This is a genomic window from Aurantiacibacter sp. MUD11 (genome assembly GCF_026967575.1).
Classification (GTDB): Bacteria; Pseudomonadota; Alphaproteobacteria; order Sphingomonadales; family Sphingomonadaceae; genus Alteraurantiacibacter.
This window is the reverse complement of sequence record NZ_CP114054.1, coordinates 2241291-2355864: the sequence shown is the minus strand read 5'-3', so window position 1 is coordinate 2355864 and position 114574 is coordinate 2241291. Positions and strand designations below refer to the sequence as shown.

Genomic DNA, 114574 nt, shown 5'->3' with positions numbered 1-114574 from the left:
ATTATCGCGACAACGTGACGCGGTATTACGCGCAGACCGCGTTCCAGCGCGGCGTGCTGGTGCGTGAGGGCTATCCGGCGAACCGCATCGACGTGATCCCGAACATGATCGACATCGCCGAAGACGCCCCCGCCTGGACGCCGGGCAGCTTCGTCGGTTTCGTCGGTCGACTGAGCCCGGAAAAAGGCATCGAGACCCTGTTCGCAGCCGCAGCGCGCACGCCGCAGATACCCTTCCGGCTGGCGGGCAATCCGGGCAACTATGCCGGGCGCAAGGACATCCCCGCCAATGTCGAACTGCTCGGCAATCTCGGCCCGGACGAGCTGGCGCAGTTCTATCGTGACGCGGCGATGCTCCTGACACCGAGCATCTGGTACGAGGGTTTTCCCGGCGTGGTGATCGAGGCCATGCGCCACTCCCGCCCGGTCATCCTTTCCGATATCGGCGGCCTGCCCGAATTGGTTGGCGGCGGCGAGACCGGCGTGCTGGTGCCCCCGCATGACGAGGTTGCGCTGGCCGATGCCGTCACCGCGCTGTGGCAGGACGAGGACCGGCGCCGGGCGATGGGCGAAGCCGGCTTCCACCGGGTGAAGCGCGAATATACCAGCGACCTCTATTACGAGCGGCTGATGGCCACCTATGACCGGGCGATGGCCGGGAAGGTGCCCGCCTGATGCTGTTCAACTCGTGGGAATATATCGCCTTCCTCGTGGTCGTGGTGGCGGTGTTCTTTGCCCTGCCGATGCGCTGGCGCGTGCCCTTCCTGCTGGGGGCGAGCTACTATTTCTACATGCAGTGGGACTGGAAGTTCGCCTTCCTGATCGGCGGCGTCACACTGGTGAACTGGGAAGCGGGACGGCGCATCGCCGATGCTTCGGACGAGAGCAAGCGCAAGGCCTGGCTCTGGATCGCCATTGTCGCCTCGCTGGGCGTGCTGTTCTTCTTCAAGTACTTCAACTTCTTCAACGACAGCTTCCGCGCGGCGTTCGAGGCGGGCGGGATGACCTACATGGTGCCTTACCTGCCGATCATCCTGCCGGTCGGCATCAGCTTCTTCACCTTTCAGGCGCTGTCCTACCCGATCGACGTCTATCGCGGCGACCACGGGCCGGAACGCAGCCTGACCCGCTTCGCCACCTACGTGGTGTTCTTCCCGCAGCTGATCGCCGGTCCGATCGAGCGCGCCAGCACCCTGCTCGACCAGTTCAAGGAAAAGCACCGCTTCGATCTTGAGCGGCTCGGCAGCGGGGTTCAACTGATCATCTGGGGCCTGTTCAAGAAGATCGTCATCGCGGACCGGCTGGGCGTCTATGTCGACGAGGTCTATGCCGCGCCGGAGCTGTACGATGGCTCCACCCTGCTGCTGGCCACCTATTTCTTCGCCATCCAGATCTACTGCGACTTCAGCGCCTATTCGGACATCGCCATCGGCTCTGCACGGATCCTCGGCTTCAACCTGTCAAAGAACTTCGCCCTGCCCTATCTGGCGACTTCCATCGCCGATTTCTGGCGCCGCTGGCACATCTCGCTGACCAGCTGGTTCCGCAGCTATCTCTACTACCCGCTGGGCGGCAACCGCGTCTCCACGCTGATGTGGATGCGCAATATCTGGATCGTCTTCGTGGTCAGCGGCGTCTGGCACGGTGCGGCCTGGACCTTCGTCGTCTGGGGCGCCCTGCACGCGGCCTATTACGTGGTGCAATGGCTGTGGAACAAGCTGGTGCCGACGCCGGAGAAGCCGAACTGGTGGGGCGTGCTGCTGGGCATCCTCGTCACCTTCCACGCGGTGGTGCTGGCCTGGGTATTCTTCCGCGCGGAAAGCATTGGCGATGCCTGGCTGATCGTCACCACCATCCTGACCGACACCGGCGCCATGCCGGACCTTGGCGCATCGCGCTTCACCGCCGCCATCAACATGGCGCTGATCGTGTTCCTGATGGCGGTGCAGGTCTTGCAGGCGCGTGGTTGGTTCTCGCTCTACTTCTCACCCAGCCGTTTCCCGCCCGTCGCCCGTGCGGTCGGATCGGCGCTGCTCGTCTGCGGCATCGCGCTGCTGGGCGTCAGCTCCTCCGCTTTCATCTATTTCCAGTTCTAGGAGGCGCGCGATGACCGACACTTCTTTCGCCTCCCGCCTCAAGCGCCCCGCCCTGCTAGTGCTGGTGGCGCTGGCGGTGTTCTTCGTGGTGGACCGTGCCGCCGATGGCGTCTTGCGCCACGGGCTGGACCGCTATTTCGGCCTCGACCAGCCGGAAGCGGTGGTGATGGTCGGGCACAGCCATGTCGTGCTCGGCCTCGACAAGAGCCAGCTGGAGCGGGACCTCGGCGTGCCGGTCGCCAACTACGCCCGTGCGGGGGCGCAACTGGAAGACCGCATCCTGATGGCCAGGCATTATGCCGAGCTGCATCCCGACGGCGTACGCGGCATCATCTTCGGGGTGGACCACCACCTGTTCACCGCGCGCGGGCTCAGTTCGAATTCGCACCTGCTGTTCTATCCGCACATGGACGATCCCCTGGTCGGCAACCTGCTGCACCAGCGCGCGTCGGACGATTGGGAGATCGCCGTGCGCCGGATCAGCCACCTGGCGCGCTACAACGACGTGCTGCTCAACGCCTCGATCCGGGGCTGGCTGGGCAACTGGGACAATGCCGTGGTCGGCAGGTTCAATCCCGAGACGCTGGCGGCACGGGTAGCGGCGGGCAACTATCGCCGCATTGTCATCAATCCGGACCAGGTCGCCGCGCTCGAGGCTTTCCTGGCCGAGAGCGAGGAACAGGGCTGGCCGGTCTTCCTCACCTTCGTGCCCACTACCGCCCAGTGGCAGGCGATCGAGCCGGACAAGGCGGCAGAGGTCGACGCGCTGCTGCAAGGCCTCGCCGACCGACATGACAACGTCACCTTCATCGACCTGCGCGACCCGTGGAGCGAGCGCACCGAGTTCTTTATCGACCCGATCCACCTCAATGCCGCCGGCAGCCGCGAGGTGACGGCCGACCTCTACGCCAAGATTGCCCCGCTGCTGGATGCGGGACCGCAGGAACAGCCCGAGTGACCACCACCTTCCCCACCGAACGTATCCTCGACTACCAGGTCTGTACGCTGGCCAGCGCCGCTCTTTCGCCGCATGTCGCGCGCTGGCTCGACGCCGAAGACGGCAAGGCGCGGCACATCGCCTGCGCCAATCCGCATTCGATCGAGGTCGCGCGGGGCGACGCCGCCTTCAAGTACGCCCTGCGGCAGGCGGACCTGCTGGTGCCCGACGGCGTAGGCATCGTCTTCGCCTCGAAATTCCTCGGCGGCGACATCACCGACCGCGTGACCGGCTTCGACATCTTCCAGCTGGCCAGCGAGCTGCTGCAGGCGCGCAAGGGGCGGATGATGTTCCTCGGCTCCTCGGAAGAGGTACTGGCCATCATCCGCGAGAAGATGGCGCAGGACTATCCCGGCATTACCGTCGAGACCTATTCCCCGCCCTACAAGCCGGCCTTCTCCGACGAGGACAATGCGGCGATGCATGCTGCCGTGAACGCCTTCAAACCCGACGTGCTGTGGGTCGGCATGACCGCCCCGAAGCAGGAAAAATGGGTGGAGGCGAACCGCGGCAAGCTGGATACCAAGGTGATTGGGTCCATCGGGGCGGTGTTCGACTTCTACGCCGGACGGATCAAGCGCCCTGCCAAGGTCTGGCGCGACCTCGGCCTGGAATGGCTGCCGCGCCTCGTGGGCGAACCCAGGCGGCTGTGGCGGCGCATGTTCGTCTCCGCCCCCGCCTTCGTCGCTGCCGTGGTGGCTGACCGCGTCCGGCGCAAATAATCGCATTTCCACCGCTTGGTGGCGCTTTGGCGATTGACCGGGGGCCCGCTTTGCAGCAGAGGCAAATGGCCTGTCGATTCGCATATGTGAACGAATAAGCGGATAGGCTGGGCGCGCGGGAGAGCGTTTCGGCACCTCCTGTCGAAGCCGCCGAAGGAGCAACCGCCCCGGAAACTCTCAGGCGACAAGGACCGCGCGTTTAGGTCAGGCACTCTGGAAAGCGTGTTCGCGCTTGCGGGCACCACCGAAGGGGTAAGCGCGGCGCAAGCCGCGTGTGTCTCTCAGGTCTGACGACAGAGGGGGCATGGCGAAAGTGCTCGATTGCCGGGTGCTGCCGAGCTGTGCCGGGACCTGTCGATGAGCGATACCGAAGAATTGGAAGACCTGCCGCTGGAGAAGCTGCCGCTGGATGCCTGGCACCGTGAGCGCGGCGCGCGCATGGTGCCCTTCGCGGGCTACGAGATGCCGATCCAGTATGAAGGTATCGTCGCCGAACACGAGTGGACCCGCAGCCACGCCAGTCTGTTCGATGTCAGCCACATGGGCCAGCTTACCGTTTCCGGCGACAAGGCCGCCAGCGAGCTGGAGAAGCTGCTTCCCACCGCCGTCGCCAGTCTGCCCAAGGGCCAGATGCGCTATTCGCTGCTGCTGGACGAGAGCGGCGGCATCATCGACGACCTGATCGTCACCAACACCGGTCCGCACTATGCGCTGGTGGTCAACGGTGCCTGCAAGTGGGACGACATCGCCCACCTGCGCGAACACCTGGACGACGAAGTTACCCTCAACCACCACGCCGATTTCGCCCTGCTGGCCTTGCAGGGGCCGGAAGCCGCCGCCGTGCTGGAAGCCATCGTTCCCGGCGTTGCCGAGCTCTCCTTCATGCGCGCGGGCCTGTTCGAGTGGGACGGCGCCCACCTGTGGGTCAGCCGCGCGGGCTATACCGGCGAGGACGGATTCGAAATCGCCGTGCACGAGGATAGCGTGGTCGACCTCGCCAATGCGCTGGTGGCCGACGAGCGGGTGAAGCCCGCCGGTCTTGGCGCGCGCGACAGCCTGCGGCTGGAGGCGGGGCTGCCGCTCTACGGTCATGACCTGACGCTGGACACCGATCCGGTCAGCGCCGGCCTGGCCTTCGCGCTCGGCAAGTCGCGGCGCGAAGGCGGCGGCTGGTTCGGCCATGCCGCCTGCATGGTGCGACTGGAGGACGGCTGCTGCGCGCAGCAGCGGGTCGGCCTCTCGCTGGAAGGCCGCCTCCCGGCCCGCGAGGGGGCCAAGGTCTACTCCGGCGATGCGCTGGTCGGCACGGTCACCAGCGGCGGATTCTCGCCCACGCTCGGCCACCCGATCGCCATGGCCTACGTCGAGACTGAACAGGCACAGAACGGCACCGAGCTTGAGATAGAGGTCCGTGGCCGCCGCCTGCCGGCACGCGTCGTGCCCATGCCCTTCGTCCCTCACAAATATCACCGCAAAGGAAGCTGACATGCCCCGCTATTTCACCGAAGAACACGAATGGATCGACGTCGACGGCGACACCGCCACCATCGGCATTACCGACTATGCGCAGGAACAGCTGGGCGACGTCGTCTTCGTCGAAGTCCCGCAGGCCGGCACCGAACTGGCCAAGGGCAAGGAAGCTGCCGTGGTCGAAAGCGTAAAGGCGGCGAGCGACGTCTACGCCCCGATCGGCGGCACGGTGACCGAAGGCAATTCGGCGCTGGAAGACGATCCCGCGCTGGTCAATTCCTCGCCCGAGGAAGAGGGCTGGTTCTTCCGCCTGACCGTAGCCGATGCCGGGGAACTGGAAGGGCTGATGGACGAAGCCGCCTACAAGGCGTTCGTGGAAGGGCTCGACTGATCGCCATGCGCTATCTCCCCCTCACCGACCCTGATCGGCAGGCCATGCTCGACACAATCGGCGCGCCCAGCGTCGATGCCTTGTTCGCCGACGTGCCGTCCGACCTCTACCTCGATGGCCCCATCGAGGGCCTGCCGCTGCACGCCAACGAAATGGCGGTCGAAAAGCACATGCGGGCGCTGTCGAAGCAGAACCTTGCGGCTGCCGACGCGGCCTTCTTCTGCGGTGCGGGGGCCTATCGCCACCACGTGCCCGCCACGGTCGACCACATCATCCAGCGGGGCGAGTTCCTGACAGCCTATACGCCTTACCAGCCGGAAATCGCGCAGGGCACGCTGCAGATGCTGTTCGAGTTCCAGACGCAGGTGGCGCGCCTCTACGGCTGCGAGATCGCCAATGCCTCGATGTACGACGGCTCGACCGCCTGCTGGGAAGCAATCGTGATGGCCGCGCGGCTGACCAAGCGGCACCGTATCGTGATCACCGATGGCGTGCACCCGCACTACGTCTCCGTCGCGCAGACCATGGCCCACTTCACCCCCGGCCACATCGACTACGATTACCCGGTGGCCAGGGCCGAGGTTGGCGAGGACGACATCGTCGCCCGCATCGACGAGGAAACCTCCTGCGTCGTCGTGCAGTACCCGGACATCATGGGCCGCATCCCCGACCTGCAGACAATCGCCGATGCCGCACACGCCAAGGGGGCGCTGCTGATCGTCGTGAATACCGAGCCGGTGGCGCTGGGTGCGCTGGAGGCTCCGGGCAACCTGGGCGCCGACATCGTGGTGGGCGAAGGCCAGTCGCTGGGCGTCGGCCTGCAGTTCGGCGGGCCGTACCTTGGCCTGTTCGCCATCACCAACCCCAAGCACGTACGGCAGATGCCGGGTCGTCTTTGCGGCGAGACCGTGGATGCTAACGGCAAGCGCGGCTTCGTGCTGACGCTCTCCACGCGCGAGCAGCATATCCGCCGCGAGAAGGCGACCAGCAACATCTGCACCAACAGCGGGCTGTGCGCCTTGGCGTTTTCGGTGCACATGACGTTGCTGGGCGAAAAGGGCCTGACCGCGCTCGCTGCCGAAAACCATCGCCTCGCCTGCCTCGCCGCAGACCGGCTGGACAAGGTGCCCGGCGCGCGCGTGCTCAACGACAGCTTCTTCAACGAGTTCACGCTGATGGTGGATGCCGATGCCCGCCAGCTGGTGCGCGATCTCGCCAGGCATGACATCCTGGCCGGCGTCTCGCTGGGGCGGTTGTTCCCCGATGGCGACGGGCGCGAGAACGGCCTCGTTATCGCGGTCACCGAGACCAATACGGAGGAGGACTTCGAGAAGCTTGCCGCCGCGCTTGAGGAGGCGCTGTCCAAGGAGATTCGGGCATGAACCAGATCAACCAGAGCGGCTGGAAGCCCGGCACCCCCGTCCCTGCCGATCATGACGCGGAATATCCCACCGTCACCGGCAACAAGGCACTAATGCTGGAAGAGCGACTGATCTTCGAGCTCGGCAACCGCGACACCTGCGGCGTCGACCTGCCCGAGCCGGATGCCGAGGCGCCCAACCGCCTCGGCAAGTTCGCGCGCCAGCAGCCGATCGACCTGCCGGGCCTCTCCGAACCCGAAACGGTGCGTCACTACACGCGCCTTTCCCGGCAGAACTATGCCATCGACCTGGGCCTGTTCCCGCTGGGCAGCTGCACCATGAAGCACAATCCGCGCCTGAACGAGAAGGTCGCGCGGATGCCCGGCTTCGCCGACGTGCACCCGCTGCAGCCGGTCGATACCGTGCGCGGTGCGCTGGGTGTCATCAACGAACTGGCACACTGGCTGATTACGCTCACCGGCATGCACGGCGTGGCGATGAGCCCCAAGGCCGGCGCCCATGGCGAGTTGTGCGGCATGCTGTGCATCCGTGCAGCGCTGGAAGCGCGCGGCGATGCGCGGCAGGTGGTGCTGGTGCCCGAAAGCGCCCATGGCACCAACCCGGCCACCGCTGCCTTCGCCGGTTACGAGGTGGAGGACATTCCCGCGACCGAGGATGGCCGGGTTGACCTGGCAGCGCTGAAGGCGCGTCTTGGCCCGGACGTGGCGGCGGTGATGATCACCAACCCCAACACCTGCGGCCTGTTCGAACGCGAGATGAAGGCGATTTCCGACGCGGTCCACGCGGCGGGCGGCTTCGTCTACTGCGACGGCGCCAACTTCAACGCCATCATGGGCCGCGTGCGTCCGGGTGACCTTGGCATCGATGCCATGCACATCAACCTGCACAAGACCTTCTCCACTCCGCACGGCGGCGGTGGCCCCGGCTCCGGCCCGGTGGTCCTGTCCGAAGCCCTGTGTCCCTATGGTCCGCTGCCCTTCACTGCCCGCATGGAGGACGGCACCGTCCACCTTGTGGAAGAGGAGAACGCGGAAGAGTTCGGCCACACCGACAGCTTCGGCCGCATGGCTGCCTTCCACGGGCAGATGGGCATGTTCACCCGCGCGCTGACCTATATCCTCAGCCACGGGGCGGATGGGCTGCGGCAGGCATCCGGCGATGCCGTGCTCAATGCCAATTACCTGCTGCGCAGCCTGGACGACGTGTTCGACGCGCCGTTTGGCGACAGCGGCCCCTGCATGCACGAGGCCCTGTTCAGCGACCACGGCTTTGCCGAAGGCATGTCCACGCTGGATGTCGCCAAGGGCCTGATCGACGAAGGCTTCCACCCGATGACCATGTACTTCCCGCTGGTGGTGCACGGCGCAATGCTGGTGGAACCGACCGAGACCGAGAGCAAGGCGGTGCTCGACCAGTTCATCGTCGCCATGCGCTCGCTGGGCGAACGCGCCAAGGCCGGGGACGAGGCGCTCAAGACCGCCCCGCACCACGCGCCGCGCGCGCGGCTGGACGAGGCGCAGGCCGCCCGCAAGCCGGTGCTGGCCTACCCGCGCGAAGGTTGAGAGGCGGCGGCAGGCGGCATGGTGTCCCGTGTCGCCCGCCGTTGACCTTGCCTTACCGGGCAATTCCGGCTCCATTAATCCTTTAAGGGGCAAGGTGCCTGAAGGCATGAACAATTGCAGGGGGCTGTCATGATGAAGCGGATCTTGCTTGGGGGCGTGGGCGGCATTGCCCTTGCCGCGGCGGCGACAGGCTTCGCCTTTCCCACAGAAGCGCCGGTCGACACGGCGAGCGAAGCCGCTGCCAAGCCCGTCGACAAGCAGTATCGCAAGCCCGCCCGTGTCAGCGGCGGGCGCATCACGCTGGGCGAGACCGCCACCAGCACGCTGCAGGGCGGCACCCATACCTACACGCTGGAAGCCGAGGCCGGACAGCGCCTGCGCATGGTGCTCAGTTCCGACGATTTCGATACCGTCCTGCGCATCGACGGCCCCGGCGGCTTCAGTGTCGAGAACGACGACGAACCGAGCGGCCTGACGCTCAACAGCCTGATCGATACGCGGCTGCCCGCCAGCGGCACCTACCGCATCACCGTCGACAGCTACCAGGGTTCCGGCAGCGGCGCCTATCGCCTTGCCACACTCGATCCGGCCAATCCCGTCCCTGCCGGCGTCGAGGCCGGCACGATCGCTCTGGGACAGGCTACGCGCGGCAGGCTGGTGCAGAGCGATGCCACCACGCTGACCGGCGAGAATGTCGACTACTATCGCTTCGCCGGGCGGCAGGGGCAGCGCCTCACCATCGATATCGAGTCCGAGCAGATCGACCCCTACCTGACACTCTACCTGCCCGACGGGCGGATGGAGGAGAACGACGATCGCGGCGGGATCGAGGATACCAACAGCCGCCTGTCGATCACCTTGCCGCTCAACGGCACCTATACGCTGGCGGCCAGCAGCTTCTCGCCGGGCGAAAGCGGCGACTACACGGTGCGGATGGCAGAGGCCGACCCGGCCACTCGCACGGTACGCCCCGCCAGCGGCAGCGCCCAGGTCTATGCGCTGAGCGTGGGCGTCGCCAACTACGAGCGGATCAACCCGCTCAACCGTACCGACGAGGATGCCGAGCGTGTCACCCATGCCTTGCGGCAGGCAGGCGTGCTGGCGCCTGAAAGCGTGACGCTGACCGATGCCCAGGCCACCCGCGCCAACTTCCGCCGCGCCTTGCGCGAGCTGACGCAGGCGATGGGACCGGACGATACCCTGCTGATCTTCTTCTCCGGCCACGGCGAGAAGGTGGAGAACATGACCACCGAGCGCGACGGCAGTGCCGAGACGATCGAGCTGTTCGACGCCGCGCTCTACGATTACGAACTGGCCGAGATGATGCAGGGCGTCGATGCCCGCACCTTGCTGGTGATCGACGCCTGCTTTGCCGGCGGGTTCGACCAGGTCATCGACCAGCGCGACGAGCGCATGGGCATTTTCAGTTCCGATGCCGACACGCTGAGCCTCGTCGCCTCGGGCGAGAAGTCGGGCGGTTATATCAGCCACATCTTCCGCCAGGCGCTGGAAGGCGCGGCGGACATGAACGGCGACGGCGCGATGGAAGCGGGCGAACTGTCCGAGTACATGCGCCGCGAGTTCTACACCATGGTGCTGGCCGAACCCTTGGGCACCGATGCCGAGGATTTCCGCGACCATCAGGTGCCGGGCTTCCAGCATATCATCGTCGATCGCGGCGGGGACGGGATGCCGTTCCAGCAGGTGCTGTGGAACGCCGGCAGTGCCAGCCAGCCGCGCATGGCGCGGGCCGACTAGACGCCTGGCAGCGCTAACCTGGAACACATGGAACACTGTCCCGGGGGCAAAATCCCGGGCCGCAATCCCGCTTGTCGATAACGGTCCGCAAGGCAGGAAAGGCAACGGCGCCATGCCCTTGGTCGGAGCATGGCGCCGCGCTTGTAGGACAGCGGCGGCAGGCTGAGGACCTGCCGCGCGCGATTACCCTCAGGCGTGGGTCTCAGCCGGCTTGCGGGCGAAAATGCCGAAGCCTGCGATGATGGCATAGCACACGATCGGGATGACCATGGCGAGCGCCAGGTTGCCGCCCGTGGCATCGGCCACCACGCCGTACAGCAGCGGCACGACCGCGCCCCCAAAGATGGCCACGTTGATGATACCCGAACCGTCAGCCGCGCGCGGCCCCAGCTTTTCGCAAGCCAGCGAGAAGATGGTCGGGAACATGATCGAGTTCATCAGGCCCACGGCCAGCAGCGTGTAGGCCGAAATCTCGCCGCTCGTCAGGGTCGAGACGATAATCAGCGTGATCGCACCAGTCGCATTGAAGGCCAGGATCTTGCCCGGGCTGAACATGCGCAGCGCAGCCGAACCGATGAACCGGCCAACCATCGCGCCGCCCCAGTACAGGCCGATCATCCAGCCGATCACGCTTTCGGGTTCCCCCAGCACGCGTTCGGTGGACAGGTAGTTGATGATGATCGAGCCGATCGAGACTTCCGCACCGACGTACAGGAAGATGCACAGGGCGCCATAGCTGAACCGGCTGCGGCGCAGCAGGTCGTTGTCATACAGCCAGAGCACGGGTGCCGCGAGGATCAGCAGGACGCCGAGAACGCCGTTGACCTGCAGCGCGACGAAGGCGCCGCTGGCAGCCAGGGCCAGGCCGATGAGGTAGCGGCGGTTGGAGACGAATTCGCCGTCGCCCATGATCTTGGGATCGTGCGGCAGGCGGTTGCGGAACAACCAGACGGCGCCCGCGACGAGCGCAATCAGCGCGGCAACGCCAAGGTAGCCCTGCCAGATAGCCTCGCTCTCCGCAGCGCGATAGGCCTGCAGGGCAGCGCCCTCCAGCTGGTCTGCCGAAACGTCGGCAAGGCTGCCGAGGATGACCGCCGCACCCACAATCGGAAAGACCGTGGTGCCCAGCGAATTGAAGGCCTGCGCGAAGGTCAGGCGGCTGTGCGTCGTCGATGGCGGGCCAAGCAGGCTGATCAGCGGATTGGCCACGACCTGCACGATCACCACGCCGCTCGCCAGGATGAACAGGGCACCGAGGAAGATCGCGTAAGTCGCCGTCTGGCTGGCCGGAATGAACAGCAGACAGCCGGCAATCATCGTGCAAAGGCCCGCGACCGCGCCGCGCATGTAGCCGATCTTCTTCACCAGCTTCGCGCCGGGAATGCCGATCAGCAGGTAAGCCGCGAAGAAGCAGAACTGGATGAGCATCGCTTCGGTATAGGAAAGCGTGAACAGCTCGCGCAGCTTGGGGATGAGCACATCGTTCAGCGAGGTGATCCCGCCGAAGATGAAGAACAGCCCCATCACGAAGTATTGCAGGCCAGGCGCATCGACCGGCGGATCGTCATCATCGGTCAGCGGAACCGGATCGGTACTGCTGGAAACGTCGGGCGCTAGCGCCATTTGCATTCTCCCCTAAAACCGGTCCCGCTTGTGGTGCGGGTGCCGGAGACTAGTCAATTCAGAACGTGCATTCCGTGCCTTCCGGCACCTCTTCACGCGTGACGCTGGCAATGCCCCACAGCAGGTTGCCCTGGGTGGCGAATTCGATCCTGTCGCCGAGACCCGGCGCGCATTCCTCGGTGATGACCATTTCGCGCCAGCCCTTGCCGGCAGCATGTTCGAAGCGGCGCGTGACATCCAGCGTGGTCGCATCTCCACCCGTGCCGACCGTCAGGCGCACCGGCGCAGTCGGGCGGCTATCCACCTGGTAGGTGATGCGGAAGGCGCCCTCGCCGCCCTCGGACTGTTCGATGCCGAAGCGCGAACCGGCCTGCATGGTGATCTCGCGGGCGTCTTCCTGCGCATTGCGGTCGATGCCGCGGACCGAGACACCGGCCGCCGTGGAGCTGCCGCGCATCTGCGCCAGCATGTCCATCGCGGTCGTCAGGTTACCCCCGGCGGCATAGGCGACCACGCCGCTGGCGAGCCGGCCCGAGCTGAACAGGTCGGAACCGTCGACGCGATCGAGCGCGGCGCAGGTCTCCGACAGCTGTCGCAGGGCCGAGGTGTCTTCGAGCGTGCGCCCGAAGCCGAAGGGGAACAGCGCGCCTTGCGGACCATTCACCGGCGTGCCGCCACAGGCAGCAGGCCAGGAGAACGACAGGCGTCCAATGGCCGGCCGCGCGCCGGTCAGCACGTCGGCAACGCCCGCGCCCTCGCTGCCGGGCAGCCAGGCTGCGACGAACGCGTTGGAGGCGTTGAGTTCGCGGTTCATCCACATCGGACGACCCGAAAGGAACACGGCGACCGTCGGGATGCCCTGCTCGCGGAAGCCGCGCAGCAGTTCGAGGCCTTCCTCGTCGCGGAACACCAGATCGCCCTGGTCCCCGGCGAATTCGGCATAGGGCTTCTCGCCGAACACCACGACGGCAACATCGGGGCGCTCGTCGAAGCTGCCGTCGGGAGACAGCGTGGCGGTGCCACCGTTCGCGGCAATGTTTTCGCGCAAGCCATCCCAGATCGAAGAGGCATTGGGGAACAGCTCGCCGACCATTCCCGCGCTCTCGCCCATCTGGCTTTCCAGCCCGCCCTGCCATTCGAGCGTCCAGCCGCCCGAAGCGCGGCCGATATCGTCGGCGGCGCTACCTGCGACCAACACATTGGCACCGCTGCGCAGCGGCAACACGCCGTCATTCTTCAGCACGACCTGCGAACGCGCCACGGCTTCGCGAGCCAGTGCGCGGTGCTCGGGCGAGGCCAGCAGCTCGTACTGTCCGGCGACCCCGCGCTCGGACGGCAGCACGGGTTCGGGGGCCAGCAGGCCGGCGCGATACTTCACGCGCAGCACGCGGGTAACCGCTTCGTCGACGCGCGCCATCGGGATGGTGCCATCCTCGACCTGCGCGATCAGGGTCTCCATCAGCTCCTTCCAGTCGTCGGGCACCATGTAGATGTCGAGACCGGCAAGCAGCGACTGCGGGCAGTCGGTGACGGTGCATCCGGCCACCTGGCTGTGACCATTCCAGTCACCCACCACCAGGCCGTCGAAGCCCATTTCGCCGCGCAGCACGTCGGTCAGCAGGTCGCCGTTGCCGTGCATCTTGCGACCGTTGATCGAGTTGAAGCTGGCCATGATCGCCTCGACCCCGGCGTCGATGGCAGCGGGATAGGGACGGCCGTGCAGCGCCAGCAGGTCTTCGATCTCGCCATTCACTTCGCCCTGGTCGACGCCGTTCTCGGTACCGCCATCGCCGAAGAAGTGCTTGGCGGTCGCGATCACCCGGCCATCGCCGAGGTAGCCGTCGCTGTCGGGGTCGCCCTGCAGGCCCTCCACCAGCGCGGCACCCAGTTCGGCCACTAGGTCGGGGTTCTCGGAATAGCTTTCGTAGGTACGGCCCCAGCGGTCGTCCTGCGCCACGGCGACCGTGGGCGAGAAGTTCCAGTCGATGCCGGTCACCTCGATCTCGATCGCGGTGGCATGCCCGATGCGGCGCACCAGGTCGGCGTCGCCCGCCGCACCCAGCGCGATATTGTGCGGGAAAATGGTGGCGCCGACCACATTGGTATGGCCGTGCACGGCATCGGTGCCCCACATGGTCGGGATCACCGGCTCGCCATCGGGCAGCGGCTCGATCGAAGCCTCGTACATCTCGTCGGCATAACGCAGCCATTCGGAAGCCGGGGCGAATTCGTCGCCATAGGGCCCGCCATTGCCGCCATTGAGATAGCTGCCGAAGCGGTAACGCTCCATGTCCTCTGGCGTGAAGGAATTGATCTGCGGCTGGATCAGCTGGCCGATCTTGCGTTCCAGCGACATGCGCGAAACGAGGTCGGCGATAAAGGCATCCTCATCGGTGTATGGGACCGTGGACTCGGCGATCGTCACATCGGCTCCGAATGGCCACGTATCGCATGCCGATACGCTCAGCCCCAGGACTGTCGCAGCCAAAGTCGCACGTACAAATTTCCCCACCCGCATCCGCTTCCTCGTCAAATTGGGAACGTTCTCAATTTCCCAGCAATCGCAGAGAGCGGCGTGGAAATCAAGCGCCTAGTTTGCTCGCTGAACGCTGGCCAGAAGTAGCGCCGCGAGCGTCACTAGGACCGCCAAAAGTATGAAAAGTCCGGAAAATCCGAAGACGGGCACCATGGCCAGCGTCAGTCCCGGCATGACCAGCGACGGAAGCGTATTCGTGAGATTGAACAATCCCAGGTCCCGCCCGCGGTGCTGGGGGCGCGGAAGGACTCGCAGGGTCTGCGCCGAATGCAGGGCCAGGAATATCGCCGAGACGAGCCCGAACAAGGCATATCCGACCAGCGCCATCGGCAGGCTGCCGGCCCCGGCCATCACCAGCAGGGCCATGGCGGTCAGCGCCGCGCAGGCTGTCAGCGGCAGGATCGGGCGGTCGTTGCGGTCCGCCCAGCGCCCCACCAGCAAGGTCGCCGGAACCGACACCAGCAGCACCACGCCGAACACCTGGGCGGTATCGTTGTCGCTGAAATCCTCGGCAATGGTGCGGAACCAGAGGTAGAGATAGGCAAACAGCGCGGCCTCGGCGATCTGCACCAGCAGGCGGGCCAGCCACATCCGCGTCACCAGCTTGCGCGGGCGCGGGTCCACTGCGGCATCAATGGCCTCGCGCGGCTCCATCAGTTCGGGAAACGGGCGCGCCCTGCCGAACAACAGCACCGGCAGGACGCAGAGCGCCACCAGTCCCGCCACCATCACCAGCCGCTCGTCGGGCTCCGCCAGGCCGGGGATGGTGACCAGCGTGCCGGACAGCGCGCCCAGCGCCGGAGCGAAGGCCAGCAGGCCGCCGAGCAGGCCCTTCTGGTGATCCGGCACGTGGTCGCCCGCCATCGCGGCAAGCGGCGCCAGCATCATGTTGAGCGAGATCTGCCACAGCACCAGCAGTCCGATTAGCGGCACCAGTTCGGAAACTTGCCACATCGCCACGAGCAAGGCCGAGCTCAGCACCAGTCCGACCGCGATCCACGGGCGGCGCGTACCCGTGCGGTCGGACAGCCAGCCGAACAGGATGTTGGAAAGGCTTGCCGCAACCGCGCCGGAGAACGCCGTCGCCGCCAGCCAGCGCACCGCCTCGCCATCGGCAAGACCTTCCACGCGCACCGGCAGCAGGATGGTGAGGAACGGCACATAGGCCATCGCCCCGCCGGCCACCGCCAGCGCATAGAGCAGCATGAACCGGAGCGACTGATCGCTTGCCGCGGCACCCGTGGTCACGGGTTGTTCGCTCATGAAGCGTCGCGGGGTGGCGCGACCGAGTCCCGTTCGACAAGGCTGCCTTCCACCACCACCGGCATCGGCGGCATTGCCTCGCCGCGCTGCTTCTTGATCAGCAGTTCGACCGCGGTGGAGACCGTCTCCGCCACCGGCTGGTCGATTGCCGTCAGCGGCGGCTGGATGAAGCGCACCACCGGCGTGTTGTCGAAGCTGATCAGCGACAGGTCGCCGGGCACGTCCAGCCCCAGTTCCTGGGCCACCGCATTGGTCGCCATCGCCATCTGGTCGTTGGCGGCGATGATCGCGGTCGGACGTCCCTCGCGCGCCAGCAGCGTCCTGGCCGCCGCCTCGCCCGAGGCGTAGGAGAAGTCGCCACGTTCGCACAGGCCCTCGGTCGGCAGCCCGGCTTCCTGCATGGCCTCCAGCCAGCCGTCCTTGCGCCACTGGCTCAGCGCATATTCCTTGTCGCCGGCGATGAAGGCGATGCGCTTGTGCCCGTTGTCGATCAGGTGCCGGGTGGCCATGGCGGCCAGCTGGTCGTCCCCCATGGTGATCGAGATGTTCGTGCCGTTGGCACGCGACCCGATGCGGGCGAAGGGAATCTTCTGCGCCGTCAGCAGGTCGGTGATCAGCGGGTTGTCGGAGTGCGGCGGCGTCAGGATCACGCCATCCGGCTGCAAGGCCGCAATCGTGCCCTTCAGCTCGCGCTGGATATTGTCGTCGTGCGTGTCGACCAGTTCGAAGATCAGGCGATAGCCGTATTCGGCGCATTTCAGCATGCCGCCCAGCAGCATCTGGTCGACCCAGTCGCGACCCTCGCGAGCGCGCCAGTCCTCGATCGTGCGTTCGCGGTCGTTGATGGCAAGGATCAGGTAGCTGCGCGAGCCGCTCATCCGCTGCGCGGCGATCGAGGGCACGTAGCCGAGCTTGTCGATCGAAGCCTGCACCCGCTCCTTCATTTCCGGGCGGACGTTGGCTTCATTGTTGATGACACGACTAACGGTCTGCAGCGACACGCCGGCGTCGGCGGCTACATGTTTGATCGTTACGGATTGGCGCCTGCGTGCCATTACCCAAATCCCCTAAGCGGCAGACCGGTAGCGGCGTCTGCGCAATATTGCCAGATGCCTTTGTTTTTCGTCGCGGAACGGCGCAAGCCGAGGCGACGCGAAGTTCTCGCGCAGTCGGTCATTTCGGGCCCTTCCCACTCTCGGCGGGCGGATGCTTACCCCATCCGCCGCGCCGGAAAAAATGGGCCCCTGCGCGAGAGGAGCGCAGGAGCCCATGTGGTCCTTCGTCCGGAGGAGCTCCGACCTTAGAAGTCGAAACGGACGAGGAAAGTAAATCGACGGTCGTTGCGGAACGAAGATCGCGTTACGCGGGTGCCGTCGAAATCGATCACCTGACTGGTCTCGGTGACTTCGTCGAGCAGGTTCACCGCCTGCACGCCGACCTTGATGTCGTCGGTGACCGAATAGAAAATCGACGCGTCGAGCTGCCCGGTGTCTTCCTGCCAGATCGGCGAGAACGGGAAGATGTCGTCGCGTGGCGTGATCAGGAATGCCGAACGCCAGTTGTAGGCTGCACGCAGTGCCAGCGGCCCACGCTCGTAGAACATGGTTGCGTTGACAGTGTGCTCGGAAATCCCGGCCAGCGGCTGCAGGAAGGAGTACGGACCTGCCAGCAGCTCCGATCCGCCCGTGGCCACCGAAGGTTCACCCGGGTTTGCCAGGTTCGGGTTCGAGAAGTCCCCGCCGTCGATGTAGGTATAGGTGATCTGCGAGCCGAGACCGTCGAGGAAGCCCGGCAGGAAGTCGTAGACCTGCTGGTAGGCAATCTCGAAGCCCTTCAGGTTACCGCTCTGATCGTTGAACGGGCCCTGGAAGGTCGCATCCACGGTGACGCCGCTGGGCGCAGTGTAGGTGCGGGTCTCGAGACCGGTGTTCACGATGCCCTCGATGTCCTTGAGGAACACCGACGCGGTGAGTGAGCCGACCGTGTCGAAGTACCACTCGAACGAGAGGTCGTAGTTCCAGGATTCCACCGGACGCAGGTTACGGTTGCCGCCACGCAGCGTGAACAGCGGACCGGTAAGCAGGTTACCCGCCTGCAGCAGGTTGCCGGTGTTGTCGCCCAAGCCGCCGCCCGAACGGAACAGGATCAGGTCGGGGCGCGAGATACCCTTCGATACTGCGGCACGAACCAGCATGCCGTTACCGAAGTCCAGCCTTGCGTTGAAGCTGGGCAGCCAATTGTCGAAGGTGATGTCGCGGCTGTCGTCGATGATCTCGCCGGTATAGGCGGCTGCGAACTCTGCCAGTCGCGGAGCGAAGGAGGGATCACAGAAGCCGCGCTGCACGCCCGGCGCAGCCGGAGCCTGGCACGAGTCCTGGATTTCCTGGACCGTCACGACGCCGTCGCCATTGCCGCTACCAGCCGGATCATCGAAACGGATCGGGTTGGGGAAGCCGATCAGGCCGCCCGTTTCCACCGTGGTTTCGACATAGCGGAGCCCGATGTTGCCTTCGAGCGCCCAGCCGTTGGCGAAATCGTGGCCATAGTCGAGGCGAGCATAGGCTGCCTTGGTGACTTCGATCACGTCCGTCGTTTCGAACGGGCAGAAGGGATCACACTGCGTGGTCACGCCGGTGATCGGATCGGTGTAGGAACGACCGTTGACGCCGAGGTTGAAGCGCTCGGGGCTCTGGCCGAAGGTGGTGATTTCGTCCCACTGCTGGTCGGTCACACCGTCCAGATATTCCGCGAGGAAATCGTCGCCGCCGTAGAAGAATGCGCCGCCACCGGGAATCGGAGTCGTCGAATTGCCCCGCTGGAAGCCGGCAGCGAACGGATCGCGATAATTGGCATAGGCCGGGAATTCATCGATGTAGGCACCGCCACCGATGCCATCGATGTTGCCCGGAACCAGGAAGTTGTCGTTACCGGGGAACGGGCCGCCGATGTAGAATCGGCCCGGCGTGTAACCGGGGCACTCACCCCATTCGCACTGCACGACGCCATCGCCGCTCCAGTCCTGGGCAACAGTACCCTGCGCGCCCGGCTGACAGCCAGGGCCTTCGCCCCAAGGCGTACAACCGCCGCGACCTGCCCACGGAGCAGACAGGTTGCCCCAGGTGCTGAAGTCGGTGTTGCGCGTCGCACGATCACGTTCGGACCAGCGACCACCGAAACGCACGGCGCGGAAGAAGCCATCGCTGATGTCGTATTCGAAGTCTGCACGCAGGCTGTAGAGTTCGCCGTCGTTGGCTTCGCGGCTGTCGAGGCCGAACCAGTAGTAGGTGTAGAAGCCGCTGGTGAAGTAATCGTCCGGGCTGCCCGGAGGCGCGATGAACTGGATGTCCGGCACGCTGCCACGCAGGTCGAGCGCGATGTCGGCCCAGGTGCTGGTGGCACCGAAGACGGAATCACGCGTCAGGTTGGAAGTAATGTACTGGCCTTCGAAGGTCGCGCGGAACCGGTCGCTGAACTCCATGTCGATATCGATCGAGAAGTCCTCGGTCACCGACTGAGCTTCACGCACGAAGCGCAGGGCGTCGAGCGGAATGCCACCGCGACCGAACGGGTTGGCGAAGATGTCGCCGACGTTCTGGGTCAGGACGCCGGTTTCGAGCAGGCCGTTCTCGTCGAAGGTCCAGGTGCTGCCGGCAGCCGGGTTCGGCGAGGAGACACCGTCGTCGATACGGCCCAGCAGCGCGAATTCCTCGGTGCCAAAGGTCGTGTCGGAACGCAGATACTCGGCGGTAAGCAGGAAACGACCATCGGTGCTTTCGAACTGACCGATCAGCGAGATGGCTTCGCGCTCGCGGTTCAGGTCGGTCGTACGCACGTTCGCATACTGCGGAACGATGACCGAGCCAGACGGCGGGAAGTTGGTCGCGTCGAACAGCTGGTCACCGAAGCCGCCCGAGCTCACGAAGGTCGAGCGGATACAACCCTGCGAGAAATCGCTGGGATCGCGGTAGCAGGGATCGGAGATCTGCGAGGCGTCGGTGCGGCTGCGCAATTCGCTGTTCGAATAGGCAGCCTGCAGGCCGAAAGTACCGATGCCGGTATCGAAGGTATTCGAAATCAGCGCGTTGTAGGTGGGCGACCAGTCTTCGCGCAGGTCGCCGTAGTTCATCTCGAACGAACCGGCGATGTTCAGGCCGGGGCGGTCGAGCGGCTTGCGGGTGACGAGGTTCACCGTACCAGCAATCGCGCCTTCGATCATGTCGGCGGTGACGTTCTTGAAGACCTCGACGCGGCCGAGCAGCTCGGGCGACACGTCTTCGAAGCTGAGCACGCGGCCACCGGTGGCGGAGAAGATCTCGCGGCCGTTCAGTTCCGAACGGACATAGGGAAGGCCGCGAATGATGACGCCGGTGCCTTCCACCGAGAAGCGGTCGGGGTCGGTCGGCTTTTCGAAGCGACCGATGTTGACGCCCGGGACACGCTGCAGCGCTTCGGTTACCGAGCGGTCAGGCAGCGCGCCGATGTCTTCGGCGGTAATCACGTCGACGAACGTGTCGGCATTTTCCTTGATGCCCTGCGCGCTCTGCAGCGAGGCCCGGAAGCCCGACACCACGATGGTGTTGGTTTCGGTTTCGTCAGCTTCCTCTTCCGGCGCTTCCTGCGCGAAAGCGACGTTGCTGACGGCCATGCACAGGGCAAGGCTGGAAACACCGGCGAGCGCGCGGAAGCGGCCACCTGTCACGGTATTACGGTTGACGATTCGAGCTGACACTTAAGGCCTCCCCTTTGATCCGCCTGGATTTTTCAGACTAGATCGCTTCCAAAACACACATATCCCACCCGGGACATCACGCCTTGCATACCACTAATGTTAGCGTTCACAACCCCAAAAATGAACGTTCACAATTAGCCGTGAGATGTGTATCATTTTTGCAGTAGCAGGTCCGGCAGGGTGCGCGCATCCTAGACTTTCGGGCGATTTTGCGATGGTCCGGGAAGCGCGCTAGACTTGCCGGGTACGAGAGGATTGCGACAAGAAATGGCTTTAAAGAACATTGTGGTTGTCGGCGGTGGTACGGCCGGATGGATGACTGCGGCGGCGCTGTCCCGCCTGCGCGAGGGGCATGATCTCAACGTCACGCTGATCGAGTCGGAAATGATCGGCACCGTAGGCGTCGGTGAAGCCACGATCCCGCCATTTGTCGAATTCCAGCGGCTCCTCGGCGTGGAAGAGGCGGAGATGATGGCGGCCGTCCAGGGCACCTTCAAGCTCGGCATCCAGTTCGAGAACTGGGGCAAGCTGGGCGACAGCTACATCCACCCGTTCGGCAACTACGGCTATCCCATCGGCGGGATCACCTTCCTGCATATCTGGCATCACTTCCGCCAGCAGGGGGACAACCGTCCCATCCAGGCCTTCAATATCGAGACCATGGCTGCCTATTTCGGCAAGTTCGCCAAGACGCAGGACATGCGCCGCGACGATCTGCCGCCGGTCAACTATGCCTATCACATCAATGCCACCGCCTACGCCGGCTTCCTGCGCAAATTCGCCGAGAAGCGGGGCGTGGTGCGGCAGGAAGGCAAGGTCGTCGACGTGCAGCAGGATCCGGAATCCGGCTTCGTCACGTCGGTCAAGCTCGAGAGCGGACAGACCATTGCCGGCGATCTGTTCGTGGATTGCTCGGGCTTTCGCGGACTGCTGATCGAACAGACGCTGGAAACCGGCTATGAGGACTGGACCCACTGGCTGCCCTGCAACCGCGCCGTGGCCCTGCCCTGCAACCGCGACGACGGCAGCCCGCCCCCGCCCTTCACCCGCGCCACCGCCCATTCGGCAGGCTGGCAGTGGCAGGTGCCGCTGCAGCATCGCAACGGCAACGGCCATGTCTATTGCGACGCCTTCATGGATGCCGACGAGGCGACCGACATCCTGGTGAAGAACATGGCCGGCAAGCCGACGGCCGAGCCCAACCACCTTCGCTTCGTGACCGGGCGGCGCAAGAAATTCTGGAACAAGAACGTGATCGCCATCGGCCTTGCCGCAGGCTTCATGGAGCCGCTGGAATCGACCTCGATCCACCTCATCAACACCGGCATCAACAAGCTGATGGCGCTGCTTTCGATGGACGGCGTGACCGAGGCCCAGGCCAACACCTTCAACCGGCTGACGGTGAAGGAATACGAGAAGATCCGCGACTTCCTGATCCTGCACTACAACGCCACGACGCGCGACGATTCCGAGTTCTGGAATTACTGCCGCACGATGAGCGTGCCCGACAGCCTCACCGAGAAGGTCGAGCTGTTCAAGATGAATGGCCAGGTCTTCCGCGAGGAGGACGAGCTGTTCACCGAGACCAGCTGGGCCGCGGTGATGATGGGCCAGGGCATCCATATGCGGGGCCATAACGCGATGGCAGAGGCCCTGGACCAGGAGAAGGCGCGCCATGAGCTCGACGAGATCGAGAAATCCGTGCGCTTCTTCGTCCAGCACATGCCCGGCCACGGCCAGTACCTGGCCCGCTACTGCCCGGCGCCGGCGATGTAGCCAGTCCGAAATTCCCGCCCTGCGGTGTCATAGGATGGTCATGCTGGCGAGGCAGACAATCCGGACGACACCAGCAGGTTCGGGACATGCTTCGCACTTTCATTTTCACGACAGACGCGGCCGCCGCGCGGTTCGAGGACTTTCAGCAGGGCGAGACCCTGTTCACCTTCGCGCACCTGCAGCCTGAGGGGCCGAATCGGCTGGTCGACGGCCGGGCCTGGGTATTCGTCGACTGGGTGATGGAGGAACTGTCGGGCCTGGAAATGGTCCGCCGGCTGCGGTCCGACGCGCGCATGCGCGATGCGCATGTCACCATGGTGCTGGACGAGGATGACCCGGAAGACCGGCGCCGTGCGCTGAAGGCGGGTGCCGATGACTATGCCGTCGGGCCGCTGGACCGGCAGGCCATGCTCGACCGGGTCCTGGCCCTGTTTGCGCTGGGTCCGGCGACACCGGCGAGGCGCATGCTCGACCTGGGCGACCTGCAGATCAACATCGCTGGCGAACAGGCCTGCTGGCGGGGGCAACTCGTCACGCTGCGACCCAACGAATTCCGCGTGCTGCGCTTCATGGCGGAGAACCCCAACCGCGTGCTGACGCGGCAGGAACTCGTCGACGCGCTCGGCAAGGATGGCGATCCCGAGTACCTGCGTACCGTCGATGTGTGGATCAAGCGACTGCGGCAGGGCCTGCGCCACGTCGGTGCGGGCGAGCTGCTGCGCACCGTCCACGGCCGCGGCTACGTACTCGACCTGATCTAGGCTCGATACCGACCAGCAAAGAAGAACGGCTCCCGTCTCGCGACGGAAGCCGTTCGTTATCGCCCCCTGTAGGCGACTGTCAGAAAGTGATCGACAGCGAGGCCGCCAGTTCGGTGCCGCGATCGTAGGAGTTGATGTCCGCACGGTTGGTGCCGTCGGTCTGGAACTCCTCGTAGCGGCGACCCAGGATATTGCGGGCCTCCAGCTTCAGCTCCACCTCGTTGCCCCACAGGTCGAAGCCCTGGCGCGCGACCAGATCGATCTGCAGGCCCGGATCCTCGATCACGTCCGGCAGCCCGGAAGTACCGCGGCTGGTCACGCGTTCGCTGGCGTAGGATACCAGCACCGTGAACTGCTGCAGCTGGTCGATGTCCTCCAGCGTCAGCTGGGCATTGACCAGGTGGTCGGACTGGCCGGTCAGCGGGACACCGTCGGTGAACAGGTTGCTGGCAGGCGTATCGCCGCCCGGGAACAGGCGGGTGATGTCGCCCGTCGCCACCGAGATTTCGGAATTGGTGTAGGTGTAGTTCGTCACCAGCACCAGTTCCTTGGTCTCGAAGAAGCCGCCCCAGTTGTAGAGGTCGAAGGTGTACTGCAGGTCCGCCTCGACACCCCATAGCGTAGCGCTGGGCGCATTGGCGAAGCTGGTCAGCTGGTTGTTGTCGGAGAAGCTGGAGAAGGCTTCGATCGGATTGTCGATATCCTTGTAGAAGCCGGCCAGCGAAATCCGGTCGCTGCCGCCGAAGTAATATTCGCCGCGCAGTTCGAAGTTGAGCAGCTCGCTATCCACCAGGAACGGGTTGCCGTTGAACTGGCGATTGGTTTCCGGGTCGTAGTAGGTCTGGAAGATCAGCTCGCGGAACTGCGGACGGGCTAGCGTGCGGCTGGCATTGGCGCGCAGTTGCAGGTTATCCATCGGCTCGACGGTGATCGTGGCCGCGGGCAGCCAGTAATCGTTGTTGAGCGCGGTCGAGCTGGCGGAATTGAGCGGCGTGTTGAACACCTCGACCGGATCGACGGTCTGTTCGGCATCCTCGTAGCGCACACCGACATCCAGCTGGACGCCCAGCACCGGCTCCCAGTTGATCTTGCCGTAACCGGCGTGGATCGTCAGTCCGGCCTCGAAGGCCGGGTCGGTCTGGGTGGATTCGATCAGGCCGATATCGAAGTAGTCGATGATCGCGTCGCCCAGCAGCAGGTCCGGCCGCAGCAGGCCCACCGCATCGGGGAAGCTGGTCGGCGCGTTGAACAGGAACTCGCGGCGTGCCGAAAAACGTTCGGTATCGCTGTAGGCATAGCCGACCGTCAGTGCGAAGCTGTCGAAGATCGGATAGCTGAGGTCGATACCGCCGGCGTAGAGCTCTTCCTGCAGGTCGGAGAACACCACCGAGGCGTCACCCGTCTGACGGTCGAGCACGTTGATGAACTGGTCGCTGAGCGGACCCTGGGCGCTATCGCGCACATAGGTAAAGGTGTACTCATACGGCGCCTCGCGATCGGTGCGGGCATAGCCGCCACGCAGCTCCACGCCGAGGTCGCCGAACTCCAGTTCCGCCACCAGCTGCGTGTCGATTAGCTGGCGTTCGTACCAGGCGGTCTGCTGCTGCTGGATGGAGTCGTCGTCCTGGAAGTCCTCGCCTTCGGACAGGCGCGCGAGCTTGGAATTGTCGCGGATGAACAGGTTGGTCCAGCGGATGCGATGGTCGCCGAATTCCAGCCCGAAGCCGAGGAGGGCATTCACCAGTACCGAGTTGTCGGTGACGAGATCGCGGAAGTCGCTGTCGAGCGTGAAGCCCGCCAGGATCGATTGCGAGGCGATGTCGCGGGTGCGCCAGCTGTTGCTGATCGAGCCGGTCAGCACCATGCCCAGCACGCCGTCCGAACCGACATCGACCGAGGTGCCGGCCGTCAGGCCAGCCGACCAGTTGGCCGGGATGTCGCCAATCTTCTGCAGCAGGATCAGGTTGGGGTTGCCCAGTTGCTTGGCGATATCGAGCTGCGTGAACGGTGCTCCGCCGATGTTCTGTTCGGGGTCGAGCGGCACGTCGCTCATGCGCAGGCCGCTGTCGAAATAGGTCTGCAGCGCGGGCGGGACGTCGCGCGTGCCATCATCGAAGCCGAACCAGTCGAAGTCCGACCCGTAATAGCTCAGGCCATTATGGAAGGTGGTTTCGGTGTTGCCGCTGAGGCCGCCGCTGATCTCGAGGAAGCTCTCGTCGGGAATGGCGCGGGTGGTGAGGTTGATCACGCCGCCGCCGAATTCACCCGGGAAGTTGGCGGAATAGGTCTTCTGCACCAGGCTGGAAGCGACTACGTTGGTGGGGAAGATGTCGAGCGGGACCACGCGGCTGAGCGGCTGCGGCGAGGGCAGCGGCAGGCCGTTGAGCAGCGCCAGCGAATAGCGATCGCCGAGGCCGCGCACGAAGACGAAGCCGTCGCCCTGCACCGACAGGCCGGTGACGCGGGCCAGCGCGCCGGCGATGTCGCCTTCACCCGTCCGCGCGATCTGCTCGGTAGAGAGCACGTTCACGACCTGCGAGGAGTTGCGCTCCGGATTGCGATTGATGCGGCCGGTAACGATGATGGAACCGCCGGGGATCGAAACATCGGGTTCTTCGACCTGCTCGTCGTCCTGCGGCAGTTCCTCGTCGGTTTCAGCGCCGACATCTTGTGCAAAAGCCGCGCTGGGCATGGTGAGCGCGGTGGTGAGCAACAGCAGCCCCGCCAGCCGCTTGCCAGTGGTCATGTTCATGAATCCCTCATGGGTCGATCCGAAAAGTCAGGGCGAGCCATGCGGCCCGCCGGCAAAAAAAGCGGGAGGGGAAGCGGCGCGTGGCCCAAGGCCGCGCGAACGCTCCCCCTCCTGCGCATCATCAGAAGACCGGGATGCCGAGGCAGCTGCCGGTGTTGTTGCCGAAGGTCAGCGCGGCGGAATCGCAGGTCCAGCCCTGGGTCCAGTCATCGGCCGCCGAGACCGCCCCGATGAAGGTGACGGTGTCGAAGAAGCTCGACAGTGCGGTGGCGTCGAAGATCGGCGCGTAACCGTCCTCGTTGGCACCGTTCAGGTAACCGTTCACGATCGAGTGGGTGTAGGCCTTGTCGTTGCCGGTACCGGCATCGAAGATCGCCTCGGCCTGCGCGGCGGTCACGCCACCGCTGCCGTCGCGGAAGTTGGTGGTGCAATCCAGCGCCACCGAGTTGAAGGTCGGCGGGCCGACATCGTCGAGGCCGGCGTTTGCGGCGCGGATGGTCTCGTCGAGGTCGATGCGGATGCAAGGCGTGGCGCCGGTCGCATCGAAGATGACACCGTTCGACAAGCCATAGTCGGCACCACCGCGGATGCGGACCACCTGGTCGTCGGTCTTGCGCTGGATGAAGGTGAAGTTGCTCACCTGCGTGTTCTGGCGCGGGGTCTGGTCTTCCAGGCCGTTGTTCGAGTCAGCCTCGATGATCGCGTCACCGATGCCGTCGCGCTGGGCGACCAGCACGTACTGCAGGTTGGCCTTCACGCCGGTGTCGGTGTCGAGCGAGTCGTCCTCCGCGCCGGCCACGATCAGGTGATCGAGATTGACGAAGCCGCCGAAGAATTCGACGCCGTCATCCGACGAGTTGACCGACTGGATGTAGCTCATCGAGGTGCCGGTACCGGTGCCGCCCGTGGTCAGCGACTGCAGCTCGTTGTCGCCCGACAGGACGAAGCCCGAATAGCGGATCTGCACATAGCTGAGCGAACCCGACGAGTCGTCGTTGGTCGCGCCGCCGAAGAAGGTCGGTGCAGCCGCACCTTCCACCTGGCGTTCGCAATCGACGGTGCCCGGGACGGCGGCCGGCTGGAAGCAGTCGGTCACCGGGGCGCGGCCGGAGAGGACGACGCCGCCCCACTGGCCCGAGGAGTTCTCGTTGTTGAGGCCCAGGATATTGTCGCGGCTGGTGAAGATGATCGGCATGCTGGCGGTGCCGTTGGCGTCGATCGAGTTGCCACGGTTGACGTTCAGGAACGACGAACCGCTGGCGTAGATAATCACGCCGGGCTCGATGGTCAGCTCGACATCGGTATCGGCGCCGACATCAGCCGGGCCACCGTCGGTGCCGACATTGACCTGGCCGGGCAGGCGATAGAGCAGGCCATCGACGCGCGGCAGGGTGGAGGAGACGTTGAAGCGATCCGGCGTCGCGCAGACGCGCCATTCGCCTTCGGGGCCAGTGATGGTGCCTTCATCGGTCAGGCCCTGCGGGTCGGCGATGGTGGGGCAGCCGTTGGCCGGGGTTACCAGCGTGGCGGTCGGCGTCGGCGACGGCGTGGGCGTCGGGGCCGGGTTGTTGGTGACGTTGTTGATCGTCACATTGCCACCGGTGCCGGGCGAAACGATTTCATCAGCGCCACAGGCAGCCAGCGTCATTACGGAAACGCCGAGAATCAGCGAACGGGAAAGAGTAGTCACAGCGAACGGTCCCCTCAAAAAACCGAAAATCAGGAATGCGAAATGCGATGTCGCGAGGAGTCCGCTAGGGATGGCGCGTGACAGTTTGTTGGCTGTGTTACAGTTTGCTGAAACCTGGCCGCGGATACGGATGGCGCGCCGTCATGTTTCACTTTTATGACAAAATGACAGTTTTGTTGCGGAACCGTCATGATCGGCGCATTCTTCGGGCAACTGATTTGGGAGAATGCCGATGTTTGCCACTGCTCTTGCCGTGCTGATGGCTGCACAGATGGGTCCGACTGCGACCATGGTCGAGCAGGAAAGCGAGACCCGCGACGTGGCCTATGAATCCGTTGCCGCCGGCGACATGCAGACAGCGATTGCCAATCTTGAGGCTGCCCGTGCCGAGAATCCGGGTGACCCCGCGCTGCTGATCAACCTGGGCGCGGCCTATGCCGCCACGGGCGACTTCGCCCGGGCCGAGGAAGCCTATCGCGCCGCTATCGCCAGCAACGATCGCTACGAACTGGAACTGGCTGACGGCCAGTGGATCGATTCGCGCCGCGCCGCACGCCTGGCCCTTCTGTCGCTTGAAAACCGGCTCGATTGATCGCGCCAACAGAACAATAAAAGCCATATATGGTGCATCGGGCAGCCGACTGCACCGCCCTCGAGGTCCGGAAAGCCTAGGTTTTCCGGGCCTTGTCGTGTCTGGAATTGGGCCGGACTCGGTTTGTCATAGCGCTGTCACTTGATGTAAGCATTGGGGGCGGCACTGGAGGGTTCGCGATGATTCTGCGTTCGGTCACATCTACGGTTGCGCTTGCGCTGGCCGGATTCTGCGCGTCCGCCGCGCAGGCAGATGTGCTGGAGATTTCCGCAGAAGGCGAAGCCCAGTGGATTTCGGGACCGGGAACACAGGAAATGTCCGCCAGCTATGCTGCCCCTGTCCCGCTTGCCGAAGTGCCCGTCGAATCCACCGCCCTCGTGCCCGAAACGGCCGTAGCCGACACCGGCGAACATGCCTCCGCCATCCCGGCTGCCTACGTTGCCTATGTGCACGAACTGGCCGCCCGTTACGACCTCTCGCCTGCCCTGCTGGAAGCGGTTGTGTGGCAGGAGAGCCGCTGGCGCGAAGGCGCCGTCTCGCCCGCCGGTGCGCGCGGCCTTGCCCAGCTCATGCCCGGCACGGCGCGCGACCTTGGCGTCGACCCTGACAATCCGCTCGCCAACCTCGAAGGTGGCGCGCGTTACCTGCGCGAGCAGCTCGACCGTTTCGACGGCGACCTGGAACTGGCGCTGGCCGCGTACAATGCCGGGCCGGGACGGGTGATCCGTGCCGGCGGCATCCCGCGCATTCGTGAAACACAGGTCTATGTCGCTTCGATCATGGGCCGCCTCTCCAATTATTCTAGGCCCGATTATTCCCGGAGTTCCGACTGACTATGAAAGTGATTTTTCGCCTCGCCGCCGTGCTGGCGCTGGCCCTGCCTTCCGCTGCCCAGGCGCAGGACCCCGCCGGGTCCGGCCCGATCAACAATGCGCTGGCATGGATGCAGAACACGCTGCTGGGCAGCGTCGCCACCGCCGTCGCGGTGATGGCCGTGGCCGCAGTCGGCTTCATGATGCTGACCGGCCGCATGAACTGGCGCTTCGGTGCGACCGTGATCCTGGGCTGCTTCATCATCTTCGGGGCCGCCTCGATCGTGGCCGGCATCCAGGGCGCGGCGGGTTAAGGCCGGTCCGATGCAGCTGGTCCGCCATCCCGTCCATCGCGCGCTGACGCGCCCGCAGATGTTCGCGGGGGTGACGTTCAACTATTTCATCATCAACGCGCTGGTGACGACCGAGGCCTTCCTTATCCTGAAGAGCCTGTGGATCCTGCCGATCCCCATCATCATGCACGTGATCGGCTATTTCGCCTGCCTGCGCGAACCGCGCATTTTCGACCTGTGGCTGACCAAGGTCAGCAAGTGCCCGCGGGTAAAGAATTACAGCCGCTGGGGCTGCAACAGTTACGCTGCCTGACATCCGGCAGCCTGGAGTGAGACCATGAAGACCAAGTGGCTCGGAGCCGCAGCCTGGAGCGCCAAGGAAGCGCAGGCCGGCGACCGCCTGCCCTATGCGCGGCTGGTCGACGAGAACGTGCTGCTGCTGCGCGACGGCTCGCTGATGGGCGCGCTGCAGGTGCCCGGCCTGCTGTTCGAGACCGAGGATACCGACGCGCTCAACGCCCATGCGCAGACGCGCGAGGTGATGCTGCGTTCCAACCTCGATGCGCGCTTCGTGCTCTACCACCACGTTATCCGGCGCCGGGTAAGCGTGGAGCTGGAAGCCAGCTTCCCCGATCCGCTGTCGGCGCATATCGACCACCGCTGGCGCGAGAAGCTGTCGAGCGGCTCACTGTTCGTGAACGACCAGTTCGTGACGCTGGTGCGTCGCCCGGCCCGCGGCAAGGCAGGCCTCGCCGAACGGGCCGGCAAGCTGTTCCGCCGCCGCAATGACGAGGAAGAGGTCGATCCCAAGGACCTGCGCAGCCTGCGCGCAGCCTTGCAGGCGCTGGCCGCCAGCCTGGGCGACTACGGCGCGCAGCCGCTGGGCGACTATGTCGGCCCTTCGGGCAACGTGAACAACGAAGTGCTGGAGCTGCTCTCGGCACTCTACAACGGCGAGATGCGCCCGGTGCGCAAGCCCGATATCGAGACCGATGTCGGCAACATGCTGCCCTATCGCCGCGCCAGCTTCGGCCTCGACGCGATGGAACTGCGCGGCGCTGGCGGTGCGGATTTCGCCTCCATCCTGAGCCTCAAGGACTACCCGGACGCGACCAGCCCCGGCCTGCTCGATGCCATGCTGCGCCTCCCTTACGAAATGATCGTGACCGAGAGCTTCGCTCCCGAGGAACGGCAGACCGCGCGCGAGAAGATCGACCTTGCCATCCGCCGCCTGAAGAGCGCCGACGAAGAGGCCCAGTCCGAACGTGCCGAGATGATGGCCGCGCGCGACGAGCTCGGCGCAGGCTCGGTCGGGTTCGGCGACCATCACCTGACCGTGCTGGTGCGCGAGCGCAGCCTCGAACGGCTCGACGACGCCACCGCCGCGGTCGCCGCCAGCCTGGCCGATACCGGTGCCATCGCCGTGCGCGAGGATACCAACCTCGAACCCGCCTTCTGGGGCCAGTTCCCCGGCAACGAGCAGTATCTCGTCCGCCGTGCGATGATCTCCACCGCCAACATGGCCAGCTTCGGCAGCCTGCATGGCTTCGCGCTGGGACAGGCCGAGGGCAACCACTGGGGCGAAGCGGTCACGCTGCTGCAGACCACCAGCTCCACGCCGTTCTTCTTCAACTTCCACAACGGCGACCTGGGCAACTTCTCGGTCATCGGTCCGTCGGGTTCGGGCAAGACCGTGGTGATGAATTTCCTCGCCGCACAGGCACAGAAGTTCAGCCCCCGCACCATCCTGTTCGACAAGGATCGCGGCGCGGAACTGTTCATTCGCGGGATCGGCGGCACCTACGACCGCATCCGTTCGGGCGAACCCACCGGCTTCAACCCGCTCGCCCTGCCCGACACGCCCGCCAACCGCGGCTTCCTGCGCGACTGGCTCACCGTGCTGCTGAAGGCCGAGGGGCCGGAGGAAAGCGCCACCATCGCCGCGGCGGTGGACGCCGCCTACGCCAACGATCCCTCGCTGCGCCGCCTGCGCTATTTCAAGGAACTGGTTTCCGGCTCCAAGCGCCCGGCTCCCGGCGATCTGGCTGATCGCCTGTCGGCCTGGATCGAGGATGGCGAGCACGGCTGGCTGTTCGACAACGAGGCCGACAAGCTGGACCTGTCGACCCGCGTGATGGGCTTCGACATGACCGCGCTGCTGGAGAACCCCAAGCTGCGCACGCCGGTGATGATGTACCTGTTCCACCGCATCGACGAACGGCTGGACGGCCAGCCCACCATGGTGCTGATCGACGAGGGCTGGAAGGCGCTGGACGACGAGGTCTTCGCCGCACGCATCCGCGACTGGCTGAAGACGCTGCGCAAGCGCAATGCGCTGGTCGGCTTCGCCACGCAGTCGGCGCGCGATGCGCTGGACAGCAAGATCTCCACCGCACTGGTGGAACAGACCGCCACCATGGTGTTCATGCCCAATGCCCGCGCCCGGGCAGAGGACTATTGCGAAGGCTTCGGCCTGACCCAGCACGAACTGGCGCTGATCAAGAGCCTGCCGGCCCACAGCCGCTGCTTCCTCGTCCGCCAGCCCGACGCCAGCGTGGTGGTGCGGCTGGACCTGTCGGGCGCGCCCGAAGTGCTCACCATGCTGTCCGGTCGCGAGAGCAGCGTGCGCCGGCTGGACCTGCTGCGCGAGGCGGTCGGCAACGAACCGGCGCAGTGGTATCCCGCGCTCACCAACCGACCCTGGCCCGATGCCAGCGGCGAGGAGCGTGACGACGGCTTCAACTGGGAGGCCGCCGAGTGACCTCCGCTTCCGCCCAGTGCATGCGTGCGATGCAGGATGTCGGTGCCGGCATCGGCGCGTCCCTGCGCGGGGTGGATTGTGCTGCCAGCGAAATGGCGCAGGCGGCGTTCAACCGGCTGTTCAGCGCGGAAGGCAGCTTCGGCCCCGCGCTCACCATCCTGCTGACGCTGTGGATCGCCTTCCTCGGTTTCGGCCTGATTACCGGGCGCACGCGGCTGGGCCTGTCCTCGCTGACGCCGCGCATGGTCACGCTGGTGCTGGTGATCACCTTCGCGACCAGCTGGGTCGCCTTCCAGAGCGTGTTCTGGAACCTGGCGGTCGGTGCGCCGGACCAGATTGCCACCGTGCTGATGGGCACCGACGGCAGCGCCACCACCATCTTCGCCGACAAGCTCGACGTCGTGATGCTATCCCTGATGGAAGCGTCTGGCGGCGATGCGATGGACAACGACACCTCAATCTTCTCCCCGCCGGGCCTGTTGTGGTCGGGCGGCACCATGTTGCTGCTGGGTACGGTTGGCGTGCTCGCCACCTGCAAGATCGCGCTCGCCATCCTGATGGGCCTTGGCCCGATCTTCATCCTGATGGCGCTGTTCGACGGCACGCGCGGCCTGTTCGTCGGCTGGCTGAAGGGCGTGGTGCTGATGGCGCTGGCCCCGCTGTTCGCCGTGCTGGGCGGATCGCTGATGCTGGAACTGGCCGTGCCCGTCCTTTCCAGCCTGATGTCGACACCCGGCGAGATCGACGTGCGTCCGGCGATGGCCTTCTTCATGATCGGCGCGGTGCATCTGGCGCTCATGTTCATGGTCCTAAAGGTCGCCACCACCATGGTCAGCGGCTGGACAGTCTTCGGCCTCTCGCGCAGCGCGGGAGCGGACGAACGCGGCGGTTTCAATACCGCTTCGGGCGGCGCTGCCGTGGCGCCCGTGAACCCCGCCGTTACGGGCACCACCGCGCGTGATCGCGCTGCGCAGGCTACCCCGCCGCCCGCGCGCGACATCCGCGTCACTGCCAACACCCCTGCTGCGGCCAACGATACCGGCACCGCCATCACCACCCGCGAGACAAGGATCATCGCCGGCGGAACGGCTTCCGGCCCGTCCGGCACCAGCACCATTCCTTCGCGCGCACGCGGCATTGGCAGCCGCTTCAAGTCCGCGCCCGTTCGTACTTCGGAGAAAATGTCATGATCCGTGCCGCAATCATTGCGGGACTGCTGGCCTCGGCCGCGCTTGCTACCCCTGCTTCCGCGCAGGACCCGCGCCTGGTGGAACGGCTCTACGATCCCACCCAGGTGGTGCAGATCAACGGCAAGGTGAACGTCCAGTCGACCATCCAGTTCGGCGAAGGCGAGGTGATCGAGAACGTCGCCATCGGCGACAGCCAGTCGTGGCAGGTCACCCCCAACCGCCGTGCCAACCTGCTATTCGTGAAGCCGCTGGCCCCGCGCGCCAGCACCAACATGACGGTGGTGACCAACCGCCACACCTACCTGTTCGACCTGGTCGCCAGCCCGAATACGCGCACGCCGCTGTACGTGCTGACCTTCACCTATCCGGTGGAATTGCAGCCCGTCGAGGAGGAGGCGGTCGCCAGTGCGGACCCGGCGCTGCTGCCCAATGCGGTGGAGATGGCGGCGGCGAATGACGACTATGCCGTACTCGATCCCACCACGCTCAATTTCGACTGGGCCAGCAGCGGCAACAGTGCCCTGCTGCCGGAGCGGATCTACGACGACGGTACGGCAACCTTCATGGCCTGGCCCGCCGGCCAGCCGATGCCGGCCATCCTGGTCAAGGATCACGAAGGCACCGAAGGCCCGGTCAATTTCGCAGTGCGCGGGGACACCATCGTCCTCGACGTGGTGCCGCGCGAGATCATCCTGCGCTCGGGCGACGATGCCGCCCTGCTGGTCAACCAGGGGCCGGTGGGCGCAGCCAATGCGGATGGAACGGCACAGAGCGGGGCCTGAGCGGCCCCTGTACGGAGTGAAGTGACATGAAACTTGCCATGCGCCTGCCCGAGAAGAACGCCGGCCACGCCAACGATGCGGACCCGCGCGACCAGGCCTCGACCGAGGTGATCGACCTCGCCAGCCGCACCTCCTACCCGGCGGTGGCCAACCGTGGTGGTGGGCGCGATGCGCTGGGCCTTGCCGCCGGTGTCGCCTTCGTCGCGCTGCTGGGCGCCGCGACCCTGTGGGGCCTCAACGCCAGCCGCACCGACGATAGCGCTGCCGAGACTGCCGCTGTGACCACGCCTCCGCCGCCTGCACCGGCCAATGTCGCCGGATCACCGACCGACGGCCTGCCCAGCGCCAATGCCGGCGTCGCTCCGCAAGCCGATCCTGCGCCCGCACCGGTGCTGGCCCGCGTTCCGGAAGGCAATGCGGCGATCGGTCCGGCATCCAATCCCTATTCCTCGCCCACGCTGGTGTTTGACGGCGGCGTCGCGCCTGCGCAGGCGGCGGCCAATGCTGCGGCGGCCGAAGCTGCCGCTGCCGCGCCGTCCGGCTCGGTCATTCCCGGCGGCGGTCCCGCCGGGGAATTCGCCGCGCGTATCGGCGGTGTCGGCGGCGGCCCGGCCATTGCCATCCAGGACGTGAACCCTGCCACCACGGTCACCCAGGGCACGATGATCCCGGCGATCCTCGAGACCGCGATCAACACCGACGTGCCCGGCTATGTCCGCGCCGTGGTGAGCCAGGACGTGCGCAGCCACGACGGCAGCCGCGTGCTGATCCCGCGCTCCAGCCGCCTGGTCGGTCAGTACCAGTCGGGCCTGCAGGCCGGCCAGCGCCGCGCCTATGTCATCTGGCAGAGCGTGATCCGTCCCGACGGCGTCACCGTTTCGCTGCAAAGCCCCGCCACCTCCTTCGACGGCACGGCGGGTTTGGAAGGCGACGTCCAGACGCACTTCTTCAGTCGCTTCGGCTCGGCCATGCTGCTGTCGGTCATCGGCGGCCTCACCACGCTTGCCAGCGGCGGTGCCTCGGTCGTGCTCGGCGGCGGTGAGAGCGCCGCGTCGACGGCCTTGCAGCAAGACGGCCAGCGCCCGCCCACCGTGCGCGTGCGCATGGGTGAGCCGATCCGCGTCTATACCGCCCGCCACCTCGATTTCAGCCAGGCCCCGCAGGTCCGCTGAGGCGATTGGTGAGCGCTAAAATCCACCAGCTGGGCGGCAACCCGACCGAAGAGGCGCCACAGGTGCCCAGCGGATCGGTCTATCTCGACGCCTACCTTGCGCCGTTCCGGCCGTGGCTGGAGCGCGACACCGTCACGGAAATCCTGGTCAACAAGCCGGGCGAAATGTGGGTGGAAGATGCCGCCAGCCCCGGCATGCAGCGCGTGGAGCTGGACGCGGTGGACGACAAGCTGATCCAGCGCCTGGCCGAACAGGTCGCGCGCATCAGCCACCAGGGCATCAACCGCGAACATCCACTGCTGGGCGCCACCCTGCCCGATGGCGCGCGCATCCAGTTCTGCGGCCCGCCCGCCACGCGCAAGCACTGGGCCATGGCGGTGCGCCGCCACCGGCGGCTGGACCTGCCGCTGGACGCCTACGACGCCGGCCCGCTGGCGCAGGACAGTGAAAGCGACATGCCCGATCCGGTGCAGCAACCGGTCGATTTCCTGCGCGCCGCGATCCAGGCCAAGAAGACCATCCTGATTTCCGGCGGCACCAGCACCGGCAAGACCACCTTCCTCAACGCCATGCTGGGCGAGATCCCGCGCGACGAACGCGTGGTGTTGGTGGAGGATACGCCCGAACTGAAATTCCCCGGTGCCAATGCCGTCGGCCTGGTCGCCGTGAAGGGCGAATTGGGCGAAGCCAAGGTGACCGCCAACGAGCTGCTGCAGTCGGCACTGCGCCTGCGGCCCGACCGCATCGTGCTGGGCGAATTGCGTGGCACGGAGAGCGTCTCCTTCCTGCGCGCCATCAACACCGGGCACCCCGGCAGCTTCTCCACCATCCACGCCAACAGCTTGCGCGGTGCGCTGGAGCAATTGAACCTGATGGTAATGCAGACCGGCATCGGCCTCAGCCGGGCAGACACGATTTCCTACGCCGCCAGCGTGATCGACGTGATCGTCCAGCTGAAGCGCGACGAGGGCAAGCGCGGCATCGCCGCCATCGCCCGTGCGCGCGACCTCGTCGACGCCTGGAGCTGATCCGCACCCGCGTGCAGGCGACTTGCCCCGGTTTCGCAATCCCGTAACACGGTTGCAGCAATCGAATCGCCATGAGCACAGCGCCAGACACTCCCGCCCCCGAACAGCTCTCTCCGGACGAGCTCTATTTCAATCGCGAGCTGTCGTGGCTGGCCTTTAACGAACGCGTACTGGCCGAGGCCAATCGCGAATCCTATCCGCTGCTGGAACGGCTGCGGTTCCTGTCGATCTCGGGCAGCAATCTCGACGAGTTCATGATGATCCGCGTCGCCGGCCTCGCCGGGCAGGTGCGCAGCGGCGTGACCGAGATGTCGCTGGATGGGCGCACGCCTTCGCAACAGCTTGCCGCCATCACCGCCAAGTTCCGCGAGCTGGAGGAAGAACAGCAGCGCACCTTGCGCGAACTGCGCCCGCTGCTGGAAGAGCAGGGTATCCATATCAAGGGCGGCGAACGCATCGACGAAGAGGCCGAGGCCTGGCTGCGGGAGTATTTCCTCGACCACATCATGCCGGTGATCACCCCGCAGGCGATCGACCCGGCGCATCCGTTCCCCTTCGTCGCCAACCTGGGCATCGGCGCGCTGTTCAACCTGACACGCAAGAGCGATGGCAGCCAGCTGGTGGAGATGGTGCTGATCCCCCACGGCCTGCCGCGCTTCATCCGCATTCCTGGCGAGAAAGCCATCTTCGTCGCCATTGAACGACTGGTCGTCCGCTATGCCGAATTGCTGTTCCCCGGCTTCGAAGTAACCGGCGACGGCGTGTTCCGCATCCTGCGCGACAGCGACATCGAAATCGAGGAAGAGGCCGAAGACCTCGTCCGCTATTTCCGCAGCGCCATCCAGCGCCGACGGCGCGGGCAGGTCATCATGCTGGAGATCGACGAAAGCTTCGATCCCGAGGCCGAGGAACTGCTGCGGGACAAGCTGGAGCTGGAGCAGACCTTCATCACCAAGACGCTGGGCATGCTGGGCATCGCCGGGCTTTCCGAGGTGGTGAAGGAGGACCGGCCAGACCTCAAGTTCACGCCCTATTCGCCGCGCTATCCGGAACGGGTGATGGAGCACGACGGCGACGTCTTCTCCGCCATCCACGAAAAGGACATGGTGATCCACCACCCCTACGAGAGCTTCGAGGTGGTGGTCGATTTCCTGCGGCAGGCGGCGAACGATCCGCAGGTCGTGTCGATCAAGCAGTCGCTCTATCGCGCGGGCCAGCAGTCGCCCGTCATCAACGCGCTGACGCAGGCGGCCGAGAACGGCAAGTCCGTTACCGCCGTGGTGGAGCTGAAGGCCCGTTTCGACGAGGAACAGAACCTGAAATGGGCGGGCGAACTGGAGCGCGCCGGGGTGCAGGTGATCTACGGCTTCGTCGACTGGAAGACCCACGCCAAGGTCAGCATGGTCGTACGGCAGGAGGAAGGCGGCTATCGCACCTACTGCCATTTCGGCACGGGCAACTATCACCCGCAAACGACCAAGATATACACCGACCTCAGCTATTTCACCGCCGATCCGGCCCTCGGCCGCGACGCGGGCAAGCTGTTCAACTTCATCACCGGCTATGTCGAACCCGACAGTCTGGAGCAGCTGGCGATTTCGCCGCTCAACCTGCGCGACCAGCTGCTGGAGAATATCGACGCGGAGATTGCCTTCGCCCGCGCGGGCAAGCCGGCCACGATCTGGTGGAAGGTCAACCAGGTCACCGAGAAAACCGTGATCGACAAGCTCTACGAGGCCAGCGAGGCAGGCGTGCAGGTGGTGATCGTGTGCCGCGGCATCTGCTGCCTGCGTCCGGGCCTTCCCGGCCTGTCGGAGAACATCACCGTCAAGTCGATCATCGGACGCTTCCTGGAACACGGCCGCATCTATGCCTTCGGCAATGGCGAAGTACTGCCCAGCGACAAGGCCAAGGTCTATATCTCCAGCGCCGACGTTATGGACCGCAACCTCTATCGCCGGGTCGAGGTGCTGGTGCCGATCACCAACGACACCGTGCACGATCAGGTGCTGGAACAGGTGCTGCTCGCCAACCTGCTGGATACCGAGCAAAGCTGGCTGCTGGATGGCGAGACCGGGGATTACGAGCGGGTCGAGAGTGACGGCGACGGCTTCAACTGCCACCAGTACTTCATGACCAACCCGTCCCTGTCGGGACGCGGGGAGGCGTTGAAGGAGGACCGCGTGCCGACCCTGACCTTGCGCAAGGGAGCCGTATGAGCCGAGCAGGCGCACGGCACGGCAACACGCTGATCGAGACCCCGGACCGGGCGGTTATCGACATCGGGTCCAATACCGTCCGCCTGGTGGTCTATTCCGGCCCGCAACGCGCACCCAATGTCTGGCTGAACGAGAAGGTTACCGCCCGGCTGGGGCGTGACCTCGCCACGACCGGCAAAATTCCGCGCGAGGCGCAGATGCTGGCACTGGGCGGTCTCGCGCGCTTTGCCGCCATCATTCGCGACCTCGGCGTCACCGACGTGGCCACGGTGGCCACCGCCGCAGCGCGCGAGGCCAGCAATGGCAAGGCCTTCATCAAGAAGGTGCGCGCCCTCGGCCTCGACCCGCAGGTGCTGTCCGGCGTGGAGGAGGCGACGACCTCCGCCTTCGGGGTGATCGGCGCCTTCCCCGGCGCCAAGGGCGTGGTGGCGGACCTCGGCGGCGGCAGCCTGGAACTGGTCGCGATCGAAGGTGGCGATTGCCACGACGGCGTCAGCCTGCCGCTCGGCACCCTGCGTCTTCCCGCGCTCAGCGCCGGGGGCAGCACCGCCTTTCGCAAGGCGGTGAAGAAGGAAATGAAGAGCGCCGGCTGGGCCAGCGCGCACGAAGGCCCGCTCTACCTGGTGGGCGGCACCTGGCGGGCAATGGCAATCTACGCCATGCACAAGGCGAAGTACCCGATCACCGATCCGCAGGCCTTCTGCCTGACGCCGGAAGAGGCGGACAAGGTGGCCAAGAAGCTGGCCAAGGCCGATCCCTCCGCGCTCAGCAACATTCCCGGAATTTCTTCCAGTCGCGCCGTCGGCCTGCCCGATGCTGCCGCCATGTTGCGGGTGATGATCAAGGAGCTTGCGCCGGAATCGCTGGTGATTTCCGCCTGGGGCATTCGCGAAGGTCTGCTGTTCCGCAGGCTAGATCCCGCCGGTCGCGACCAGGACCCGCTGCTGTCCGCCGTCGCCCATTTCACCACGCCGCGCGGTTCCAACGTCATGGACGCCACGCTGAAGGCGGCATGGACCGCCGAAGCGGTCGACGGGCGCAATCGTGGCAGCGAGCGCATCCGCCTCGCCGCCACCTTGATGACGCGGGCGGCCGCGCGGATCGAGCCGAACCTGCGCATTGCCCACGCCACCGACTGGGCGCTGGAGAAGCGCTGGGTGGGCCTCGATCACACCGGCCGCGCGATGATCGCGCAATGCCTGCGCGCCAGCTGCGGCCAACCCAAGATCGTGCCCGAATACCTGCGCATGGCAACCGAGGAACAGCTCCACCGCGCCTCTGCCTGGGGCCTCGCCAACCGCCTGTGCCGCAAGATCGGCGCGGGTACGCGCATCTCGCTGACCGGCAGCTCGCTACGCCGCGAAGGTGACAAGCTGGTGCTCCGCTTCGACGAGAGCCTGGCGCACATGATGGTGGATTCGGTACAAGTGGAATTGGCCAACCTCGCCGACTGGCTCGGCCTCAAGCACGAAATGAAGGTAGGAAACGTGAACGGCTAGAACGGGTCGCGCGACTGCTCGTCGAACGGCCGCGTATCCGCCGGCTCGCTGCGATAGGGCGGCCGCTGCGGCAGGCTGCGCTCTCCCTTCCACGGCACCTGGTCCACCTCGGTCCACGCGTTCACTGTCAGCTTGAGGAACTTCCACCGCCCGTCCTCCCGGATCAGCCGGTCGTCACGCGTGCCGATACCGAAGACGAAATTGGTACGATAGTCGGCGTTCCACTGAATGATCTGGAAGAAGCAGCGCACCCGTGCGCCCTCGGGGTGCGGGTCCATGATGAACTGGTTCATCAGGTGCTGGCGGCCGTACCACCAGTGCTGGCGATCGTACCATAGCGAGCGCAGGTTCTCGCGAATGGCGTCGTGGCCCTTCACCTTGCCCTGCCACAGGTGGTCGAACTCCGCCTCGCGCGCGAAAGTGGCGATGGCCTGTTCCTCGTCGGCCAGGTCGATGCCCCAGGCATAGCGGGCGTAGAGCTCCTCGATTTCGCCGCGATCCTCTGCCGGCATCACCTGCGGCACGCCGTCGGGCCAAGGATCGCTTTGGCACTCGCTCATTTCCTTTGTCTCCCGTCAAATACCCGCTTGCCAAGCGCGCTTATCATCTCTTGAATCAGGCGTAACACGGGAGAGAGGGAAATGCCGGAGACTTTTTACTCTTACGCCAGTTTCGGCCTGCAACAGCGCATGCCGATGCGGTTCGAGGCGGATGTCTACGAATGCGAGGTGGAGGGCGAGATTCCCGAGGTGCTGCAAGGCGCCTATTACCGCACCGGCGGCGACCGGCAGTATCCCACGCTGGAAGACGACATCATCCTCAATGGCGATGGCATGGTCAGCGCCTTCTGGTTCGAGGACGGCCGCGTCTCCTTCCGCAGCCGCTACGTGCAGACCGAACGGCTGAAGGCCGAGCGCGCGGCGCGGCGGCGCCTCTATGGCCACTACCGCAACAAGTACACCGACGATCCCAGCGTCTCGAATCTCCCGCAGCGCGACAACACCGGCAATACCTATGCCTTCGAGCATCACGGCGAGCTGTTCATGCTGCGCGAGGATAGCCACCCCTACCGCGTCGACCTCGATACGCTGGAAACGCTGGGCGTGGGCGAATTCGGCGATCTCAAGTCCACCGCGCTCACCGCCCATCCCAAGATCGATCCGGTCACCGGCGAATGGTGGAGCTACGGCGTCTTTGCCAGCGGCGAACCTACCACCGATGCCAGCCTCCACGTGTTCGACAAGGACGGCAAGCTGGTGCGCGAACAGTGGTTCGACACGCCCTACCCCGGCCTCAGCCACGACTGGGGCGTCACGCGCGAGCACCTAGTGTTCCCGATCATGCCGCTGACCGCCAGCGAAAAGCGGCTGCGTGCGGGAAAGCCCTACTACGAGTTCGATCCCGACCTGCCGAGCGCCTGGGGCGTGATGCCGCGCGATGGCGATCCGGCGAAGGACATGCGCTGGTTCGACATTCCCGGCCTGGTGATGGGGCACGTGATGAATGCCTACAGCGAAGGCGACAAGGTGATCATCGACACGCCCTGCTCGCCTGGCAATTGCTTCAGCTTCTTCGCCGACAAGAACGGTCGCTTCCCGACCATGCCGGAGACGATCACGCAGATTACCCGCATCACCTTCGACCTGTCGAAACCCGATGCCGAAGCGGTGACGCTGGAGCCGGTCGAGGGCGCGCTGGGCGACATGCCCAAGATCGACGACCGCTATGCCATGAGCAAGTATTCGATCGGCTATTTCGCCCTGCGCGATTTCCCGCAGATGGGTGTCGGCCAGATCTTGTGGGACACCGGGGAACTGCGTGTCCACGAACTGCAGGGCGCCGCCGCGCAGGAGCCGGTGTTCGTGCCCAAGTCCGCCGATGCGCCCGAGGGCGACGGCTACATCCTCACCGTGGTCGACCGCTTCGTGGAGAAGCGCACCGACCTGCTGATCCTGGACGGCAACGATGTCAGCCGTCCGCCCATTGCAACGATCAAGCTGCCCTTTGCCATGCCCATGGCATTCCACGGCTGCTGGGTCCCCGCCTGAGACAAAGGAAACAACGATAATGTCCGACAAAGCCAAGGCCATCCTCGAAGCCAACCTGGCAGAGCTTGAAGGCCGCCTGCAGCGCATCGAGCGCGACCTCGACGAGCCGCACGATCCCGATGCCTCGGAACGCGCAGTACAGATGGAAGACGACGATTCGCTGGAAGGACAGGCTCGCCTCGTCGCCCGCGAAATCGCCTCGACCAAGCGTGCGCTCGATCGCATCGAGAAGGGCGATTACGGCTATTGCGTCGAATGCGGAGAGCAGATTTCGGACGGCCGGCTGGATGCCCGCCCCGAAGCCGCGCTGTGCATCAACTGCGCGAAGAAGGGCTAGGCGGTCACCCGCCCCACGAAGCCGGCAATCATCCGTTCCACCTCCTTCTGGTCGCTGCCGATGCAGGCGGCGGGGCTGAGGTGGTTGTGGCCCGAAAGCAGGTGCATTTCGGGCCACTGATCGTGCGCTTCCACCCATTGCCGCACGACCTGGGCGGCCTGCTTGTGGAAGTCGACCGGATCGAATTCGGCGACCGAGAACTGCATCGGGATGGGCGAAGTGAGCAGCCCGGCGAGCGGTGAGGCCACGCCCCAAGCCTTGCGATCATCACCGTAATAGGCGCGATTGAAGGGGTTATCCTCGCACGTGGTGGTGTCATAGACACCCGACATGAAGACAGCGCCCGCCAAGCCCGCCGCGTGGTCACGCGCATGGGCGAGGTAGTTGGCGACGTGGCTCGCGCCCGCGCTCTGGCCCGACAGCACGATCTTGTCCGGATCGCCGCCGTAATCCTCCACATTGGCACGCAGCCAGTCGACCAGCGCGGTCAGGTCTTCCACGCCCGAAGGGAAGCGGTTGTCCGGCGCCAGGCGATAGGTGGCGGTGACGCCCAGCCAGCCCTGCCGCGCGGCGAAATCGCCCATGTTGGAATAGAACGGCGATCCCTCAGTATGCTTGTCGCCCATCATGAAGCCGCCGCCGTGCAGGAAAACGAACACCGGCGCGCCGGAGATGTTGTCGCGGCGGAACAGGTCGAGCCTGTGCCGCGCATCCTCGCCATAGGCGAAGTCGCGCTTCACCACGGTGCGCGGGTCCAGCCCATGGTTCAGTTCGGCAAACATGGCCTGCGTGCCGCCCAGCATCTCGGGCGAGAGTTCGCGGCCCAATGCCTTCAGCTTGGCGCGGATTTCGGGGGTCATGGTTGCTCCTCCATCAGCAGGACAGGTTTGATCGCGGTGCCGGTGCGCGCGTCTTCCCAGGCACGATCGATCTCGGCGAAGGGATAGAAGCGCAGCATGCGGTCGAACGGCAGTCTGCCCTCCTGCCACCATTTCGCAAGCTGCGGCAGGAAGGTCTGCGGATTGGCGTCGCCGCCAAGGATGCCACGCAATTGCCGCCCGCCCGCCAGCATGGCGAACATGTTGGGCTTCCATTCACCGAGCGGTGCGGCGACGAATCCGGCGGTGCCGTTCATCGCCAGCACGTCCAGCGCCAGCGTGTGCACGAGAGGGACATTGGTGGTGTTGAAACTGAAGTCGAGCCCGCGCCCGGTGACTTCGCGGATGGCGTCCTTGAGGTCGTCCTGGTCGCCGCGGAAGCAGTGCGTCGCGCCGAATTCGCGAGCGAGTTCCAGCCGCTCGCCGGACAGGTCGACCGCGACGATATGCTTCGCCCCGGCGATCTTCGCGCCCATCACGGCGGACAGGCCGACCCCGCCCGTGCCGAAGACGGCGATGGTCTGGCCGTCCTGCACCTTCAGCGCCTCGATCACCCCGCCCGCGCCGGTAATCACTCCGCAGGCCAGCGGGCCAAGCTTCTCCAGCGGCAGCGCCTTGTCCATCTTCACCGCCGTGCGCTGTGGCACGATGGAGTGGCTGGCAAAGCTCGACTGGCCGAAGAAATGCGAGTGGATGCAGTTGTCGCCTTCGCTCAGCGCGGTAGTGCCATCCATCCGCTGGCCGCCGAAGCACAACGGCATGGCAAGGTCGCAGTAGGTCGGGCGGCCTGCCTGGCAGGATGGGCACTGACCGCAACTGTTGCCGCTCAGCACGACATGATCGCCCACCGCGAAGTCGGTCACGCCCTCGCCCAGCTCTTCCACCACGCCTGCGCCTTCGTGGCCCAGCACGATCGGCTGCGGGCTATGCCTGCCGGGATGTTCGTGCAGGTCGGTATGGCAGATGCCCGTGGCCACCAGGCGCACCCGCATCTCGCCCGCACGCGGGGCCTCCTGCTCCAGTTCGACCAGTTTGGGCGCGGAGCCGCCGCGCCCGGATAGCGCTGCGGTGATCTTCACGCGCCGTCTCCAAGGTGATGATCGTTGCGGATGTCGGCCACCTCGCCGGTCTGGGTCAGCAGGCTCTTGCGGCGCAGGAAGCGGCGCAGGCTTTCCGGCCCGATGCGCGGCGCGCCATGGCCGGACCAGCCGAAGCTGTCGCTGCCGAAGGTGCGCAGCTTGGCGAAGGTGAGGAAGGTATCCTGCAGGTAGATGCCGCCGGCATTGATCCGCCGCCCGATCCGCTCGGCTTCCTCCGCGTCGCCCGCGATCACGCTGGCGGTGAGGCCGAACTGCGTATCGTTGGCGAGGCGGATCGCCTCCTCCTCGTCGGCATAGGCCATCACCGGGATGCAGGGGCCGAAAGTCTCGTCCTGCATGATCGCCATGTCATGGGTGACCCCGGTGAGCACGGTCGGCCGCATATAGCGCCCGCCGTCGATCTCCTCGATTTTCCCGCCGGTGACGACCGTGGCGCCCTTGGCCACGGCATCGGTGATGTGGCCGGCGACGATGTCTGCCTGCGGGCCGTGAGTGAAGGGGCCGATATGGCCGGCGCGCGGGTTCTCGGCATTGAGGCGCACCTCGGCGGCCTTCTCCGCCAGCTTGGCGACGAAGGCATCGTGAATGCTCTCGTGCACATAGACCCGCTCGACCGAGTAGCAGACCTGTCCCGTCGCATAGACCGCGCCGCGCAGCACCGCCGTGGTCGCGCGTTCGAGATCGGCATTTTCGGTGACCACGCACGGGTCCTTGCCGCCCAGTTCGAGGTGGCAGGGGATCAGCCGTTCGGCACAGGCCACGGCCACCTTGCGCCCGGTCGGCACGCTGCCCGTGAAGCAGATGGTATCGGCCTCCGCGATCACCGCCTGGCCGACATCGCCGGCCCCCACGACATAGTCGAACACGGCGGCGAGTTCCGGAATTTCGCGCACGGTTTCGAACAGCGTCTCGATCACGCGGGGGGTGACTTCAGAGGGCTTGAGAAGCACCGAACAGCCCGCAAACAGCGCCGGCACGGCGTCGAGCAGCGCTAGCATCAGCGGCGCGTTCCACGGGCTGATCACGCCGACCAGCGGATAGGCCACGACCTGCGATTGCACGCGAACCGTGGGCATGGAGGTGGACATGGAATCGTATTCCAGCCCGGCGAAGGCCTTGGGCGCATCCTCCAGCCAGCCGCCGATATTGCCCATGGTGATGAAGCCCTGGAGGTAGCTGGTGTGGCAACCGCCGGTATCGTGGGCATCGGCCTCGCCGATGTCGGCCGCACGCGCCTTCACCGCGCCCAGCCAGCGCGCCATGACGCCGCAACGGCCGGCTACTCCCATCGCCTCCCACGCGGGTTGCGCGGCGCGCAGGGCGGCAGCCTTGGCGCTCACCTCTGCGGCGGACGATGGCGTGATCGCGTGGTCGGCCTTGCCGGTCCGCGGGTTGATAACCTCCAGTCTGACCATCCTTCTCCCCTTCGGTGGCCAGCCTATCGCCTATGTGCGCGGCTGCCTATTCAGAAACCCCAGCGCAGGCCGACCCAGAAGGTCTGCGGCACGCCAAGGTCCATCGACCCGCCCTGGTTGCGGGTGATGATCTCGGTATCGAACAGGTTTTCGGCGCGGCCGATCAGCTTCAGCTGGTCCATCAACGGCACCTGCACGAACAGGTCCATCGTCGTGGCTGCGGGCAGGACGTCGTTCTCCTGGTCGCCCTCGAACTGGTCGGCCACATGGCGCAGCGTAACCGAGAGGAACCCGTCCTCGACCACCCGCATGACGGCGGTCATGCTGGCCGACAGGTCCGGCGTCTGCGGCGGGCGGTTGCCGTCGAGCGGGGCGGCAAAGCCGGTGCCGACCACTTCGGCGTCGGTCACCGCCAGCGAACCGGTCAGGCTGAATGGCCCCTGCTCCACCGAGGCAGCGAATTCGAAGCCGGTCGCCTCGATTGCGTCGAGGTTGCGGCGCTGGCGCAGGTTCGGCTCCAGCGTGACATTGGCAATCGCGCCTTCCACCTGGTTGTCGAAATAGGTGATGGAGAAGGCCACGCCCTCTGCCGCCACGATATCGGCGCCGACTTCCCAGCCTTCCAGCCGCTCGGGTTCGAGATCCGCATTGGCCTGCGTCACCACCGGGAAGACCACGAAGGGACGGTAGAGCTCGTTCAGTGTAGGCAGGCGGAAGCCCGAATAGGCCGCCGCACGCAGCCGCAGCGCATCGCTCACGTCGACCAGCGCGCCGGTGCGCCAGGTGACCTCCCAATCCGAACGGTCGGCGTAGGTCTCGTCCGTCAGCACCGCGCCGCCGGCGTCCAGCGCGCGGTAGAAGCCGTCGGTGATCGAATAGCGATCCGCGCGCACGCCGCCCGTCAGGGTAACGGGGCCGATCTGCCAGTCGTCCTCGATATAGAGGCCGAAGTCAGTATTTACGCCGCCCGCGAAACGGTTTTCGCGCAGCGCGCCGGTGAAAGCGGAGTAGCTGTCCTCGAACAGGTCGCCCTCGCTGCGACGGTAGTCGGCACCGATACGCAGGGTGTGCGCATCGCCCACCGGAGGCCGCACTTCCAGCTTGCCGCCCAGGCCGCTGGCAGGCGTATCCTTCTGGTCCAACACCGGCACGAAGCGGGTGGAGGAAATCACGACATTGGTGAAGTTGCGCCACTGGCCATAGACCAGCGCATCGACTTCCCAGTCACCGCGAGAGACGAGGCGCAACGACACGTCCTGCCCCTCGATCGAATTGTCCGCGCCCTGGAAACGCAGCGTGCGGTTGTCCTCGAAGGCGAGCACGCGGGCCTGCACTTCGAGGTCGTCGCCCACGGGCTGCACGATGCGGCCGCCCACCGACCAGGCATCGTAGCTGGCGCGCGCCGTGGCGGGCACGCGGTCCGCCTCGGGCGTGGTGAAGAAGCCCTGGCCGCGATCCCAGCGACCGGTGATCACGGCAAAGCCATCGCCCACTTCCGGCGCGAAGGTGGCGGAAAGCTCGGTTTCCTCGCGATCGTTGATCAGGGCGGAACCGCTGAACATGTCCAACGTCGCAGCATCGGCGCTTTCCAGCTGGATCGTGCCCGCCAGCGCGCCCGAGCCGAAGGGGCCGGAGCCGCCACCGCGCGTCACGCGCACGGAGCTCAGCGCATAGGGATCGACAGCGCTGAAGGGGATATAGCCGAAGAACGGGTCGCCCATCGGCACACCGTCGAGCAGCACCAGCGCGCGGCTGGAAGCATTGCCGCCCAGCGCGCGCAGGGTGGCGCCCTGTGCGGACGGATTGGCAGAGCGGCTGTCCGACCGGCGGAACTGCTGGAAGCCCGCGACATTGGACAGCACGTCCTCCAGCCGGCCTGAAGCGGCGGTGACGATCTCGTCTCGCTCGATTTCGACCGTGGAATAGGCCGGAGCGGCAGGCGTATCGGGCAAGCCCTCGCCCAGCACGACGATGACGTTCTCGGTCTCCTCCCCGTCTTCCTGCGCCATGGCAGGGGTGGCGAGAAACAGCGTGGCGGCGCTGGCGAGCAACAGGTTCTTCATGGCAATCATCGTCCGAAATTGATTTTGTCCGAAATCCCCTAGCGGCCAAATCTTGCCGCGTCACCCCACCTTTGGCAGGTAGTGCGTCGAGGGGAGAAATAAATGCGATTTTCGAGCGCTAGATTGACGGCAGGGGCAGCGCTGGCCGCCTTGGCGATGACGCAGGCACTGGGCCAGACCGTGCCCGATTTCCCGCCGGTCACCGATGCGGAAATCCAGAACCCCGATCCGGCGGACTGGCTCAGCTGGCGGCGCACGCTGGATAGCTGGGGCTATTCCCCGCTCGACCAGATCAACCTGGGGAACGCAGGGCAACTGCGCATGGTCTGGGCCATGCCGCTGCCACCCGGCCACCAGGAAGGCACGCCGCTGGTGCATGACGGGATCATCTACTTCCCCGGCCCCGCCGACACGATCCACGCCATCGACGCGCGCAGCGGCCAGTTGATCTGGCGCTACAACCGCCAATTGCCCGAAGACCTCGGCGACTACCTGCCGGTCTACGATACCACCCGCAATATCGCGCTCTACGGCCACCTGATCATCGGCAATTCGGCGGACGACTACCTTTACGCCCTCGATGCCCGCACCGGCGAACTGGTGTGGGAGACGCAGATCCTCGATTACCGGCAGGGCGCCAAGCAGAGCAGCGGCCCGATCATTGCCGAAGGTCTCGCCATCACCGGACGCTCTTGCGAGCCGGAGGGTGGCCCCGCGGCCTGCGTCATCACCGCGCACGATGCCGAGACAGGCGAGGAAGTCTGGCGCACGCCGATCATCGCGCAAGGCGACGATCCGAACGATGCGACATGGGGTGGCCTGCCGCTGACCGAGCGCATGCAGGTCGGTGCGTGGATGATCGCCAGCTACGATCCCGAACTGCGCCTCGTCTACATGGGCACGTCGGTCACCGCCCCCGCGCCCAACATCTCGCTGGCGGGTAACGAGCACGATTACCTCTACCACAACTCCACGCTGGCGCTGGACGTGGAGACGGGTGCAATCCGCTGGCACTACCAGCACCTCGTCGACAACTGGGACCTCGACCACACCTTCCCGCGCTTCCTGGTGGACCAGCAGGTCGCCCCCGATGCGCGGGACGTGGCATGGATCGCCGACGACATCGAGCCGGGGCGCACCTATCGCACCGTCACCGGCGTGCCGGGCAAGACCGGCGTGGTCTACACGCTGGACCGCGAGACCGGGCGCTTCCTCTGGGCGCGTCCGACGGTTAGGCAGAACGTCGTGCAGTCGATCGACCCGGCGACGGGCCGCGTCACGCCCAATCCCGCCACCGTGCCCACCGAATATGGCACCAACCACGAGGTCTGCCCCTCCGCCAGCGGTGGGGCGAACTACATGGCCGGGGCCTACAGCCCGCTGACCGGATCGATGTATTTCCCGCTGCAGAACACCTGCGGCGAAATGGTCGCGCTCGATCCCGCGGACAATCCGGGCGTCTATGGCATCGCCTCACGCAGCTATATCCCGGCCGAGGCCGGCGGCCTGCTGGGCAGTATCCACGCGGTGAACGCCGTAACCGGGGCGAGCGAATGGACGCACAACCAGCGCCCCGGGATGCAGTCGCTGATGACGACGGGCGGCGGCCTGCTGTTCGCCGGCGACGCAGATGGCTGGTTCTCCGCGCACGACCAGCGCAACGGTCGCGTGCTGTGGCAGGTCAACCTCGGCAGTTCAGTGACCGGCTATCCGGCCACCTTCGCCGTCGATGGCCAGCAATATGTCGCGGTCTCCACCGGGCGCTGGCTCAACGATGCCTTCACCCCGGAACTGACGCACGGCACGCAGAACACGCTGTTCGTCTTCGCCCTGCCCGAGGCCGGGATCGGTCATCCGGGGCCGGCGCGCGAGCAGCTCAACCCGCGCGGCGAGGTGGTGTCGGTCGACCCGCCCCGTGCCGAGGCTTCCGCCTTCAGCCGCCTGACCGGCGCGGGCGTCTATTCCGCGGCGCAGGCCGAACGCGGCGCCGGGGTCTACGCCCGCAATTGCGCGGCCTGTCACGGCGCGGATTTCCAGTCGGCGGCGGGCGTGCCGACCGTGCGCGGCGATGCCTTCCTCGCCAACTGGCGCGGGCGCAGCGTGGCCGAGTTCTTTGCCTACACCCGCGACTTCATGCCGACCGGCATGGGCGGCTCGCTGAGCGATACGGACTACCTGGCGGTGACGGCCTACCTGCTGTCAGTGAACGGCTACCCTGCAGGCGAGGAACCGCTCGACCCGGACGAGGCGCTGCTGGCGGCTATCGGGATCGAGTGAAAATTACTGGGCCTTCTGGTACCCACAATGCGACAACTGCAGGGTTCTCAGAAGTGGAAAGGTTTCACTGATCGCATTCCTGCGAGCTGGTCCGCAGTTCTTTACGGCATTCCTGACTTGCGCGACGAATTCATCAATCGACATAAGCTTAGCGCCCGCAATGGAAGTACGGGTGTGAGGTCGAGCAGCACAAATTGCAATCTGCTCAACTTCCCTGCTTTGCGGAAGCCAAGTAAAAATTTCAGCGAGGATGTACTCTCTACCTCGCTCAAACTTCTTCTTGAATCTCTCTTCGCGTTTCGCCCAAGAAAGGGCATCAGTCGAAGGCTCGTAGTGAACTAAATGCCCATTGTGCGGATCGTACCCAACGACATCAAGTTCCATCGCCCATCCACCATGCGCCAACCTTCCGACCTTGGTGTTCCTCCGAATCAAATACCCCTGCCATTCGAGGTACTCGGAGATCAGTGATTCAAGGTGATTCATGAAGTTGGTCTCACGGGTGCCACTTAAGGATCAGACCTCCACCGCCGCGTCCGTCAGGATCGTCTTGGTTTCAACGTAGGCGTGAATGCCTTCGTCGCCGCCTTCGCGGCCGATGCCCGACTGCTTGAAGCCGCCGAAGGGGGCAGTCCATTCCATGCGCATGCCGTTCTGACCCACTACACCCGTGCGCACGCGCCGGGCGATGTCGTAGGCGGCTTGCGCATCGTTGGTGAAAACCGAGCCGTTGAGGCCGTAGTCGCTCTCGTTGGCGATGCGGATGGCGTCTTCCTCGTCCTCCGCCGGGATCAGGCAAAGGACCGGGCCGAAGATCTCCTCCTGCGCGATCTTCGACTGGTTATCGACATTCGCGAACAGGGTTGGCTCGATGTAATAGCCCTTGTTCATGTGCGCCGGGCGCTGGCCGCCGGTGACGAGGTCCGCCCCGCTCTCGCGGCCGGCGGCGATATAGCCCTCGATCCGTTCGAGCTGGCGCTTCATGGCCACGGGACCAAGCTGCGTGCCTTCGTCTTCCGGATGGCCGATGGTGATGCCCTTCATCACGCCCGCGATGGCTTCGGCCAGTTCGTCGTGCCGGGCCTTGGGCACGATGGCGCGGCTGAGCATGGCGCAGACCTGCCCGCTCATCACGGTGATGGTGTTGCCGAGGATACCGGCGGCAGCCTCGATGGGGAAATCGTCGCGGATGATCGCCGCCGATTTGCCGCCCAGTTCGAAGGTGGCGCGCACCATGTTGCCGCCCGCCACGCTGGCGATGTGGCGACCTGCGGCGCTGGAGCCGGTGAAGGTAATCTTGTCGATCAGCTTCGAGTGGATCAGGTGGTCCGCCGCTTCGCGGTCCGAGGGGACGAGGTTCACCGTGCCCGCCGGCATGCCCACGGCTTCCGCGGCCTCGGCGATGATATAGGCTTCCAGCGGGGTCTCGGGCGACGGCTTCATCACCACGGTGCAGCCGGCGATCAGCGCGTAGAACACCTTGTTCGCCATGATCGCGAAGGGCCCGTTCCACGGGGCGATGGCCACCACCACGCCGACAGGCTCGCGGACCACGGTGACCGTGTCCACGGCCATGCCGGGGCGCTGTTCGATCCACTGGAACCGCTCTCCCAGCGAAGCGATGCCACGCAGGCCCGCAACGCCGCCTGCATGCATCGGCCCGGCCGCGCTGGCGAGGCCGCCGATCTGGGCAGTCCAGGCCTTGGCCAGTTCGGGCACGCGCGGTTCGAGATAGTCGACCATCTGCATCAGCTTGGCCATGCGCTCCATGGGAGGCGTGGTCGGCCACGGGCCATGGTCGAAGGCTTCGCGTGCGGCGGCCACGGCGGCGTCCATGTCGGCGGGGCCGGCATGGGCGACGCGGGCAACGATCTCCTCGCTCGCCGGGTTCTCCACCTCGATCCAGTCGCCGGACCGGGCCGCGACCCATTCGCCGCCGATGAACAGCTTGTCGGGATGGGCGATATTGACGCCTTCGGGGGTCATGGCAGGCCTCCTAGTAGTTGGAGAGGATGGTCAGCGCCTGGCTGTCGAGCGGCAGGCCACGGCGTTGCAGTTCCAGTTCGCGTTCGCGCAGCGGGCCCTGCAGGCTGATGAGATAGGCATGGATCGCCCGCACATCCTCCTCGCTGAGGCGATCGGCGAAGCTGGGCATGCCCTGGTTCACGAACAGGCCCTGCAGCAGGATCTGGTCGAAACCGGCATGGATGTTGGGCGCCATCCGCCGCAGGTCCGGCAGCGGTGCGCGCGGCTGGTTGGAGTGGCAGATCATGCAATTCTCGGTGAACAGCGCACCACCCATGGCGAGGTATTCGGGCGTTACGCCTTCATACTGTTCGGGCGGAGCGGGAGCCGGTTCCAGCGGCGGCAGGTCGTCCGGTACCGGCACCTCGCCGCCATCCAGCCTGAACACCAGCAAGCGGTTGGCATTGCCCTTGGCATAGGCCGCCGAATAGCCGGGCACGAAGCCCCAGCCACCGCCGCCCCAGCCGGTCTGCACGGCGACATATTGCACGCCGTCGACGCTGTAGGTCATCGGCGCGGCCATGATGGTGGAGCCGGTCTCGACACTCCACAGCACTTCGCCGGTTTCGGAATCGCGGGCGAAGACCGTGCCCGCCGCATTGCCGTGGAAGACCAGGCCGCTCTGCGTGGCGAGCACGCCGTGACGGTCTTGCCAGCCCAGCGAATCCACCGCCCACTTGGTCTCGCCGGTCATCGGGTCGATGGCGCGCAACTGGCTTTCGTAGGGCTTGTCGACCACCCATTGCCACGTCTCCAGCTGCTCCATCGCCATGCGCATGGGCGGCGGCAGCGTACCCGCAGCGGCCTGCAGGTCGGCAGTGAAGATGATCGCCGTGCCGGGGTTGAGGAACTTCTCCTGCCGTTCCGGCGGCACGTTCGGATCGCCGGTCAGGAACAGCAGGTTCCCCATGTCCAGCACGTGGGCGAAATAGGTGTCCCGGCCCGGATCGTAGGCAGCGGGATACCAGTTGCGCGCGCCTGGAGAGCCGGGGAAGACGATCTGCGCCTGGTCGCGATAGTCGCTCAGTTCCGGCGTCAGGTTCGGGCGACCGGCCTCGTAATCCCAGCCGTCGGCCCAGCTCATCCGCACCAGCGGATTGGCCTGGTGGACGCGGCCGTCCTCGCGGTCGATCACGAAGAAGAAGCCGTTTTTCGGCGTGTGCAGCACGACCGGGCGCTGCTCGCCTCCGATCTCGCGCGTGTCGAGGATCATCGGCTGCGTTGCCGTCAGGTCCCAGCTGTCGCCGGGGGTCTGCTGGATGTACCAGTTCATCTCCCCGCTCTCGCGGTCCACCGCAACGAGGCTGGAGAGGTAGAGGTTGTCGCCCCCGCCCGGCGAACGGACGTGGACGTTGATCGGGTCACCATTGCCGGTGCCGATGATGACCTGGTCGAATTCGGGATCGTAGACGATGGCATCCCATGCCGTGCCGCCCAGCCCGATGTCGTAGCGCGCGTCCTCGCTCCAGGTTTCCAGCGCGGCTTCGAGTTCGGGATGTTCCTGCGGGCCGAGGTCCGGATCGCGCGGCACGGTGAAGAAGCGCCAGGCCTGCGAACCGTCGGACACCTTGTAGGCGGTGACATAGCCGCGCGTATCGTATTCGGCGCCGGCATTGCCGATCACCACCAGGTCGCCAGCCAGTTCCGGGGCGCCGGTGACGGTGTAGGCGCGGCCACGGTCGGTAATCGTGTCCACCTGCCAGACGATCGAGCCGTCGTCCGCATCGAGCGCGTAGAGGATGCCGTCGACTGCGGCGACCAGCACCAGCTTGCCGTCTGCGGTATCCGCCACGGCGACGCCGCGGTTGGCCCAATCGCAGCAGATCGAGCGGGCGATCTGCATGTCCATCTCGGGCGTGAAGGTCCACAGCTCCTCACCCGTTGCGGCGTTCAGCGCATAGGTCTTGCCGAGGTTGCCGGAGGTATACATCACCCCGTCGATGACGACCGGCGTGGCTTCCTGCACGCGCTCCGTGCCAAGATCGTATTCCCACGCCAGGCCCAACTGGGCGACATTGCCGGGGTTGATGCCCTCCAGCCGCGAGAAGTGGCTTTCGGCCCAGTCGCCACCGGGATTGTCCCAATTCTCGCCCGCACCATAGGTGCCGGTATCGATGCTCTCGGGATCGAAGCTGTCACCGCAAGCGGCCAGGGCGAGGCTGGCGGCGGCGGCCAATGCAAACTTGCGGATCATGCGGGCCAAGCTCCCTGGTACTGTTCAAACACTGATTTCAACGTGCGCGGCTTCTTGCCGGTGATGCGTTCCACATCGTCGGATTCGATATCCATGAAGCCTTCGCGAATGGACTGGCCGAAGGTCACCATGCCTTCGCTCGCCCACGGAATGGGCGTGTCCGGCGTCAGGTCCTCCGACTTGCGCACGGCGCCGATGGCATCGAAGTACTGGTACATGCCTTCATCATCGACGAGCTGGACCTCGATCGGCTTGCCGGCCATTTCCGCCACCAGCGCCATGGCATCGGGCAACTGCCAAAGCTCCGGCCCTGTCACATCGTAGGCCTTGTTCTCATGGCCCTGCTGCGTGAGCACGGCGACGGCAATGGCCACGCAATCGTCGCGGCTGACAATCGGCACCCGGCCCTTGCCCGCGTTTTCCGGCTTCGAACCGGAAGTCAACGCGGGGATCGCCATCGCGGTGGCCACGGCTTCGGCGTAGAGGCTGTTGCGCAGGAACGTGTAGGCGACGTCCGATTGCTCCAGCAGCTTCTCGGTGGCGATATGATCAAAGCCTTCGACGGACGGATTGCCGGGTCGCCGGACGCCGAGCAGCGAGGTGTAGACAATGTGCTGCACGCCCGCGTCCACCGCCGCCTTGATCGCATTACCATGCTGGCGTGGCCGTTCGCCGACCATGGTGGTGGAGATCAGCAGCAGCTTTTCGCCGCCTGCCATGGCATCGGCCAGACCATCGGGACTGTCGAAATCGGCAGCACGGACTTCCGCGCCGCGCTCGGCGAGGTCCGCCAGCTTCTCCGGCGAGCGGGTGAGCGCGATCACCTCCTGCCCCATGTCCAGCAATTGCGAAGCGGCGGCATGGCCGAACTGGCCGGACGCGCCGGATACGATGATCTTGCCCAACTTCCTCTCCCGGTGCAGGCTCTTCCTGTTGCCGCAACCATAACAGGTGTTACGATTGAGGCAATAAGGGGGAGATTGCCTGATGACCGCTCGTTTCCTGATTTCTACCGCCCTGGCCGGAGCCGCGATGGGCATGGCGACGCCGGCGCTTGCCGCCTGCGAAGACCTTGCCGGCTTCGCGCTGGAGAACGGCTCCGTCACCGCAGCAGAAGTGGTGCCGGCCGGCGCGTTCGAGCAGCCGGGCGCTGGCGGGATCAACCCCGGCATCGGTGCAGGTGCCTATGGCGACGTGCCCGCCTTCTGCCGCGTGCAGGTCCACCTCACCCCCAGCGACGATAGCGACATTCGCAGCGAGGTCTGGCTGCCGCTGGATGGCTGGAACGGCAAGTATGTCGGCATCGGCAACGGCATCTGGGCCGGCTCGATCAGCTATTCGCAAATGGCCGAGCCAATACGCCGCGGCTATGCCACGGCCAGCACCGACACCGGCCATACGGGCAACGGGCTGACCGCCGAATGGGCCGTCGGGCACCCGGAACGGCTGGTCGATTTCGGCCACCGTGCGGTGCATGTCACCACGGTAGCGGCGAAAGCGCTGGTGCGTGAATTCTACGGCCGCGGGCCGGACCTTTCACTCTGGAATTCCTGTTCCACCGGCGGGCGACAGGGCCTGATGGCCGCGCACCGCTATCCCGACGATTTCGACGCGATCAGCGCCATGGCCCCGGCCAATCCGATGACCGACCTGATGGTGCAATCCATGTGGGCCGGCTGGCAGCCGCAGCGCTGGGGCGCGGCGATGAGCCCGCAGGTGCTGGGCCTGGTGCACAGTGCCGCCGTGGCACAGTGCGATGCGCTGGACGGCGTGGAAGACGGCGTGATCGGTCGCCCGCAGCAGTGCACCTTCGATCCCGAGCGGCTGATGTGCCGTGCGGGCCAGAGCGAGGGCTGCCTATCCACCCCGCAGGTGCGGGCGGTGCAGAGCATCTATCGCGGGACGCGCGGCGCTGATGGGACGCAACTGCTGCCCGGCTGGCCGATCGGCAGCGAGATGCAATTGCTGGCGCTGGTCATGGGGCAGGAGCCCTTCCCCGTCGCCACCAGTTACTTTCGCGATCTGGTCTACGGCGGCAACGAGAGCTTCGACTGGCGCGCAACGCCCTATCGCCAGTACCTCGCCGATGGCCGCGCCTACGGGGAGGACATCCTGAACGTGCCGAGCGACGGACTTGGCGCCTTCTTCGCGCGCGGTGGCAAGCTGCTGCTGAGCCACGGCTGGAACGACGGGCTGATCCCGGCCACCAACACCCTCGCCTTCTATCGCGGCCTCTACTCCGCCACGCCCGCAAGCCAGCGCGACAGCCAGCTGCGACTGTTCATGGCGCCGGGCATGGATCACTGCGCGGGCGGTGAGGGGCCGAGCAGCTTCGATACGCTGGGAGTAATCGACGACTGGGCGACAACGGGTGTCGCGCCGACACGCATCCTGGCCACGCGCCCGACCGAGGTTGGCGGCTTCCCCGGCCAGCCGCCCGCTCCTCCGCGTGAGCCGATGAGGCGGCCGCTGTGCCCCTATCCGCTGGTCGAGACCTGGGATGGCGTCGGCGACCCGATGGCGGCCGACAGTTTCACCTGCGCAATGCCGGAAACCTAGGCGCGATTGCGCGGCGCGAGCGTCCAGTCGATCATCACGCCGTCGACGCGGCGTTCCAGCAGTTCGTAACCGGCTTCATGGCCGACGTCCTCGAACAGCACGGCATCGGCCTGACGACTGACCCCGCGCACGAGCGCCGGACGGCGGGCAAAGACCTCGCGCGCCTGGCGGATGCGGTCACCGCCCAGCGCCAGCGTGCGCACGCCTTCGCCGCGCGCCGCTTCCGCCAGCTGGGCGCCGGTGGGGATGTGCGCGTCATAACAGAACAGCGCATCCGTCACGCCGTGCCAGCATACCTTCGACAACCCCGCGGCGACGGGGATTGCCGCAGCCCCGGCCAGGATACTGCGCCGGGTCGCCTTCATGGCGTCACCTCGTGCGGTCCGGCCGCGAGATAATCGGCAATCGCCTGCAGGTCTTCATCCGAAACCTCGCCGCGCGGAATGGCAGGCATGTTGCCGATCCCCTGCCGCGCGGCCAGCACCACATAGGCCGCGGCTAAGTTGTCGCGCGCCTCCAGCAACGCGACTTCGCGCGTGCGGGCGAGCAGGCCGGTGCCCATGCCGTTGGCCGTGTGGCACATGCCGCAATATTCGACGTAGAGCGCTTCGCCGCCGGTGGCATCGGGGCGCTGCGCCAGGGTGACGGGCTGGGGCATCGGCGGCGGCCCGGCCTGCGCCGGCGCTGCCTCCTGCTGGCCCTCGGCATTCTGCGCCGCGGCAACACCGGCGCAACCGGCCAGCAATGCCCCTGCCGCGATCAGAGCTGTCCGCTTCATGCCTGCCTCTCCCCGCGATAGGCGCTGCCCCAGATACCGCTCTTGCCCGGCGCGATGATGCCGTTGGGGTCCAGCGCATCCTTCACCGCCTCGTTCATGCGACCCAGCGCACCGCCGTTGTAGTCGTAGGTGCCCGCGACAAGGTCCATGTAGTCGAGGTGCGTGCGGTACTCGCCGTAGCCCTGCTCCTTCGCGTCCGCCACCAGCGTGCGGAAGAACGGATCGACCTTGGCCATCATGGCCGGATCGTCCTTGTTGAAGATCATCGCGTTGACGTTGGTCAGGTGCCGCTCGCCGAAAGCGAAGCTGCCCTGGTAGTCCATCCCGTATTCCTGGTAGCGCGCATAGGTGCGGCGGAACTGCGCCAGCGCGGCGTCGCCATCCTGCGGGATGATCGGGCTGAAGCCGATGTGCCCGCCGCGTCCGCCGTACCAGTTCACGTTCTGCATCGGGAAGGTCATCGGCGTGCCAGTCCAGCCGGTATATTCCAGCGGCTCGCCCCGCACCCAGCTGGTCGGCTTGATCAGCATCGGGCCGGCATTGCCCATCGCCTCTTCCAGCACCTTGTAGGCCGCCTTGTTCACATCCTCGCGGCCATAGAGGCGCAGCGAGACGCCCCACCAGCCAATGTTGAACTGGCGGCGTATGGCATCGATCACGCTGTCGGACAGCGCGCCCGGCTCGTCGGTCCACTGGTCGCGCGTGGTCACCACGGCGGCGGCACGCATCCAGTTGCCGATGCTTGGCGACTGGGTCAGCAGCCGCTCGCGCCGCAAGGGCGCGATGGTGTCGACCATCACCTTCAGGTCTTCAGGTTTGTCGAACTCGACATCCATGCCCATCAGGCTTTCCGGCTCGGGCATCATCCACATGCCCATCTTGGTGACGATGCCGAAGTTCGACTGGACGAACATCTGGTCCCAGCCGGGACCGAAGCCGAAGGGATAGGCCTGCCAGGTCGGCGCATTGGAGAAGGCGCCCATGCCGGTGCGCACCACTTCGCCATTGGCCAGCACCACTTCCAGCCCGCAGATGTTCTTGGTGTGCTCGCCGTAAGGCGTGTAGCCGACGCCGCGATCGAGCGCGTTGCCCATGACGCTGCCCCAGGAGTTGCCGGGGGTGGAGAGCCAGTAGGGCAGGTTGTTGCGCTGGACGAAGTCGTAAAGGTCGTAGAAGCCGACGCCCGGTTCCAGCAGGACGGTGCCAAGCTCCTCGTCGAACTCGATCTTCTTCATGCGCGACAGGTCGAGCACCACGCTGCCCGCCAGCACCGGGGCGCTGCCGCCGTAGCCAAGGTTCTTGCCGCGCGCGATGGGGAAGATGGGCAGGCGGTATTCGTTGGCGATCCGCACAACCGCCTGGATTTCCTCCACCGTGTCGGGCGCCACCGCGCCGACCGGATGGTGCGCGGCATCGTCCACCGCGAACTTGTCCTGGTAGGTCCGGCGATCGAGATCCTCGAAGAAGCACTTCGAGGCGCCCAGTACCGCTTCCAGCGCGCGCTGCGCCGCGTTGAGCTGTCCCAAGGTCAGACCCGGTGCCAGCGGTGCATCCGCCATGGCTCTCCCCTCTCCACTTTAACGACCGTTACTTTTCAGCTAGTCCACTCCCAAGTCAAGCGAGGGGAGAGGCAATTGACGACGCGCGAGGCGCTTTACGCCGTGCTGGACAGCTATGTCGCCGCGCTCGCCAGCCGCGATCCGGCGCGCGCGCCCATCGCTCCCGACGTCTTCAATACCGAGAACAATGTGCGGCTCGCCGTGGGCGACGGGCTGTGGAACACCATCAGTGCCCGCCACGATTATGACCTGCGTTTCGCCGAACCGGAGCGCGGCCAGGTCGCGCTGTTCACCGCGTTGGAGGAAACCGACGCGCTCAACCCCTGCTGCATCCGTCTGGAAGTGAGCGGCGAGACGATCACCGGCATCGAGACCGTGGTCGCGCGCAACAAGGACGAGGGATTTCCCTTCGGTCCGCAGAAGTTCGAGGACAAGCCCGCCATGCTGGCGCTGGTGCCGGACGCGGAGCGTTCCGGCCGCGAGGAGCTGGTGCGCGTGGCCAACGGCTATTTCGAGACGATCGAGCGTAACGACGGTACGATCAACACGAAATTCTGGCCGCATTGCAACCGCGTCGAGAACGGCGTGCAGACCACCAACAATGCCGATTTTCCGCTGCCCGTCGCGCGGATGGGCTGCGAGGAGCAGTTCGCGCTCGGCTGGTATCGCTATGACGACGACCTGCGCGCCCGCCGCTTTCCGCTGGTGGATGTCGAACGCGGAATCGTGCTGGCCTATGGTTTCATCGATCATTCGGGCAAGCTGGGCGAATACACGCTCACCAACGGAGAGACGGTGAACAGTCCGATCCGCCGCCCGCACTCCTATTACCTGGCCGAGGCCTTCAAGATCCGCGACGGAGCGATCGAGGCGGTCGAGGCCGATTTTCTGACCGTGCCCTATCGCATGCCCAGCCCGTGGGATGCGCGTGAAACCCGACAATCCAATGAGGCCGCCGCCTGATGACCAACCGCACCATTGCCTCGCTCGTCCTGCTGGCCGGCATCTTCGTGATGGAGGGATATGACATCGCCGCCATGGGCCTCGCCGTGGCCCGCCTGGACGAGGCGCTGGGACTGGAACCCGCCAGCTTCGGCTGGGTCTTCACCGCGCTGCTCGTCGGCATCGGCGTGGGCGGCGCGCTGCTGGCGCCCTATGGCGACCGCTTCGGACGGCGCGCGCTGATCGTGGCGGGTGCGGTGGCGACCGGCGTGTTCACGCTGGCGACCAGCACGGCCACCACCGTCACCGAATTTCTCGTCTGGCGCGGCCTCACCGGCATCGCGCTCGGCGCGGCACTGCCCAACGTCAGTGCCCTGTCGGCAGAGCTGGCCCCGGCTCGCCTGCGCGCCACCGTCATGGCGGTGGTTTCGGCGGGCATCCCCTTCGGCATCTTCCTTGCCGGGGTGCTGTCGCCCAACGTCGTGGGCGCATTCGGGTGGCAGGGATTGTTCTACGTGCCGGGTATTCTCGCCTTGCTGCTGGCCGTCTGCCTGTGGGGCCTGCTCGACGGTGGCCCGCCGGAATCGGCAGACAAGGACGGCACCGCCAAGGCGCCGCAGATCCTGCTGTTCCGCCAGCCTTGGATCATCCCCTTCGCCGTGTTCGCGGTGATGCTCGGCTTCAACGCGATGAACCTCTATCTGCTCAACTCGTGGCTGCCGACCTTCCTGCCGCAGGCCGGGTTCGAGCAGGACCTGGCCGACCGCGTTTCCGGCATCGTGCAGTTTGCCGGCATCATCATCGGCGTTGTCGCCAGCTTCGGCATCGACCGCTGGAACAAGAGCTGGACGCTGGTGCTGATGTTCGGCGCAATGGCGCTGTGCTTCTTCGCCGTAAGCGTGTCGCCGCCCGACCGTACCCTGTGGACGCTGTTGCTGTGCGTTGGCGTGGGCGGAGCCAGTGCCGGCGGAATGGTGCTGCCGGCGCTGTGCGTCTACATGTTCGCTCCGCGCCTGCTGTCCACCGCCATCGGCATGGGCGTGATGGTGGCACGGCTGGGCGCCTTTGCCGGGCCGCTGATCGGGCAGGCCGTGCTCAATGCCGAGGGTGGCCCGCAGACCTATTTCTTCATCGCCGGCATTCCCGCCGCGATCTGCGCGCTGGCGGCCCTGGCCGTGCCGCTGGGGCTAAGGGTGAAGCAGCGCGACGAGGCGGCCGCTACGGCCTGAAGTCGAGCCCGCCGACACGTTCCTTGAATCGCCATCCGTGCGGCGTCTGCACCACCAGGTCGGTGAAGGTGCCGACCAGCGGGCTCTTGGCATCCTGCACCGGCAGGCCGCCGTCTTCCGGCGTGTCCCCCATGTAGAGGATGATCACGCTCTTCGCCCGGGCGGTGGCAGGGCCTTCCACGTCGACCAGGGTGTTGGCGATGACGTGGCGTTGCGCCCGCGGCGGGCGCGCCTTGAAGCTGTCGAGGATCGCCTCCCTGCCCACCACCGGGTCGCCCCCGCTAGGGCGGCGGAACACCGCATCTTCGGTATAGAGCGCGGCACAGGCATCCCAGTCCTGCGCATCGTTCGCCCAGACATATTCGTGGATCAGCCGGGTTACCTCGGCCTCGATCTCGCGGCGCAGTTCCTGGTTCATTGGTCCACCACCGGCTTGGTACGTTCGAGGAAGACCGAATGGCCGTCCTCGTCGCGCGCGTCGAGCCGCTCGATCAGCTTTTCGACCGTACTGGCGAATCCCGCCACCTCGTCCGCCTCAAGCTTGCCGAACAGGTAGTGCGCGACAGTCTCGGTCTGCGGACGCATGATCTGGTAGAGCCGCTCGCCTTCCTCCGACAGGGTCAGCCACTTGCGGCGGCGATTGGCGGCGTCGGTTTCCACCTGGATGCGGCCGTGCTTCTCCAGCGCCGCCACGGCCCGGCTGACGCTCATGGCGTTGACGCCGGTCAGCTCGGCCACCTCGTGGCTGGCCGTGCGCCCCAGTGCACCGATCGTCATCAGCAGGCGGAACTCGTTCACGCTGATCTTGTATCGCGCAGAAAGGTGCGTGGAAAACGGTGCCATCAGGCGGTTGGTGAGCTTCAGCAGCCGGTGAAGCAGCACCACCTCGCTGGTCTCGTTCATATGCAGATGGCTGCTTCCGGCGTCAGCGGCACTGCCTTGCACGTCCATCGCTCCCCTCCCCTTTGCGCCTCGTCAATGTTCTGCTCTTGCACCGATTGTAACAACCGTTAGCGTTATCGCCAAGAATCACGGGAGGAGAGAGGCAATGGGCGCTTTTCCGCAGACTATTCACTTCATCGGTACCAACACCCCGCGCCAGCAGGAATATTCGCTGGATAACCTTGAAGTGGAAGGGGAAATCCCCGCCGCCATCAATGGCTCGTTCTTCCGCGCCGTACCCGACAATGCCCATCCGCCGATGTTCGAGGACGACATCGCGCTGAACCATGACGGCATGATCGCCCGCTTCGATATCAAGGACGGCAAGGTCAGCTTCGCCATCAGGTATGTCGAGACCGAACGCTACCTGCTGGAGAAGGAAGCGGGCCGCGCATTGTTCGGCCGTTATCGCAATCCCTTCACCGACGATCCCAGCGTGAAGGGCAAGGATCGCACGGTCGCCAACACCACCCCCGTGTGGCACGGCGGCAGGCTCTTCATGACCAAGGAAGACGGTCGCGGCTACGAGGTCAATCCGCACACGCTGGAGACCCGGGGGCGCTGGGATTACGAGGGCAAGCTGCGCAGCGAGACCTTCACCGCGCACCCGCGCATCGATCCAGTGACCGGCGAGATGTTCTTCTTCGGCTACGAGGCCGGCGGGCTGTGCGATCTCAATGTCGCCTATTGCATCGCCGACAAGGACGGCAACCTCGTCAAGGAACAGTGGTTCGAGCAGCCCTATTGCTCCACCATCCACGACTTCGTGATCACCGAGAAGTACGCGATTTTCCCGATTTTCCCGACGCTGGCAGACCTCGACCGGATCAAGGCGGGTGGCCCGCACTGGGCCCACCATCAGGACCTGCCGAGCTATGTCGGCATCATGCCGCGGTATGGCGACGTGTCGGAAATGGTGTGGATCGAGGGGCCGAAGGGCGTCTCCTGCTTCCACGAGGTGAACGGCTACGATGATGGCGACAAGGTCCACATCGACCTGTGCCTGACCGACACCTGCGCCTTCCAGTTCATGCGCGAGGCCGGCGGGCTGGACATCGACCAGCGCGACATCAAGGGCGCGCTGACCCGGTGGACCATCGACATGAGCGCGCACAAGCCCGCCATCGAGCAGCGCGAACTTGGCCCGACCGGCGACCTGTGCCGGGTGGAGGACGCCGTGCAGGGCCGCCCCTACCCGCGCGCCTGGTACCTCAGCATGAACCCGCAAGCCAAGGGCCCGCCGATGCTGGGCGGCCCGGTGGGGGCGAATTTCAACTGCCTGTTGCGGATCGAGCCGGAAACCGGGCGCCTGTCGATGATGGAGACCCCTCCGGGCGGTGCCATCAGCGAACCGGCCCACGTCGTCTCGCCGGAGGCAGGCCATGGCGGCTGGCTGCTGAGCGTCATCGATATTCCCAACGGCCCTCCGGGTGCGGGCGACCCGTCCGACTATTCCAGCGAGCTGTGGGTGATCGAGGCTGACGCGGTCGAGAAGGGCCCCATTGCCCGGATAAAGACCGGCAAGGCACTGCGCAGCCAGGTGCACGGCACGTGGGTGGCGCGAGAGAAGCTGGCGAACAGCAAGCTTAGCGGTTAAGCTCTTCCGCAGGGGAGAGGAGCATGAGGACAGCTTTAGCCGTAGCGCTGGCCCTGTTGGCCGCGCCCGTCGTGGCGCAGGATGCCACTTTTGAAGAGCAGATGGAGGCGCGCTTCCAGCCGCCGCCTCCCGGCTGGGAGATGCCGCGCACGCAGTGGGGCGACCCGGACCTGCGCGGCAAGTGGCCGGTCGACTACCTCGGGCGCACCCCGCGCGAACGATCGCCTGCACTGGGTGAACGCGCCTTCCTCACTGAAGAGGAATATCGCCGCGCCTTCGACCGCGCGCAGGGCGACCTCGACCGCTATGAAGAGGAGAACGAAGCCGGGCTGATGGCCATGGGCCACTGGGCCGAATTCGGGCACCCGCTGCGGCAAAGCTCGATGATCGTCGAACCCGCCAACGGCCGCTACCCGCCGCTCACCCCGCAGGGTGAGGAATGGCGTGCCAACGAGCGGACCAGCTGGAACACCTACGTGTTCGAGAACATGGACGACTTCGGCATCTTCGACCGCTGCCTGACCCGCGGCATGCCCGGCTCCATGCTGCCCGGCGCCTACAACGGCGGGATCGAGATCTTCCAGTCGCCGGGCCTCGTGGTGATCACGCTGGAGATGATCCACGAAAGCCGCATGGTCTATCTCGACGGACGCGAGGCGCCGCCCGCCGACGTGCAATACGACCTCGGCTTTTCGCGCGGGCACTGGGAAGGCGATACGCTGGTGATCGAGACCACCAATTTCCGTCCCGGCATGTCGATGGGGCCTGCCCCCAATTCGGACCAGCTGCACGTTACCGAACACCTGACGCTGAAGAACGACAACCAGATCCATTACGAGGCCTGGGTCCGCGATCCGGTGGTGATGGAGGGCCACTACAAGCTCGACCTGCCGTGGCTGCGCGAGGACGACTACGGCATGTACGAATACGCCTGCCATGAAGGCAACGTGCAGGTGCGCGGCTACATCATGTCGACCAGCCCCCGCTTCGCCGACGAACGCGCCGCCGCCTGGGAAGCGCAGGGCGTCGAAAACCATGTCAGCGAGCCGGTGCGATGAAATGGCTCTATCATGCCAGCCGCATCGTGTTCGGCGGCTGGTGGGTCTACTCGGGCGCGATGCCCTTCATCGACCCGAGCTGGCAGCCTCTGGGCCAGGAACAGGCCGCCATCGATTTCTCGCTGGCGATGATCGATTCCGGCCTGATGACCTACGTCAAGGTGGCCGAGATCGTGCTCGGCCTGCTGATCCTCGCAAACCGGCTGATGCCGCTGGCAGTCATCGCCATAGCGCCGATCAACTTCGTTATCGTCTACTGGAACTTCGTGCTCGATGAAGGCGTGATCGAATATGTCTTCGGTGCGCTCACCATCGTCTTCAACGTGGTGCTCGCCTGGCCGTGGCGACACTATTTCTGGCAGCTTTTCGACTGGCGCGGGACGCCCGATTTCTCGCTGACTCCGCGCAATTCCTTGGGAGGGGACCAATGACCAAACGCCTGTGCGCCGCGCTGCTTGCCAGCGCTGCCTTCGCCACGCCTGCAACCGCCGAACACCACGCGGCGCCGGACTGCGACCGCGACTGCCTGATCGCCCTGGCCGATGCCTATGCCAGCGGCGTGGTGGCAGACGATCCGGGCGCCGTGCGCTGGACCGACAATGCCGTGGTGGTGGAGAACCTTGCCGCTATCGCACCGGGCGAAGGCATCTTCGACAGCGTCACCGCCGGCCCCGCCAGCGAGTTCGTGATCCACGTTGCCGACCCCGTCAGCCAGCAGGTCGGCCTGCTGGCGCTGATGAGCGAGGGCGAGGAAGACGTGCTGGTCGGCATCCGCCTGCAACTGGGTGAGGACGGCGCCGTGGCCGAGGCGGAACACCTCGTCGCGCGCGACCTGTCACCGCCGCAGCTTGCCAACCTGCAGACCCCGCGCCCGCGGCTGATGGAGCCGGTGCCCGCCGCCTACATGGACAGCCGCGCGCGAATGATCTGGCTCGGCGAGAGCTACTACGACTCGCTCGACAACAACAACTCGCTGCATTCCAACATGGCGGACGATTGCGAGCGGCGCGAAAACGGCTTCCAGACCGCGCGCAACCCGATGGTGCGCGAAAGCAATTTCGGCAACGGCCAGTTCGACCCGGTGTTTGCCTATCTGGGCGGGCTTGGCTGCGCGGCGCAAATGGATACCAACATGTGGGAATACATCACCCGCATCGAGAACCGCCGCGTCGAGATTGCGGACCCGGTGACCGGCCTCGTCTGGGGCGTCAGCCACTTCGAGCACGATTTCGACAAGCAGGACTTCGCGCTGATCGGGGTACCCTGGGCCGACAATCGGCACATGGAATATGACCCTTTCGACATGCCCGCGATCCACATCTACAAGGTCTGGGGCGGCGCGATCCACGAGATCGAGGCGCTGGGCATCGTCATGCCCTACCAGTCTGACCGCTTCTTCGAAGAGGAATGAAAAAAGGCGGGAGAGCCCTCGCTCCCCCGCCTCTTTCCGATAGTCTCAGGATCGCTGCCTATCAGGCTGCGGTATCCTTCTTGGTCAACGCATTGGCGAGGTATTCGGACACGATGCCGAAGATCGCGCCGATGACGACCGAGACGATGGTCGGGACGATGGCACCGAACGGATCCATGCCTTCTTCGCCGGCCATCAGGAAGGTCGCGCCGGCAACGGCAGCAAAGCCGTAGACGCTGGCCGGAATGGTGGCGAGCGGCGGCAGAGCGCTGGCCAGGCAGATCACGAAGGCGCCCAGACCCACGGCCACCGGACCGGCCCAGTCACCCAGGCCCGCAAGCGGCCCCATCAGTGCCCAGATCGCGGCCATGCCGACGAGCGCGCCGAAGCTCATGCCGACGGCAGCCGTCGTCATCCCCTTGGTGCCGCCGCCCGAATGGAAGTGGCAGCCCCAGGCGATGAAGCTGATCCAGACGAGGCCGGGCAGGAAATCCGCCAGCGGCACGCCGAACAGCCAGGTGTCGAGAATGGCAAGCAGGCCCACCGAAACGGCAAGCGCAAGATATGCGGTCATATGTGTTCCCCTCTCCTCAGAGCAGCCTCTCCCGGGCCGCTGGCGGGGGAGACTAAGTCAATTCGTGCAAGAGTCCATAGGGGCGCAATTCGCCTGTGGACTTGTCATCGCCAGCGGACAGGCGCAATCTCGCGTGGCATAGGGAGAGGGGAGAATATCCATGCGCCACACGGCTCTTGCCGCAACCGCCGTTGCCGCCGTCTTGCTGGCGGGCTGCAACCAGTCAGCCACCGTCGATGCTGAAACCCAGGCCGCGCTCGATCGCATCGCCATCGAGGACATGGTGGTCGAGTATTATTCGCACCTCGGCGGCGGCGATGCCGGGGCCTTCGACGAGTATTTCACCGAGGATGCCGTGTTCGACGTCAACGGCAACGTCGCCACCGGGCGCGCCGAGATCGAGGAACTCTACGGCTCCATCGGCGAGGATCCGTCCAGCGCGTCGAACCAGGGCGGACCGTTCCGCATGCTGCTGTCGAACCCGGTGATCGAAGTCGATGGCGACACCGCCACCGCCAGCTTCATCTGGACCGGCGTCGGCAACCCGGCGATCGACCAGCCGCCCGAGCTGCTGGAACAGGGCCGCGAATTCGACCGGCTGGTGAAGGTCGATGGCGAATGGAAGTTCAGTCACCGCGTGGTGATCGCCGACAGCGGCTTGCCGGAAGGTCAGTATCCCGAATACTCGCCTCGTAGCGACTTTGGCGTGGACGACCTCAACCCGTAGGGCTTCAGGTCAAGGCGTAATAGCGCAGGCGGTTGCCGTCGCTGCGCCGCTCGCCCACGCCGATGAAGACGTGCTTGGTCAGCCAGTCGTGCTTGCCCTTGGCGCATTCGAAGGTGGTCTGGCTGCGCAGGTAATAATCCTCGTGCGGCACCGGGTCGCCGCCGTCGAAGGCCCAGGCGCGCAGGCGCGCCATGGTGTCGGGCTTGCGGCCCCACAGGAAGCCGCGGTTCTGCAGCATGATGATGGTGCCGTCCTCTTCCTCCAGCAGGTAGCGGGCATCGAGGCAGGCGACCTCGTCATCCCGCCACCAGGCATAATCGCCGCCGGAACCCGGCACGGCGCGGCCCTTCAGCAGTGGGCCTTCGAAGGTGCCATCCTTCACCAGCACGGCCGTGCGCATCCCGCCCCCGGGCATGGGCACCATCGAATAGGCTTCGGGGAATTTCAGCTGCACGGTCATTACCGGCTCCAGCCGAGGCGCGTCGAAGGCCGAAAACGGTGCGGTGAAAGGGGTGGTGTCGGAAAAGTCTGCCATGGTCATCCCAGTTCAATCAGGCCGCCATCGACGAACAGGTTCGCGCCCGTGATGAAGCTGGCATCGTCGCTGGCGAGGAACAGCACGGCTTTCGCCACATCCTCGCTCTCGCCCATGCGCTTCATCGGGATGTTGGCGATCATCATTTCCTTCAGGCCCGCCACCTGGTCGTCGGTCATGCCGGGGTTGCGATAGAGCAGCGGCGTGTCGATCGGGCCGGGGCTGACCACGTTCACGCGGATGCCTTCGGGCACCAGTTCCTTGGCAAAGACCTTCATCGCCATGAACAGCCCGGCCTTGGCGGCGGCATAGGTGCCGTTGCCTTCCAGAGCTCCGTGTGCACCGATGGAGCCGGTGACGACCACGCTGCCGCCCTTGCCCATGATCCGCACCGCCTTCTGCAAGGCGAAGACGCAGCCGCGCAGGTTGATCGAATGGGTGTGGTCCCAGGCTTCCTCGGTAATATCGCGCAAGGGCGCGAAACCGCCGACGCCGGCATTGATGTAGAGCACATCGATCCGCCCGTCGGCTTCCTCGATGGCCGTAACCACCGCTTCCGTCGCGGCAGGATCGGAGATGTCGGACTGGTAGCCGGTGGCGCCGGGAATGGACTCCACGGCAGCGTCGATGGTCGCCTGGTCTCGGCCCGTCAGGTGCACCTTGCCGCCCTCTGCGGCGAACATCTGCGCGGCAGCCAGGCCCATGCCCGAATTGCCGCCCAGCACCAGCACGATCTTGTCTTTGAAACGCATCACAAGGGTCCTCAGAAGGGCGAGAGCGGGTTCAGGCGGTCCGGATTGACATCCTGCATCACGTCCCAGTGCTCGGCAATCATGCCGTCCTCGACGCGGAAGATGTCCATCACCGCGAAGCCCGGATCGCCCTCGTGCCGGATCACGTGGTAGTGCAGCATGACGTGGTCGCCATCGACGAAGGAGCGGTGGAGGATCTGCTCGGCTTCGCCCGGCTGGCCCTTGGCCCAGTCGAGGAAGGCCTTCAGTGCCTCGCGCCCCGGGTCGACGTTCTGGTGATGCTGGATGTAGTCGGGCGAGATGTACTCGTCGACGCGGCTGCTATCGAGCGGCACGAGCACGTTCTCGAACATCTCGACGACCAGCGCCAGGTTGGCTTCTTCCTGCGGTGTACGGCTCACGGCCTTCTCCTCCCCTATTGCGGCCACGCTAACGATCGTTAGGGTTGCGCGCAATCGAAAGGGAGGGCCGGGTGACTCGCGAGGACTACGAACGCTATGCTGCCGCCTTCAATGCGCGCGACTACGACACGGTGTTCGATTTCTATGCCGAGGATCCGCAGATGGCCTTCTTCGGCATCGAGATCCGCACGCGCGAGCAGTTGCGCGAGTTCTACGGCTTCCTGCACGGCTTCGTGCGCGAGACCATCACGGTGGAGAAATTCGCCGCCTCCGACGAGCTGGTGGCCGTGGAGGGCGTGATCAGGATCGAGGCCTTCAAGGACCTGACGCGGGAGGAACTGGACGCCCACGGCATGCAGCAGTTCTTTCCGATTGCCGCGGGCGACGTGCAGGAAATGCGGCAGTACATCCATTACCATCTGCAAGACGGGAAATTCGCCAGCGTGGGCTGCGCGATCGTCGGCTAGGAGAATTCGCAGTGATCAAGACCACCCATGTCGGCAGTCTGCCACGCGGGGAACAGCTCGTCCCCCTCCTGCTCGCGCGCGACAAGGGCGAGCCTTACGACGCGGAGGAATTCGACCGCGTGGTGCAGGATGCCGTGACCGAGGCCGTGCGCCAGCAGGTGGCGGCGGGCGTTTCCGTGGTCAGCGATGGCGAGCTCGGCAAGGTCGGCTACTCCACCTACATCATCGAGCGGCTTTCCGGCTTCGGCGGGCACACGCCGCGCAAGCCGGCCAAGGACCTTGCCGAAGTGCCCGACCTGGCGAAGAAGCTTTCGCACATCATGGGCAGCCAGGAATTCACCCGCGCCAGCGCCATCGACAAGGTGGAGCTGGTGAACCTGCAACCGTTGCACGACGACATCCGCCGCTTCCGCAACGCGCTGGATGTGGCGGGTGAAGGCGTCGAAGCCTTCATGAACTCGGCCTCCCCCGGCCTGATCACCGCCTTCCAGCCGAACCAGTACTACGCGACGCACGAGGCCTACCTCGCCGATCTTGCCACCGCCATGCAGCCCGAGTACGAGGCCATCGTGGAGGCCGGCTTCCAGTTGCAGCTCGACTGCCCCGACCTCGCGATGAGCCGCCACACCGGCTACCAGGACATGGACGAGGCGCAGTTCCTCGCCACCATCCGCGCCAATGTCGAAGCGATGAACGAGGCGACCCGGAACATCGCGCCCGAACAGATGCGCATGCACGTATGCTGGGGCAATTACGAAGGCCCGCATACCTACGACATCCCGCTGGAAACGATCCTCGACGTGGTGCTCTCGGCGCGGCCGGCGACGATCCTGTTCGAAGCCGCTAACCCGCGACACGAACACGAGTGGGCGGTCTGGGCCAAGGCCGACCTGCCGCAAGAAAAGGTGCTCGCACCGGGCCTGGTCGACACCTGCTCCAACTATGTCGAGACCGGGGAGCTCATCGTCCAGCGGATCGAGCGCTTTGCCGCCATCGTCGGCAAGGACCGGGTGATCGCCAGCACCGACTGCGGATTCGGCACCTTCGCGGGCTATGGCAAGATCGATCCAAAGGTCGCCTGGGCGAAGCTGCGGGCCTTGCGCGAAGGCGCGGATATCGCAGACGAAAGATTGTGAGGGAGAAGCTCTTTTTCACTCTTGCGTAATTTTCGTATATATGAAATACGCAGGGGATGGCAGAGGCCTCGACCAAATCATCCGTCGCACCGGCACAGAACAGCCAGGTCAAATCGGCTACCCGCACGCTCGACATCATCGAGTACGTGGTGGCGCATGACCGTCCGCTGGTGGCGCAGGAAATCGCTACCGCGCTGGCGATTCCGGTGTCGAGCCTGTCGTACCTGCTGTCCACACTGGTGGAGCGGCAGTACCTGGAGCGGCAGGGTCGCCGCTACTCGGCCGGGCCGGGCCTCGCCCGCCTGCAGACCTCGGGCGGCAACTACACGCTGGCGGACCGCGCCGCGCCGCTGGTGCGCACCATGCGCATGCAGCTGAACGAGACGACCAGCTTCTTCGTGCGCGAGGGCTGGGAAATCGAGGCGATCGTCACCGAAAGCAGCGAACAGGCACTGCGCTATTCGGTGCCCTCCGGCCAGCGCCTGCCGATGCACGCGCTGGCAGCCGGCAAGGTCATGCTCGCCGCACTCGATGACGACGAGCTGGACCGCTATTTCGCCGAGGCCGAGCGCGAAGCCTTCACCCCGATGACGGTGACCGACGAGGCGCGCCTGCGCGAACAGATCGCGGAAATCCGCGAAACCGGCTTCGCCACGACCGACGAGGAATATTCCCGCGGTATCACCGGCATCGCCCGGCTGGTCACCATCGACGGCAACCCGGTCGGTTCGATTTCCGTCGCCGTGCCGAAGGTGCGTTTCGACGAGACGACCGAGGCGCAGATCTGCGACATGCTGCGCAAGACTGCCGCCCTGCTGGAAAGCAGTTAGGGCCTAAAGCCCGTCGAGGAAGTCGGCGGTGATCCGCGGACGATCTTCCTCCTCCTCGTCCTCTGCATTGGCGTCGTCGCCCTCAACCGCCGCGGCATCGGCGAGTTCGACCGGCTCTTCGGTGATTGCCGGCAATTCTGCCGCCTCCTCCTCCACGTCACCCTCGCCAAGCGCGGCTAACGCGGCGTCGATCGCCGCTTCCAGCGGCACCTCCTCTGCCGGAAGCGCCACGGCCGCTCCGGTCTGGTCGACCAGCCCCTGCGGCTGCCACGGGGCCTCGTAAGGCGCCTCGCTCACGGCAAGGTCGCGGTCGTAGATACGGTTATCCTCGAACGGGCCGAGCGCCGTGTCGGGCCTTACGCGGATCAGCGGATATGGCGCCACCGGCAAGCCGACATAAGTCAGTTCCGCCTGGTTCTCGCCCGTCAGCCGGAAGCGCAGCACGTCGTTGTTGCTGTTCCCCGGAGGTCCGGCGAAGGTCAGCTGCACCACCCCGTCGCGCTCGCCCGTGGCGATGGCAGTCACCACTTCGCTGCCGCTCATGCGCTGAAACACCGCGCCATTGCTGGAGATTGCCGTCGGACGCTTCCAAGCCCCGCTCCAGCTGCCGCCGGGCAACTGGTCGAGCCGGAAGACGAAGATCGTCGCGTCGTCGATGCGGAAGGCCCAGTGGCCTTCCAGCGTATTGGCCAGCGCCTGCGCGGGCAGCAGCAGGGCGGCGAGGACGATCAGGATCCGCGACACCATGGTGCACCCATGCCGTATCCGGCCCCTTGCAGGCAAGAAAAAGGGGCGGCTGCACAATGCAGCCGCCCCTCTCTATCCCGTACGGGAATATGTCCGGATCAGGCGTTGGCGCCGACACCGGTGGCGCGCCAGCTGTCGGCATAGGCCGTGCGGGCGACGTTGGAGTACGGAACCGGCGAGATGATCGCCTTGATCTCGGTCTGCACGTGCGGCTCGACGGTCGGCTTGGTGGTGCCGCCGTTCGGCTCACCCCACACCAGCTTCACTTCCTTGCCCATTTCGACCTCGTCCGGGTCGATCATGGCGAGGGTGAGCATCTTGCCTTCGTTCGAGCTGTAGCCGACCCAGGTCGACACGCCGATCACTTCGCCGGCAGCGTTCTTCACTTCGTCGAACGGGTGCATGGCGTAAACGGCGCTGGGGAACTCGAAGTACTTGGCGCGATCGCCCTCGGCATAGAGCGAGGAAAGCACGCGCATCATGTCTTCGTTGTCGAGCGCCAGCGTGACCTTCTGCTTGTGCTTCTGGTCCTTCATCTTCTCGAGCGCTTCACGACCGACGAAGTCGTGGTCGAACTTGACGATGTGGCCATAGCCGATGTCCCACGGCGTGAGGTAATAGCCCTCGATGCTGTCGGGAACGTAGCTGCCGCCGATCGAGCACATGCCGGCATAGCTCTTGGCACCGGCCCACTCGCGGAAGTCCTTCATCATCTGGCTGTCGCCGGTGTAGAAGGCGGGCAGCGGCGAAGGCAGCCAGCCGGATTCCAGCGTGTTCGACGAATAGGCACGGCCACCGACCAGTTCGAGGCCGAAGTCCTTGCCGGCTTCCACCAGCGCGGAGTGCACGGCCTGGTAGTCTTCCCAGGGACCGAACAGTTCGTAACCCGGCTGGCCGGCCATGCCGTGACGCAGGGCGATGACGTCCTTACCGGCGATGTCGATGTGCGCCATGTTGAAGAACTTCAGGTCCGGCGGGGTCTGGCCCATGGCCTTTTCCAGCGTCTTCATGGCGTTCGGGCCCTGCAGCTGGAAGCGGTAGTTCTTGCGCTTGCCGTCGGTACGCATGGCGGTACGCTCGTCACGCTCGACGGTAACGTCCCACTTGCTGCCATCGGGCTTCTTGTACTGGGCGTGGAATTCGACCCATTCGATGGCCGGAGCACGGCCAACCAGGCTGAATTCGTTCTCGTCGAGGTAGAACAGGATCACGTCGCCGATGACGTAGCCGTCCGGGGTCACCGGAACATACTGCTTGGCCTTGTTGACGGCGAAGTTCTTGAACGAGTTGATTGCGGTGTATTCCAGCAGCGCCATGGCATCGGGGCCACGAACGTAGAGCTCCACCATGTGGTAGCTCTGGTTGAACAGCACGCAGGTCTTGGCCCAGCCGCGCTGTTCGTTGCGCCAGTTGGAATATTCGGCCGGCACGCCCGGATAGGGGTTCGGGCCGAGCTGCTGGTTGCGCAGGAAGTGAACGACATCACCTTCGGCATCCAGCTTCTGTTGCAGCGTTTGATCACTCATTTCAGACATCCTCTCTTTGGGAAAACGTAAGGTACTAATCAGAAGGTCGCCGGCTCGCGGGCGAGCCAGTCGGAAATTGCATCGTTCACCGCCTGCGGCGCTTCGAGCGTGATCATGTGGCCGGCATCCGGCACGATCACGAGTTCGGCATTGGCGATCTTTTCGGCGATGGCCTCATGCTGCTTGGGCGGCGCCCAGGCATCCAGTTTGCCGGTCATCACCAGGGTCGGGCAGGTGAGGCCCGCCAGCAGGTCGTCGAAAGGCGGACGGCCCAGCAGGGCCTTGATCTGCGCGTCGAACAGCGCCTGGTCCTTAGACAGGCACATCTCGCGCATCACGTCGTAGATCGGCATCTCGCGGTGGGCCTCGGCCACCATCGGCGGCAGCCAGGTATCGACCAGCGCCTCGAACCCGTGGTCGTAGCCGACCTGCTGCAGCTCGGCGCGCTTGGCAGGCTCGTTCGGGGCGACGGGGTGGATGCCGGTGGAGACCAGCGCCAGGCGCCGCACGCGCTGCGGGGCAAGACGGACGATCTCCATCGCCACGCGGCCACCCATCGAATGGCCGAAGACGTCGAGCTGGTCGGCGCCGCGCTCGTCAGCCTCGGCAAGAGCGATTCGCGCCATTTCGGCAAGGCTGTCCGCCATGCCGTAGCCATCGACCACGTGCGCCTCCGGAAAGGCCGATTTCTGCGGCGCATAGACGCGCGCATCGCAGATCAAGCCTGGCAGGAACAGCAGCATGGGTAGGCGCTCACTCTCTCTTTTTTCGCGTTCTTGAAAATTTCATCTATACGAATTTATCTCCATGCGCTAGGGGGTTTCTTGAAGATAATATGGCCCGCCGGAGTCGCCCTTCGGCGCGTTGGCACGAGGAGAGAAACATGGCGTCCTACGAAACCATCCATCCCAACTGGGAACAGCCGATGGAGAACATGGTCGACGGCTATTCGCTGGAAATGACCGCCAAGGAAATCGAAGGCCTCAAGGAAGCCGCGCCGCTGATTCGCAAGGATACGCAGGTCGCCGTCACCTTCCTCCCGGGCGAGGAACTGGAACAGCGCGTCGAGGCCGCCGTGCTGGTGCGCGAACTGGGCTTCGAGCCGATCGTCCACCTGTCCGCCCGCCGCATCGAGAGCGAAGCGCAGCTCGACTGGTACCTGGGCGAAATCACCAAGAAGGCCGGCGTAACCCGCGTCTTCATCATCGCCGGCGACCCGCCCGAGCCCGAGGGCCCCTATTCGGACAGCCTGCAGATCATCGAGACCGGCTTGCTGGAAAAGCACGACATCAAGATCGTCGGTGTCGGCGGCCACCCGGAAGGCCACCCCAATGTCTCGAAGGACGACCTGTGGGTGTGGATGCAGAAGAAGATCGACGCCGTTCGCGCCCATGGCATGACGCCGCTGGTGGTGACGCAGTTCGCCTTCGACGATGACGCCATCGTCGACTGGCTGGCCGAAATGCGCGAACGCAACATCGACGTGCCGGTCCGCCTCGGCGTTCCCGGCCCGGCCGGCATCAAGCGCCTGCTTGGTTTCGCCAAGCGCTGCGGCGTGGGTGCCAGCGCCAGCGTGATGAAGAAGTACGGTGTCTCGCTCACCAACCTGATCGGCAGCGCCGGTCCGGACAAGCTGGTCGGCAACCTCGAAAAGAAGCTGACCGAGCGCCACGGCCGCGTGCGCCTGCACTTCTATCCGTTCGGCGCGCTGACCGCCTCAGCCGAATGGATCAACGACTATCACGCGCGCCATTCGTAAGAAAAAGCGCTAAGACGACTCGATGAGCACCGCGACCCTCCGCCTGTCCTGCCCCATCCGCACCGGTATCTCGGCGCGGGTGACCGGCTTCACGGCGGATCGCGACTGCATCATCGAGGAAGCACAGCAGTTCTCGGATCGTCGCACTGGCCGCTTCTTCATGCGGCTGGTGTTCGATCCGCAGGACAACGACATCGCCAGCCTGCGCGAGGCTTTTTCCTCCATCGCCGAGAACTTCGAGATGGAGTGGAACCTGCGCGAACCGGGCTGGATGCCCAAGGTGGTGCTGATGGTGTCCGCCTTCGACCACTGCCTGGGCGACCTTCTGTACCGGATGCGGATCGGGGAAATCGAGATGGAGGTGCCCGCCATCATCTCCAACCACCCGCGCGAGAAGCTGACCACCAGCCTGATCGGCGACATTCCCTATCACCACCTGCCCATCACCAGGGACACCAAGCCGCAACAGGAAGCCGAGGTGCGTCGCATCGTCGAGGAAAGCGGCGCGGACCTGGTCGTGCTAGCGCGCTACATGCAGATCTTCTCGGACGAGATGGCGTCCTACCTCAACGGTCGCTGCATCAACATCCACCATTCCTTCCTGCCCGGCTTCAAAGGCGCCAAGCCCTATCACCAGGCCTACGCCCGCGGCGTGAAGATGATCGGCGCCACCAGTCACTATGTGACTGACGACCTCGATGAAGGCCCGATCATCGCCCAGGACGTGGAGAACATCGGCCACGCCGAAAGCCCGGAAGACCTGGTGGCCAAGGGCCGCGACGTCGAACGCCGCGTGCTGGCCAAGGCGGTGCGGGCGCACCTGGAAGACCGCGTATTCCTCAACGGCGACCGCACGGTCGTCTTCGAAAACTAGAACTGACAACAGAGACGGAGCCGAAATGGCCGATATCATCGATGGCCGCGCAATCGCGCGCCAGCTGGACGAAAAGACCAAGGCCGAAGTCGACGCGCTGGTTGCGGCCGGTCACCCTGCCCCTGGCCTCACCGTGATCCTGGTGGGCGACGACGGCGCCAGCCAGGTCTACGTCCGTCGCAAGATCAAGGCCTGCGAGCGGGTCGGCATCAAGTCGACCGAACACCGCCTGCCCGTCGATACCAGCCAGGAAGAGCTGCTGGCGCTGATCGACCAGCTCAACAAGGATCCCGAAGTCCACGGCATCCTGTGCCAGGTGCCGCTGCCCGAGCATATCGATACCCGCCTGGTGCTGCGCACGATCACGCCGGAAAAGGACGTCGATGGCTTCCACCCGGTCAATGTCGGCCGCCTGAGCACCGGCACCGGCGGCATCGTGCCCTGCACCCCCCTGGGCGTGATGATGCTGATCCACACGGTGATCCCCGACCTGACCGGCATGGATGCCGTGGTGATCGGCAAGTCCAACATAGTCGGCAAGCCCGTGGCGAACCTGCTGCTGGATGCCGAGGCAACCGTCACCGTCACCCACATCTACACCCACGGCCTGCCCGACATTTGCCGCAAGGCCGACGTGATCGTCGCCGCGGCCGGTGCGCCCGAACTGGTGAAGGGTGACTGGGTGAAGGAAGGCGCCGTCATCATCGACGTCGGCATCACCCGTATCCTGGACGAGGAAACCGGCAAGGAAAAGCTTGTCGGCGACGTCGCCTTCGACGAATGCCAGCACGCCAAGGCCATCACCCCCGTCCCCGGTGGCGTGGGCCCGATGACCATCGCCTGTCTGCTGGCCAACACGGTGCAGGCGGCCAAGGGCCTGCTCGGTGTGAACAAAGATGTCAGCAGCGACTATGCCGATGCGCCTTCTCGCTCTATGTTCACCGGTTCAGGATCAACACCGAACCAGGATTGAAGCGCCATGACCCAGCCCGACACCGACGTCCTCATCATCGGGGCAGGCATATCGGGCATCTCCATGGCCGCGCACATGGGCATGTTGTGCCCGGACCGCAGCTATACGATCCTGGAACGGCGCGACCAGTTGGGCGGGACCTGGGACCTGTTCCGCTATCCGGGCATCCGCTCGGACAGCGACATGCACACGCTCGGCTTCGATTTCGAACCGTGGAAGCATGAGGACGCGATCGCCGACGGGCCGAACATCCTCGAATACCTGAACCGCATCGTCGACGAGCGCGGCATTCGCGAGAACATCCGCTTCGGGCACGAGGTGCTGAGCGCGGACTGGGATTCGATGACCGCGCGCTGGACCATCACCTCGCGCACCAAGGACGGCAAGACCGCCACGATCACCGCGCGGTGGCTCTATTTCGCCTCCGGCTACTACGATTACGACAATCCGCACGATGCGCAGATTCCCGAGCTCGACAAGTTCGGCGGCGAGGTGGTGCACCCGCAGTTCTGGCCGGAAGACCTCGACTATGCGGGCAAGGACGTGGTCGTCATCGGGTCGGGCGCGACGGCGGTCACGCTGGTGCCGGCCATGGCCGATACGGCGAAGAGCGTGACGATGCTCCAGCGCACGCCCACCTGGATGGGGGCGGGACCGAAGCAGGACAAGTGGAACAAGCGGTTCCTGAAATGGATGCCGGAGAAGTGGGCCTACCGCCTGACCCGGTGGAAGAACATCCTGCTGCGCAGCTACTTCTTCAACCTGTCGCGCCGGAACCCGGAGAAGCTGGCCGACATGCTGCGCGCGATGACTCGCCAGCAGCTGGGTGAGAACTACGATCCCAAGCATTTCGAGCCGCCCTACAACCCGTGGCAGCAGCGCCTGTGCCTGGTGCCCGACGGCGACCTGTTCAATGCCATCAACGCCGGCAAGGCGAAGGTCGTTACCGATCATATCGCCGGTTTCGATGCCACCGGCGTGAAGCTGGAATCGGGCGATCACCTGCCCGCCGACATTGTCATCACCGCCACCGGCCTGCGGCTGGTGCTGGCAGGCAAGGTTGAGGTCTCCTGCGATGGCGAGCCGGTCGATTGGACCGAGCACTTCTTCTATCGCGGCACCATGTTCTCCAACTTGCCGAACCTGTCGTTCGTGTTCGGCTATCTCAACGCCAGCTGGACGCTGCGCGCCGACACCAATTCGCGCTACGCCTGCGAAGTGCTGAACCAGATGCGCGCCACGGACGCGGACATTGCCGTGGCCGAACTGGCGCCGGAGGACGAGCCGGAAGCGGTCGATCCCTGGGACTACACCTCGGGCTATCTCAATCGCGCGAAGAACCTCATGCCCAAGGTCAGCGCGGAGCGTCCGTGGACGCTGGCGCACAACTACCTGGAGGACCGCAAGGACTTCCGCCAGCGCCCGGTCGCTGACGGCGTGCTGCGGTTCAAAACGGCCCCGGCCGCTTCGCAGGACGAGGAACCGAACGAGCATGAGGCCATTGCTGCGGAATGAGTGGTGAGAAGGTCTGGACGGCGGGGATGCTCGTCATCGGTGACGAAATCCTTTCCGGCCGTACGCATGACAAGAATATCGCGCAGGTGGCCAGCTGGCTGCAGGTGCAGGGCATCCGCCTGACCGAAGCCCGCGTCGTCTCGGACGACATGGATGCCATCGCCGAAGCGGTGAACGCGCTGGCAGAGCGCTACGACTATGTCTTCACCACCGGCGGCATCGGCCCCACGCATGACGACATTACCGTGGACGCCGTGGCCAAGGCACTGGGCGTACCGGTCGTCGTCCATCCCGAAGCGCGGGCGATCCTGGAGGATTACTACAAGGACAAGCCCGGCGGCCTGACCGAGGCGCGGCTGCGGATGGCGCGGGTGCCCGAGGGCGCGGACCTGATCCCCAACCGCATGTCGGGCGCGCCGGGGATCAAGCACGGCAAGATCCACCTGATGGCCGGCGTGCCGCACATCACCGCGCAGATGCTGGACGCGATGACCGGCGAACTGGAAGGCGGCGCGCCGCTGATTACCGAGACAGTCGGCTGCTGGACCGCCGAGAGCGAGGTCGCCGACATCCTGCGGCAGGTGGAGAAGGCGCACGAGAACTGCCAGATCGGCAGCTATCCCTTCTTCCGCGAAGGCAAGACGGGCGCCAATTTCGTGATCCGCTCCACCAGCAAGGACGAATTGGAAAGCGCTGTCGATACCTTGTGCGAGGTGCTGGGCGAGGAAGGCTTCGACTTCACTCCCGGTGGAATCTAGCGGCGGAATCTAGCGTCCGGCTAGAGCTCCACGTTCTCGAACAGCAACGGGACATAGACCTCCGACGCATGGGTCGAGAGGTGGTTGTAGTCCCGGTAGAGCAGATGACCGTCCAGCTCGGCCGGACAGCGATCGGCACACATCACGGATACCGGATCGACCAGCGTCACACCCGGTCGGCTGGCCATGCGCCGGAGGATGGCCCGCGCCAGCGCTTCGCGCTCCGTCACCTGCGCCAGCGGCACGTCGACTGTCATGCCCAGCCCGCTCATGCTGGCGGACATATGGCCGCGCGGCACGTCGACGTGCATTTCCGGCACGCCGCCGACAATGATGACCTGGCGGCCGGAAGCGGTGAGCCGTTCGACGAGGGCCGTCAAAGCGGCTTCGAGCGCCTGCGGCGTCTCCTCCCGCGACAGGGCGCGTCCGGTGGCGGCGTCGATCATCGGATCGCGCGGCCTGGGGGCGCCCCGGCCGTTCGACTGGGTGAAATAGGCGGCCCAGCGTGCATGCAGAATGACCTTGGGGGCAGCCTGCGGATTGGCTTCGAGCCAATCCAGCACCGCCGCATTGGACACGCTGCAATCCAGGCGGTCGCCGTGCTGCTGTCGGCGCAGACCGGGCAGCGGCGGACAGCCCGTGGTCACCGTCGCCGCGCCTGCAAGTCCGCGCTGGCGCAACAGGCTGTCCAGTCCGGGCATCAGTGCCCCTGCGTGCGAATCGCCCCACAGGAGGACTCTCGGCTGCTCCGAACCCTGCCCGAACCGGCATGGTTCGCCGCCCTCGCGCCAGGCCTGTCGGCACGCATCCTCCATCGGCGAGCGGCGCGTTGCCTCCTCCACGGTTTCGCGCAGGCCGGGCGCGCGCGACCAGAAGCCCTGGTTGGCAGCGATGACGAGGGAAACGACGACGATGGCTGCTGCAACCGGGATGGTCACCAGCAGCAGACTCCCCCGGCCGATCACAGCCCTGTCGCCCCGTCGCCGGACCGGCATTTCGAGAAAGCGCGTGCTCAACCACGCCAGCAACACCGATGCCATGACCGCGATCACCGTCGCCAACGCCGGCACTTCGGTACTGGCGTAGAGGTGCCGCGCCAGCACAAGCGCGGGCCAGTGCCACAGGTAGAGCGCGTAGGAGATCAGCCCCAGCCACACCATCGGCGGCAGTCCCAGCAAGCGCGTGACGAGCGTGCCCTGCCGTCCACCCGACCAGATCAGGGCAGCAGCACCGATGACGGGCAGCAACGCCGCCGCGCCCGGGAAGGCGGTGGCGCCATCGTAGGTGAGGACCGCAAACAGGATTGCCGCAAGCCCCAGCGCCGCCACCAGCTCCGCCAGCCAGCGCGGCGCTTCCCAGCGCCACGGCGCCAGCGCCAGCGCTGCCCCCACGCCCAGCTCCCAGGCACGGGATTGGAGCAGGTAGAACGCCCCGGTCGGTGTCGCCTCCACCATGCGCAGGGACCAGGCGAAACTCGCCAGCGTAGCGGCCACGACGCCGGGAAACAGCAGGCGACGGTCGATGCGCCAGGCCAGCCACATCGCCAGCGGCACCAGGACATAGAACTGCTCCTCCACCGCAAGCGACCAGGTATGCAGCAGCGGCTCGAATTCCGACGAGGGCGCGAAATAGTCCGTCGCCAGCTCACGGAAGTGGATGTTCGAATAGAACAGCGTCGCTGGCATGGCCGCACGGGCGAGGCTCTCGTAAGCGGGTGGCGGCAGGAAGAACCAGCCGACCGCGAAGCAGGTCACGATGACGAGGAACAACGGCGGCAGGATGCGCCGCACGCGCCGCTCGTAGAAGCTGGCCAGCGAGAACTCACCTGCCTCCAGCTCGCGGGCAAGAATGCCGCAGATAAGGTAGCCGGAGATGACGAAGAACACGTCCACCCCGACAAATCCGCCGGCGAAACCCGGCATGCCGGCGTGGCACAGCACCACCAGCAGCACGGCGAGGGCCCGCATCCCGTCGATATCGCGGCGGTATTCCATCATCGTCGGATAGCAAAAGGGCCGGAAGATTGCTCCCCCGGCCCCTTGCGATTTCTACGATATAGATAGTCGTGCGATCAGGCGCCTTCGACTTCCGTCAGGTCGACCTTCAGGCCCGGGCCCATGGTCGAGGTCAGCGAGACCTTCTTGACGTACTTGCCCTTGGCGCCCGACGGCTTGGCCTTCACGACAGCGTCGGTCAGCGCTTTGAAGTTCGCCTTCAGGTCTTCGTCCTTGAACGACAGCTTGCCGATGCCGGAGTGGATGATGCCCATCTTCTCGACGCGGAATTCGACCTGGCCGCCCTTGGCGTCCTTCACGGCCTGTTCCACGTTCGGGGTGACGGTGCCCAGCTTCGGGTTCGGCATCAGGCCCTTCGGACCCAGCACCTTACCCAGGCGACCGACGACGCCCATCATGTCCGGCGTGGCGATCACGCGGTCATAATCGAGGTTGCCGGCCTGCATGTCTTCCATCAGGTCCTCGGCACCGACCTTGTCGGCACCGGCGGCCAGCGCCTTGTCGGCATTGTCGCCACGCGCGAACACGGCGACCTTCACGTCCTTGCCCGTGCCACCCGGCAGCGACACCATGCCGCGCACCATCTGGTCGGCGTGACGCGGGTCGACGCCCAGGTTCATCGCGACTTCAACGGTCTCGTCGAACTTGCCCTTGTGCTCACGCAGCGTGGCAATGGCTTCGTCGACGGTATAGAGCTTTTCGCTGTCCAGCTCGGCCAGCTTCTTCTGCTTCTTGGTCAGGGTAGCCATCTATCAGCCCTCCACCACTTCGATGCCCATCGAGCGGGCGGAACCGGCGATGATCTTCACAGCCTGGTCGATGTCGTTTGCGTTCAGGTCCTTCATCTTGGCTTCGGCGATCTCGGCCAGCTGGCTGGTCTTGATCGAGCCGATGATGTTCTTGCCCGGCTCCTTCGAGCCCGACTTGATCTTCATCGCCTTCTTGATGAGGAAGCTTGCCGGCGGCGACTTCGTTTCGAAGGTGAACGAACGGTCGGCATAGACGGTGATCTTGGTGGGGATCGGCGCGCCCTTCTCCATGCTGTCAGTCGCAGCATTGAAGGCCTTGCAGAATTCCATGATGTTGACGCCGCGCTGGCCCAGGGCCGGGCCGATGGGCGGCGACGGGTTGGCGATGCCGGCGGGCACCTGAAGGTTGATGTAACCTTCGATCTTCTTGGCCATGATGGCCTCCTTTTCGCACTGTCGTCCCGGCGCGAACCGGAACTCATGTTAAGCGGTCCAGCGGCCCTTCTTGCGAAGCGCCTCCCGCACGGATTTCCAAGCTGTGTGGCTAGGAAGGCGCGCAGATAGCGAATCTGCGGTGAAAAGCAAGCCTGCGATGCCATCCGCCGCCGCACCGGAAAAGCGTTGCCCTCAGCTTGCGCGTTATGGCCCCAGGCTGCACAATCTCCTCAGGGACGCAGGACAACGACAGCGAGGCGGCATGGGCAATCCGGCAGACACGTTCAGGGATGCTCCCACGCCGACCACGCTTGCGACCAAGCAGCCGATCGGCTGGCTGCGCTTCCTGCTGCAATTCCTGAGCGTGGTGATGGCCTACCTGGCGGGCAGCACCCTGCCGATGCTGCCGGCATTGATCGCCCAGGTCGCCAACGGCGCCGAGGCGCCGCAACTGACGTCCGCCATTGCCGCCGCCACCGCTATCGTCGGCATGGCGCTGGCGCTGGGGGTCTGCTGGCTGTGGCTGCGCGGCGAGGGGCGCGTGCGCGAAGTGTTCGATCTGTCCGCCCCGAACTGGCGCAGCGCCATCGCCTATGCCGCCATCGCCACGGCGGGCACACTGGCCATATTCTCTTTCGGCACCGCGCTGGTGCAGGCGATGGGCCTGCCCGCCCCCGACCCCAGCTTCGTGCTCGAATTGGTGACGGAAAGCCCGGCCATGTTCGCCCTGTGGGTGATCGGCGTCGCATGGTTCGCCGCCGGTTTCGGTGAGGAACTGCTGTGGCGCGGGTTCCTGATGGACCGGCTGGAACGGCTCGGCGGGCTGCGCGGCCGCGTGTGGCTGGTGCTGGTCGTGCAGGCGGTGCTGTTCGGCATGCCACACGCCTACCAGGGTTGGGGCGGCGTCATCGTGACGGGGATGGTGGGCCTGCTGCTCGGCTGGGTGCGGATCATGCAGCGCGGCAACCTGTGGGCGGTGATCATCGCCCACGCCGCGGTCGACACGATCATGATGGTGCTCGCCTATGGCGGGAAGTTGGGTTGGTTCGTCGTCTGATCCCCGCAGTACGCAGTCTATTGCCCCTGCCCCAGCGAGTAACCGGGCTCTCCATCGAAGGTATAGAGGTTCTCGGTCTTGATCACGTCCACACCAACCTGGTGCAGTCGGCCCAGCAGCGCAATCAGCGCGGCAGGGTCCACCGCTGTGCCTTCACGCGGCTGGAAGCGGCAACGCCAGTGATCGGTGCAGAAGGTTTCAGGCAGGCCGCCCGGCCACACCTTCACTCCGCGATTGGTCACCATCAGCAGTTCCAGCATGTCGCCTTCGCCCTGCTTGAGCAATTCGACCAGCGGCTCGACCGCGCCCGCGTGGCAGGCGAAGACGTCAATTCCGACCAGTTCGCGCTGCTGCGGTTCGCGCTGCTGTGCCTGGCGCACCGGCACGGCGGCGTGTTCGGCATAGTCGACTGGCGGCAGGTGCTGCGGTTCCTGGCCCAGCCGCGCGATCACGGCATCGGCGAATTCGCGCGTCCCCACCTTGCGCTTGGTACGCTCGGGATCGGCGATATCGCAGGTGTGTACACCGTCCTCGATGGTGCGCAGCCAGGCGTTGTGGACGCGCTTGGCGACGTCGCCCTGGCCCAGGTGCACCAGCATCATCACGCCCGCCAGCAACAGGCCCGAGGGGTTGGCAACGCCCTGCCCGGCGATATCCGGGGCAGAGCCGTGGATGGCTTCGAACATGGCGCATTCGGTGCCGATATTGGCTGATGCCCCCAGCCCGACAGAGCCGGTGATCTGCGCCGCGATGTCGGACAGGATGTCACCATAGAGGTTGGGCGTCACCACCACGTCGAAATGCTCGGGCGTGTCTGCCAGTCGCGCCGCGCCGATATCGACGATCATGTATTCCTTCTCGATTTCTGGATATTCCGCGCCGATCTCGTCGAACACCCGGCGGAACAGGCCGTCGGTCAGCTTCATGATGTTGTCCTTGGCGAAGCAGGTCACCTTGCGGCGGCCGTTCGCGCGGGCATATTCGAAGGCATAGCGCACGATCCGTTCGCACCCCGGCCGGGTAATCAGCTTCAGGCACTGCACCACCTCGTCGGTCTGGCGATGCTCGATGCCGGCGTAGAGATCCTCCTCGTTCTCGCGCACGATGACCACGTCCATGCCCGGATGGCGCGTGGCCACCGCCGGGGCATAGGCGACGCAGGGGCGGACATTGGCGAACAGGCCGAAGGACTTGCGCAGCGTGACGTTGAGGCTTTTCACCCCGCCGCCCTGCGGAGTGGTGATCGGGGCCTTGAACACCACGCGGGTGCGGCGCAGGCTCTCCCACCCCTCGGGTGCGATGCCAGCGCTGTGGCCTGCGTGGAACAGCTTCTCGCCCAGTTCCACCTCCTCGATCTCCAGCTTCGCGCCGGCGGCCTCGAGCACGCGCAGGCTGGCCTCCATGATCTCCGGGCCGATGCCGTCGCCGCGGGCCACGCTGATGCGGGCGGGTTTCTGGCTGACCTGCGCCGAAGCGGATTGGACCGCGGTGGTGGAATGCTGATTCATGAGGGGCAATCTCCTTTTCTGGCGGCGCAGATAGGGGCACCACCTTCGTTGCGGAAATTGATTGTTCCAATATCATATATTGCTATTTGCAATATATGAGCCTTGCCCGCACCATCGATCCCGAGTTGCTGCGCGCCTTCGTGACGGTGGTCGACACCGGCAGTTTCAGCGCCGCGGCCAGGCGGCTGCTGCGCGGGCAATCGGCGGTGTCCTTGCAGATCAAGCGGCTGGAGGAGCAACTCGATACGCGGCTGCTCAACCGCACCAGCCGTCGCGTGGCGCTGACGGCAGAAGGGGAGATGGTGCTGGGCCATGCGCGCACCCTGCTGCGCCTCAACGAACAACTGCTGGACCGCGCCCGCGAACCGGAACTGGCGGGTCTCGTGCGGATCGGGGCACCGGAGGACTTCGCCACCACCCGCTTGCCGCGCATCCTGGCCGAATTCCGCGAATCCTACCCGCGCGTGGCGCTGGAAGTGGTCTGCGAACTGACGCTTGACCTGCTCGATCGTTTCCACGCGGGCGAACTCGACATGGCGCTGCTCAAGCGCGAGCCTTCGGTCGATGTCGACGGCAGTCCGGTGTGGCGGGAGAAGCTGGTGTGGGCCTGCGGATCAGAGCGCGAGGCGCTGCTGGAGGAGGACGCGTTGCCGTTGGTCTGTTCGCCCAAGCCCTGCGTCTATCGTCACCGCGCCACCAGTGCGCTGGATGCCGTTGGGCGGCGCTGGCGCGTGGCTTACAGTTGCGGTTCGCTGGCGGGCAACCTTGCCGCGCTGCGCGCCGGGCTGGGGCTGGCCGTGCTGCCGCGCGACATGGTGCCGCACGAGATGCTGGTGGTGGACGAACAGCGTCACTCGCTGCCTTCGCTGTCGGACACGGAGATCGCGCTGGTTACGCAGCAGCACCTGTCATCGCCGGCCCTGCGCCTGCGCGACTATGTGCAGCACGAGATCGAACGGGTGGCGGCCACCCAGGAGTGAACCGGAAGAAAGCCGCCGCGACCGGCCTTACTTGACCAGTTCGACCTGTTCGAAGTCGAGCTCGACCGGGGTCGCGCGGCCGAAGATCGACACGCTGACCTTGACCTTGGCCTTGTCGAAATCGAGCTCTTCCACCACGCCGTTGAAGCTGGCGAAGGGGCCTTCCAGCACCTTGACCTGGTCGCCGATCTCGTAATCGACGCTGATGTCCTTCTTGGGCGCGGCCTTGGCCTCTTCCACACCGCCGAAATAGCGCGCCGCTTCCTTCTCGGAAATCGGCTGCGGCTTGTTGTTGGTGCCCAGGAAGCCGGTCACCTTCGGGGTATTCTTGACGAGGTGGTAGATATCGTCGGTCATGTTCAGCTTGGCCAGCACGTAGCCGGGCATGAACTTGCGCTCGACCTGCACCTTCTTGCCGCGCTTGATCTCGGTAACGGTCTCGGTCGGCACTTCGACTTCCTCGACGCCTTCCGAAAGACCCAGGCGCTCGGCCTCGGCCAGGATCGCGTCGCGGACCTTGTTCTCGAAGCCGGAATAGGCGTGGATGATGTACCAGCGAGCAGCCATGGAATTCTCTTTTCTAACCTGAACCTTGTGGGTGGGCGCTATCAGAGCAGGCCCAGCAGCCAGCGCACGATCGCGCCGAACGCCGAATCGACACCGAGGAAGAACAGCGACAGGATCACCACCAGGATGAAGACGAAGATGGCGGTGCGCACCGTTTCTTCACGCGTCGGCCACACGACCTTGGACGTTTCCGTACGCACCTGGCGGATGAATTCGCCGGGGCTGGTCTTGCTCTTGGCGGGCGTTGCGGCCTGCTTGGGCGTGTTGTTGTCGTCGGCCATGTCGGTCCGTACCTGTCCTTGCAAAAATCTCGTCTCTTCCGGGTAGGGCTCCTCGCCGCCCCGGTCGACATGTCCGGGAGGGGCTTGCAGGATTCCGATGTCGGAAGGTGCAGGCTATTTAGGAGCCGTGCCCCGGCTTGGCAAGACTCCGCTGCCCGCCTTGTGCTGCCGGCACGCGCACAAAAGGTTGCATTTGCAACATTGGGGCTAGGCAGCGCGGCATGGCGTCGATAGCCTGCCCACTTTCCTGCACGGGACGCATGAGGGATTTACAACAACAATGGCAGTCGAAACCGAACTTCCGCTGGGCGAACGACTGATCGCCCCGGTCACCAATGTCTCGGACTTTATCTGGGGCGGCACCTGGAATGGCGAAGCGGTCATTCCCTTCCCGCCACTCGCCCTGATCCTGCTGGGCATCGGCTTCTGGTTCATGGTGGGGCTGCGATTCTACCCGATCGTCAAGCTCGGCTCGGCCATCAAGGGCCTGTTCGCCGGCCGCAAGGGCTCGGGCAGCGGTGAAATCTCGCCCTTCGCGGCGCTTTCCACCGCCCTTTCGGGACAGGTCGGAACGGGCAACCTCGCCGGCGTCGCCACGGCCATCGCGCTGGGCGGGCCGGGTGCGATCTTCTGGATGTGGATCACCGCCCTGTTCGGCATGGCGCTCGCCTTCGCCGAAGGTTCGCTGGCGATCCGCTACCGCGAAACGACCAGCGACGGCGTGAAGCGCGGTGGCCCGATGAGCTACATCATGATGGGCCTCGGCCCGAAGTGGACCTGGCTGGCCGTGGTCTTCTGCGTCGGCACGCTGTTCTCCGCGCTGGTTACCGGCAACTCGATCCAGGCCAATGCCGTGGCTGACGGCCTGAATGAACTGTTCGGCATCGAGGAATGGCTGGGCGGCCTGATCGTCGCCGTGCTGGTGTTCATCGTGATCATCGGTGGCATCAAGTCGATCGGTAACGTTGCCGAGAAGGTGGTGCCCTTCATGGCCGCCGCCTACATCGTCATGGCTGTGATCGCGCTGATCCTGAACTTCGGCGACCTCGGCGAGACTTTCGCGCTGATCTTCAACGGTGCGTTCAATCCGCAAAGCGCGGTCGGCGGCTTTACCGGGGCGGCGATCATCATGGCGATCCGCGCCGGTGTCGCGCGCGGCCTGTTCTCGAACGAGGCAGGTCAGGGCTCGACCCCGATCGCCCACGCCGTGGCCCAGACCAACGATCCCGAACAGCAGGGCCGCATGGCCATGCTGGGCACCTTTATCGACACGATCGTGATCTGCACCATGACGGCGCTCGTCATCCTCACCGTGCGCGGCGACTTCACCGCCGGTGGCGAGGCGGTGCTGCATGCCTGGCAGTCTGACCGCGTCGGCTTCGAAATGACCAGTGGCGCCTTTGCCGCGGCCTTCCCGCTGCAGCTGGGCAGCATCCCGATCGGTACGCTGATCGCCTCGATTGCGCTGATCCTGTTCGTCTTCACCACGCTGCTGACGTGGTCCTATTACGGCGAGCGCGCGATCACCTTCATCTACGACCGCTTCAAGGGTTCGACCCGTAGCGGCGAAAAGAAGCTGCACATGGGCTGGCGCGTGCTGTGGTGCATCGTCATCTTCATCGGTGCGGCCCAGCCGAGTGAACTGGTCTGGCGCCTGGGCGATATCTCCAATGCGGCGATGCTGCTGCCCAACATCGTCGCCCTGGCGCTGCTCAGTGGCGTGGTGTTCAAACTGGCACGGGGAATCAAGGACGCCGGGCCGACCTATACGGCCGAAACGCCGGAAGAGCCGGAAGAGTACTGACGGGAGGGGCAACCAGCCCGCCCAACGAAAAGGGCCGGAGCGCCATCCCAGCGCTCCGGCCCTTTTTCGTGGTCGTGTCCAGCAGGCTAGCGGCGACCGAACAGCTTTTCGAGGAAGCTCGGCTCTTCCATCGGCAGGATCTTGCCGTGCGCCATTTCACGGAAGCTGGCGTCGGTATGGAAGCGCGGCGAGGTCCAGCTGTCGGGCCGGCTGCTGCGAAAGATTCTGGCCATGTCCAAGTCCTTTCTACACCGTCTGCGAGGCGAAACCCGTAATTCCCCCGAACGGTTCCCCGCACAGCGCCCGGGTCGGGCCGGAGCTATCGGGCAGAAAGTGCTGCCTCTGATGGCCCCACTCTGCCTGCATGCGCCTCAGATGCGAGTCGGGAGAAATGCGCAAGGGGTGCCGGCTGTGGAAATTAAGGATGGAGCCTTGTCGCCGCCACTCAGGTGTCGTGGCGACAATCGGTCTCGCCAGCGACCGCAAGGCCGAAAGGCCGCCCGCAGCGGCGCAGCTTGCTACGCGTCTGGCGAGGACGAAGCCGCGGATGCGGCGTCATGACACAATGGAAGGAAAAAATGGCAGGGGTGACAGGATTCGAACCCGTGGCCCTCGGTTTTGGAGACCGATGCTCTACCAGCTGAGCTACACCCCTGCACTGGGAATGGCGCCTCTATAGCGAAGGTTTGCCGATGGCAAGCGACGTAATGCGCAAGCTTTGCTAAAGGCCGGCGAATGCACGCGCCTGCCCCCAAGGTGATTCCCCCCGAAGTGCTGCTGCTGGCCTACCGCAGCGGCGTGTTTCCCATGGCGGATTCGCGCGAGGACGACGAGGTGTTCTGGGTGGAGCCTCGGAAACGGGCGGTGTTTCCGCTCGACGGCTTCCATTGCTCGCGCTCGCTGGCGAAGGTGCTGAAGCAGGATCGCTACCGGGTGACGGTGGATGCCGCCTTCCCGGCCGTGATCGAGGCATGTGCCCAGCCGCGTCCCGAACCGGGCACCGAAGCGGGACAGAGCGGCACCTGGATCAGCCACACGATCTCCGCCAGCTACCGCAACCTGCACCGCCACGGCCACGCCCATTCGGTCGAATGCTGGGCCCAAACCGATGACGGCGAGACGCTGGTGGGAGGCCTTTACGGCGTCGCCTTCGACCGCGCCTTCTGCGGCGAATCGATGTTCAGCCGCGCCGACAATGCCAGCAAGGTGGCGCTGGCCTGGCTGATCGTGCTGATGCGGCGGGCCGGCTACGTCCTGCTCGACTGCCAGTTCATGACCGAGCACCTGGCCTCGATGGGCGCGATCGAAGTCAGCCGCGACGAATACCAGGAATTGCTCGCCAAAGCCTGCGACGGAAAGCCGCTGTGCACACTGCCCGAAGCGCATGGCGCGCTGCTGGCGGCTCAGCCTTCCTCGCCGGGGAAGCTCATCGCGCAGTCCTTGACCCAGACGTCGTAGACGGGGTGCTCGACCACATTCAGGCTGGGGGAGTTCTTGAACATCCAGCCGGAGAAGATGCGCATCCACTGCGGGTCCGCATCGACGCTTTCGCGCTCGTTGACGAAGACCTGCACGAAGGCGCCGGTTTCCGCCGGACTTTCCCACGGGGCGGTGCGCTCGCAGGCGGCAAGGCGGACGATGATGTCATCCACGCGGCGCGATTCGCCGGGCGACATTTCGAGGTCGCGCGAGCGGTTGTTGCGCTTGTTGATGAGGCCGATGGTGGCCACGCGCTCTTCCATGGGCGTGCCCTGCCCCTGCACTTCGGACAGGTCGGGTAGCGGGTCGGACGCGAATTCTTCCGGAATCTCGGTTTCTTCGGCTTCCGGTTCCGGGGCGCCGCTGTTGCAGGCAGCCAACAGCAGGATGGGCGCCAGCAGCGCCGCGCCGGTGGTGACGGCGCGCAGCGGGCTCACGCGTCGGGCGTCCACGCTTCGTAGTCGCCGGTGGCCGGAGCGCGCTTGCCGCCGCGTTCCAGCGCACCCGCCGGCAGGTAACGAGCCTGCGTGCCGGTGGCATTGGGCGTGTAGTCGGCTTCCCAGATCTTCGGCGGGGCGAGGTGGCTTTCGGGCAGCTCGTCATAAGAACCGTGCAGCCAGCCATGCCATTCCGACGGCACGCGGCTTGCATCGTTGGGGCCGTTGTAGATCACCCAGCGGCGTTCGCGCCCGTCGCCGTGCTTCTGCTTGGAGCGGTAATACTTGTTGCCCTGCGCATCGGTGCCGACGTGCTCGCCCTTGCGCGAGGTCCACAGCATGGTGCCGATGGTGGCGCCGTCCCACCACGTGAAGATCTTGCCGAGAAAGTTCATGGCCGCGCCATTAGCGATTCTGCGTCCCCGCGCCAAGCTCTACCATTCGACCAGGTCGCCGGGGCCGATTCCCAGCTCTTCGGCACGGCCGCGATTGAGTTCCAGCACCCCAATCGAAGGTCCGTCGGAATAGACGCTGTTCTCATTGTAGGGGACGCCATTGGCAATGTTCAGGATGCGGTTGTCCGGACCAATGAAAATGATGTCGAGCGGCAGCACGGTATTGCGCATCCAGAAGCTGAGCGGTTCGGGCGGGTCGTAAGGGAAGATCATCCCCTCGTCCGGGCCCATCTCGGTGCGGAACATCAGCCCGCGCGCCTGCGCCTGGGGTGTATCGGCCACTTCCGAGGCGAAGACATGGCTGCCTTCATCGGTCTTGACGGTGACGGGGATGACCTGCAGGCCGGAAACCGGATGCACCGTGGCGGCCGCAGTCGTCGGCTCGGGCACGCGGTCGGCGGCCTGCGGCGAGCAGGCCGACACCACCACCGCCAGCGGGATAGCCCAGCAATTGAACGGCATCCTGAAATCGTCAAACATAGCCATCGCCACTTGCGTCCTCTGCCGCTTCATCGACCCATTGCTCCGCCGCCACCTCGTCCTCGCTATCGAGAACCGTGCGGACATGGTCGAACTTGTGGCCCGCACGCAGCATGGCTGCAATGTGTTTTTCGCGTTTCTCGGGCGGGACCTCGGCCACCGCGAAGGGACCGAAGCCGCGCTTGCGGGCCATGTGCAGTGCCGCCATGCGTGCGGCGTGTTCGCTGGGCGCCGCCTCCTCGGCCACCTGCCCGGAAATTCCGGCCTGCCCTAGCGCCTGCTTCACGCGTCTGCCGCCATAGCCGCGCCGCAGCAGGTCGCCCGCCTTGGCACGGGCATAGACCTCGTCATCGACATAGCCGCGTTCAACATACCGATTTACCAGGCTTTCGACGTCCGGTTCGTCCTCGCCGTCCCAGCCACGTTCGCGCAATTTGCGGTGCAGATAGCGCTCCAGCTTGGCCGCGCTGGTGGCGAAACGGGCAACATAGGCGAGCGCCAGATCGTTGAGTTGCGTGGAATCGAGCGGCTTTTTCGTCCGCTTTTCGCGTTTGCACTCTTGTCGATTGCCCTCCATCAGCCTTATTCGTGCCACACTTCCTGTCAAATGGGAAAGTTTCAAACGGTGCCGACCTCTAAACTCGGCGCCGTTTTTTGGATATGGGAGGCGCCGAAAGAGCGCGCGTAACAAGGGTACCCCATAACTTCTATGACCGAGCTTACTCCTACGCCCAACGACTGCCCGCTGCCGCGGCGCCGGTCGGACTTCGCCACGTTCAACGAGGCGATCGACTATGCCGCACGCAGCCAGAAGGGCATGAATTTCCACGACATGCGCGGCACGCTGGAACGCGTCTACACCTACACGCAAATGCGTGAGGATGCGCTGATCCACGCTCGCCGCCTGATCGGCATGGGCATCGAGAAGGGTGATCGCATCGCGCTCATCGCCGAAACCAGCCCGGAATTCACCGCCATGTTCTGCGCCTGCGTCTATTCCGGCGCATGGCCTGTGCCGCTGCCCCTGCCGACCACCTTCGGCGGCAAGGAGAGCTATATCGACCAGCTCGGCGTGCAACTTTCCAGCAGCGAACCCAGGCTGCTGCTCTATCCCGCTGAAATCGGCGAGATGGCCAAGGAAGCGGCTGATCGCCAGGGTTGCCAGGGGATGACCTGGGACGAGTTTGCCGCCCTGGATGCGCCCGATGTGGAACTGCCCGAGGCCGCCCCTGGCGATATCTGCTACCTGCAGTATTCCAGCGGCTCGACCCGTTTCCCCACCGGGGTTGCCGTCACCCACGAGGCGCTGCTGCACAACCTTTCCGGCCATGCCCGCTCCATGCACATGGAGGATAATGATCGCGGCGTGAGCTGGCTGCCATTCTACCACGACATGGGGCTGGTCGGCTGTTTCCTGTCGATGGTCGGCAACCAGATGAGCGCGGACTACCTGCGGACCGAGCATTTCGCCCGTCGCCCGCTGGCCTGGCTCGACCTGATCAGCCGCAACAAGGGCACGACGATCAGCTATTCGCCGACCTTCGGTTATGACATCTGCGCGCGCCGCATCTCCAGCCAGAGCCATGTCGCAGACCGGTTCGACCTGTCGCGCTGGCGGCTGGCCGGCAACGGCGCCGACATGATCCGGCCCGACGTGATGCAGCAGTTCGTCAACGCCTTTGCCGAAGCCGGCTTCAAGGCCAGCGCCTTCACGCCCAGCTATGGCCTTGCCGAAGCCACGCTCGCCGTGACGGTGATGCCGCCGGGCGAAGGCATTCGCGTGGAACTGGTTGAAGAGGAGCGCCTGTCGGGCACCCCGCGCGACCTGAAGCGCCCGGCCCGCTATCGGGCGATCGTCAACTGCGGCAAGCCGATGCCGGAAATCGATGTCGAGATCCGCGGCGAGAACGGCGAGGTCAAGGGCGACCACCAGATCGGCAAGGTCTGGTGCCGCGGCAAGAGCGTGATGCATTCCTACTTCCGCAACGAGGAAGCCACCAACGACTGCCTCGTCGACGGATGGCTGGACACGGGCGACATGGGCTACATGGCCGATGGCTACCTGTTCATCGTCGGCCGCGCGAAGGACATGATCATCATCAACGGCAAGAACCACTGGCCGCAGGACATCGAATGGGCGGTGGAACAGTTGCCGGGCTTCAACCATGGCGACATCGCCGCCTTCTCGGTGGAAACCGACAATGGCGAGGAAGCGCCTGCCGTGCTGGTGCATTGCCGCGTGTCGGACCCCGAGGAACGGGTCAGGCTGCGCGACCAGATCGCCGACAAGGTGCGTTCGGTCACCGGCATGAACTGCGTCGTCGAACTGGTGCCGCCGCGCACGCTGCCGCGCACGTCGTCGGGCAAGCTCAGCCGCGCCAAGGCGAAGAAGCTTTACCTGTCGGGCGAGATCGAGCCGTTCGAGCTGGCTGCCTGAGGCTTCAGTCGAGCAGCAGCACACCCAGCGCGTAGAGCAGCGCGACCAGCGCCACGGCCCACACGTAAGTGCGGATTTTCGGGATGCCCGCCCAGTACAGCGGCAGGTAGACCGCCCGCGCGCCCAGCCAGACCCAGGCGGCGATGGCGGTGAGTTCGGTGGCCTTGCCGGCCACCACCACCCCGCCCAGTGCGATGATGGCAAGTGGCAGCGTCTCGAGGAAGTTGCCGCGCGCGCGGTCCAGCCGGGCAGCGACGTCGTTCAACGGCGGCGTGTCCTCGTCACGCGCGCCCATGTTCCATTCGACGCCATATTGCTTCGTCTTGAAGTGGATGGCGGCGAAGACGTGCACCAGCAGCAAGACGCCGGCGAGTGCGAGGACGGTAAGCTCTGGCACCATGCGTTACTCCCCCGTCGACCAGGTGACCTGCACCGGGCCGTAGCCGGGCCCCGTCACAACTTCCTGCGCGGCGATGGAGTGCGTGGACAGCGCCACGCGGACCGCACCGACAGCGTCGGCCGGACCGGTGATCTGCAAGGGCATGCCCACGCGGGTCTGTGCCCATGCGATCAGGGCAACCGCCTGGCGCCCCTGCGCATTCATCACGAACGGCGGATCGGCCGCTTCTTCACCCTCGGCGGGTTGCGCGGCCTCGAAGCTGACGGCTGGCAGCGGACGCAGCGGCGGGGTGAGGCGAATATCCCATTCGGGCTCGGTCGCATCGATGCGCCGCTCCAGCTCGGCATAGGCATAAAGCGTCGCGCCATCGAGCGGGCGCGCGGTGACCAGCGCGCGGCGGCGTTCGCGGTCGACCGTGACGGCTTCGGTCGGCACGCCGGCCAGCAATGCCAGCCGTTCGGCGATATCCTCCGCCTGGGCCAGCGCTGCGGCTTCCTGCGCGCGGGCACGAGCCAGCTGCGCCTCTTCCTGCGCCTGCGCACTGGTGCCGACGCGCAGCTGCGTCAACGAGACTTCCACCGGACGGCCGAGTTGGCGCGTCATCCGCTCTGCCGCGCGGCGCTCTGCATCGCCCACGATCTGCGGTGTCAGTACCGTGGCGGTCACGCGCATCGGGCTGGTGTCGAAACTCGGCTCCAGTTGCGAGATGGTGGCGCGCCTGTCGAACACCTCGATCACCACGTTGTTCGCCTGCCGGGTGGCCTGCGTTTCCCAGACGATCTGCCGCAGCGACAGGAACAAGGGGATCGCCAGCACCACGAAGGCGACGAAGATCAGGATGCCCTGCACCTGCGTCTGCTTTTCCGAAAGGCTGGTGGAGAAGCCGTAGATACGCGCCATGGCGGTGGCCGTCAGCGCAATCGCGGTAAGGTTGGTGATGAACAGGAACAGGCTGCCCCAGAACACCGTGCCGTTCAGCGTGGCGAGGCCGAAGCCGACCACCGCCAGCGGCGGCATCAAGGCGGTGGCGATCGCCACGCCGACGATGGTGCCCTCGCGCCCGCGGATCATCGCATAGGCGCCGGCGACCGAGGAGAAGAACGCGACCGCGAGGTCGAACAGGGTGGGCCGGGTACGCGCGGCGATCTCTGCCGTGATCGTCTGCAACGGCGAGAGGGCCACCACCAGCGCGGTGAACAGGATAGCGAACAGCACCCCCACGGCAAGCGACTTGCCCGACTGGCGGAGCCAGCGATAATCCCCCACCGCCAGGGCGAAGCCGACGCCCATGATCGGGTCCATCAGCGGGGACAGCAGCATGGCGCCGATCACCACCGCCGCCGATCCCTGCAACAGTCCCAGCACCGCGATGCCGGCCGACATACACACCATCAGCAGGTAGCGGGCCGACAGTTCGCACTCCGCCCGGCGCTTCTCGATCACGGCGACCTGGTCCACCGTGCTCATCACGTCCTTGCGCCACCAGTCGCGGAAGGTCGTCAGAACATTTCGAAATCCGTCTGCCGCCTGGGTGGCAGCCGTGTTGGAAGCGGTATTGGGTTCTGTTTGCATTGCCGGGCAATATCGCAGAAACACTCCGGCACAAAACTTGAAACATGTGTCTTGTATGACTAATACAGTACATCCACGCCCGAGGTGAGGCAGAGAGGGAACACAAGCCGCATGGCCACGACCAACGAGACGAAGACCGCGACCGACATCGACCTGGAGCTGACGCCGCCCGAACCGGTGCCCGTTGTCGCGCCCGAAAAGGCTGCCGGCCTGGTGCCCGTGAGCGAGGAAAAGAAGAGCGCGCTACAGGAAAAGGTTGACGGTTTCGTCGACGAACTGATCGCGCTGGACGCCAACTCGCCCGACTTCGGCAAGAAGGTGGACCAGATCACCAACATGGGCCGCAAGGAAATCATGGCGGCCTCGGCCATGTCCAACCGCTTCCTCGATCGCCCGGTGCGCGCCATGGACCAGGAAAGCGGCGTGGGCGCCGACCTCGTCGAGCTGCGCCGCACGGTCGAAGACCTCGATCCCGGCCGCAAGGGCAAGCTGACCGGCCGCAAGCTGTTCGGCATCATTCCCTTCGGCAACAAGCTGAAGAACTACTTCGACAGCTACACCTCGGCCCAGGGCCACATCCAGTCGATCCTCGCCCGCCTTTCCAGCGGCAAGGACGAGCTGCTGATGGACAATGCCGCCATCGACGTCGAACGGCAGAAGCTGTGGGAGGCGATGGGCAACCTGGAGCAGATGATCCACATCGCCCGCACACTGGACGGTGAATTGGAAGAGAAGGCCGCCGAGCTGGATTCGAGCGATCCGGAAAAGGCCAAGGCCATCCGCGAGACCGCGCTGTTCTATGTCCGCCAGCGCACGCAGGACCTGCTGACGCAGATGGCGGTCTCGGTACAGGGCTACCTCGCGCTGGACCTGGTGAAGAAGAACAACGTCGAGCTGGTGAAGGGCGTGGACCGCGCCAGCACCACCACCGTCGGCGCGCTGCGCACGGCCGTTACCGTGGCGCAGGCGATGACCAACCAGCGCCTGGTGCTGGGCCAGATCACCGCGCTCAACGAGACGACCGCCGGGATCATCGATTCCACCAGCACCCTGCTGCGCGACAACACCAGCAAGATCCACGAGCAGGCCGCGTCCAGCACCATCCCGATGGAAACGCTGCAGCGCGCCTTCCAGAACATCTACGACACCATGGACGAGGTGGACCAGTTCAAGATCCGCGCGCTCGACTCCATGAAGCAGACGGTGGAAGTGCTTTCCACCGAGGTCGAGAAGTCCAAGGGCTACATCGCCCGCGCCGAGGGGCAGGCGCAGGCGGCCAAGCAGGTCAACGACAGCAGCCTGCTGAGCCTGGAAGGATAGCCCAACGCCGATGGCAGACAGCACACACCAGTCCGATGCAATCCTGGAGGCGGCGGGCCGCAGCCTGCAGATGAACCGCGAAGGCGGCTATCACCGTCGCGGCGGTTTCCAGGCGCAGGGCTCGAAACGCATCAAGCGCAATCACTTGACGAAGAAGCTCGTCCAGCTTGCCATGGGCATCGTCGGCGTTTTCGTCGCCATGGGCGTGGCCGGCGCAATCCTCAACGGCATCGGCTTCTGGGGAGTGATGATCAGCGCGGTGGCGATTGCCCTGCTGGCGACCATCATCCTGAAGCAGAAGGTGAAGCTGCCGCAACGCCACGATCTGGTGCAGACCACGGACGCCAAGCAACTGGTCGCCCGCACCGAGCTGTGGCTGGAAAGCCAGCGCCCCGCCCTGCCCCCGCCCGCCGTTTCGCTGGTGGACCAGATCGGCGTACAGCTAGACGGACTCGGTCAGCAGCTTGAACATGTCGATCCGGCGCATCCGGCAGCTGCCGAAACGCGCAAGCTGGTGGGTGAGCACCTGCCCGAGATGATCGACAGCTATTGCAAGATTCCGCGCCACCTGCGCGGCGAGGAACGCGCCGGGGCCACCCCCGATGCGCAGCTGGTCGACAGCCTCGGCAAGATCAGCAAGGAAATCGACAGCGTCACGCGGCAACTGGCCGAAGGTTCGCTGGATGACCTCGCCATCCGCAACCGTTACCTCGACTACAAGTACGGCAACACCCAGCTGCCCGCGCCGGGCGAGAACGCCTGATGGATATCGAGATCCCGCATAACCTTGGCCGCGAGGAAGTCCGTCGCCGGCTGGCCGAGAACAGCCACAGGATCGGCGACAACATTCCCGGCGGCATGGCGCAGGTCGACACCAGCTGGCCGAGCGAGAACCGCATGGCCATGGCCATTTCCGCAATGGGGCAGAGCCTGACCGGACATATCGACGTGGAGGACGACAAGGTCGTGTTTCACATGATCCTGCCGCCCGCGCTCGGTTTCCTCTCCCCGATCGTCGAAGGCGCGATCCGCGACCAGGGCGAACGCCTGCTGGAACCGCCGAAGGACTAGAGCTTGCGGTCTTCCTCGAGGAAAGCCGTGGGGATGCGCAGCGCCTCTGCCGCTTCGCGCGTTTCCTTCAGGAACAGGATCAGCGCCCACATCAGCAGCGCGATGGCGAGGATGAAGGTGCCCGCCACGAGGAAGCCGATTTCGAGGCTGGCGAACTCCTCGATGAACAGCAGCACCACCGTCAGGCCGATGCTGAGCGAGGACAGCACCAGCAGCAGGATCGCCCGCCCGATCAGCCCGATGCGCTCGTCCGCCGTGCGCATCTCGCGGACGATCTCGTCATGCTCCTTGCCCTCGGTGCGGCCATGCCGTTCCAGCAGCACGCGCGAGCGATCCACGATCCGGCCCAGCCGGGTGCTGAGGATGTTCATGATGCTGCCGATCGCCACCAGCAGGAACACCGGCGTCAGGGCCAGCTGGATCGTCTGCGCAATCATCGCGCCAAATTCTGTCATAAGCTATTCTCGTTTCGGGCAGACTTGGGGAACGCTTTCGCCTCTCGTCGCTTGATGATCAACACAGTACAGCAAATTCGGCCCGTGCCGTTACATTTGCCTGGCAGCGGGGGTTTGCCGATAGTGGCCAGCAGCGATATCGATCCGACTAGCGGAGCCCGGGACGTCGCCGGCTCGGCAAGCCCTAACGGCGTGCTGCTGGTGGAAGACAGCATGATCATCGCCATGGATGCCGAGGAAATGCTGCGGCAGATCGGCTTTGCCAAGGTCGCCATCGCCGGTTCGGTCGATGGGGCCATGGCGGAGCTCGACGCCAACACGCCACTGTTCGCAATGCTTGATTTCAACCTTGGCGATTCAACCTCGGAAGAAGTTGCCGAGCGGCTGTCCGCAGAGGGCGTGCCCTTCTGGTTCGTGACCGGTTACGGCGAGGCGGTGAAGCAATTGTCGGACACCATGGCGCGCGGCGTCTTGCAGAAGCCCTACACCAGGCAGGATATCGAAGCCCTGGTTGCCAGCCTGAACGGCGCGGCGAACACCTGACAGTTACTGCTTGCTGGCACCGTCCAGCTTGCCGACCAGTTGCGCGCCTTCCATCGTGGTGACCAGCACCTCGTCACCGTCGACGACGATGGCGACGTCTTCGAGCCCGATGGCAGAGACGCGCGGCCCGTCGCTATCGACCAGCACGTTGCGGCAATCGATCAGTTCGACGCGGCCCTGGGTGCGGTTGCCAGCCGCGTCACCCGGGCGCGCGTCACGCAAGGCCTGCCAGCTGCCGATGTCGGACCAGCCCATGGCGACGGGCACCATGGCTGCCTGCCTGGTTTCCTCCATCACCGCGTAGTCGACCGATTCCCCGGCGATCTGCCCGAAGGTCGCGGTCTCCGGGTGGAAGCGGATCCCGTCCTCGCTTCCCGCCTCGACGGAGCGCTTGACCGCAGCGGCCATTTCGGGCCGGTGCCGTTCCAGTTCTGTCATGAAGGCTCCCGCGCGGAAGGCGAAGATTCCGCCGTTCCAGCTGAAGTCGCCCGCCGCGAGGAAGGCGGTGGCGCGTTCAAGGTCCGGTTTCTCGACGAACTCCGCGACGTCGAAGCCGCCGGAAATTGCCGCTCCGCGGCGGATGTAGCCATAGCCCGTCTCGGGATGCGTGGGCGTGATGCCGAAAGCGACCATCTTGTCCTGCCGCGCAAGGCTCGCTGCCGCTTCGATCGCCGCGTGGAATGCCGGCACGTCGGCAATGTGGTGATCGCTGGGGCAGACCAGCATCACCGCGTCCTCCGGAAGCCGGGCCGCCGCCAGCGCGATGGCCGGCGCGGTGTTCTTCGCCGCCGGCTCGACGATGATGGAGGCGCCCTCCACCTTGCCGAGCTGCGCCTCGACATGCGGTAGGTGCGCCGCTCCGGTCACGATCGTTGGCGGGGCAAACTTCGCCGCATCCGCCGTGCGCGCCAGCGTCGCTTCGAACAGCGTGCGCTCGCCGACCAGCGGCAGGAAAGGCTTGGGCTTGATCTTCCGGCTTCGCGGCCACAGGCGCGTGCCGCTGCCGCCGCAAAGGATCACGGGATGTATCAATGTCATGGGGCCACCTTCAGCATCGCCGTCTGCGTTGCAAGGCGATTGTTGCATGGCCTTGGCGCAAATTTCTAACTTCGCGCCCTGAAATCAACGCGATAGCCGTAGCGCGCCTCTACCGGTGTGCCCTCCGCGGTGCGTGCCGGATTGAAGCGGATACGCTCGATTACCAGCGGGCAGACCCGCGCCGTGGTGGCTGCATCGACTTGCGAACTGGCGACCGTGCAATCGCGCGCACGACCATCGGTGGTGACGGTGAAATGCACGGTCACCGACTTGCCCAGCCGCGTTGCCCGGCCACCTTCGGGCACGGGGAAATCGCGCGCCTCATTCAACTCGCCCGAGCGGACCGAGGGGCCGACCGCCACGGCGCCGCCCTGGCCTTGTCCGCGCCTGCCGCTGCCCGTGCCATCGCCAGTGCCGCCGGCCCCGGTGCCCTCGCCCTGGTCCGTTGCCCCCGAGGCATTGGCGGTGCCGGTCGATGCGGCTCGCGGTGCAGGCGTGGGGCGCGGGATCGGCTGTTCGGGCGCCGCCACCTCACGCGCTACCGCATCCCTGCCGGCCTCGGCCGCGGCACCCTCGTCCGGCTGCGGCGGCGACATGCTCGGCTCGGTGTCGGGTTCCTCGTAGGTCGATACCGTCACCGTGATCAGCGAGGTCGCTTCCTCGATCACGCTGGCGGTGAAATCGGGCGCCAGCAGCCGCGCCAGGCCATAGAGCGCCGCGAGATGCAGCAGCGCCAGCAGCACGATGAGCTTCCAGCTCAGCTTGCGCCGCCTGGCCAGGAAACCGCCTTCGCTCGTCACTCGTCTACCTCATGCAGCCGCGCTGCAGGGGGTGCAGCGCTCAGGGCCTATACCAGACGGGCGAGGACCATGCGCGTTCCTGAATGGTGGGCGGAATGTCGATGCTGGCCGGGTCCAGTCCCAGCGCCAGTGCGTCGAACAGGTGATGCCGCGGCGTCGGGATTTCCAGCACGCGCACGTAGTAGAAGGCGGCCTGCGACGCGTCGAAATCGGGATCGGTCCAAACCGTCGCCAGTTCGCCCGCGCCGATGGAATTGGTGTAGCGCGCCGTACGCAGGTCCACCGTGTTGCCCACCGCCGGCAGCGTGCCGTTGGCGCGCAGCGAGCGGTTGCCCGACCAGGAGACCTCGTAGATGCGCTCGTGCGTCTCGCCGTTGGCGTCGATCCAGCCCTTCACCACCTGCACCCGGTCGAGGTTCGCGCCTTCCGGATCGCGCGCAGCCTGGATCATGAAGCTCGGCGCGCGGCCAGTGGTTGGCGCCAGCGTGCCGCCCATCGGCACACCGCGGGCATAGCCTTGTGCCGCCCAGTCGCCGCGAGCCATGTCGGCATCGGTGAAGTCGTAACCGGCGAACAGCCGCACCCGTATGCGCGGGCCGCTGGTGCCGTAGACCTCGCGGCGGCGGAAGGCCTCGAGCAGGGCCTGCCGGTCGTTGCGGTCGGCCCAGACCCCGGCCAGCCCGCTGGCGGACATCTGCGCGGCCGGGAAGATGATCTGCACCGCGTCCTCGCCCAGGCGATCTCGCGGCAGGTAATCCTCGCCCAGCTTGCCGTAGAATTTGCTCTCTTCCAGGCTGGCGAAACCGGTGTGGCTGTCGGATGCGCCGATCATGCCGTACTGGAACGGATTGACGCCCAGCCGCGCCTGTTCGGCGAGCCCCAGCAGCAGCGCGCCGCGCACGTAGGAGCCTTGCTGCGCCTCGGTCGGCACCCCGGTCAGCAGCATGTTGCGCAACTCGAAATCGGCGAATTCGTCGCGCGGGCTGAGTTCGGGATGGGTTTCCGACGTGCCTTTGTACTGCGTCACTTCCACCACCGTCTCCCAGCGGTTGCGCAAGCTGGCGTAGGCGGCATCGAAGCCATTGCCCTCGGCGTCGGTCAGCTCGAACATGCGCCCGTCGGAGAGGTTGGAGTTATGCGGGATGGCGACGAAATCCGCGCCGGTGCGGGCGTGGGTTTCCTCGAAGAAGTCGTATAGGTCCTCCGGCCCGTCGGCCTGGTAGTTGGCGAAGGGCAGGAACTGGCGCGCCACGTCGGCACCGGCATTGGTGAAGACCACGCGGTGCATGTTCCGCAGTTGCGGGGCAAAGGTCCATTCCCAGCCGATGAGCGCGGTGAATACGCCCGGCTCGTTGAAGCGTTCGGCGGCGGCGATCTGCCCTTCCCAGGCCCCGCGCATCACGGCGTCTGAACGCAGGTCGCGCTGGAACTGCGCGCGCTCCTCCTCGGTCAGGTTGCTCTGGCCCATGGCCGCGACGGTCAGCGCGCGGCCACCTTCCTCGTCGAACAGCTGCCGCAGGCGCTGGGCAATCGGATACTGCATGATCGCCGGGTCGTTGGCGGCGATGCGGCTGGAGATCGACAGGCCGACGGCGTGGTCCGCCATCACCATGAAATCGAGCGGACGGTCGATCTGCGCCCGCTGGCCGGTGCGCGGGAAGATCACCGGCTCGCCGCGGGCGAAGCGATAGGCGGTGTCGATGTCGGCATTCGCCAGGCCGGAGCTGAAGGCATCGATCGAGTTGATCGAATGGACGTGGGTGTCGCCCCACAGCAGCAGGCGATCGTCCTGCGGCGCAGGTGCGCGCTCGGTCTCTGCAACTTCGGCAACCTGTGCGGGTGCGGGATCGGTGGCGGTTTCGGCGCAGGCGGCCAGCGCCACCAGCGACACGGCTGCTGCAACTGTGCGGATCGTCATGAAATTCCCCTCGCTCTCGGCGGGAACTAGGCCGTCAGACAACGGACATTGTCAACTGTCCCAACCGAAATGGTCGGCCAGTTCGCGCGGGGTGAAGCGATAGCTTCGCGCTTCGGGCACATTGAGCATGCCTTCGTTCCAGCTGTCGAAGGCGCCTTTCAGCTCGGCGAACTTTTCCGGCAGGCGGAATTTCAGGTTCGCCCGTTCCAGCGGGTCCGCGACGACGTTGAACAGGTACTCTTCGCCGGCGATGTGCAGGTACTTGTAGTCCCCCTTGCGGGCGGCGCGCTGGTCCTTCGCCCAGAAACGCCAGAACAGGTAGCGGTCTTCCGGCACCGCGCCCGCCAGCACGCTGCGCAGGTCCATCCCGTCGCTGGGATAGTCCGGGTGCGGCGCGCTGCCGGCGGCGGACAGGAAGGTAGGCAGGAAGTCCATCGACAGGGCGGGGACGTCGGTCTCGCTGCCCGGCAAGGTCAGGCCCGGCCACTTGACGATGAAAGGCACGCGCATGCCGCCTTCGAGCAGTTCGGTCTTGATGCCGGTGAAGGGCCAGTTGTCGCTGAAGCGTTCGCCGCCATTGTCGCTGGTGAAGACCACCACCGTGTCCTGCTCCATGCCCAGTTCGGCAAGGCGGGTGAGCACGCGGCCGATGTTCATGTCGAGGCTGGTCACCATGGCGGCATAGGTTTCCATGTTGCCACCGTCGAAATGGGTGATGTCGAGCGAGCCGGGAATGGTCGGCCCGTGTTCGGCAAGGCGGGCGCTCTCGGCGCGACCTTCCTCGTTGTTGCCCTGCCACGGCCAGTGCGGCGCGGTGAAATGCAGGCTCAGCAGCCACGGCTTGTCCTCGGCCGCGCGCTGGTCGAGATACTCGATGGCGCGATCGCCCAGCAGGTCGGTCATGTAGCCGACTTCCTCCACCTGCACGTCGCCATCCCACAGGTCCGGGTTGCCGCCGACCGAGTGGGTGAAATAGTCGACACCGCCGCCACGGCAGCCCCAGAACTCGTCGTAGCCGCTCTTCAGCGGGCCGAAATCGGGCAGCCAGCCCAGGTGCCACTTGCCCACCAGCGCGGTGTGATAGCCGGCTTCCCTCAGCAGCGAGGGCATGGTCGGGTGTGCCGGGTCGAGGCCCAGCGAGCGGTCGCCCAGCGGTTCCTCCAGGCCGACGCGCAGGCGATACTGGTAGCGGCCGGTAATCAGGCCCACGCGCGTGGCGGAGCAGACCGCCGAATTGGCGTAGCCGTGGTTGAACTTCATGCCCTGCGCGGCAAGGCCATCCAGCACCGGCGTCTCGTATTCGCGGCGGCCGTAGCAGGAGAGGTCGGCGTAACCGAGGTCGTCGGCCATGATGAACAGGAAGTTCGGCTTGCGGCCCGGCGTATGCGCCAGGCCCGGAACGGTTACCGCCAATGTCGCGGCACCTGCCGCCCCCATCGCACCGCGCCGCGTAAACTTGTCCGGAAATCCTGTCTTCGACACCCTGGCGTCCCCCTTCTGGTTGTCCCGTCCGCCTGAAAGTTGCGGGAGCGGCCTTGTTAGCGGAGCACGGCCGCCCCCGCTACCTCGCCTTACATCCGCAGGCGCACTCCCACCGTGTAGCGGGTGCCGAGCACGTCATAGACCGATGCGTTGTACTGCGAGGAATAGCCGAGGAAGGCGCTGTAAGATGGGGTCAGCGGCGGATCCTCGTCAAACAGGTTGGTGACATTGCCGAAGATCTCCATCTCGGCCCCGCCGATGTCGAACTGATAACCCAGCCGCAGGTCGACATAGGTGGCGGCACTGACGGTATTGTCCTCGATGGTCACGCCTTCGGTCAGGCTGATGTCCTGGACGCCTTCGCCGATGTGGCGCACCTGCACGAGGCCCGAGAAGCCGTCGTTGCGATAGGTGAGGCTGCCGGTCAGCTTGAAGTCGGCATAGGGGAACTGCACACCCGAATTCTGGGTGGCGCCGGTCTGGCCCGCGAAATCGGTGGTGACGCCGGAGGAATTCGTCTCGGAACGTTCGAGCAGCCACGAGGCGAAGACCCGGCCGGAAAGCGACTCGTCCCCGCCCAGCAGGCTGAGCGGCGTCGTGTACCCCATCTCGAAGTCGATGCCGCGCACCGCCGACTGCGCCACGTTCACGAAGACGTCGCCCACCAGCACGATATCGCCATCGGCCGAGGGCGTGGCGATGCCCGAGGTCAGCGTGATCAGGTCGCAGAATTCCTGCGCGCTTTCGAGGAAGCAGCGATCCAGCACCGACTGGTTGCCCACCTGGCTGATCGCCCCGTCGATGGAGATGTCATAATAGTCGAGCGACAGCGACAGGCCCGGAATGAAGCTGGGCTGGAACACCGCACCGATGGTGAAGGTGTCGGCCTCTTCCGGGTTCACTGCCGGGTTGCCGCCGGAGAAGCGGGTGACGTTGATCGCCTCGATATCCGGCGTGCGCGGATCGTCGATCGTCGCCGCGCCGCCGGTGCGGTCGAAGCGTTCGGACAGGTTGCCGGCGCGCACGTCACGCGAATAGGTGCCGCGCACGCGCAGGTCGCCCAGTTCCAGCTCCAGCCCGCCCTTGTAGGCCCAGATCGAGCCGGAGCCGGAATAGTCAGCCCAGCGCACCGCGCCATTGGCGAACACGCCCACGCCATCGCTGTCGTACAGCGGCAGCAGGAACTCGCCGAACAGTTCCCACACCTCGGCATTGCCCTTGATGTTGGAGACCTTCGAATACTGGATGCCGACGGTGTTGAGGCAGTCCGGGGTGCTAACGCCGCGCAGGCCGGGCGCCTCGTCGTTGCAGAGCACCGGATGGCCATCGATGTGGTCGGAAGCCGGGTTGGTGACGTCCTGCACCAGTTGCAGGATCTCGTCGCGGCGATAGGAACCGCCCACGGCCACTGCCAGCGGTCCGGCCCACAGGTCGACCAGGTCGCCCGAGGCCGAAAGCTCGGCGAAATGCTGTTCGAAGGTGGTGATGTTCACTTTCTCGGCCGAGGTCGTGTAGCTGTAGCTGCGGCCGCTGGCGAAGCCATCGTCGGCGAAGGCGATGGGGGTGGTGATCGACTGCCCCGGCTCGAACCCGGTGACATAGTCGATGGCCGCCGCCGAGGCATTGCCGCGCCCGAACAGGTTGAGCGGCTCGCAGCCCGGGAAGGCATCGCCGAACAGGCTTACGCGGCAGACGATCTCACCCGTCGAGGGGTCCTCCACCGCGTCGATCGCGGCAAAGATGCGGTCCACCCGCAGGCCGAACTGGCGCCAGTCGCGCTTCGAATGGCCGTACTGGTAGAAGCCGTCGATGGACCAGCCATTGTCCATTTCGTAGCTGAAGCCGGCGGTGCCGATGTGCTGCGTGGTCTCGTCGTCGAGATACATGGTGCCGATGTCTTCGAGGCTGCCCATCCGGCGTAGCGTGAAGCTCTCGATGCCCTCGTCGATCATGGTCTGCCGCAGGTCGTCGGGCAGGAAGGCATTGTCCTGGAAGATGGTCAGCGCCGTGGGCGTGCCGCCGAAGCTGGCGCGCGGGCTGTTGTACTGCCAGATGCTGGTGCGGCCATGCAGGTACTGGCCGAAGACCATGAAGTTGTCGCTCAGTTCGAAGTCGGCATAGGTGAAGATCGAGTAGCGCTCGAGATCGGGGTAGAGGCTCGGCGCCTCGGCCCCCAGGTCGTCATTGCCGCCGCCGGCCGTGCGTGCGGGCGGGATGCCGTAGGGAAACTGACTTTCCGATCCCGGCGTGTAGGGCGAGACGTTCCCGCCTCTGTCGAACACCATCTCGTGGATTGCCGTGCCGGGCGCGAAGATGCGGCCGTCGAAGCTGGCATTGGCGGACACGGTGTTGGCGACGAAGCGATAGGGATCGGCCTCGGTGCCGCTGCCGAAGGTGCCGACAGACTGGTACCAGTCGCGGTCGTTGTAGGTGAAGATGCCTTCCTGGTCGTAGTACTCGCCGGAGATCAGGAAGTGGCCGCGACCGTCGGCGAAGCTGGTGCCATAGGCGGCAGACAACTCGTAGTTCTCGCCGTCATCACGGCTGGTGATGCCGCCCTGAGCAGACAGCTCGAGGCCGGTATAGTTGGTGTCGAGGACGAAGTTGACGACGCCTGCCACGGCATCGGAGCCATAGGCCGCCGAAGCACCGCCCGTGGTGGTCTCCACTGACTGGATCATCGCTTCCGGAAACAGGTTGATGTCGACACCGCCAAAGGCGCTGGTCGAAGGCACGCGGCGACCGTTGAGCAGGGTCAGCGTGCGGTTCACGCCCAGGCCGCGCAGGTTCAGCGTGCCGTAGCCGGAACGGACGAAGAAGTTGCCGCTGTTGGGCGTCTGGTTGCCGTAGAACTGCGGCAGTTGCGAAACGCCGGTAATCAGCGCGCCGGGCGACAGTGCCTCGATCTCGTCGGCGGCCACGACGGTGACGGGCACGGGCGCGGCCATGCCGTCGGTCTGGATGCGCGAACCGGTGACGACGATGTTGCGATTGCCCTCGCTGCCTTGCGTCGAGGCTCCTTCGTTTTCCTGCGCCATGGCCGGCGATGCAGCCAGGGCCACGGCCAGCAGGCTGGTGCCAGCTGCCAGCGCCCGTCCCGAACGCAGGCGCGATTCCACTTTCGATACCTTCATGTCGTGCTCCCCTCCCCTGGGATATTTCGGCGGATTTTCCGGTGAGGACGCAGCGGAAGCAACGCATGGCAAAGTAATGACACGCCATAATTTTGAAGTTATGTATGGTTTCGAAAGATATTCATTATGCCAAACCTGCCATTCACCCTGCGTCAGCTGGAGGTCTTCGCCAGCCTCGCCGAGAGCGGCTCCTTCCGGCGCACGGCGGAGGCGCTGGGCATTTCTCAGGCATCGGTCAGCAACCAGGTAAAAGTGCTGGAAGAACAACTGGGTGTGCGGCTGTTCGATCGCCGCCCCGGCCTCAAGCCGCTGCTGACGGTGGAAGGGCAATCCTTCCTGGAGGACTATCAGGCCTTCGAACTGGCCGCGCTACGGCTGGCCAGCCATCGCAAGTCGAACCCGGAAACCGACGAGCCGGTGCGTTACCGCATTCTGATCGGGCAGGGCATGTTCGACGGCTATATCCGCCCGAAGATGGACCTGTTCTTCGCCGACAACCCGCTGGTGGAGCTGGAGATGGAGGCCATGCCGCCATCCTCCGGCCTGATCCGCGCGCTGGAGACCGGGCGCTTCGACTTCGCCCTGCTCAACATGCGCACCGACCAGCCCTACGACAGCAATTCGCTGCGGCGCCTGTCCAAGGTGAAGGGCGGCATTTTCGGGCACCGCAAGCACGCGCAGGGCCGCTCGCTGCCGCTGTCCGCCGACGAGATCAACCTGCTGCCCTTCGTCCTACCCTCGGTCGGCAGCCGGCAGGAGCGCGAGCTGTTGCAAGCGCTCGACACCTTCGGCGTGCGTCCGCGCAAGGTGGTCTGCCACACGCAGTATTACGACGTGATGGCGACCATGCTGGAGCGCGGCCTTGCGGTTGCCTCCTTCTCCGAAGCCGTGCTGCCGGTGACCATGCGCGAGAACGTGGTGCAGCTGATGCCGGTGGAGGACTGGTACCTGCTGTTCTACCGCAAGGACGAGCAGCCCGATGCCCGGCGACAGGCGGTCGAGCATTTCCTCATCAGCAGCATCCTCGACGATCCGAACTATCCCGCGCTGGCCATTTACTAGCCCCCCGCCTCCCGCCTAGAGCACCGGCATGACCGGTTCCTATCGCTTCGCCATCGATCGCGGCGGCACCTTCACCGATGTCGTTGCCGAAACGCCCGCCGGCGAACTGGTGACTACCAAGCTGCTCTCCAGCGATCCGGCGCAATATGAAGACGCCGCCAGCGAGGCCGTGCGGCGCATCCTGGCGGAACATGGCGAGGCGCCAATCGCCGAGCTGCGGATCGGCACCACCATCGCCACCAATGCCTTGCTGGAACGGCAGGGCGCGCGGGTGGCACTGGCGATAACGGCCGGGCACGCCGACGCGCTGAAGATCGGCAACCAGGCGCGACCCAGGATTTTCGCGCGCCATATCGTCAAGCCCGAGCGGCTGGAGAGCCGCGTGGTCGAGATTGCCGAGCGCGTGGGGGCCGATGGCGAAGTGCTGCTGCCGCTCGACGAAGACGCAGCGCGGCGCGACCTTGCTGCCTTGCGCGAAGAGGGATTCGAGGCGCTCGCCATCGTCCTGCTGCACGGCTGGAACTATACCGATCACGAGGCGCGGCTGGCACAGATCGCCCGCGAACTGGGCTTCACCCAGGTCAGCGCCAGCCACGAGGTCTCGCCGCTGATCAAGCTGGTGCCGCGAGGCGATACCAGCGTGGCCGACGCCTATCTCTCGCCGGTGATCCGGCAATATGTCGAGCAGTTGGCCGCGCGCCTGCCAGACCATGGCAGCCTGCGTTTCATGCAGTCGAACGGCGGCCTCGCCGATGCGCGCGCCTTTCGCGGCAAGGACGCAGTGCTGTCTGGCCCGGCGGGCGGCGTCGTGGGCATGGTGGAGACGGCACAGGCGCTGGGCTACGGCAAGCTGATCGGCTTCGACATGGGCGGCACCAGCACCGACGTGTGTCACTATTCGGGCGAGTACGAGCGCACCGGCGACAGCGTGGTGGCGGGCATCCGCATCGCCGCACCGATGATGCAGATCCACACGGTGGCCGCCGGCGGTGGCTCGATCTGCCGCTTCGACGGGCGCGCCTTGCGCGTTGGCCCGGAAAGCGCGGGCGCGGACCCCGGCCCCGCCTGCTACCGCAAGGGCGGCCCGCTGACGGTGACCGACTGCAACCTCGTGCTCGGCCGGATCGACCCGGCGCAATTCCCGCATGTGTTCGGGCCGGACGGCGACCAGCCGCTCGACCCTGCCGCCTCGCGCAGCCGGCTGGAGGAAGTGCGCACAGCGCTGCCCGAACCGATGGCGGCAGAGGACCTGGCCGAGGCCTTCCTCGCCCTCGCCGTGGACGAGATGGCCAATGCCATCCGCACCATCTCCACCGCGCGCGGCCACGATGTCAGCAGCCATGCGCTCGCCTGTTTCGGTGGCGCGGGCGGGCAGTTCGCTTGCCGCGTGGCGGACGAGCTGGGCATCGAGACCGTGCTGGTCCACCCGCTGGCGGGCATGCTCTCCGCCTATGGTATCGGCCTCGCCCCGGTGGTGGCCATGCGCGAAGCCGGCGTGGTCCGGCCGCTGGAAGAGGACTTCTCCGAGGCTCTCTCCGCGCTGGAGACGCAGGTCACCGCGGACCTGACCGGACAGGGCATCGCCGCCGACCGGATCGAACTGGTCCGCCGCTTGCGGCTGCGCTTCGACGGCAGCGATACCACGCTCGACCTCCCGCTGGCGGATAACGCCGACAGCCGCTTCCGCGCCGAGCATCGTCGTCGCTTCGGCTGGTCGGACGAGAGCGCGCCCATCGTGCTGGAGGCGTTGAGTGTCGAGGGTCGCGGCCAGAGCGGCGGCCTCGCGGCAGGCAGCGCCGTCGGTTCGCGCGGCACCTTGCAGGCGGGCGAAGCGCTCGACGGTCCCGCGATGATCGCCGATCCCGGCTCCACCACCATCATCGAGCAAGGCTGGCGGGCAGAAATGGCCAATGACGGCTCGCTGGTCCTCACCCGCGCCCTTCCGCGCGAGCACAAGCAGGCGCTGGGGACCGAGGTCGACCCGCTGCACCTCGCCATCTTCAACAACATGTTCATGGCGATTGCCGAGGAAATGGGCGTGGTGCTGGAAAGCACGGCCAGCTCGGTGAACATCAAGGAACGGCTCGATTTCTCCTGCGCACTGTTCGACGCGACTGGCGCGCTGATCGCCAACGCGCCGCATATCCCGGTACACCTGGGCAGCATGTCCGCCAGCATCCGTCGCGTGATCGATAACCGCGCGACCAGCGACCGCGGCATCCGGCGCGGCGATGCCTATTGCCTCAACGATCCCTACGCGGGCGGCACGCACTTGCCGGACGTGACGGTGATCGTGCCCGTTTTCCTCGACGATGATGCCCCGGCGGCCTTCGTCGCCGCGCGCGGGCACCATGCCGATATCGGCGGCATCGCGCCCGGCTCCATGCCGCCCGACAGCAGCAGCATCGCGGAGGAAGGCGTGCGCCTCGATGACGTGCTGCTGGTGGACGAAGGCCGCTTCTGCGAGGCGGAACTGCGCGCGTTGCTGGGCGCTGGTGAATATCCGGCGCGCAACCCTGACCGCAATATTTCCGACCTCAAGGCCCAGCTCGCCGCCTGCGCTCGCGGTGCGGACCTGCTGGGCGAAGCGGCGAACGAACACGGGGCGGATGTGCTCGCCGCCTACATGGGCCACGCGCTCGACCACGGCGAAGCTTCCGTCCGGGCGCTGATCCAGCGGCTGCAACCCGGCAGCTTCGCCTATGCCATGGACAATGGCGCGCAGGTGTCGGTCGCCATCTCGATCGACCCTGACACGTCCTCCGCACAGTTCGACTTCACCGGCACCAGCGCGCAACTGCCGGACAACTTCAACGCCCCCGAAGCCATCACCCGCGCTGCCGTGCTCTATTGTCTGCGCTGCCTGATCGACGACGATATTCCCCTGAACGACGGGTGCCTGCGCCCGGTCGAGATCGTGCTGCCCGCAGGCTCGATGCTCTCGCCCAAGCCGCCAGCCGCCGTGGTCGCGGGCAATGTCGAGACCAGCCAGGTCGTCACCGACGCGATCTTCGCCGCGCTGGGTGCACTCGCGCCGTCGCAAGGGACGATGAACAACTTCACCTTCGGCGACGAGACGCGGCAATATTACGAGACCATCGCGGGCGGGTCCGGCGCGGGACCGGACCATGACGGCACCAGCGCGGTGCAGACCCACATGACCAACTCCCGTCTGACCGATCCGGAAGTGCTTGAGACGCGCCTGCCGGTGCGCGTCGAGCGTTTCGCCATCCGCACGGACTCGGGCGGAAAGGGTGCCCACAAGGGCGGCGAAGGTGTCGAACGCGTGATCCGTTTCCTCGAGCCCATGCGCGCGCAGATGCTCGCCAACCGCCGCAAGGTGGCCCCGCGCGGGATTGCCGGGGGCAGCGATGCGGCGCCGGGCGACACTCTGGTGCAGCGGGCCGACGGCACCATGCTGGACCTTGGCGCGAGGGGCGCGGCCGACATGGCACCGGGCGACACGATCATCATTCGCACGCCGGGCGGCGGAGGCTATGGCAAGCGATGATGGAACTGACGTCCGCCCTCGCCAGCCGCTTTGCCCGCACCGCGCTGGGGCATGTGACGCGCGAATACCCGAACAAGCTCGACCACGTGCTGGACAGCGATGCCGACGCCCGCACGCCGCGCGAGCTGCACCCCGCGTTCTACGGCAGCTTCGACTGGCACAGCTGCGTGCACAGCTGGTGGATGCTGCTCACCTTGCGGCGGCTGTTTCCGGAAGCCCGTGAGGCGGATGAAACCGCCAGTCTGGCCGGGGAGGTGCTGAGCGAGGCCAACCTCGCGCAGGAACTCGCCTATGCCCGCCGGCCGTCCTCGACGGGCTTCGAGCGACCCTATGGCTGGGGCTGGCTGCTCTACCTCCACCACGAAGCCGCGCTTCACGAAGACGAGGCATGGGGCGAACGGCTGGAGCCGCTCGCGCTTCTCTTCGCAGCCGGCTTCCGGGACTATCTCGGCAAGCTGTCCTACCCGATCACCGTCGGCACCCATTTCAATACCGCCTTCGCGCTGACGCTGACACTCGACTGGGCGGACCGGTTCGATGTGGAACTACGCCGCGACATCGATGCCTGGGCGAAGAGGCAATTTGCCGACTTGCCCGAATATCGCGGGTGGGAGCCGGGTGGAGACGAATTCCTCTCCCCTGTCCTCAGCGTCGCCCTGCTGATGAGCAAGGTATTGCCTGAGGGGGACTTCGTCCGGTGGTTCGAACGCGTGCTGCCGGAAGGCGGCTGGCTCGAAACTTCATGCCGGCCGGTGTCGGTCAGCGATGCCAGCGATGGCAAGATGGCCCATCTCGACGGGGTCAACCTCAGCCGCGCCTGGGCGCTGCGCACGGTCGCCGGGCAACTTCGCGACGGGTGGCGCTGCGACGCCATGCGCGCCCTTGCCGAACGGCACTTCGCCGCCTCGATAGAAGCGGTCGACGGGCACTACATGAGCTCCCACTGGCTGGCGAGCTTCGCCACGCTGGCGCTGCTGGCCGATTGATCCCCAGACTCTTGCAATCTGGGGAGTGCCTGCTGTATGTTAACGTTCTCAACGAGTGCAAATAGCACCATCTGTCTTGTGGAGAGCCGTTGCCATGAACCGACTGACCCGCGTCCTTGCCGCCGCGCCGCTGGCGCTCGCCATCGTCGCTGCCACGCCCGTCGTCGCACAGGATGAACCCATCGAGCCACGCAACACGCGCGGGCTGCCCGAAGAACTGCAGGCGATCGACGATATCCTGGTCGGCGGCCTGCTCAACGATCCCACGCGGCTGGACTGGGATTTCTACGGCCCTCTGGATCGCGAGACGATCACCGACGCGTCGATTCCGGGCGGCGGCGTTGCCATGCGGTACGATATGCGGGAGCGTGGCCAGGCCTATATCGGCGGTGCCAATATCCCCTTGCTGGCCCGCGTGCGCGAGGGGGAGCGGATCACGCTCGGCTTCTATGCCAGGACTGTCTCGGCCGTGACCGATGACAACAAGGGCAAAGTGCGCATCCGCTTCCAGGTCGATCGCGAGCCCTATCCGGGCTTTGGCGATACGGTGCTCGACATCGGCGAGGAATGGGCCTGGTACGAGGTGACCACGATCGCGGATCGCGACCTGCGCCGTTATGGCATCGTCGCCATGCAGTTCGGAATGGCCCGGCAGACCATCGAGATCGGCCAGGCCATTGTCGTAACCGGAACCCCGACCATCATCGGGTAAACCGGACTTCGCTCAAGCGGCGCGGATCTTCGAGAGGAACTCGTC

The 114574-nt window shown here is 65.6% G+C and carries 102 protein-coding genes, 1 tRNA gene and 2 riboswitches (2 of these 105 only partly in view); of the genes, 54 read left to right on the top strand and 49 right to left on the bottom strand.

Annotated features, from left to right (window positions below; translation table 11 throughout):
- The 9 genes from OZN62_RS11655 to OZN62_RS11615 form a co-directional block, all read left to right on the top strand.
- Positions 1-674, top strand: the 3' portion of a protein-coding gene (locus tag OZN62_RS11655; RefSeq protein WP_269099945.1) for a glycosyltransferase family 4 protein. The gene continues 490 nt to the left of window position 1, outside the view; 674 of the gene's 1164 nt are visible here — the last part of the coding sequence; the start codon falls outside the window, past its left edge; the stop codon is at positions 672-674.
- Positions 674-2095: an MBOAT family O-acyltransferase gene (locus OZN62_RS11650; protein ID WP_269099944.1), complete on the top strand. Its 1422-nt coding sequence runs from the start codon at positions 674-676 to the stop codon at positions 2093-2095. The genes OZN62_RS11655 and OZN62_RS11650 overlap by 1 nt, the downstream gene beginning before the upstream one ends.
- Positions 2096-2105: 10 nt before the next feature.
- Positions 2106-3053 carry a hypothetical protein gene (locus OZN62_RS11645; RefSeq protein ID WP_269099942.1) on the top strand — a complete coding sequence of 316 codons (948 nt, stop codon included), beginning with the start codon at positions 2106-2108 and terminating at the stop codon, positions 3051-3053.
- Complete coding sequence (locus OZN62_RS11640; RefSeq protein ID WP_269099940.1) at positions 3050-3814, top strand: WecB/TagA/CpsF family glycosyltransferase; 765 nt, start codon at positions 3050-3052, stop codon at positions 3812-3814. Before OZN62_RS11645 ends, OZN62_RS11640 begins: the two co-directional genes overlap by 4 nt.
- A gap of 106 nt (positions 3815-3920) precedes the next feature.
- A riboswitch (glycine riboswitch) is annotated at positions 3921-4018 on the top strand.
- A riboswitch (glycine riboswitch) is annotated at positions 4019-4121 on the top strand.
- A gap of 50 nt (positions 4122-4171) precedes the next feature.
- The gene (gcvT, locus tag OZN62_RS11635; protein ID WP_269099937.1) at positions 4172-5299 is read left to right on the top strand and encodes a glycine cleavage system aminomethyltransferase GcvT; all 1128 of its coding nucleotides are present in this window, start codon (positions 4172-4174) and stop codon (positions 5297-5299) included.
- 1 nt (position 5300) lies between these two features.
- A complete protein-coding gene (gcvH, locus tag OZN62_RS11630; protein WP_269099935.1) occupies positions 5301-5675 on the top strand; it encodes a glycine cleavage system protein GcvH in 375 nt (124 codons plus the stop codon).
- Between the two features lie 5 nt (positions 5676-5680).
- Complete coding sequence (gene gcvPA / locus OZN62_RS11625) at positions 5681-7057, top strand: aminomethyl-transferring glycine dehydrogenase subunit GcvPA (RefSeq protein WP_269099933.1); 1377 nt, start codon at positions 5681-5683, stop codon at positions 7055-7057.
- A complete protein-coding gene (gene gcvPB / locus OZN62_RS11620; protein ID WP_269099930.1) occupies positions 7054-8619 on the top strand; it encodes an aminomethyl-transferring glycine dehydrogenase subunit GcvPB in 1566 nt (521 codons plus the stop codon). Before gcvPA ends, gcvPB begins: the two co-directional genes overlap by 4 nt.
- Before the next feature lie 129 nt (positions 8620-8748).
- The gene (locus OZN62_RS11615) at positions 8749-10377 is read left to right on the top strand and encodes a pre-peptidase C-terminal domain-containing protein (RefSeq protein WP_269099929.1); all 1629 of its coding nucleotides are present in this window, start codon (positions 8749-8751) and stop codon (positions 10375-10377) included.
- Positions 10378-10566: 189 nt separating this feature from the next.
- Here OZN62_RS11615 and OZN62_RS11610 read toward each other — a convergent pair whose 3' ends face one another.
- The 5 genes from OZN62_RS11610 to OZN62_RS11590 all read right to left on the bottom strand — a co-directional run bounded on the left by OZN62_RS11610 (position 10567) and on the right by OZN62_RS11590 (position 20528).
- On the bottom strand, positions 10567-12000 hold the full coding sequence (locus OZN62_RS11610) for a sugar MFS transporter (RefSeq protein ID WP_269099927.1): 1434 nt from the start codon (positions 11998-12000) through the stop codon (positions 10567-10569).
- A gap of 58 nt (positions 12001-12058) precedes the next feature.
- Entirely contained in the window at positions 12059-14425 is a 2367-nt protein-coding gene (locus OZN62_RS11605; protein ID WP_269099926.1) for a glycoside hydrolase family 3 protein, read from the bottom strand.
- A gap of 165 nt (positions 14426-14590) precedes the next feature.
- Positions 14591-15799: an MFS transporter gene (locus OZN62_RS11600; RefSeq protein ID WP_269099924.1), complete on the bottom strand. Its 1209-nt coding sequence runs from the start codon at positions 15797-15799 to the stop codon at positions 14591-14593.
- On the bottom strand, positions 15796-16854 hold the full coding sequence (locus OZN62_RS11595) for a LacI family DNA-binding transcriptional regulator (protein WP_269099921.1): 1059 nt from the start codon (positions 16852-16854) through the stop codon (positions 15796-15798). Before OZN62_RS11595 ends, OZN62_RS11600 begins: the two co-directional genes overlap by 4 nt.
- A 245-nt stretch (positions 16855-17099) precedes the next feature.
- A complete protein-coding gene (locus tag OZN62_RS11590; RefSeq protein ID WP_269099918.1) occupies positions 17100-20528 on the bottom strand; it encodes a TonB-dependent receptor domain-containing protein in 3429 nt (1142 codons plus the stop codon).
- A gap of 267 nt (positions 20529-20795) precedes the next feature.
- Here OZN62_RS11590 and OZN62_RS11585 point away from each other — a divergent pair, with 267 nt between their 5' ends.
- Positions 20796-22304, top strand: a complete 1509-nt coding sequence (locus tag OZN62_RS11585; RefSeq protein WP_269099916.1) for a tryptophan halogenase family protein — start codon at positions 20796-20798, stop codon at positions 22302-22304.
- A gap of 86 nt (positions 22305-22390) precedes the next feature.
- Complete coding sequence (locus OZN62_RS11580) at positions 22391-23065, top strand: response regulator transcription factor (protein WP_269099914.1); 675 nt, start codon at positions 22391-22393, stop codon at positions 23063-23065.
- Between the two features lie 79 nt (positions 23066-23144).
- Here the strand turns inward: OZN62_RS11580 and OZN62_RS11575 are convergent, their stop codons facing one another.
- Together OZN62_RS11575 and OZN62_RS11570 are read right to left on the bottom strand one after the other, a co-directional pair.
- Complete coding sequence (locus tag OZN62_RS11575) at positions 23145-25811, bottom strand: TonB-dependent receptor domain-containing protein (RefSeq protein WP_269099913.1); 2667 nt, start codon at positions 25809-25811, stop codon at positions 23145-23147.
- Positions 25812-25938: 127 nt separating this feature from the next.
- Complete coding sequence (locus tag OZN62_RS11570; protein ID WP_269099912.1) at positions 25939-27507, bottom strand: hypothetical protein; 1569 nt, start codon at positions 27505-27507, stop codon at positions 25939-25941.
- Between the two features lie 232 nt (positions 27508-27739).
- Here OZN62_RS11570 and OZN62_RS11565 point away from each other — a divergent pair, with 232 nt between their 5' ends.
- The 11 genes from OZN62_RS11565 (at position 27740) to OZN62_RS11515 (ending at position 39855) form a co-directional block, all read left to right on the top strand.
- Positions 27740-28099: a tetratricopeptide repeat protein gene (locus tag OZN62_RS11565; protein WP_269099911.1), complete on the top strand. Its 360-nt coding sequence runs from the start codon at positions 27740-27742 to the stop codon at positions 28097-28099.
- Positions 28100-28278: 179 nt separating this feature from the next.
- On the top strand, positions 28279-28932 hold the full coding sequence (locus tag OZN62_RS11560) for a lytic transglycosylase domain-containing protein (protein WP_269099909.1): 654 nt from the start codon (positions 28279-28281) through the stop codon (positions 28930-28932).
- Positions 28933-28934: 2 nt separating this feature from the next.
- Positions 28935-29225, top strand: coding sequence for a TrbC/VirB2 family protein (locus tag OZN62_RS11555; RefSeq protein WP_269099908.1), 291 nt, complete (start codon positions 28935-28937; stop codon positions 29223-29225).
- A gap of 10 nt (positions 29226-29235) precedes the next feature.
- Positions 29236-29517: a type IV secretion system protein VirB3 gene (locus tag OZN62_RS11550; RefSeq protein WP_269099906.1), complete on the top strand. Its 282-nt coding sequence runs from the start codon at positions 29236-29238 to the stop codon at positions 29515-29517.
- Positions 29518-29541: 24 nt separating this feature from the next.
- Positions 29542-31965, top strand: a complete 2424-nt coding sequence (locus tag OZN62_RS11545) for a VirB4 family type IV secretion/conjugal transfer ATPase (protein ID WP_269099905.1) — start codon at positions 29542-29544, stop codon at positions 31963-31965.
- Positions 31966-31985: 20 nt separating this feature from the next.
- Positions 31986-33155 (top strand): type IV secretion system protein, encoded by a 1170-nt coding sequence (locus OZN62_RS11540; RefSeq protein WP_269099904.1) that lies wholly within the window; start codon positions 31986-31988, stop codon positions 33153-33155.
- Positions 33152-33937, top strand: coding sequence for a TrbG/VirB9 family P-type conjugative transfer protein (locus OZN62_RS11535; RefSeq protein ID WP_269099902.1), 786 nt, complete (start codon positions 33152-33154; stop codon positions 33935-33937). Before OZN62_RS11540 ends, OZN62_RS11535 begins: the two co-directional genes overlap by 4 nt.
- Before the next feature lie 26 nt (positions 33938-33963).
- Positions 33964-35109, top strand: a complete 1146-nt coding sequence (locus OZN62_RS11530; RefSeq protein WP_269099901.1) for a TrbI/VirB10 family protein — start codon at positions 33964-33966, stop codon at positions 35107-35109.
- A gap of 8 nt (positions 35110-35117) precedes the next feature.
- Entirely contained in the window at positions 35118-36137 is a 1020-nt protein-coding gene (gene virB11, locus OZN62_RS11525) for a P-type DNA transfer ATPase VirB11 (RefSeq protein ID WP_442864375.1), read from the top strand.
- Positions 36138-36208: 71 nt separating this feature from the next.
- The gene (locus OZN62_RS11520; RefSeq protein WP_269099900.1) at positions 36209-38356 is read left to right on the top strand and encodes an RNA degradosome polyphosphate kinase; all 2148 of its coding nucleotides are present in this window, start codon (positions 36209-36211) and stop codon (positions 38354-38356) included.
- Complete coding sequence (locus OZN62_RS11515; protein ID WP_269099899.1) at positions 38353-39855, top strand: Ppx/GppA family phosphatase; 1503 nt, start codon at positions 38353-38355, stop codon at positions 39853-39855. The genes OZN62_RS11520 and OZN62_RS11515 overlap by 4 nt, the downstream gene beginning before the upstream one ends.
- Here OZN62_RS11515 and OZN62_RS11510 read toward each other — a convergent pair.
- The gene (locus tag OZN62_RS11510; protein ID WP_269099898.1) at positions 39852-40415 is read right to left on the bottom strand and encodes a nuclear transport factor 2 family protein; all 564 of its coding nucleotides are present in this window, start codon (positions 40413-40415) and stop codon (positions 39852-39854) included. The two genes, OZN62_RS11515 and OZN62_RS11510, sit on opposite strands and share 4 nt — an antisense overlap.
- 81 nt (positions 40416-40496) lie before the next feature.
- On the opposite strand from OZN62_RS11510, the gene OZN62_RS11505 reads away from it, so the two are divergent.
- Positions 40497-41903 (top strand): carotenoid oxygenase family protein, encoded by a 1407-nt coding sequence (locus tag OZN62_RS11505; RefSeq protein WP_269099895.1) that lies wholly within the window; start codon positions 40497-40499, stop codon positions 41901-41903.
- Between the two features lie 19 nt (positions 41904-41922).
- Positions 41923-42240 carry a TraR/DksA family transcriptional regulator gene (locus tag OZN62_RS11500; protein WP_269099892.1) on the top strand — a complete coding sequence of 106 codons (318 nt, stop codon included), beginning with the start codon at positions 41923-41925 and terminating at the stop codon, positions 42238-42240.
- Here the strand turns inward: OZN62_RS11500 and OZN62_RS11495 are convergent.
- Genes OZN62_RS11495 through OZN62_RS11480 form a run of 4 tightly spaced genes read right to left on the bottom strand, consistent with a single transcriptional unit; the run spans position 42237 to position 47705 of the window.
- Entirely contained in the window at positions 42237-43100 is an 864-nt protein-coding gene (locus OZN62_RS11495; protein ID WP_269099889.1) for an alpha/beta hydrolase, read from the bottom strand. The two genes, OZN62_RS11500 and OZN62_RS11495, sit on opposite strands and share 4 nt — an antisense overlap.
- Positions 43097-44197: an NAD(P)-dependent alcohol dehydrogenase gene (locus OZN62_RS11490; RefSeq protein ID WP_269099887.1), complete on the bottom strand. Its 1101-nt coding sequence runs from the start codon at positions 44195-44197 to the stop codon at positions 43097-43099. The genes OZN62_RS11495 and OZN62_RS11490 overlap by 4 nt, the downstream gene beginning before the upstream one ends.
- Positions 44194-45633 carry an aldehyde dehydrogenase family protein gene (locus OZN62_RS11485; protein WP_269099886.1) on the bottom strand — a complete coding sequence of 480 codons (1440 nt, stop codon included), beginning with the start codon at positions 45631-45633 and terminating at the stop codon, positions 44194-44196. The genes OZN62_RS11490 and OZN62_RS11485 overlap by 4 nt, the downstream gene beginning before the upstream one ends.
- A 50-nt stretch (positions 45634-45683) precedes the next feature.
- Positions 45684-47705, bottom strand: a complete 2022-nt coding sequence (locus tag OZN62_RS11480) for a TonB-dependent receptor plug domain-containing protein (protein WP_269099885.1) — start codon at positions 47703-47705, stop codon at positions 45684-45686.
- Positions 47706-47798: 93 nt separating this feature from the next.
- Here OZN62_RS11480 and OZN62_RS11475 point away from each other — a divergent pair, with 93 nt between their 5' ends.
- Complete coding sequence (locus OZN62_RS11475) at positions 47799-49973, top strand: outer membrane protein assembly factor BamB family protein (RefSeq protein ID WP_269099884.1); 2175 nt, start codon at positions 47799-47801, stop codon at positions 49971-49973.
- 3 nt (positions 49974-49976) lie between these two features.
- On the opposite strand, the gene OZN62_RS11470 is transcribed toward OZN62_RS11475, so the two are convergent.
- The 4 genes from OZN62_RS11470 to OZN62_RS11455 are packed head-to-tail and all read right to left on the bottom strand — an operon-like array spanning position 49977 to position 55097.
- Positions 49977-50459 (bottom strand): hypothetical protein, encoded by a 483-nt coding sequence (locus OZN62_RS11470; protein WP_269099883.1) that lies wholly within the window; start codon positions 50457-50459, stop codon positions 49977-49979.
- A 30-nt stretch (positions 50460-50489) separates the two neighbouring features.
- On the bottom strand, positions 50490-51959 hold the full coding sequence (locus OZN62_RS11465) for an aldehyde dehydrogenase (protein ID WP_269099882.1): 1470 nt from the start codon (positions 51957-51959) through the stop codon (positions 50490-50492).
- A gap of 10 nt (positions 51960-51969) precedes the next feature.
- Complete coding sequence (locus OZN62_RS11460) at positions 51970-54192, bottom strand: outer membrane protein assembly factor BamB family protein (RefSeq protein ID WP_269099881.1); 2223 nt, start codon at positions 54190-54192, stop codon at positions 51970-51972.
- Positions 54189-55097 carry an SDR family oxidoreductase gene (locus OZN62_RS11455; protein ID WP_269099880.1) on the bottom strand — a complete coding sequence of 303 codons (909 nt, stop codon included), beginning with the start codon at positions 55095-55097 and terminating at the stop codon, positions 54189-54191. The genes OZN62_RS11460 and OZN62_RS11455 overlap by 4 nt, the downstream gene beginning before the upstream one ends.
- Positions 55098-55179: 82 nt before the next feature.
- Between OZN62_RS11455 and OZN62_RS11450 the strand changes: the two genes are divergently transcribed.
- Positions 55180-56751, top strand: a complete 1572-nt coding sequence (locus tag OZN62_RS11450) for a tannase/feruloyl esterase family alpha/beta hydrolase (RefSeq protein WP_269099878.1) — start codon at positions 55180-55182, stop codon at positions 56749-56751.
- Here OZN62_RS11450 and OZN62_RS11445 read toward each other — a convergent pair.
- The 3 genes from OZN62_RS11445 to OZN62_RS11435 are packed head-to-tail and all read right to left on the bottom strand — an operon-like array spanning position 56748 to position 59088.
- Complete coding sequence (locus OZN62_RS11445; RefSeq protein ID WP_269099876.1) at positions 56748-57116, bottom strand: hypothetical protein; 369 nt, start codon at positions 57114-57116, stop codon at positions 56748-56750. The genes OZN62_RS11450 and OZN62_RS11445 overlap by 4 nt on opposite strands.
- On the bottom strand, positions 57113-57529 hold the full coding sequence (locus tag OZN62_RS11440) for a c-type cytochrome (RefSeq protein WP_269099874.1): 417 nt from the start codon (positions 57527-57529) through the stop codon (positions 57113-57115). The genes OZN62_RS11445 and OZN62_RS11440 overlap by 4 nt, the downstream gene beginning before the upstream one ends.
- On the bottom strand, positions 57526-59088 hold the full coding sequence (locus tag OZN62_RS11435; protein ID WP_269099873.1) for an FAD-binding oxidoreductase: 1563 nt from the start codon (positions 59086-59088) through the stop codon (positions 57526-57528). Before OZN62_RS11435 ends, OZN62_RS11440 begins: the two co-directional genes overlap by 4 nt.
- A gap of 75 nt (positions 59089-59163) precedes the next feature.
- On the opposite strand from OZN62_RS11435, the gene OZN62_RS11430 reads away from it, so the two are divergent.
- Together OZN62_RS11430 and OZN62_RS11425 are read left to right on the top strand one after the other, a co-directional pair.
- Positions 59164-60051, top strand: coding sequence for a hypothetical protein (locus tag OZN62_RS11430; RefSeq protein WP_269099872.1), 888 nt, complete (start codon positions 59164-59166; stop codon positions 60049-60051).
- Positions 60051-61259, top strand: a complete 1209-nt coding sequence (locus OZN62_RS11425; protein ID WP_269099871.1) for an MFS transporter — start codon at positions 60051-60053, stop codon at positions 61257-61259. The genes OZN62_RS11430 and OZN62_RS11425 overlap by 1 nt, the downstream gene beginning before the upstream one ends.
- Here OZN62_RS11425 and OZN62_RS11420 read toward each other — a convergent pair.
- Both OZN62_RS11420 and OZN62_RS11415 read right to left on the bottom strand, forming a co-directional pair.
- Entirely contained in the window at positions 61249-61677 is a 429-nt protein-coding gene (locus OZN62_RS11420; RefSeq protein ID WP_269099869.1) for a nuclear transport factor 2 family protein, read from the bottom strand. The two genes, OZN62_RS11425 and OZN62_RS11420, sit on opposite strands and share 11 nt — an antisense overlap.
- Positions 61674-62162, bottom strand: a complete 489-nt coding sequence (locus OZN62_RS11415) for a MarR family winged helix-turn-helix transcriptional regulator (protein ID WP_269099868.1) — start codon at positions 62160-62162, stop codon at positions 61674-61676. Before OZN62_RS11415 ends, OZN62_RS11420 begins: the two co-directional genes overlap by 4 nt.
- Positions 62163-62307: 145 nt before the next feature.
- On the opposite strand from OZN62_RS11415, the gene OZN62_RS11410 reads away from it, so the two are divergent.
- From OZN62_RS11410 to OZN62_RS11395, 4 genes are read left to right on the top strand one after another with little or no spacing between them, the layout of a single operon-like run.
- The gene (locus OZN62_RS11410; protein WP_269099866.1) at positions 62308-63798 is read left to right on the top strand and encodes a carotenoid oxygenase family protein; all 1491 of its coding nucleotides are present in this window, start codon (positions 62308-62310) and stop codon (positions 63796-63798) included.
- A 23-nt stretch (positions 63799-63821) separates the two neighbouring features.
- Positions 63822-64856 (top strand): hypothetical protein, encoded by a 1035-nt coding sequence (locus tag OZN62_RS11405; protein WP_269099865.1) that lies wholly within the window; start codon positions 63822-63824, stop codon positions 64854-64856.
- Positions 64853-65287 carry a hypothetical protein gene (locus OZN62_RS11400; protein WP_269099864.1) on the top strand — a complete coding sequence of 145 codons (435 nt, stop codon included), beginning with the start codon at positions 64853-64855 and terminating at the stop codon, positions 65285-65287. Before OZN62_RS11405 ends, OZN62_RS11400 begins: the two co-directional genes overlap by 4 nt.
- Complete coding sequence (locus OZN62_RS11395) at positions 65284-66267, top strand: hypothetical protein (RefSeq protein ID WP_269099863.1); 984 nt, start codon at positions 65284-65286, stop codon at positions 66265-66267. Before OZN62_RS11400 ends, OZN62_RS11395 begins: the two co-directional genes overlap by 4 nt.
- A gap of 61 nt (positions 66268-66328) precedes the next feature.
- On the opposite strand, the gene OZN62_RS11390 is transcribed toward OZN62_RS11395, so the two are convergent.
- Positions 66329-66841: a DUF1097 domain-containing protein gene (locus tag OZN62_RS11390; RefSeq protein ID WP_269099862.1), complete on the bottom strand. Its 513-nt coding sequence runs from the start codon at positions 66839-66841 to the stop codon at positions 66329-66331.
- Positions 66842-67001: 160 nt separating this feature from the next.
- Here OZN62_RS11390 and OZN62_RS11385 point away from each other — a divergent pair, with 160 nt between their 5' ends.
- The gene (locus OZN62_RS11385) at positions 67002-67568 is read left to right on the top strand and encodes a nuclear transport factor 2 family protein (RefSeq protein ID WP_269099861.1); all 567 of its coding nucleotides are present in this window, start codon (positions 67002-67004) and stop codon (positions 67566-67568) included.
- A gap of 4 nt (positions 67569-67572) precedes the next feature.
- Here OZN62_RS11385 and OZN62_RS11380 read toward each other — a convergent pair whose 3' ends face one another.
- Genes OZN62_RS11380 through OZN62_RS11370 form a run of 3 tightly spaced genes read right to left on the bottom strand, consistent with a single transcriptional unit; the run spans position 67573 to position 69256 of the window.
- Entirely contained in the window at positions 67573-68103 is a 531-nt protein-coding gene (locus OZN62_RS11380; protein ID WP_269099858.1) for a DUF3237 domain-containing protein, read from the bottom strand.
- 2 nt (positions 68104-68105) lie between these two features.
- The gene (locus tag OZN62_RS11375) at positions 68106-68855 is read right to left on the bottom strand and encodes an SDR family NAD(P)-dependent oxidoreductase (RefSeq protein ID WP_269099857.1); all 750 of its coding nucleotides are present in this window, start codon (positions 68853-68855) and stop codon (positions 68106-68108) included.
- 11 nt (positions 68856-68866) lie between these two features.
- On the bottom strand, positions 68867-69256 hold the full coding sequence (locus OZN62_RS11370; protein ID WP_269099856.1) for a nuclear transport factor 2 family protein: 390 nt from the start codon (positions 69254-69256) through the stop codon (positions 68867-68869).
- A gap of 71 nt (positions 69257-69327) precedes the next feature.
- Here OZN62_RS11370 and OZN62_RS11365 point away from each other — a divergent pair, with 71 nt between their 5' ends.
- The 3 genes from OZN62_RS11365 to OZN62_RS11355 are packed head-to-tail and all read left to right on the top strand — an operon-like array spanning position 69328 to position 71689.
- Positions 69328-69723 carry a nuclear transport factor 2 family protein gene (locus tag OZN62_RS11365; protein WP_269099855.1) on the top strand — a complete coding sequence of 132 codons (396 nt, stop codon included), beginning with the start codon at positions 69328-69330 and terminating at the stop codon, positions 69721-69723.
- Between the two features lie 11 nt (positions 69724-69734).
- Entirely contained in the window at positions 69735-70859 is a 1125-nt protein-coding gene (locus OZN62_RS11360; RefSeq protein ID WP_269099853.1) for a cobalamin-independent methionine synthase II family protein, read from the top strand.
- A 56-nt stretch (positions 70860-70915) separates the two neighbouring features.
- Complete coding sequence (locus OZN62_RS11355) at positions 70916-71689, top strand: IclR family transcriptional regulator (protein ID WP_269099851.1); 774 nt, start codon at positions 70916-70918, stop codon at positions 71687-71689.
- A gap of 3 nt (positions 71690-71692) precedes the next feature.
- On the opposite strand, the gene OZN62_RS11350 is transcribed toward OZN62_RS11355, so the two are convergent.
- From OZN62_RS11350 to OZN62_RS11340, 3 genes are all read right to left on the bottom strand, one after another.
- Complete coding sequence (locus OZN62_RS11350; protein WP_269099850.1) at positions 71693-72436, bottom strand: hypothetical protein; 744 nt, start codon at positions 72434-72436, stop codon at positions 71693-71695.
- A gap of 98 nt (positions 72437-72534) precedes the next feature.
- The gene (gene desA / locus OZN62_RS11345) at positions 72535-73962 is read right to left on the bottom strand and encodes a syringate O-demethylase (protein ID WP_269099848.1); all 1428 of its coding nucleotides are present in this window, start codon (positions 73960-73962) and stop codon (positions 72535-72537) included.
- Positions 73963-74000: 38 nt separating this feature from the next.
- On the bottom strand, positions 74001-74705 hold the full coding sequence (locus OZN62_RS11340; RefSeq protein WP_269099846.1) for an alpha/beta fold hydrolase: 705 nt from the start codon (positions 74703-74705) through the stop codon (positions 74001-74003).
- A 140-nt stretch (positions 74706-74845) separates the two neighbouring features.
- Between OZN62_RS11340 and OZN62_RS11335 the strand changes: the two genes are divergently transcribed.
- The 5 genes from OZN62_RS11335 to OZN62_RS11315 are packed head-to-tail and all read left to right on the top strand — an operon-like array spanning position 74846 to position 79841.
- A complete protein-coding gene (locus OZN62_RS11335; protein ID WP_269099845.1) occupies positions 74846-75721 on the top strand; it encodes a methylenetetrahydrofolate reductase in 876 nt (291 codons plus the stop codon).
- Positions 75722-75743: 22 nt separating this feature from the next.
- On the top strand, positions 75744-76595 hold the full coding sequence (purU, locus tag OZN62_RS11330) for a formyltetrahydrofolate deformylase (RefSeq protein ID WP_269099843.1): 852 nt from the start codon (positions 75744-75746) through the stop codon (positions 76593-76595).
- A gap of 25 nt (positions 76596-76620) precedes the next feature.
- Positions 76621-77568 (top strand): bifunctional methylenetetrahydrofolate dehydrogenase/methenyltetrahydrofolate cyclohydrolase FolD, encoded by a 948-nt coding sequence (folD, locus tag OZN62_RS11325; protein ID WP_269099841.1) that lies wholly within the window; start codon positions 76621-76623, stop codon positions 77566-77568.
- Between the two features lie 6 nt (positions 77569-77574).
- Positions 77575-79083: a flavin-containing monooxygenase gene (locus OZN62_RS11320; protein WP_269099840.1), complete on the top strand. Its 1509-nt coding sequence runs from the start codon at positions 77575-77577 to the stop codon at positions 79081-79083.
- Positions 79080-79841, top strand: a complete 762-nt coding sequence (locus tag OZN62_RS11315) for a competence/damage-inducible protein A (protein WP_269099839.1) — start codon at positions 79080-79082, stop codon at positions 79839-79841. The genes OZN62_RS11320 and OZN62_RS11315 overlap by 4 nt, the downstream gene beginning before the upstream one ends.
- Positions 79842-79861: 20 nt before the next feature.
- On the opposite strand, the gene OZN62_RS11310 is transcribed toward OZN62_RS11315, so the two are convergent.
- From OZN62_RS11310 to rplK, 3 genes are all read right to left on the bottom strand, one after another.
- Positions 79862-81838, bottom strand: a complete 1977-nt coding sequence (locus tag OZN62_RS11310) for an acyltransferase family protein (RefSeq protein ID WP_269099838.1) — start codon at positions 81836-81838, stop codon at positions 79862-79864.
- A gap of 74 nt (positions 81839-81912) precedes the next feature.
- The gene (rplA, locus tag OZN62_RS11305; RefSeq protein ID WP_269099837.1) at positions 81913-82605 is read right to left on the bottom strand and encodes a 50S ribosomal protein L1; all 693 of its coding nucleotides are present in this window, start codon (positions 82603-82605) and stop codon (positions 81913-81915) included.
- A gap of 3 nt (positions 82606-82608) precedes the next feature.
- Positions 82609-83040 carry a 50S ribosomal protein L11 gene (gene rplK, locus OZN62_RS11300; protein WP_269099836.1) on the bottom strand — a complete coding sequence of 144 codons (432 nt, stop codon included), beginning with the start codon at positions 83038-83040 and terminating at the stop codon, positions 82609-82611.
- A 262-nt stretch (positions 83041-83302) separates the two neighbouring features.
- On the opposite strand from rplK, the gene OZN62_RS11295 reads away from it, so the two are divergent.
- Positions 83303-84097 (top strand): CPBP family intramembrane glutamic endopeptidase, encoded by a 795-nt coding sequence (locus tag OZN62_RS11295; RefSeq protein ID WP_269099835.1) that lies wholly within the window; start codon positions 83303-83305, stop codon positions 84095-84097.
- 17 nt (positions 84098-84114) lie between these two features.
- Here the strand turns inward: OZN62_RS11295 and OZN62_RS11290 are convergent, their stop codons facing one another.
- Positions 84115-85605: an NADP-dependent isocitrate dehydrogenase gene (locus tag OZN62_RS11290; RefSeq protein WP_269099834.1), complete on the bottom strand. Its 1491-nt coding sequence runs from the start codon at positions 85603-85605 to the stop codon at positions 84115-84117.
- A gap of 95 nt (positions 85606-85700) precedes the next feature.
- On the opposite strand from OZN62_RS11290, the gene OZN62_RS11285 reads away from it, so the two are divergent.
- A complete protein-coding gene (locus tag OZN62_RS11285; RefSeq protein WP_269099833.1) occupies positions 85701-86585 on the top strand; it encodes a LysR family transcriptional regulator in 885 nt (294 codons plus the stop codon).
- Positions 86586-86612: 27 nt separating this feature from the next.
- Here OZN62_RS11285 and nusG read toward each other — a convergent pair whose 3' ends face one another.
- The gene (gene nusG / locus OZN62_RS11280; protein WP_269099832.1) at positions 86613-87152 is read right to left on the bottom strand and encodes a transcription termination/antitermination protein NusG; all 540 of its coding nucleotides are present in this window, start codon (positions 87150-87152) and stop codon (positions 86613-86615) included.
- A gap of 41 nt (positions 87153-87193) precedes the next feature.
- Positions 87194-87433: a preprotein translocase subunit SecE gene (gene secE, locus OZN62_RS11275; RefSeq protein ID WP_269099831.1), complete on the bottom strand. Its 240-nt coding sequence runs from the start codon at positions 87431-87433 to the stop codon at positions 87194-87196.
- A 280-nt stretch (positions 87434-87713) separates the two neighbouring features.
- On the opposite strand from secE, the gene OZN62_RS11270 reads away from it, so the two are divergent.
- Entirely contained in the window at positions 87714-89237 is a 1524-nt protein-coding gene (locus OZN62_RS11270; protein WP_269099830.1) for an alanine/glycine:cation symporter family protein, read from the top strand.
- Positions 89238-89323: 86 nt separating this feature from the next.
- Here OZN62_RS11270 and OZN62_RS11265 read toward each other — a convergent pair whose 3' ends face one another.
- Together OZN62_RS11265 and OZN62_RS11260 are read right to left on the bottom strand one after the other, a co-directional pair.
- Positions 89324-89470, bottom strand: coding sequence for a hypothetical protein (locus OZN62_RS11265; protein ID WP_269099829.1), 147 nt, complete (start codon positions 89468-89470; stop codon positions 89324-89326).
- 346 nt (positions 89471-89816) lie between these two features.
- A tRNA-Trp gene (locus tag OZN62_RS11260) sits at positions 89817-89892 on the bottom strand.
- An 80-nt stretch (positions 89893-89972) separates the two neighbouring features.
- Between OZN62_RS11260 and aat the strand changes: the two genes are divergently transcribed.
- Positions 89973-90695, top strand: coding sequence for a leucyl/phenylalanyl-tRNA--protein transferase (gene aat / locus OZN62_RS11255; RefSeq protein WP_269099828.1), 723 nt, complete (start codon positions 89973-89975; stop codon positions 90693-90695).
- On the opposite strand, the gene OZN62_RS11250 is transcribed toward aat, so the two are convergent.
- From OZN62_RS11250 to OZN62_RS11235, 4 genes are read right to left on the bottom strand one after another with little or no spacing between them, the layout of a single operon-like run.
- Positions 90641-91153 carry a DUF2155 domain-containing protein gene (locus OZN62_RS11250; RefSeq protein WP_269099827.1) on the bottom strand — a complete coding sequence of 171 codons (513 nt, stop codon included), beginning with the start codon at positions 91151-91153 and terminating at the stop codon, positions 90641-90643. The two genes, aat and OZN62_RS11250, sit on opposite strands and share 55 nt — an antisense overlap.
- A complete protein-coding gene (locus tag OZN62_RS11245; RefSeq protein ID WP_269099826.1) occupies positions 91150-91548 on the bottom strand; it encodes an NADH:ubiquinone oxidoreductase subunit NDUFA12 in 399 nt (132 codons plus the stop codon). The genes OZN62_RS11250 and OZN62_RS11245 overlap by 4 nt, the downstream gene beginning before the upstream one ends.
- A gap of 39 nt (positions 91549-91587) precedes the next feature.
- Positions 91588-92094, bottom strand: a complete 507-nt coding sequence (locus OZN62_RS11240) for a DUF192 domain-containing protein (RefSeq protein ID WP_442864374.1) — start codon at positions 92092-92094, stop codon at positions 91588-91590.
- Positions 92081-92665 (bottom strand): regulatory protein RecX, encoded by a 585-nt coding sequence (locus tag OZN62_RS11235; protein ID WP_269099823.1) that lies wholly within the window; start codon positions 92663-92665, stop codon positions 92081-92083. Before OZN62_RS11235 ends, OZN62_RS11240 begins: the two co-directional genes overlap by 14 nt.
- Before the next feature lie 132 nt (positions 92666-92797).
- Here OZN62_RS11235 and OZN62_RS11230 point away from each other — a divergent pair, with 132 nt between their 5' ends.
- Positions 92798-94525, top strand: coding sequence for a fatty acyl-AMP ligase (locus OZN62_RS11230; RefSeq protein ID WP_269099821.1), 1728 nt, complete (start codon positions 92798-92800; stop codon positions 94523-94525).
- Positions 94526-94529: 4 nt separating this feature from the next.
- On the opposite strand, the gene OZN62_RS11225 is transcribed toward OZN62_RS11230, so the two are convergent.
- Positions 94530-94925: an MAPEG family protein gene (locus OZN62_RS11225; RefSeq protein ID WP_269099820.1), complete on the bottom strand. Its 396-nt coding sequence runs from the start codon at positions 94923-94925 to the stop codon at positions 94530-94532.
- Between the two features lie 3 nt (positions 94926-94928).
- The gene (locus OZN62_RS11220; RefSeq protein WP_269099819.1) at positions 94929-96497 is read right to left on the bottom strand and encodes a TIGR00341 family protein; all 1569 of its coding nucleotides are present in this window, start codon (positions 96495-96497) and stop codon (positions 94929-94931) included.
- Positions 96498-96608: 111 nt separating this feature from the next.
- Between OZN62_RS11220 and OZN62_RS11215 the strand changes: the two genes are divergently transcribed.
- From OZN62_RS11215 to OZN62_RS11205, 3 genes are read left to right on the top strand one after another with little or no spacing between them, the layout of a single operon-like run.
- A complete protein-coding gene (locus OZN62_RS11215; RefSeq protein ID WP_269099818.1) occupies positions 96609-97817 on the top strand; it encodes a toxic anion resistance protein in 1209 nt (402 codons plus the stop codon).
- A 10-nt stretch (positions 97818-97827) separates the two neighbouring features.
- On the top strand, positions 97828-98580 hold the full coding sequence (locus tag OZN62_RS11210; protein ID WP_269099816.1) for a hypothetical protein: 753 nt from the start codon (positions 97828-97830) through the stop codon (positions 98578-98580).
- Entirely contained in the window at positions 98580-98888 is a 309-nt protein-coding gene (locus tag OZN62_RS11205) for a polyhydroxyalkanoic acid system family protein (RefSeq protein WP_269099815.1), read from the top strand. The genes OZN62_RS11210 and OZN62_RS11205 overlap by 1 nt, the downstream gene beginning before the upstream one ends.
- On the opposite strand, the gene OZN62_RS11200 is transcribed toward OZN62_RS11205, so the two are convergent.
- On the bottom strand, positions 98885-99343 hold the full coding sequence (locus OZN62_RS11200; RefSeq protein ID WP_269099814.1) for a DUF2721 domain-containing protein: 459 nt from the start codon (positions 99341-99343) through the stop codon (positions 98885-98887). The genes OZN62_RS11205 and OZN62_RS11200 overlap by 4 nt on opposite strands.
- Positions 99344-99466: 123 nt before the next feature.
- Here OZN62_RS11200 and OZN62_RS11195 point away from each other — a divergent pair, with 123 nt between their 5' ends.
- Entirely contained in the window at positions 99467-99886 is a 420-nt protein-coding gene (locus OZN62_RS11195) for a response regulator (protein ID WP_269099812.1), read from the top strand.
- 3 nt (positions 99887-99889) lie between these two features.
- Here the strand turns inward: OZN62_RS11195 and OZN62_RS11190 are convergent, their stop codons facing one another.
- The 5 genes from OZN62_RS11190 to OZN62_RS11170 all read right to left on the bottom strand — a co-directional run bounded on the left by OZN62_RS11190 (position 99890) and on the right by OZN62_RS11170 (position 108258).
- Positions 99890-100924, bottom strand: a complete 1035-nt coding sequence (locus tag OZN62_RS11190) for a mannose-1-phosphate guanylyltransferase (RefSeq protein ID WP_269099811.1) — start codon at positions 100922-100924, stop codon at positions 99890-99892.
- A gap of 65 nt (positions 100925-100989) precedes the next feature.
- Positions 100990-101724 carry a hypothetical protein gene (locus OZN62_RS11185; RefSeq protein WP_269099810.1) on the bottom strand — a complete coding sequence of 245 codons (735 nt, stop codon included), beginning with the start codon at positions 101722-101724 and terminating at the stop codon, positions 100990-100992.
- A 40-nt stretch (positions 101725-101764) separates the two neighbouring features.
- The gene (locus OZN62_RS11180; RefSeq protein WP_269099809.1) at positions 101765-103642 is read right to left on the bottom strand and encodes a DUF3604 domain-containing protein; all 1878 of its coding nucleotides are present in this window, start codon (positions 103640-103642) and stop codon (positions 101765-101767) included.
- A gap of 51 nt (positions 103643-103693) precedes the next feature.
- Positions 103694-105124: a sulfatase family protein gene (locus tag OZN62_RS11175; protein ID WP_269099808.1), complete on the bottom strand. Its 1431-nt coding sequence runs from the start codon at positions 105122-105124 to the stop codon at positions 103694-103696.
- 89 nt (positions 105125-105213) lie between these two features.
- Entirely contained in the window at positions 105214-108258 is a 3045-nt protein-coding gene (locus OZN62_RS11170; protein ID WP_269099807.1) for a TonB-dependent receptor plug domain-containing protein, read from the bottom strand.
- A 126-nt stretch (positions 108259-108384) separates the two neighbouring features.
- On the opposite strand from OZN62_RS11170, the gene OZN62_RS11165 reads away from it, so the two are divergent.
- The 4 genes from OZN62_RS11165 to OZN62_RS11150 all read left to right on the top strand — a co-directional run bounded on the left by OZN62_RS11165 (position 108385) and on the right by OZN62_RS11150 (position 114529).
- On the top strand, positions 108385-109320 hold the full coding sequence (locus OZN62_RS11165; RefSeq protein WP_269099806.1) for a LysR family transcriptional regulator: 936 nt from the start codon (positions 108385-108387) through the stop codon (positions 109318-109320).
- Between the two features lie 28 nt (positions 109321-109348).
- Positions 109349-112831, top strand: a complete 3483-nt coding sequence (locus OZN62_RS11160; RefSeq protein ID WP_269099805.1) for a hydantoinase B/oxoprolinase family protein — start codon at positions 109349-109351, stop codon at positions 112829-112831.
- Positions 112828-113817 (top strand): DUF2891 domain-containing protein, encoded by a 990-nt coding sequence (locus OZN62_RS11155; RefSeq protein ID WP_330848746.1) that lies wholly within the window; start codon positions 112828-112830, stop codon positions 113815-113817. The genes OZN62_RS11160 and OZN62_RS11155 overlap by 4 nt, the downstream gene beginning before the upstream one ends.
- Before the next feature lie 94 nt (positions 113818-113911).
- Positions 113912-114529: a hypothetical protein gene (locus OZN62_RS11150; protein WP_269099803.1), complete on the top strand. Its 618-nt coding sequence runs from the start codon at positions 113912-113914 to the stop codon at positions 114527-114529.
- 12 nt (positions 114530-114541) lie between these two features.
- Here OZN62_RS11150 and OZN62_RS11145 read toward each other — a convergent pair whose 3' ends face one another.
- On the bottom strand, positions 114542-114574 hold the 3' end of the coding sequence (locus OZN62_RS11145) for a methyl-accepting chemotaxis protein (RefSeq protein ID WP_269099802.1). It continues 1695 nt past the right edge of the window; the window shows 33 of its 1728 coding nt (coding positions 1696-1728); its start codon lies off the right edge, out of view — the gene reads right to left on this strand; the stop codon is at positions 114542-114544.

Coding starts and splice junctions, on each gene's coding strand:
- OZN62_RS11650 (WP_269099944.1), top strand. CDS start 674: ATGCTGTTCAACTCGTGGGAATATATCGCCTTCCTCGTGGTCGTGGTG.
- OZN62_RS11645 (WP_269099942.1), top strand. CDS start 2,106: ATGACCGACACTTCTTTCGCCTCCCGCCTCAAGCGCCCCGCCCTGCTA.
- gcvT (WP_269099937.1), top strand. CDS start 4,172: ATGAGCGATACCGAAGAATTGGAAGACCTGCCGCTGGAGAAGCTGCCG.
- gcvH (WP_269099935.1), top strand. CDS start 5,301: ATGCCCCGCTATTTCACCGAAGAACACGAATGGATCGACGTCGACGGC.
- gcvPA (WP_269099933.1), top strand. CDS start 5,681: ATGCGCTATCTCCCCCTCACCGACCCTGATCGGCAGGCCATGCTCGAC.
- gcvPB (WP_269099930.1), top strand. CDS start 7,054: ATGAACCAGATCAACCAGAGCGGCTGGAAGCCCGGCACCCCCGTCCCT.
- OZN62_RS11615 (WP_269099929.1), top strand. CDS start 8,749: ATGATGAAGCGGATCTTGCTTGGGGGCGTGGGCGGCATTGCCCTTGCC.
- OZN62_RS11610 (WP_269099927.1), bottom strand. CDS start 12,000: ATGGCGCTAGCGCCCGACGTTTCCAGCAGTACCGATCCGGTTCCGCTG.
- OZN62_RS11600 (WP_269099924.1), bottom strand. CDS start 15,799: ATGAGCGAACAACCCGTGACCACGGGTGCCGCGGCAAGCGATCAGTCG.
- OZN62_RS11595 (WP_269099921.1), bottom strand. CDS start 16,854: ATGGCACGCAGGCGCCAATCCGTAACGATCAAACATGTAGCCGCCGAC.
- OZN62_RS11585 (WP_269099916.1), top strand. CDS start 20,796: ATGGCTTTAAAGAACATTGTGGTTGTCGGCGGTGGTACGGCCGGATGG.
- OZN62_RS11580 (WP_269099914.1), top strand. CDS start 22,391: ATGCTTCGCACTTTCATTTTCACGACAGACGCGGCCGCCGCGCGGTTC.
- OZN62_RS11575 (WP_269099913.1), bottom strand. CDS start 25,811: ATGACCACTGGCAAGCGGCTGGCGGGGCTGCTGTTGCTCACCACCGCG.
- OZN62_RS11565 (WP_269099911.1), top strand. CDS start 27,740: ATGTTTGCCACTGCTCTTGCCGTGCTGATGGCTGCACAGATGGGTCCG.
- OZN62_RS11560 (WP_269099909.1), top strand. CDS start 28,279: ATGATTCTGCGTTCGGTCACATCTACGGTTGCGCTTGCGCTGGCCGGA.
- OZN62_RS11555 (WP_269099908.1), top strand. CDS start 28,935: ATGAAAGTGATTTTTCGCCTCGCCGCCGTGCTGGCGCTGGCCCTGCCT.
- OZN62_RS11550 (WP_269099906.1), top strand. CDS start 29,236: ATGCAGCTGGTCCGCCATCCCGTCCATCGCGCGCTGACGCGCCCGCAG.
- OZN62_RS11545 (WP_269099905.1), top strand. CDS start 29,542: ATGAAGACCAAGTGGCTCGGAGCCGCAGCCTGGAGCGCCAAGGAAGCG.
- OZN62_RS11540 (WP_269099904.1), top strand. CDS start 31,986: ATGCGTGCGATGCAGGATGTCGGTGCCGGCATCGGCGCGTCCCTGCGC.
- OZN62_RS11535 (WP_269099902.1), top strand. CDS start 33,152: ATGATCCGTGCCGCAATCATTGCGGGACTGCTGGCCTCGGCCGCGCTT.
- OZN62_RS11530 (WP_269099901.1), top strand. CDS start 33,964: ATGAAACTTGCCATGCGCCTGCCCGAGAAGAACGCCGGCCACGCCAAC.
- OZN62_RS11520 (WP_269099900.1), top strand. CDS start 36,209: ATGAGCACAGCGCCAGACACTCCCGCCCCCGAACAGCTCTCTCCGGAC.
- OZN62_RS11515 (WP_269099899.1), top strand. CDS start 38,353: ATGAGCCGAGCAGGCGCACGGCACGGCAACACGCTGATCGAGACCCCG.
- OZN62_RS11510 (WP_269099898.1), bottom strand. CDS start 40,415: ATGAGCGAGTGCCAAAGCGATCCTTGGCCCGACGGCGTGCCGCAGGTG.
- OZN62_RS11505 (WP_269099895.1), top strand. CDS start 40,497: ATGCCGGAGACTTTTTACTCTTACGCCAGTTTCGGCCTGCAACAGCGC.
- OZN62_RS11500 (WP_269099892.1), top strand. CDS start 41,923: ATGTCCGACAAAGCCAAGGCCATCCTCGAAGCCAACCTGGCAGAGCTT.
- OZN62_RS11495 (WP_269099889.1), bottom strand. CDS start 43,100: ATGACCCCCGAAATCCGCGCCAAGCTGAAGGCATTGGGCCGCGAACTC.
- OZN62_RS11485 (WP_269099886.1), bottom strand. CDS start 45,633: ATGGTCAGACTGGAGGTTATCAACCCGCGGACCGGCAAGGCCGACCAC.
- OZN62_RS11480 (WP_269099885.1), bottom strand. CDS start 47,705: ATGATTGCCATGAAGAACCTGTTGCTCGCCAGCGCCGCCACGCTGTTT.
- OZN62_RS11475 (WP_269099884.1), top strand. CDS start 47,799: ATGCGATTTTCGAGCGCTAGATTGACGGCAGGGGCAGCGCTGGCCGCC.
- OZN62_RS11470 (WP_269099883.1), bottom strand. CDS start 50,459: ATGAATCACCTTGAATCACTGATCTCCGAGTACCTCGAATGGCAGGGG.
- OZN62_RS11465 (WP_269099882.1), bottom strand. CDS start 51,959: ATGACCCCCGAAGGCGTCAATATCGCCCATCCCGACAAGCTGTTCATC.
- OZN62_RS11460 (WP_269099881.1), bottom strand. CDS start 54,192: ATGATCCGCAAGTTTGCATTGGCCGCCGCCGCCAGCCTCGCCCTGGCC.
- OZN62_RS11450 (WP_269099878.1), top strand. CDS start 55,180: ATGACCGCTCGTTTCCTGATTTCTACCGCCCTGGCCGGAGCCGCGATG.
- OZN62_RS11445 (WP_269099876.1), bottom strand. CDS start 57,116: ATGAAGGCGACCCGGCGCAGTATCCTGGCCGGGGCTGCGGCAATCCCC.
- OZN62_RS11440 (WP_269099874.1), bottom strand. CDS start 57,529: ATGAAGCGGACAGCTCTGATCGCGGCAGGGGCATTGCTGGCCGGTTGC.
- OZN62_RS11435 (WP_269099873.1), bottom strand. CDS start 59,088: ATGGCGGATGCACCGCTGGCACCGGGTCTGACCTTGGGACAGCTCAAC.
- OZN62_RS11425 (WP_269099871.1), top strand. CDS start 60,051: ATGACCAACCGCACCATTGCCTCGCTCGTCCTGCTGGCCGGCATCTTC.
- OZN62_RS11420 (WP_269099869.1), bottom strand. CDS start 61,677: ATGAACCAGGAACTGCGCCGCGAGATCGAGGCCGAGGTAACCCGGCTG.
- OZN62_RS11415 (WP_269099868.1), bottom strand. CDS start 62,162: ATGAACGAGACCAGCGAGGTGGTGCTGCTTCACCGGCTGCTGAAGCTC.
- OZN62_RS11410 (WP_269099866.1), top strand. CDS start 62,308: ATGGGCGCTTTTCCGCAGACTATTCACTTCATCGGTACCAACACCCCG.
- OZN62_RS11405 (WP_269099865.1), top strand. CDS start 63,822: ATGAGGACAGCTTTAGCCGTAGCGCTGGCCCTGTTGGCCGCGCCCGTC.
- OZN62_RS11400 (WP_269099864.1), top strand. CDS start 64,853: ATGAAATGGCTCTATCATGCCAGCCGCATCGTGTTCGGCGGCTGGTGG.
- OZN62_RS11395 (WP_269099863.1), top strand. CDS start 65,284: ATGACCAAACGCCTGTGCGCCGCGCTGCTTGCCAGCGCTGCCTTCGCC.
- OZN62_RS11390 (WP_269099862.1), bottom strand. CDS start 66,841: ATGACCGCATATCTTGCGCTTGCCGTTTCGGTGGGCCTGCTTGCCATT.
- OZN62_RS11385 (WP_269099861.1), top strand. CDS start 67,002: ATGCGCCACACGGCTCTTGCCGCAACCGCCGTTGCCGCCGTCTTGCTG.
- OZN62_RS11380 (WP_269099858.1), bottom strand. CDS start 68,103: ATGGCAGACTTTTCCGACACCACCCCTTTCACCGCACCGTTTTCGGCC.
- OZN62_RS11375 (WP_269099857.1), bottom strand. CDS start 68,855: ATGCGTTTCAAAGACAAGATCGTGCTGGTGCTGGGCGGCAATTCGGGC.
- OZN62_RS11355 (WP_269099851.1), top strand. CDS start 70,916: ATGGCAGAGGCCTCGACCAAATCATCCGTCGCACCGGCACAGAACAGC.
- OZN62_RS11350 (WP_269099850.1), bottom strand. CDS start 72,436: ATGGTGTCGCGGATCCTGATCGTCCTCGCCGCCCTGCTGCTGCCCGCG.
- desA (WP_269099848.1), bottom strand. CDS start 73,962: ATGAGTGATCAAACGCTGCAACAGAAGCTGGATGCCGAAGGTGATGTC.
- OZN62_RS11340 (WP_269099846.1), bottom strand. CDS start 74,705: ATGCTGCTGTTCCTGCCAGGCTTGATCTGCGATGCGCGCGTCTATGCG.
- OZN62_RS11335 (WP_269099845.1), top strand. CDS start 74,846: ATGGCGTCCTACGAAACCATCCATCCCAACTGGGAACAGCCGATGGAG.
- purU (WP_269099843.1), top strand. CDS start 75,744: ATGAGCACCGCGACCCTCCGCCTGTCCTGCCCCATCCGCACCGGTATC.
- folD (WP_269099841.1), top strand. CDS start 76,621: ATGGCCGATATCATCGATGGCCGCGCAATCGCGCGCCAGCTGGACGAA.
- OZN62_RS11320 (WP_269099840.1), top strand. CDS start 77,575: ATGACCCAGCCCGACACCGACGTCCTCATCATCGGGGCAGGCATATCG.
- OZN62_RS11315 (WP_269099839.1), top strand. CDS start 79,080: ATGAGTGGTGAGAAGGTCTGGACGGCGGGGATGCTCGTCATCGGTGAC.
- OZN62_RS11310 (WP_269099838.1), bottom strand. CDS start 81,838: ATGATGGAATACCGCCGCGATATCGACGGGATGCGGGCCCTCGCCGTG.
- rplA (WP_269099837.1), bottom strand. CDS start 82,605: ATGGCTACCCTGACCAAGAAGCAGAAGAAGCTGGCCGAGCTGGACAGC.
- rplK (WP_269099836.1), bottom strand. CDS start 83,040: ATGGCCAAGAAGATCGAAGGTTACATCAACCTTCAGGTGCCCGCCGGC.
- OZN62_RS11295 (WP_269099835.1), top strand. CDS start 83,303: ATGGGCAATCCGGCAGACACGTTCAGGGATGCTCCCACGCCGACCACG.
- OZN62_RS11290 (WP_269099834.1), bottom strand. CDS start 85,605: ATGAATCAGCATTCCACCACCGCGGTCCAATCCGCTTCGGCGCAGGTC.
- OZN62_RS11285 (WP_269099833.1), top strand. CDS start 85,701: ATGAGCCTTGCCCGCACCATCGATCCCGAGTTGCTGCGCGCCTTCGTG.
- nusG (WP_269099832.1), bottom strand. CDS start 87,152: ATGGCTGCTCGCTGGTACATCATCCACGCCTATTCCGGCTTCGAGAAC.
- secE (WP_269099831.1), bottom strand. CDS start 87,433: ATGGCCGACGACAACAACACGCCCAAGCAGGCCGCAACGCCCGCCAAG.
- OZN62_RS11270 (WP_269099830.1), top strand. CDS start 87,714: ATGGCAGTCGAAACCGAACTTCCGCTGGGCGAACGACTGATCGCCCCG.
- OZN62_RS11265 (WP_269099829.1), bottom strand. CDS start 89,470: ATGGCCAGAATCTTTCGCAGCAGCCGGCCCGACAGCTGGACCTCGCCG.
- aat (WP_269099828.1), top strand. CDS start 89,973: ATGCACGCGCCTGCCCCCAAGGTGATTCCCCCCGAAGTGCTGCTGCTG.
- OZN62_RS11245 (WP_269099826.1), bottom strand. CDS start 91,548: ATGAACTTTCTCGGCAAGATCTTCACGTGGTGGGACGGCGCCACCATC.
- OZN62_RS11240 (WP_442864374.1), bottom strand. CDS start 92,094: ATGGCTATGTTTGACGATTTCAGGATGCCGTTCAATTGCTGGGCTATC.
- OZN62_RS11235 (WP_269099823.1), bottom strand. CDS start 92,665: ATGGAGGGCAATCGACAAGAGTGCAAACGCGAAAAGCGGACGAAAAAG.
- OZN62_RS11230 (WP_269099821.1), top strand. CDS start 92,798: ATGACCGAGCTTACTCCTACGCCCAACGACTGCCCGCTGCCGCGGCGC.
- OZN62_RS11225 (WP_269099820.1), bottom strand. CDS start 94,925: ATGGTGCCAGAGCTTACCGTCCTCGCACTCGCCGGCGTCTTGCTGCTG.
- OZN62_RS11220 (WP_269099819.1), bottom strand. CDS start 96,497: ATGCAAACAGAACCCAATACCGCTTCCAACACGGCTGCCACCCAGGCG.
- OZN62_RS11215 (WP_269099818.1), top strand. CDS start 96,609: ATGGCCACGACCAACGAGACGAAGACCGCGACCGACATCGACCTGGAG.
- OZN62_RS11210 (WP_269099816.1), top strand. CDS start 97,828: ATGGCAGACAGCACACACCAGTCCGATGCAATCCTGGAGGCGGCGGGC.
- OZN62_RS11205 (WP_269099815.1), top strand. CDS start 98,580: ATGGATATCGAGATCCCGCATAACCTTGGCCGCGAGGAAGTCCGTCGC.
- OZN62_RS11200 (WP_269099814.1), bottom strand. CDS start 99,343: ATGACAGAATTTGGCGCGATGATTGCGCAGACGATCCAGCTGGCCCTG.
- OZN62_RS11190 (WP_269099811.1), bottom strand. CDS start 100,924: ATGACATTGATACATCCCGTGATCCTTTGCGGCGGCAGCGGCACGCGC.
- OZN62_RS11180 (WP_269099809.1), bottom strand. CDS start 103,642: ATGACGATCCGCACAGTTGCAGCAGCCGTGTCGCTGGTGGCGCTGGCC.
- OZN62_RS11170 (WP_269099807.1), bottom strand. CDS start 108,258: ATGAAGGTATCGAAAGTGGAATCGCGCCTGCGTTCGGGACGGGCGCTG.
- OZN62_RS11165 (WP_269099806.1), top strand. CDS start 108,385: ATGCCAAACCTGCCATTCACCCTGCGTCAGCTGGAGGTCTTCGCCAGC.
- OZN62_RS11160 (WP_269099805.1), top strand. CDS start 109,349: ATGACCGGTTCCTATCGCTTCGCCATCGATCGCGGCGGCACCTTCACC.
- OZN62_RS11155 (WP_330848746.1), top strand. CDS start 112,828: ATGATGGAACTGACGTCCGCCCTCGCCAGCCGCTTTGCCCGCACCGCG.
- OZN62_RS11150 (WP_269099803.1), top strand. CDS start 113,912: ATGAACCGACTGACCCGCGTCCTTGCCGCCGCGCCGCTGGCGCTCGCC.